This window comes from Limnobacter sp. CACIAM 66H1 (genome assembly GCF_001601825.1).
Taxonomy (GTDB): domain Bacteria; phylum Pseudomonadota; class Gammaproteobacteria; order Burkholderiales; family Burkholderiaceae_B; genus Limnobacter.
This window is the reverse complement of record NZ_LUJK01000005.1, coordinates 1-98,074: the sequence shown is the minus strand read 5'-3', so window position 1 is coordinate 98,074 and position 98,074 is coordinate 1. Positions and strand designations below refer to the sequence as shown.

96 protein-coding genes, 1 other RNA gene and 2 pseudogenes are annotated in these 98,074 nt (G+C 52.0%); 53 read left to right on the top strand and 46 right to left on the bottom strand.

Annotation, left to right across the window (positions count from 1 at the left end):
* The 5 genes from A0129_RS02815 to A0129_RS02795 form a co-directional block, all read left to right on the top strand.
* On the top strand, nt 1-468 hold a 468-nt coding region (locus A0129_RS02815), incomplete at its 5' end, for an MMPL family transporter (RefSeq protein ID WP_291712225.1).
* Between the two features lie 103 nt (nt 469-571).
* Nucleotides 572-1,558, top strand: a complete 987-nt coding sequence (locus A0129_RS02810; protein ID WP_291712223.1) for a succinylglutamate desuccinylase/aspartoacylase family protein — start codon at nt 572-574, stop codon at nt 1,556-1,558.
* A gap of 146 nt (nt 1,559-1,704) precedes the next feature.
* Nucleotides 1,705-2,559 carry a hypothetical protein gene (locus A0129_RS02805; RefSeq protein WP_291712222.1) on the top strand — a complete coding sequence of 285 codons (855 nt, stop codon included), beginning with the start codon at nt 1,705-1,707 and terminating at the stop codon, nt 2,557-2,559.
* A gap of 115 nt (nt 2,560-2,674) precedes the next feature.
* Nucleotides 2,675-3,586, top strand: a complete 912-nt coding sequence (locus A0129_RS02800; RefSeq protein WP_291712219.1) for a chemotaxis protein — start codon at nt 2,675-2,677, stop codon at nt 3,584-3,586.
* A 66-nt stretch (nt 3,587-3,652) separates the two neighbouring features.
* Nucleotides 3,653-4,276, top strand: a complete 624-nt coding sequence (locus A0129_RS02795) for a 2OG-Fe(II) oxygenase (RefSeq protein WP_291712217.1) — start codon at nt 3,653-3,655, stop codon at nt 4,274-4,276.
* Nucleotides 4,277-4,295: 19 nt separating this feature from the next.
* Here A0129_RS02795 and A0129_RS02790 read toward each other — a convergent pair whose 3' ends face one another.
* Both A0129_RS02790 and A0129_RS02785 read right to left on the bottom strand, forming a co-directional pair.
* The gene (locus tag A0129_RS02790; RefSeq protein ID WP_291712215.1) at nt 4,296-4,931 is read right to left on the bottom strand and encodes a DUF1109 domain-containing protein; all 636 of its coding nucleotides are present in this window, start codon (nt 4,929-4,931) and stop codon (nt 4,296-4,298) included.
* Nucleotides 4,928-5,509 carry a sigma-70 family RNA polymerase sigma factor gene (locus tag A0129_RS02785; RefSeq protein ID WP_291712213.1) on the bottom strand — a complete coding sequence of 194 codons (582 nt, stop codon included), beginning with the start codon at nt 5,507-5,509 and terminating at the stop codon, nt 4,928-4,930. Before A0129_RS02785 ends, A0129_RS02790 begins: the two co-directional genes overlap by 4 nt.
* Nucleotides 5,510-5,657: 148 nt before the next feature.
* Between A0129_RS02785 and A0129_RS02780 the strand changes: the two genes are divergently transcribed.
* The 3 genes from A0129_RS02780 to A0129_RS02770 are packed head-to-tail and all read left to right on the top strand — an operon-like array spanning nt 5,658 to nt 8,720.
* Nucleotides 5,658-6,767, top strand: a complete 1,110-nt coding sequence (locus A0129_RS02780) for an S-(hydroxymethyl)glutathione dehydrogenase/class III alcohol dehydrogenase (RefSeq protein ID WP_291712234.1) — start codon at nt 5,658-5,660, stop codon at nt 6,765-6,767.
* Between the two features lies 1 nt (nt 6,768).
* Entirely contained in the window at nt 6,769-7,605 is an 837-nt protein-coding gene (gene fghA / locus A0129_RS02775) for an S-formylglutathione hydrolase (protein ID WP_291712212.1), read from the top strand.
* 47 nt (nt 7,606-7,652) lie between these two features.
* Entirely contained in the window at nt 7,653-8,720 is a 1,068-nt protein-coding gene (locus A0129_RS02770; RefSeq protein WP_291712210.1) for a zinc ribbon domain-containing protein, read from the top strand.
* On the opposite strand, the gene A0129_RS02765 is transcribed toward A0129_RS02770, so the two are convergent.
* A complete protein-coding gene (locus tag A0129_RS02765; protein WP_291712208.1) occupies nt 8,717-9,037 on the bottom strand; it encodes a nucleotide pyrophosphohydrolase in 321 nt (106 codons plus the stop codon). The two genes, A0129_RS02770 and A0129_RS02765, sit on opposite strands and share 4 nt — an antisense overlap.
* Nucleotides 9,038-9,086: 49 nt before the next feature.
* Nucleotides 9,087-10,217, bottom strand: a complete 1,131-nt coding sequence (locus tag A0129_RS02760) for an alkene reductase (protein WP_291712206.1) — start codon at nt 10,215-10,217, stop codon at nt 9,087-9,089.
* Nucleotides 10,218-10,340: 123 nt separating this feature from the next.
* Between A0129_RS02760 and A0129_RS02755 the strand changes: the two genes are divergently transcribed.
* Nucleotides 10,341-11,267, top strand: a complete 927-nt coding sequence (locus A0129_RS02755) for a LysR family transcriptional regulator (RefSeq protein ID WP_291712204.1) — start codon at nt 10,341-10,343, stop codon at nt 11,265-11,267.
* Here the strand turns inward: A0129_RS02755 and rarD are convergent.
* Entirely contained in the window at nt 11,218-12,120 is a 903-nt protein-coding gene (rarD, locus tag A0129_RS02750) for an EamA family transporter RarD (protein ID WP_291712202.1), read from the bottom strand. The two genes, A0129_RS02755 and rarD, sit on opposite strands and share 50 nt — an antisense overlap.
* A gap of 423 nt (nt 12,121-12,543) precedes the next feature.
* Here rarD and A0129_RS02745 point away from each other — a divergent pair, with 423 nt between their 5' ends.
* From A0129_RS02745 to A0129_RS02735, 3 genes are all read left to right on the top strand, one after another.
* Complete coding sequence (locus A0129_RS02745) at nt 12,544-12,780, top strand: hypothetical protein (RefSeq protein ID WP_291712200.1); 237 nt, start codon at nt 12,544-12,546, stop codon at nt 12,778-12,780.
* Nucleotides 12,781-12,918: 138 nt separating this feature from the next.
* Nucleotides 12,919-14,187 (top strand): PQQ-dependent sugar dehydrogenase, encoded by a 1,269-nt coding sequence (locus tag A0129_RS02740; protein WP_291712198.1) that lies wholly within the window; start codon nt 12,919-12,921, stop codon nt 14,185-14,187.
* Nucleotides 14,188-14,257: 70 nt separating this feature from the next.
* Nucleotides 14,258-14,569 (top strand): c-type cytochrome, encoded by a 312-nt coding sequence (locus A0129_RS02735; protein WP_291712197.1) that lies wholly within the window; start codon nt 14,258-14,260, stop codon nt 14,567-14,569.
* 52 nt (nt 14,570-14,621) lie between these two features.
* Here A0129_RS02735 and ssrA read toward each other — a convergent pair.
* From ssrA to A0129_RS02710, 5 genes are all read right to left on the bottom strand, one after another.
* Nucleotides 14,622-15,005: a transfer-messenger RNA gene (gene ssrA / locus A0129_RS02730) on the bottom strand.
* A 37-nt stretch (nt 15,006-15,042) separates the two neighbouring features.
* Complete coding sequence (locus A0129_RS02725; protein WP_291712195.1) at nt 15,043-15,699, bottom strand: HAD family hydrolase; 657 nt, start codon at nt 15,697-15,699, stop codon at nt 15,043-15,045.
* Between the two features lie 11 nt (nt 15,700-15,710).
* A complete protein-coding gene (gene ubiG / locus A0129_RS02720) occupies nt 15,711-16,430 on the bottom strand; it encodes a bifunctional 2-polyprenyl-6-hydroxyphenol methylase/3-demethylubiquinol 3-O-methyltransferase UbiG (RefSeq protein WP_291712193.1) in 720 nt (239 codons plus the stop codon).
* Nucleotides 16,431-16,537: 107 nt separating this feature from the next.
* Complete coding sequence (gene ompA, locus A0129_RS02715; RefSeq protein ID WP_105029654.1) at nt 16,538-17,194, bottom strand: outer membrane protein OmpA; 657 nt, start codon at nt 17,192-17,194, stop codon at nt 16,538-16,540.
* A gap of 75 nt (nt 17,195-17,269) precedes the next feature.
* The gene (locus A0129_RS02710; RefSeq protein ID WP_291712191.1) at nt 17,270-18,592 is read right to left on the bottom strand and encodes a TRZ/ATZ family hydrolase; all 1,323 of its coding nucleotides are present in this window, start codon (nt 18,590-18,592) and stop codon (nt 17,270-17,272) included.
* A gap of 169 nt (nt 18,593-18,761) precedes the next feature.
* Here A0129_RS02710 and gyrA point away from each other — a divergent pair, with 169 nt between their 5' ends.
* The 13 genes from gyrA to rfaD all read left to right on the top strand — a co-directional run bounded on the left by gyrA (nt 18,762) and on the right by rfaD (nt 33,530).
* Entirely contained in the window at nt 18,762-21,374 is a 2,613-nt protein-coding gene (gyrA, locus tag A0129_RS02705) for a DNA gyrase subunit A (RefSeq protein WP_291712190.1), read from the top strand.
* Nucleotides 21,375-21,413: 39 nt separating this feature from the next.
* Entirely contained in the window at nt 21,414-22,532 is a 1,119-nt protein-coding gene (gene serC, locus A0129_RS02700) for a 3-phosphoserine/phosphohydroxythreonine transaminase (RefSeq protein ID WP_291712188.1), read from the top strand.
* Nucleotides 22,532-23,623, top strand: coding sequence for a prephenate dehydratase (gene pheA / locus A0129_RS02695; RefSeq protein ID WP_291712186.1), 1,092 nt, complete (start codon nt 22,532-22,534; stop codon nt 23,621-23,623). The genes serC and pheA overlap by 1 nt, the downstream gene beginning before the upstream one ends.
* Nucleotides 23,624-23,633: 10 nt before the next feature.
* Nucleotides 23,634-24,761: a histidinol-phosphate transaminase gene (gene hisC, locus A0129_RS02690; protein WP_291712184.1), complete on the top strand. Its 1,128-nt coding sequence runs from the start codon at nt 23,634-23,636 to the stop codon at nt 24,759-24,761.
* Entirely contained in the window at nt 24,761-25,648 is an 888-nt protein-coding gene (locus tag A0129_RS02685) for a prephenate dehydrogenase (protein ID WP_291712182.1), read from the top strand. The genes hisC and A0129_RS02685 overlap by 1 nt, the downstream gene beginning before the upstream one ends.
* A 31-nt stretch (nt 25,649-25,679) precedes the next feature.
* Complete coding sequence (gene aroA, locus A0129_RS02680; RefSeq protein WP_291712180.1) at nt 25,680-27,023, top strand: 3-phosphoshikimate 1-carboxyvinyltransferase; 1,344 nt, start codon at nt 25,680-25,682, stop codon at nt 27,021-27,023.
* 10 nt (nt 27,024-27,033) lie between these two features.
* Nucleotides 27,034-27,708 (top strand): (d)CMP kinase, encoded by a 675-nt coding sequence (cmk, locus tag A0129_RS02675; RefSeq protein ID WP_291712177.1) that lies wholly within the window; start codon nt 27,034-27,036, stop codon nt 27,706-27,708.
* Nucleotides 27,709-27,882: 174 nt separating this feature from the next.
* A complete protein-coding gene (rpsA, locus tag A0129_RS02670; RefSeq protein ID WP_291712175.1) occupies nt 27,883-29,586 on the top strand; it encodes a 30S ribosomal protein S1 in 1,704 nt (567 codons plus the stop codon).
* 44 nt (nt 29,587-29,630) lie between these two features.
* Complete coding sequence (locus tag A0129_RS02665) at nt 29,631-29,939, top strand: integration host factor subunit beta (protein WP_255411449.1); 309 nt, start codon at nt 29,631-29,633, stop codon at nt 29,937-29,939.
* A gap of 81 nt (nt 29,940-30,020) precedes the next feature.
* Nucleotides 30,021-30,362 carry a lipopolysaccharide assembly protein LapA domain-containing protein gene (locus tag A0129_RS02660; RefSeq protein ID WP_291712174.1) on the top strand — a complete coding sequence of 114 codons (342 nt, stop codon included), beginning with the start codon at nt 30,021-30,023 and terminating at the stop codon, nt 30,360-30,362.
* Nucleotides 30,352-31,572: a lipopolysaccharide assembly protein LapB gene (gene lapB / locus A0129_RS02655; protein WP_291712171.1), complete on the top strand. Its 1,221-nt coding sequence runs from the start codon at nt 30,352-30,354 to the stop codon at nt 31,570-31,572. Before A0129_RS02660 ends, lapB begins: the two co-directional genes overlap by 11 nt.
* A 12-nt stretch (nt 31,573-31,584) precedes the next feature.
* Nucleotides 31,585-32,508, top strand: coding sequence for a D-glycero-beta-D-manno-heptose-7-phosphate kinase (gene rfaE1, locus A0129_RS02650; protein ID WP_291712169.1), 924 nt, complete (start codon nt 31,585-31,587; stop codon nt 32,506-32,508).
* An 11-nt stretch (nt 32,509-32,519) separates the two neighbouring features.
* Entirely contained in the window at nt 32,520-33,530 is a 1,011-nt protein-coding gene (gene rfaD / locus A0129_RS02645; protein ID WP_291712167.1) for an ADP-glyceromanno-heptose 6-epimerase, read from the top strand.
* Nucleotides 33,531-33,783: 253 nt separating this feature from the next.
* Here the strand turns inward: rfaD and A0129_RS02640 are convergent, their stop codons facing one another.
* On the bottom strand, nt 33,784-34,137 hold the full coding sequence (locus A0129_RS02640) for a hypothetical protein (RefSeq protein ID WP_291712164.1): 354 nt from the start codon (nt 34,135-34,137) through the stop codon (nt 33,784-33,786).
* A 141-nt stretch (nt 34,138-34,278) separates the two neighbouring features.
* On the opposite strand from A0129_RS02640, the gene rpsP reads away from it, so the two are divergent.
* The 4 genes from rpsP (at nt 34,279) to rplS (ending at nt 36,476) form a co-directional block, all read left to right on the top strand.
* Nucleotides 34,279-34,533 carry a 30S ribosomal protein S16 gene (rpsP, locus tag A0129_RS02635; protein ID WP_008252743.1) on the top strand — a complete coding sequence of 85 codons (255 nt, stop codon included), beginning with the start codon at nt 34,279-34,281 and terminating at the stop codon, nt 34,531-34,533.
* Between the two features lie 136 nt (nt 34,534-34,669).
* The gene (gene rimM, locus A0129_RS02630) at nt 34,670-35,236 is read left to right on the top strand and encodes a ribosome maturation factor RimM (RefSeq protein WP_291712162.1); all 567 of its coding nucleotides are present in this window, start codon (nt 34,670-34,672) and stop codon (nt 35,234-35,236) included.
* Complete coding sequence (gene trmD, locus A0129_RS02625) at nt 35,236-35,976, top strand: tRNA (guanosine(37)-N1)-methyltransferase TrmD (protein WP_291712160.1); 741 nt, start codon at nt 35,236-35,238, stop codon at nt 35,974-35,976. The genes rimM and trmD overlap by 1 nt, the downstream gene beginning before the upstream one ends.
* Before the next feature lie 119 nt (nt 35,977-36,095).
* The gene (gene rplS / locus A0129_RS02620) at nt 36,096-36,476 is read left to right on the top strand and encodes a 50S ribosomal protein L19 (RefSeq protein WP_291712158.1); all 381 of its coding nucleotides are present in this window, start codon (nt 36,096-36,098) and stop codon (nt 36,474-36,476) included.
* Nucleotides 36,477-36,642: 166 nt separating this feature from the next.
* On the opposite strand, the gene recG is transcribed toward rplS, so the two are convergent.
* Entirely contained in the window at nt 36,643-38,754 is a 2,112-nt protein-coding gene (gene recG / locus A0129_RS02615) for an ATP-dependent DNA helicase RecG (protein ID WP_291712156.1), read from the bottom strand.
* A gap of 21 nt (nt 38,755-38,775) precedes the next feature.
* Nucleotides 38,776-39,159, bottom strand: coding sequence for a RidA family protein (locus A0129_RS02610; protein WP_291712154.1), 384 nt, complete (start codon nt 39,157-39,159; stop codon nt 38,776-38,778).
* Between the two features lie 133 nt (nt 39,160-39,292).
* On the opposite strand from A0129_RS02610, the gene A0129_RS02605 reads away from it, so the two are divergent.
* The 3 genes from A0129_RS02605 to ubiA all read left to right on the top strand — a co-directional run bounded on the left by A0129_RS02605 (nt 39,293) and on the right by ubiA (nt 43,171).
* Entirely contained in the window at nt 39,293-41,278 is a 1,986-nt protein-coding gene (locus A0129_RS02605; RefSeq protein ID WP_291712152.1) for an APC family permease, read from the top strand.
* 81 nt (nt 41,279-41,359) lie between these two features.
* Nucleotides 41,360-42,304: a LysR substrate-binding domain-containing protein gene (locus tag A0129_RS02600; RefSeq protein WP_291712150.1), complete on the top strand. Its 945-nt coding sequence runs from the start codon at nt 41,360-41,362 to the stop codon at nt 42,302-42,304.
* A 3-nt stretch (nt 42,305-42,307) separates the two neighbouring features.
* Nucleotides 42,308-43,171, top strand: coding sequence for a 4-hydroxybenzoate octaprenyltransferase (gene ubiA, locus A0129_RS02595; RefSeq protein ID WP_291712148.1), 864 nt, complete (start codon nt 42,308-42,310; stop codon nt 43,169-43,171).
* A 29-nt stretch (nt 43,172-43,200) separates the two neighbouring features.
* Here ubiA and proC read toward each other — a convergent pair whose 3' ends face one another.
* Nucleotides 43,201-44,007: a pyrroline-5-carboxylate reductase gene (gene proC / locus A0129_RS02590; RefSeq protein WP_291712146.1), complete on the bottom strand. Its 807-nt coding sequence runs from the start codon at nt 44,005-44,007 to the stop codon at nt 43,201-43,203.
* Nucleotides 44,008-44,022: 15 nt separating this feature from the next.
* A complete protein-coding gene (locus tag A0129_RS02585; RefSeq protein ID WP_291712144.1) occupies nt 44,023-44,736 on the bottom strand; it encodes a YggS family pyridoxal phosphate-dependent enzyme in 714 nt (237 codons plus the stop codon).
* A gap of 39 nt (nt 44,737-44,775) precedes the next feature.
* Here A0129_RS02585 and A0129_RS02580 point away from each other — a divergent pair, with 39 nt between their 5' ends.
* Together A0129_RS02580 and A0129_RS02575 are read left to right on the top strand one after the other, a co-directional pair.
* Nucleotides 44,776-45,810: a type IV pilus twitching motility protein PilT gene (locus A0129_RS02580; RefSeq protein ID WP_105029633.1), complete on the top strand. Its 1,035-nt coding sequence runs from the start codon at nt 44,776-44,778 to the stop codon at nt 45,808-45,810.
* A gap of 57 nt (nt 45,811-45,867) precedes the next feature.
* Complete coding sequence (locus tag A0129_RS02575) at nt 45,868-46,356, top strand: glutathione peroxidase (protein WP_105029632.1); 489 nt, start codon at nt 45,868-45,870, stop codon at nt 46,354-46,356.
* Nucleotide 46,357: 1 nt separating this feature from the next.
* Here A0129_RS02575 and A0129_RS02570 read toward each other — a convergent pair whose 3' ends face one another.
* The 6 genes from A0129_RS02570 to leuS are packed head-to-tail and all read right to left on the bottom strand — an operon-like array spanning nt 46,358 to nt 53,636.
* The gene (locus tag A0129_RS02570; RefSeq protein WP_291712143.1) at nt 46,358-47,671 is read right to left on the bottom strand and encodes a THUMP domain-containing protein; all 1,314 of its coding nucleotides are present in this window, start codon (nt 47,669-47,671) and stop codon (nt 46,358-46,360) included.
* A 16-nt stretch (nt 47,672-47,687) separates the two neighbouring features.
* Nucleotides 47,688-48,119, bottom strand: a complete 432-nt coding sequence (locus tag A0129_RS02565) for a CopD family protein (RefSeq protein ID WP_291712141.1) — start codon at nt 48,117-48,119, stop codon at nt 47,688-47,690.
* 26 nt (nt 48,120-48,145) lie between these two features.
* On the bottom strand, nt 48,146-49,402 hold the full coding sequence (locus A0129_RS02560; protein WP_291712139.1) for a glutamate-5-semialdehyde dehydrogenase: 1,257 nt from the start codon (nt 49,400-49,402) through the stop codon (nt 48,146-48,148).
* A 13-nt stretch (nt 49,403-49,415) separates the two neighbouring features.
* Nucleotides 49,416-50,456, bottom strand: coding sequence for a DNA polymerase III subunit delta (gene holA, locus A0129_RS02555; protein WP_291712137.1), 1,041 nt, complete (start codon nt 50,454-50,456; stop codon nt 49,416-49,418).
* Nucleotides 50,453-50,962 carry an LPS assembly lipoprotein LptE gene (lptE, locus tag A0129_RS02550; protein ID WP_105029627.1) on the bottom strand — a complete coding sequence of 170 codons (510 nt, stop codon included), beginning with the start codon at nt 50,960-50,962 and terminating at the stop codon, nt 50,453-50,455. The genes holA and lptE overlap by 4 nt, the downstream gene beginning before the upstream one ends.
* Before the next feature lie 28 nt (nt 50,963-50,990).
* Nucleotides 50,991-53,636: a leucine--tRNA ligase gene (leuS, locus tag A0129_RS02545; RefSeq protein ID WP_291712136.1), complete on the bottom strand. Its 2,646-nt coding sequence runs from the start codon at nt 53,634-53,636 to the stop codon at nt 50,991-50,993.
* A 164-nt stretch (nt 53,637-53,800) separates the two neighbouring features.
* On the opposite strand from leuS, the gene A0129_RS02540 reads away from it, so the two are divergent.
* Entirely contained in the window at nt 53,801-56,032 is a 2,232-nt protein-coding gene (locus A0129_RS02540) for a UvrD-helicase domain-containing protein (protein ID WP_291712134.1), read from the top strand.
* Between the two features lie 316 nt (nt 56,033-56,348).
* Here A0129_RS02540 and A0129_RS02535 read toward each other — a convergent pair whose 3' ends face one another.
* The 3 genes from A0129_RS02535 to A0129_RS02525 are packed head-to-tail and all read right to left on the bottom strand — an operon-like array spanning nt 56,349 to nt 58,914.
* Nucleotides 56,349-57,176, bottom strand: a complete 828-nt coding sequence (locus A0129_RS02535; protein ID WP_291712132.1) for a BPSS1780 family membrane protein — start codon at nt 57,174-57,176, stop codon at nt 56,349-56,351.
* Nucleotides 57,157-58,119 carry a homoserine kinase gene (locus A0129_RS02530; protein ID WP_291712130.1) on the bottom strand — a complete coding sequence of 321 codons (963 nt, stop codon included), beginning with the start codon at nt 58,117-58,119 and terminating at the stop codon, nt 57,157-57,159. The genes A0129_RS02535 and A0129_RS02530 overlap by 20 nt, the downstream gene beginning before the upstream one ends.
* Nucleotides 58,120-58,176: 57 nt before the next feature.
* A complete protein-coding gene (locus A0129_RS02525; RefSeq protein WP_291712128.1) occupies nt 58,177-58,914 on the bottom strand; it encodes a TIGR00730 family Rossman fold protein in 738 nt (245 codons plus the stop codon).
* On the opposite strand from A0129_RS02525, the gene polA reads away from it, so the two are divergent.
* Genes polA through A0129_RS02510 form a run of 3 tightly spaced genes read left to right on the top strand, consistent with a single transcriptional unit; the run spans nt 58,915 to nt 63,436 of the window.
* Nucleotides 58,915-61,698, top strand: a complete 2,784-nt coding sequence (gene polA / locus A0129_RS02520) for a DNA polymerase I (protein WP_291712126.1) — start codon at nt 58,915-58,917, stop codon at nt 61,696-61,698.
* A 16-nt stretch (nt 61,699-61,714) separates the two neighbouring features.
* On the top strand, nt 61,715-62,632 hold the full coding sequence (locus A0129_RS02515; RefSeq protein WP_291712124.1) for a dienelactone hydrolase family protein: 918 nt from the start codon (nt 61,715-61,717) through the stop codon (nt 62,630-62,632).
* Between the two features lie 18 nt (nt 62,633-62,650).
* Nucleotides 62,651-63,436 carry a ZIP family metal transporter gene (locus tag A0129_RS02510; RefSeq protein ID WP_105029619.1) on the top strand — a complete coding sequence of 262 codons (786 nt, stop codon included), beginning with the start codon at nt 62,651-62,653 and terminating at the stop codon, nt 63,434-63,436.
* Between the two features lies 1 nt (nt 63,437).
* Here the strand turns inward: A0129_RS02510 and A0129_RS02505 are convergent, their stop codons facing one another.
* The 3 genes from A0129_RS02505 to A0129_RS02495 all read right to left on the bottom strand — a co-directional run bounded on the left by A0129_RS02505 (nt 63,438) and on the right by A0129_RS02495 (nt 66,379).
* Nucleotides 63,438-64,310, bottom strand: coding sequence for a DMT family transporter (locus A0129_RS02505; RefSeq protein WP_291712122.1), 873 nt, complete (start codon nt 64,308-64,310; stop codon nt 63,438-63,440).
* A 41-nt stretch (nt 64,311-64,351) separates the two neighbouring features.
* Entirely contained in the window at nt 64,352-65,128 is a 777-nt protein-coding gene (locus A0129_RS02500) for a GntR family transcriptional regulator (protein WP_291712121.1), read from the bottom strand.
* A gap of 105 nt (nt 65,129-65,233) precedes the next feature.
* A complete protein-coding gene (locus A0129_RS02495; protein WP_291712119.1) occupies nt 65,234-66,379 on the bottom strand; it encodes an aromatic ring-hydroxylating dioxygenase subunit alpha in 1,146 nt (381 codons plus the stop codon).
* Nucleotides 66,380-66,553: 174 nt separating this feature from the next.
* On the opposite strand from A0129_RS02495, the gene xseB reads away from it, so the two are divergent.
* From xseB to A0129_RS02470, 5 genes are all read left to right on the top strand, one after another.
* Nucleotides 66,554-66,814 (top strand): exodeoxyribonuclease VII small subunit, encoded by a 261-nt coding sequence (xseB, locus tag A0129_RS02490; RefSeq protein WP_291712117.1) that lies wholly within the window; start codon nt 66,554-66,556, stop codon nt 66,812-66,814.
* Complete coding sequence (locus A0129_RS02485) at nt 66,811-67,713, top strand: polyprenyl synthetase family protein (RefSeq protein ID WP_291712115.1); 903 nt, start codon at nt 66,811-66,813, stop codon at nt 67,711-67,713. The genes xseB and A0129_RS02485 overlap by 4 nt, the downstream gene beginning before the upstream one ends.
* Nucleotides 67,707-69,629: a 1-deoxy-D-xylulose-5-phosphate synthase gene (gene dxs / locus A0129_RS02480; RefSeq protein WP_291712232.1), complete on the top strand. Its 1,923-nt coding sequence runs from the start codon at nt 67,707-67,709 to the stop codon at nt 69,627-69,629. Before A0129_RS02485 ends, dxs begins: the two co-directional genes overlap by 7 nt.
* Nucleotides 69,630-69,636: 7 nt before the next feature.
* Nucleotides 69,637-70,467: a GTP cyclohydrolase FolE2 gene (folE2, locus tag A0129_RS02475; protein ID WP_291712113.1), complete on the top strand. Its 831-nt coding sequence runs from the start codon at nt 69,637-69,639 to the stop codon at nt 70,465-70,467.
* A 102-nt stretch (nt 70,468-70,569) separates the two neighbouring features.
* Nucleotides 70,570-70,893, top strand: coding sequence for a DUF3579 domain-containing protein (locus A0129_RS02470; RefSeq protein ID WP_291712111.1), 324 nt, complete (start codon nt 70,570-70,572; stop codon nt 70,891-70,893).
* 245 nt (nt 70,894-71,138) lie between these two features.
* Here the strand turns inward: A0129_RS02470 and rpsT are convergent, their stop codons facing one another.
* On the bottom strand, nt 71,139-71,405 hold the full coding sequence (gene rpsT / locus A0129_RS02465; protein ID WP_105029612.1) for a 30S ribosomal protein S20: 267 nt from the start codon (nt 71,403-71,405) through the stop codon (nt 71,139-71,141).
* A 77-nt stretch (nt 71,406-71,482) separates the two neighbouring features.
* Here rpsT and murJ point away from each other — a divergent pair, with 77 nt between their 5' ends.
* Entirely contained in the window at nt 71,483-73,042 is a 1,560-nt protein-coding gene (gene murJ / locus A0129_RS02460) for a murein biosynthesis integral membrane protein MurJ (RefSeq protein WP_291712109.1), read from the top strand.
* A gap of 69 nt (nt 73,043-73,111) precedes the next feature.
* Here murJ and adk read toward each other — a convergent pair.
* The 6 genes and pseudogenes from adk to A0129_RS02430 all read right to left on the bottom strand — a co-directional run bounded on the left by adk (nt 73,112) and on the right by A0129_RS02430 (nt 76,989).
* A pseudogene (gene adk, locus A0129_RS02455) lies at nt 73,112-73,766 on the bottom strand (adenylate kinase).
* A 173-nt stretch (nt 73,767-73,939) separates the two neighbouring features.
* Nucleotides 73,940-74,701: a 3-deoxy-manno-octulosonate cytidylyltransferase gene (gene kdsB, locus A0129_RS02450; protein WP_291712107.1), complete on the bottom strand. Its 762-nt coding sequence runs from the start codon at nt 74,699-74,701 to the stop codon at nt 73,940-73,942.
* Nucleotides 74,702-74,710: 9 nt separating this feature from the next.
* Nucleotides 74,711-74,887: a Trm112 family protein gene (locus A0129_RS02445; protein WP_291712105.1), complete on the bottom strand. Its 177-nt coding sequence runs from the start codon at nt 74,885-74,887 to the stop codon at nt 74,711-74,713.
* On the bottom strand, nt 74,868-75,938 hold the full coding sequence (lpxK, locus tag A0129_RS02440) for a tetraacyldisaccharide 4'-kinase (RefSeq protein ID WP_291712103.1): 1,071 nt from the start codon (nt 75,936-75,938) through the stop codon (nt 74,868-74,870). Before lpxK ends, A0129_RS02445 begins: the two co-directional genes overlap by 20 nt.
* Nucleotides 75,935-76,363, bottom strand: a complete 429-nt coding sequence (locus A0129_RS02435) for a biopolymer transporter ExbD (RefSeq protein WP_291712101.1) — start codon at nt 76,361-76,363, stop codon at nt 75,935-75,937. The genes lpxK and A0129_RS02435 overlap by 4 nt, the downstream gene beginning before the upstream one ends.
* A gap of 11 nt (nt 76,364-76,374) precedes the next feature.
* The gene (locus tag A0129_RS02430; protein WP_291712099.1) at nt 76,375-76,989 is read right to left on the bottom strand and encodes a MotA/TolQ/ExbB proton channel family protein; all 615 of its coding nucleotides are present in this window, start codon (nt 76,987-76,989) and stop codon (nt 76,375-76,377) included.
* 300 nt (nt 76,990-77,289) lie between these two features.
* On the opposite strand from A0129_RS02430, the gene xseA reads away from it, so the two are divergent.
* Together xseA and sodB are read left to right on the top strand one after the other, a co-directional pair.
* Nucleotides 77,290-78,657 carry an exodeoxyribonuclease VII large subunit gene (gene xseA / locus A0129_RS02425; RefSeq protein WP_291712097.1) on the top strand — a complete coding sequence of 456 codons (1,368 nt, stop codon included), beginning with the start codon at nt 77,290-77,292 and terminating at the stop codon, nt 78,655-78,657.
* Nucleotides 78,658-78,733: 76 nt separating this feature from the next.
* Nucleotides 78,734-79,315, top strand: a complete 582-nt coding sequence (sodB, locus tag A0129_RS02420) for a superoxide dismutase [Fe] (RefSeq protein WP_291712095.1) — start codon at nt 78,734-78,736, stop codon at nt 79,313-79,315.
* A gap of 73 nt (nt 79,316-79,388) precedes the next feature.
* Here sodB and A0129_RS02415 read toward each other — a convergent pair whose 3' ends face one another.
* Nucleotides 79,389-79,880 carry a DUF192 domain-containing protein gene (locus A0129_RS02415; protein ID WP_291712093.1) on the bottom strand — a complete coding sequence of 164 codons (492 nt, stop codon included), beginning with the start codon at nt 79,878-79,880 and terminating at the stop codon, nt 79,389-79,391.
* Nucleotides 79,881-80,041: 161 nt separating this feature from the next.
* On the opposite strand from A0129_RS02415, the gene icd reads away from it, so the two are divergent.
* Complete coding sequence (icd, locus tag A0129_RS02410; RefSeq protein ID WP_291712091.1) at nt 80,042-81,289, top strand: NADP-dependent isocitrate dehydrogenase; 1,248 nt, start codon at nt 80,042-80,044, stop codon at nt 81,287-81,289.
* Between the two features lie 119 nt (nt 81,290-81,408).
* Here the strand turns inward: icd and A0129_RS02405 are convergent, their stop codons facing one another.
* Nucleotides 81,409-81,630, bottom strand: coding sequence for a cold-shock protein (locus A0129_RS02405; RefSeq protein WP_008252332.1), 222 nt, complete (start codon nt 81,628-81,630; stop codon nt 81,409-81,411).
* 363 nt (nt 81,631-81,993) lie between these two features.
* On the opposite strand from A0129_RS02405, the gene clpS reads away from it, so the two are divergent.
* Both clpS and clpA read left to right on the top strand, forming a co-directional pair.
* Nucleotides 81,994-82,302 carry an ATP-dependent Clp protease adapter ClpS gene (gene clpS, locus A0129_RS02400; RefSeq protein ID WP_040513552.1) on the top strand — a complete coding sequence of 103 codons (309 nt, stop codon included), beginning with the start codon at nt 81,994-81,996 and terminating at the stop codon, nt 82,300-82,302.
* Entirely contained in the window at nt 82,299-84,623 is a 2,325-nt protein-coding gene (gene clpA, locus A0129_RS02395; protein WP_291712230.1) for an ATP-dependent Clp protease ATP-binding subunit ClpA, read from the top strand. Before clpS ends, clpA begins: the two co-directional genes overlap by 4 nt.
* A gap of 133 nt (nt 84,624-84,756) precedes the next feature.
* Here the strand turns inward: clpA and A0129_RS02390 are convergent, their stop codons facing one another.
* The 6 genes from A0129_RS02390 to A0129_RS02365 all read right to left on the bottom strand — a co-directional run bounded on the left by A0129_RS02390 (nt 84,757) and on the right by A0129_RS02365 (nt 92,018).
* Nucleotides 84,757-85,905, bottom strand: coding sequence for a diguanylate cyclase (locus tag A0129_RS02390; RefSeq protein ID WP_291712089.1), 1,149 nt, complete (start codon nt 85,903-85,905; stop codon nt 84,757-84,759).
* Nucleotides 85,906-85,971: 66 nt separating this feature from the next.
* Nucleotides 85,972-86,418, bottom strand: coding sequence for a dUTP diphosphatase (gene dut / locus A0129_RS02385; protein WP_291712227.1), 447 nt, complete (start codon nt 86,416-86,418; stop codon nt 85,972-85,974).
* A 20-nt stretch (nt 86,419-86,438) separates the two neighbouring features.
* On the bottom strand, nt 86,439-87,683 hold the full coding sequence (gene coaBC, locus A0129_RS02380; RefSeq protein WP_291712088.1) for a bifunctional phosphopantothenoylcysteine decarboxylase/phosphopantothenate--cysteine ligase CoaBC: 1,245 nt from the start codon (nt 87,681-87,683) through the stop codon (nt 86,439-86,441).
* A gap of 11 nt (nt 87,684-87,694) precedes the next feature.
* Complete coding sequence (gene lspA, locus A0129_RS02375; RefSeq protein ID WP_291712086.1) at nt 87,695-88,267, bottom strand: signal peptidase II; 573 nt, start codon at nt 88,265-88,267, stop codon at nt 87,695-87,697.
* Complete coding sequence (ileS, locus tag A0129_RS02370) at nt 88,260-91,055, bottom strand: isoleucine--tRNA ligase (RefSeq protein WP_291712084.1); 2,796 nt, start codon at nt 91,053-91,055, stop codon at nt 88,260-88,262. The genes lspA and ileS overlap by 8 nt, the downstream gene beginning before the upstream one ends.
* Nucleotides 91,056-91,061: 6 nt before the next feature.
* Nucleotides 91,062-92,018 (bottom strand): bifunctional riboflavin kinase/FAD synthetase, encoded by a 957-nt coding sequence (locus tag A0129_RS02365; RefSeq protein WP_291712081.1) that lies wholly within the window; start codon nt 92,016-92,018, stop codon nt 91,062-91,064.
* 104 nt (nt 92,019-92,122) lie between these two features.
* Here A0129_RS02365 and purN point away from each other — a divergent pair, with 104 nt between their 5' ends.
* From purN to A0129_RS02350, 3 genes are all read left to right on the top strand, one after another.
* Nucleotides 92,123-92,764, top strand: coding sequence for a phosphoribosylglycinamide formyltransferase (gene purN, locus A0129_RS02360; RefSeq protein ID WP_291712079.1), 642 nt, complete (start codon nt 92,123-92,125; stop codon nt 92,762-92,764).
* Between the two features lie 16 nt (nt 92,765-92,780).
* Entirely contained in the window at nt 92,781-94,127 is a 1,347-nt protein-coding gene (locus tag A0129_RS02355) for an RsmB/NOP family class I SAM-dependent RNA methyltransferase (protein ID WP_291712077.1), read from the top strand.
* Between the two features lie 132 nt (nt 94,128-94,259).
* The gene (locus tag A0129_RS02350; protein WP_291712075.1) at nt 94,260-95,453 is read left to right on the top strand and encodes a fatty acid desaturase; all 1,194 of its coding nucleotides are present in this window, start codon (nt 94,260-94,262) and stop codon (nt 95,451-95,453) included.
* 380 nt (nt 95,454-95,833) lie between these two features.
* On the opposite strand, the gene rpmG is transcribed toward A0129_RS02350, so the two are convergent.
* The 4 genes from rpmG to gloA form a co-directional block, all read right to left on the bottom strand.
* Nucleotides 95,834-96,001: a 50S ribosomal protein L33 gene (gene rpmG, locus A0129_RS02345; RefSeq protein WP_008253405.1), complete on the bottom strand. Its 168-nt coding sequence runs from the start codon at nt 95,999-96,001 to the stop codon at nt 95,834-95,836.
* 13 nt (nt 96,002-96,014) lie between these two features.
* Nucleotides 96,015-96,248, bottom strand: coding sequence for a 50S ribosomal protein L28 (gene rpmB / locus A0129_RS02340; protein WP_008253404.1), 234 nt, complete (start codon nt 96,246-96,248; stop codon nt 96,015-96,017).
* Nucleotides 96,249-96,384: 136 nt separating this feature from the next.
* Complete coding sequence (radC, locus tag A0129_RS02335; protein WP_291712073.1) at nt 96,385-97,071, bottom strand: DNA repair protein RadC; 687 nt, start codon at nt 97,069-97,071, stop codon at nt 96,385-96,387.
* A gap of 76 nt (nt 97,072-97,147) precedes the next feature.
* Nucleotides 97,148-97,693, bottom strand: coding sequence for a lactoylglutathione lyase (gene gloA / locus A0129_RS02330; protein WP_291712071.1), 546 nt, complete (start codon nt 97,691-97,693; stop codon nt 97,148-97,150).
* A gap of 135 nt (nt 97,694-97,828) precedes the next feature.
* Here gloA and A0129_RS02325 point away from each other — a divergent pair.
* Nucleotides 97,829-98,074: pseudogene (locus tag A0129_RS02325) on the top strand (transposase); the annotation flags it as partial.

Here is a 98,074-nt window from a genome sequence, read left to right as displayed (position 1 = left end):
TGGTGGGAGTTCAAGAGCTTCCGGGTCATGCTGGCAATCATGATTCCGCTCTTTATTACAGAGGTACTGTGCAAGGTAATTATGGTGCAGTTGAACCTTGGTATCAAAGTAGCCACTTTGCCGGTAATTGCGCTGGGCGTTGGAATTGGGGTGGATTACGGTATTTATATCTACAACCGCCTCGAAAGTTTCCTGGCCAAAGGCCTGAACTTCAAGGATGCCTATTTTGAAACCTTGCGTTCCACGGGTGTTGCAGTTGCCTTAACCGCCGTTACGCTGGCCTTGGGTGTGTTTACGTGGGCCTTCTCTGCCATCAAGTTCCAGGCAGACATGGGCTTATTGCTCGCATTCATGTTCTTGTGGAACATGGTGGGTGCAGTGATTCTGATCCCCGCGCTGGTTCGACTGTTCGCGTTTGGTGCGGTGAAGAAAAGGTTTGGTCCTTCCGTGGAAGCACCCGGCCAATAATCAGTGTTGTCACGAACTCTGGGGCGGCCAAGGCCGCCCTTTTTTTATGCCTTTCGGTTTGTGGTAATCTCCTCGCATCACTGATTACTTTCACTGTTCAACCATGCAGTTTCCAGCGCTTCCTGCCATTCCCCATCCATTGCAGTTCAAGTCAGTCACGTTTACTGCGCTCAAGCCCGGACCAAAATTGATTGTGTTGGGGGCTGTGCACGGTAACGAGGTGTCGGGCAGCAAGGCCATTCTCAAAATGATTCAAGAATTTGAGGCAGGTGAACGTGTTTTGGTGAAAGGGCAGGTCACTTTTGTGCCGATTACCAACCCACTCGCATATAACCGCAAGCAGCGTAATGGTGACCGCAATCTCAACAGAAACCTGACTCCCACTGACAGCCCAGTTGATTTCGAAGACCATGTAGCAAATTGGTTGTGCCCCCTTTTGGCTTCGCACGATGTGCTCTTGGATATCCACAGTTTCCAAAAAGGCGATGTACCTTTTGCTCTGTTCGGTCCTAAAAACAACAACAGTGTTCTGGAGTCTTTTGAACACGAGAATGCTGAACGTGGCCTGGCATTGCGCTTGGGTGTTTCCAGGTTCGTAGATGGTTGGCTGGATACCTATGCCAAAGGCGTTGCGAACCGTGTGGCCTATCTGAAGGCGACTGGCCAGTCAGGCGAAGGCTTAAATACCGACCCGCGTTATGGTATGGGCACCACAGAATGTATGCGCTCAAGTGGTGGATATGCCGTGACCTTGGAGTGTGGGCAGCATGATGATCCCTCAGGACCTGATGTGGCCTACGTCGCCATTTCGAACACTCTGTGCCATCTGGAGTTGATTGACGGGCCGTCAGTGCTTCCAGTAACCGAGTATCAACACCTGAGTTTGGTCGAAGTCAACGACAAGCAACATTTTGACGACCAGTTTGTTCGTGCCTGGTCAAGCTTTGATCCAATACGCAAAGGAGAGTTGATTGGCATTCGCCAGAGCGGGGAGGAAGTGAGGGCAAGCAGGGATGGTTTTATTGTTTTTCCAAATACATTGTCACAAGCTGGTCAGGAATGGTTTTATGTGGCTGTGGCCAATGCGTAACCCCTAAGAGGGGGAAAGTAAGTAATTTTTCCTAATAAAACGCATCAAATGCCTACAAACAAGTGATTGAAATATATCACTTTCCGGATTGAGTCTTTGGTTCACTTTTGTTTCAATGAAAGCTCGTGTCAGGGCGTGAAAAAACAATGAGTGGTATTCAAAGTCAAGTTTCAGATCAAACCAACCAATCGATTGCTATTCTGGGCGGTGTGACTGCGCAGTCCTATGGCGCGGTGAGTTTGAACGCCTTGCCGATTGTCCCTGATTCCCAGAATGCTGATGTTGGCTCGCCTTTTGCCAATGTGACTGATACAAGTATCCGAAGTGACAGTGCGACGATTTCGCAGACCCCGGAAAAGTTTTTCGTAGACACCTCCGCTTCTTTTGCAAATGTGCGAACTGCTGCCTCCAATCTTCCAGAGGATTTGAGCGAGTCGCCCGATGGTTTTATTGAATCCAACATCGAGAATCCGGATTTGATGTCACGTTTCGAAAGCTCGGCGCTGGAGGATGAGGTTCTGCCCAATGTTCAACAAACTGTGGTTCCGGGTTCGACTTTGAATGCAGAGGACCCACTTGATGTGATTGAGCCTGGTGGTTCGGTGTTTTCCCTGCTCGATTTTATTGAGCAGGCGATTGCGCAGGCTGAAGCGTCCCAGCAGGAGTTCGGCGACACATTTGACGGTAGTCGTCAGGGTGAGTTTCGCGAGTTGCTGGTAGACACTGGCATGGCTCTCGGGTCTGAGATTCGAGATTTTTTACAAGAGAACGTTGCAGGCGTGGGTCGTGAGCTGTTGTCAGACTCGATTGATGCAACGGGTGTTGAATTACTCGGTTCAACCGCCGAACCTTTGTTGGCCATTGATTACTATGCCAAGTCGGCGGAAGTGTTGAACGGTTTGATGGAAGCCGTGGGGCAGCCGATTGGTTCAATTTCTTTGCCTCAATTGGGCCCCTTGCTCGCAGATCCCAGAGAGGAATTGTCAGCTTATCTCGGCTAGGCAGGCAGTATCTTTAAAGGCCTAAAAGACTGCTTTTATCCCCCTTCCTAAGGATTTGACTCGTGATGACTTGGTTCAGAATAAAGACTGAACCACGTCAACGGCTAATCCAGTCATGAACTACAATCACGAACAGTCCCCAGGCGAATCATCCACCGAGATGATCGAGATTTTGCTTTTCTCTCTGGGTGGACCGGAAACTTTCGGTCTGAATGTATTCAAGATTCGGGAAGTCACTGAGCTGTCGCTAGTCACCCAGATTCCCGGCCAGCAAGGCGCCATGAATGGCGTGATTTCACTGAGGGGGCAGGTACTACCTGTTGTCTCGCTTGGAGATGCCATTGGCATGTCCAATGGCGAGCCTAACTCCAAAATGATTATTTCTGAATTTGCTTCTCGCTCTGTGGCTTTTGCCGTAACCGATGTTGACAAAATTATTCGAGTGCCCTGGTCAGATGTGAAACCTCCGCAAAAGTATGATTCAGAGGAGGGATCTGTGTTCGGCGTAGTGATGCTCGAGGATGGCAGCCTTGTTTCTCTGGTGGATATTGAGAGCGTATGCCACCGCGTGTTGCCCGAAAAGGATGCGACACCTGTCAGTACGGGCTTTGAATTGAATAAGGCTGGACCGGTGTTCTTTGTAGATGACTCGATTGTGGCACGCCGAAAAATCAGTGAAGTGTTAGACACCATGGGTTTGAAACACAGCCATGCGGTCAATGGTGTTGAGGCCGAACAGAAGTTGTTGGCGATTGCTTCCAGTGCGAATCAGAATGCAGAAGATTTGGAAGAGCGGGTTTCTTTGGTGTTGGTAGATGAAGAAATGCCAATCATGGATGGGTGCACATTGACCAGAAAACTGAAAAGCGATCCAAGATTCAAGAATATTCCAATCATCATGTACTCATCATTGACCTCTGAAGAGAACGCTCGACGAGGCATTGAAGCCGGGGTAAACATTTACGTTAAAAAGTTTGATTCGACCTCACTTTCCAACGCCATCGGTCAGCTTTTGGCGCACGCCTGATCCAAGCTATTTTTAAAGCGTTACACTTCGCTCATTCGATGTGAGTGTTTTTTGGGTGCAAGTGTCATGTTTGAATTAATCGCCAATGACCTTCGGTCGAAAGGTTACAGCATTCAGAAAGATGCACTGCCGCCTCGTTTGATTTCGGAACTTTTGAACGTATTTGCTTCGATACCTTCTGAGGCGTTGAAACAGGCCGGGATTGGACGGGCCAATGACCTACAAGCCAACCACGAAATTCGGCGCGATGAAATTGCGTGGATTGAAAGCACGCAAGGGGGTGCTGCGGCGCAGTGGCTTGAATTCAGTGCGCAGTTGCAGCAACACCTGAATCGCAGCTTGATGCTGGGCTTGTTTTCTTTTGAGTCACATTTTGCGCATTACGCCCCAGGAGCTTTCTACAAAACTCATCTAGACGCGTTTAAGGGACAGGCAAACCGGATATTGTCGGTCGTGCTGTATTTGAACCCTGAATGGGGTCCAGAAGATGGTGGTGAGATGATTCTGTATTGCGACCGTGGGACAGGTACCATTCTGGAAACTGTGAAGCCGCAGGGGGGCACCCTGGCTGTTTTCCTCAGTGAGGATTTTCCGCATGAAGTGCGTCCAGCCAAGCGCCATCGCTACAGTATCGCAGGTTGGTATCGAGTCAATATGTCGAACACACTGCGTGTTGACCCTCCTGCTTGAAGCGCCCGACACCGAGGGGTCACCAGCGTAATAGTTTGGGCCCCAGAACGGCACCTAACACACCGCACAACGCTATCCCCAAGGTGTACCAGACTGCGATAAAGGGTGCAGCGGGTTCCGTACACGCCAATGCATAAACCAAAGCGGCCACAGCACCAGAGAACAGCCCACAAGCTGCGCCAGAGTAAACCAGCTTGGTAGGCGCGAATCCTCGCATGGCCCAAAAGGAGCCTGCCATCACTGGAAGTGACAGTGCCAGTATGGCCCAAGGGCAGACCAGCCAGGAATGCCCCAAGAGAGCCGATGCCCTTTCAGAAACAGGCGTGCCCAAGTACGACAGTATCCCTGCCATTAGCATGATCGACACTACACCAACCACTGCAGAAGTCGCTTGTTTGCCAGATGCACCTGGTCTACCCAGACGAGCAAACAGCCAACCAGCCGAGATTGCCAAGGCGCTGGCATAGCCAATTTTTATCCAAGGGCCTGACTCAGAAAACATCTCACTCGGTATCAGCCCAAGAATGCCCAACACGATAGCCGCGGCAATAAGGCCTCCGGCCACAGCTGCAGGCACCAAGCGACTCATTACAGATACTTTAGGAGCTGGACCAGCCTGGTTGGCAATCATGGTAATCAGATCGTCTGTCTTCATATTTCACTCCTGACCAAAGCTGTCAGTTGTTTCAATCCCCGATGCACTTGCACCTTCAAAGCCGCCACTGATATACCACTGCGCTCAGAGGCCTCAATCATCGACAGACCTTCAATTTTGGTCAGTAGGATGGCCTGTCTTTGCAATGCCGGCAGTTGTTCAAGCAGTACTGCCAAATCGCGTTTCGAAGGCAGTTCCTCTTGCGTGAACGGATGTTGATCCTCGGTCAACTCATCAAGAGAATCATTAAAATTGTCTCGTCGACCGCGTCTACGCCACAAATCCACCAACTTGTGCCTTGCAATCGCAAACACCCAACTACTCACGGTCAATGTCTCGTCATAAGTGCCTCGTTGAATGTGTAAAGCCAACAAGGTCTCTTGTACCAAATCTTCCACCTCGTCAGGCAAGGCCTGAAGCCTGCGCCCGTAAAAACGTCGCAGGCGCTGGGCAATCTTGGACAGCGCTTCCCGGTAAGCAGCGTTATCCCCACTTTGCGCGCGTATCCACAGGGGTTTGAGCGACAGCTCAAAGTCATCCTGAGGGGGTGCAGAATTGGATTCGCTGGGAGAAGTCATTCGGTTACAAAGACATGCTTTTAATTGTTTCCAGACACTACCACACTTCAATTGCGGCTTGCAGGCTGCGGGGTGACCAAGAACGCCTACTATAATGGGGTTCGTATCACACACTCGCCAGCATTGGGGGAACAACATGTTGCAATCGATTAAAACCCGCGCCGCGGTAGCCTGGGGACCAGGCCAGCCACTATCAGTCGAGGAGGTAGATTTGATGCCTCCTCAAAAGGGCGAAGTTCTTGTTCGCATAGTTGCCACAGGGGTCTGCCATACAGATGCATACACCTTGTCAGGGGATGATCCTGAAGGAATTTTCCCGGCAATTCTTGGTCATGAAGGGGCCGGAATCGTTGAAGCTGTTGGAGAAGGCGTGACAAGTCTTCAGGTGGGTGATCACGTGATCCCGCTGTATACCGCAGAATGCAGGGTTTGCAAATTTTGCACCTCTGGTAAAACCAATCTGTGTCAAGCCATTCGAGCCACGCAAGGCAAAGGTTTGATGCCCGATGGCACCACTCGTTTTTCCAAGGACGGCAAACCGATCTATCACTACATGGGTACTTCGACTTTTGCGGAGCACACTGTCGTCCCGGAAATTTCACTTGCAAAAATTGATCCAAAGGCGCCACTTGAAAAGGTGTGCTTGCTGGGTTGCGGGGTCACCACGGGTATCGGGGCTGTGCACAACACTGCCAAGGTCAAGGCTGGCGACACTGTAGCGATTTTTGGATTGGGTGGAATTGGTTTGGCAGCGATTATCGGTGCTGTGCAGGCCAAAGCCAGCCGAATCATTGCAATTGACATCAATTCGGACAAGTTCGAAATTGCCAAGAAATTGGGTGCGACTGATTTTGTGAATCCCAAGGACTACAGTAAACCGATACAGGAAGTGATTGTAGAAATGACCGATGGTGGTGTCGACTTCTCATTCGAGTGCATCGGCAATGTCAATGTGATGCGATCTGCCCTGGAGTGCTGTCACAAGGGGTGGGGTGAATCCGTCATTATCGGCGTCGCGGGCGCTGGGCAGGAAATTTCCACCCGTCCTTTCCAACTGGTTACGGGCCGGGTTTGGCGTGGTAGCGCTTTTGGTGGCGTGAAAGGCCGCACCGAACTTCCAGGTTACGTGAACCGTTTTATGAATGATGAAATTGATCTGGATACTTTTATCACTCATACCATGCCTTTGGAACGCATCAATGAGGCCTTCGATTTGATGCACGAGGGCAAATCCATTCGCACGGTGATCCATTTCTGATATGAAACTACTCAGTAGTATTCAATGTTTCGGTGGTCTGCAAAACCAGTATGAACACCAGTCCCACACACTGAACTGCACCATGCAGTTCAGTGTATATTTGCCGCCTCAAGCCCAGGCGGGGCAAAGGGTACCTGTGGTCTATTGGTTATCTGGATTGACCTGTACTGATCAAAACTTTGCTACCAAGGCAGGTGCCCAGCGAGTTGCGGCTGAGTTGGGCATTGCTGTGGTCATGCCTGACACCAGCCCCCGTGGCGAAGATGTACCGGATGATGCCGACAAGGCCTACGATTTTGGATTGGGTGCCGGCTTCTATGTCGATGCGACCGAGGTACCTTGGCACGCACACTACAAAATGTACAGCTATGTTGTTGATGAGTTACCGACCCTGATTGAAGAACACTTACCCGTCAGTCGGCTGAAGTCAGTGTTCGGCCATTCGATGGGCGGGCATGGCGCGCTCACGATTGCATTGAATAATCCGGATCGCTATGAGTCTGTTAGTGCTTTCTCCCCCATCGTGAGTCCAATGCAGTGCCCGTGGGGGCAAAAAGCGTTGACGCTCTATCTTGGCGAAAACCCGGTTGCGTGGCAACGCCATGATACTGTGGCCTTGATTCGCGCAGGCGCCGAACAACTGCCTATGCTGATTGATCAGGGATTGGCAGACAACTTTCTGGCTTCTCAATTGAAAACTGAATTGTTGGAGGCTGCATTAAAGGAAACAGGCTATCAAGCCGAAGTTCGTTATCAGGCGGGGTACGACCACAGCTATTACTTTATTGCGACCTTCATTGAAGATCACCTGCGTTTTCATGCGCGGTATCTGAAATAAGCCCGTCGCGCGTTGTTGAAACCATATAAAAACAGGATGAGATTCAGATGAGCAAATCACTGAGGTTGTCGGAAAAATGGTTTCGTCGCGGTCTGTGGCTTGTTGCAGTGGTTTTTGCATGGTTCTTGATCGGTTTGGGCGGCACGCTCGTGGGCGATCTACCCCAAATTGAGCAAACTCAAACGCTCGAAGATTTCATGGATCCTATCGAACTGAAGGCAGTTCGCGAGCAGATCCGAAAGACGGAACTGAATGAGCGTGAGGTCAGTGATGCTCTGGAGCAGTCGAGGCTGAAACACAGTGCTGCCGAAGCGGACACCGATTCCGAACGCGAGAAGTTTATGGCATGGGTGGCAACCCGTAAAGCCACCGCGCTGCCTGAACAGGACAAAGAACTGATTGCAAGAACCGAGCGCGTTGACAATTTACAGGCCCTGGAACGAGTGGCCTTGGCTCAGTTGGAAATGCAGCAGAAGCTGCTGCTGGATGCACAGCAGGCAAACCGGAAGGCTCAATCACGTTTGAACGAACTGGAGCGTGCCGCGCAGGGTGAATTTACTCAGGCTATTCAAAGCCAGGAACTGCGCGTTTTCGCTTATCGCCTCGCGTTGACCTTACCCCTCCTGTTGGTGGCAGGCTGGCTGTATAAAACCAAACGTCAAAGTACGTATTGGCCGTTTGTGTGGGGTTTTATTTATTTTGCCTTGTTTGTATTTTTTGTAGAACTGGTACCTTATTTACCCAGCTACGGCGGTTACATTCGTTACCTTGTTGGCATCCTGATCACGGTGCTGGTAGGGCGTCAGGCCATTCTCGCCTTGAACCGCTATCTGGAGCAGCAGCGATTGGCCGAAGCTCAGCCGGAAACAAAGCGACGTGAGGTTCTGGATTACGACACCGCGCTGTCGCGTTTGCTCAAAGGGATTTGCCCTGGCTGTGAACGAGCAGTCGATCTCAAAGATCCAAGTATTGATTTTTGCCCACATTGTGGAATCGGTCTTCATGACAAGTGCACCGCCTGTCATTCTCGCAAAAGCACCTTTTCGAAGTACTGTCATACCTGTGGAACTTGCGCGCGTTTGCCAGAGCTCCCCGAGCAGTCGGCACAGTCTTAGTCTGGGGCAGGGTATTTCAGCGCGTTTTTGATCAGTTTCTTTTGGGCTGCGTCAATGGGGTCAATGTGTAGCTGGTTACAAATTTGTAGCAAATAAAGTAGCACGTCTGCAACCTCGTCTTTGATTTCGTCGAGCTTGTGAGTCTCGACGTTTCGAGATTCTTCTTCGGTTAGCCATTGAAAGTGTTCAAGCAATTCGGCCACTTCGACCGACAATGCCATGCTGAGATTCTTTGGAGAATGGAATTTTTCCCAATGTCGCGCATTGGAAAATTCGATCAATTGTTGTTGAAGTTTTTTGAGGCTGTCTGTGCTCATGCCCTGAGAGTATCAAAAAAAACGCCAGCTTTTGGCTGGCGTTTTTCATTTATGCGGCAAGTGATGGGTAATCAATGTAGCCCTCTGGTCCTGGCGCGTAATAAGTTTGCGGATTGCCCTGTGCCAAGGGGGCGTTCAGTTTCAGGCGTTGCACCAGATCTGGGTTGGCAATATATGCCCGGCCAAAAGAAACCGCGTCGGCCCAGCCCGTTTCCAAAGCGTTGATCGCCATTTCACGGGTGTAACCGTTGTTCACGATGTAAGTGCCTTTGAATGTTTTACGGGCCCATGCATAATCGAAACCCGGCACGTTGCGGTCACCGCCAGTCGAGCCTTCAATCATGTGAATGAAACCGATTCCTCGATGGTTCAGTTGTTCAATCAGGTAGCCAAATACCGCTTGAGGGTTGCTGTCGCTCAAATCGTTGAATGGCGTTACTGGTGAAAGCCGAATGCCAACTTTGTCTGCACCAATTTCAGCAATCACTGCATCGACCACTTCGAGGGCAAATCGAGCACGGTTTTCAAAAGAGCCACCGTATTGATCGGTACGTTTGTTGGCGCCGTCACGCAAAAACTGGTCAATCAAATAACCATTTGCGCCGTGAATTTCCACGCCATCAAAGCCAGCCTTGATAGCGTTGGCCGCACCTTGGCGATACTCGTTCACGACCACTTTGATTTCCTCTGCGGTCAGTTCATGAGGCACCGGCACGTCCACTTTTCCATTGTGGGTGTAGGCAACCACATTGGGTTTGATGGCAGACGGGGCAATTGGATCCAATCCACCAGTCAGGTCAGGGTGTGTGATACGGCCAACATGCCAAATCTGGGCAATAATCTTGCTGCCTGCCGCGTGCACGGCCTCGGTAATCGCCTTCCAGCCCTGTACTTGTGCTTCAGAATATATTCCGGGAGTCGCCATATAGCCTTTCCCGGCGGGCGAAACCTGTGTTCCTTCGCTGATGATCAAGCCTGCATTGGCTCGTTGCCGGTAGTATTCAATGTTCATGTCGCTGCCGGGAATGTCGCCGGATGCTTCGTCTGATCGACAACGGGTTAATGGGGCCATGACCACCCGGTTCTTCACCTCGATACCGCCGATTTTTCCAGGCTGAAACAGTGTCAAATCATCCACGTTGGCAATCTGTTCATTCACATGTGGTGTGGGTGCATTCATTCGCTGGTACTCCTCTTGTGTTGCAGTGCAATGTCGCCCATTATGCGCATTCAAAGTTCACAGATCTACGGAACAGTTGTTATAGTATTTATTCCTCAGGGGAATATACAAAGGAATCAAACCTTGGACCGCTTAAAGTTGATGGAAACATTCGTCCGGGTGGTGGAAACAGGCAACTTCTCGGCGGTGGCCCGGCAGGCCCACACAACTCAGTCAGCGATTAGCAAACAGGTACAGGCTTTGGAGGCTGATGTTGGTGCCTTGTTACTGGTTCGATCCACTCGAAGCCATTCATTGACAGAGGCGGGACGTCTCTACTATCAACGATGCCGGCAGGTGCTTGATACTCTGGAAGAGGCTCGCAGTGAAGTGCATCGCGCTGAACACGAGGTCAGCGGCCTGCTGAGAGTGGCTGCACCTGTTGCTTTTGGGCGAATTCATATCGTGCCCCGACTCGCCGCATTCTATGAGAGATATCCAAGAATGCGTATTGATCTGCAACTGGACGATAGTTTTGTTGATTTGGTTGCAGCAGGCATTGACGTGGCCTTTCGTGTGGGAGAACTAAAGGACAGTCGCCTGATTGCAAGACGTATCGGTTCTGTGGCCAGAGCGGTCATCGTATCGGCTGACTACCTGACGCGGCATGGCACTCCACAAAAACCTGATGATTTAAGTGAGCACAATTGCCTGCTTTACACCGGTATTGACAATTTCAATGAATGGACTTTTTACGGCAGCAAAGACAACGCTATTAACGTGCGCGTGGGCAGTAACTTTCAATCAAATAGTTCCGAGGCGATTCGCCAGGGGGTTCTCGAGGGCTTGGGTATCTGTTACTCGCCCACCTGGATTTATGGTCGCGACATTCGTGAGGGCAGTGTCAAAACTATATTGAACGAGTTCAAGCCCAGTACCTTGCCACTGAATGTCGTGTATCAACCTGAGCGTCGCCCGTCTATCAAGATCAGTAGTTTTGTGAATTTTTTTACAGAGGCGTTTAACCAAGATCCTGATTTGTCTGCAGTGATTCGTTCCTATAAAGCTTGAGTAGACCTTCCAAGGCCAGTAAACCGAGCGCAAGCCAAATGGCAATGTAAGTAGGCCATTCTTGCTTGGCGATTGACTCGCCGATCAAGAATGCAACAATCACCAAAAGCACCGGCTCGACGTAGCCCAGCAAGCCAAACAGACTGAATGGCAACATTCGACTCGACAGAATGTAAGCAATCAAGGCAGAGGCGCTTAACACGCCCAACAAGACAATCAGTAAAGGTAGCTGAAGTTGTAAGCCCGTCATTTGATCCAGGCCATCGCCGCTCAGAGCGAAATAAATGGCAAGCGGTGACATCAGTAGCATGTCAAACCATAAGCCGCCCAAGTGATCTATTTTGAATTTGGATCGCAGCACGAAATAATAGGGATAACCCAAGCACACCAAAAGAGAAGTCCAAGCGAATCCCCCCGCTTGAATCACTGCGTTTGTGACGCCAAGTAGTGCTAACAGGACTGCCAGTTTTTGCAGTTGACTCAGTTTGTCTTTGTAATACAGACGACCAATCAATACCATCACCAAGGGCATCATGAAGTAGCCAAGCGAAACATTCATGGCATGCCCGTGCAAAGGCGCCCAAAGGAACAACCACAGCTGTATACCCAAAAGCAGGGACGATGCCGGCAAGGCCAGATAAAGCTTCCACTCGGTTTTAAGGCGCAGCACAATTGATTTGATCAAACCCCAGTCATTGGTAAAGATCAAGAACAGCGTCATCACAGGCAGGGTCAGCAACATTCTCCAGCCGTAAATTTCCTCTCCATTCAATGGTTCAAGCAGGGTGGTGTAGTAGTACATGGTGCCGAACAGCACCGAAGCCAAAATGGAGAGAAAAATGCCTTTTTGCATGATTTCTTGGGCTGATACCCATCAGGTGTGGCGAAAAGTAAACAATTGTGAAACCAAACGATAACCAGAATTCTTGTTTTGTCTAGTTCGCAAAATAGACATTTGAGTGGCTTTTTGCGCTGCAGCAATTGTATGCCGAAATTGTTAAAAAAAGGAATTTGTACAAATTAGCATTGTCGGAATAATCGATTGTTCAAAGTCAAGAAATTGGCCGCAAATCGACATTACATTTTCTGGATCTAAATTGCCATATTCATTAATATTCGCTGGTCCAAAAACACAGACAATCACAGCAATAGTTTTTGGCGATCAACCAGGTACGCTCGGGTGAGCGTTGTTTGTTGGCAAGGAAACCTTGCATTGCAGTGCGCATTCATTGGTCCGGAGACCAGTGTCTGACAAGCTGAACAGGTGTGTTGGATCATGAAAATCTATGTGTGTTTGTTGGTGTTACTCAGTGTAGTTGTTGCATTGTTGCTTCGACTTCTGGATCTCAGTTGGCCATTGTCCCTCATCGGAGGCTTGTTGGCCTTCAGCGGGTCCACAATTTTGCTCTTGGGATGCAGTGTTCAGCGTTTGCTCTCCGATCAAGGTGAAAACGCCGCGGGCAAAAACTTCTTTAGCCTGATTCTGAAAGGCAAGTCTTCAAAATCTGAATGATTTTTTGCGGGTAAGGCCATATTGACCGAGTGTTAAATATGTGCAATTTTCTCGAGGTGTACTTTGATGGTGCTGCATTTTCTCAATTGCAGTTACGTCGAGTGCTCGCTTGCTTTATCCATAGAATCAGGAGACAAAATGAAGAAGCTTAATCAATTTTTGTCCTGCGCAGTCTTTGCCTCAGCCAGTTTGGCGGTGGGTGGAGTCGCAATCGCAGCAGCGCCCAATCTTACAGCCACAACAGTTTTGACCAAATTGGAAAACCCTTGGGACATGGCATTTTTGCCCGATGGTGCAATGTTCTTTACCGAGAAATGTCACGGACTTTCAGTTCGCTTGCCCTCCGGGACCGTGAATAAATTGGTGGGAATGAAAGATGCCCAAGGATACGCAGACTCGATGCCCGACTTGTTTTGTGATGGTCAGGCTGGCATGAATGGTGTAGCAGTGGACCCTGATTTTTCGAACAACCGATACGTCTATGTGTATTCCACGTCCAGCAAATCCAGTCCCCAAACCAATCGGGTTATTCGGTTGAAGGTGAATGCTGATTTGAGCAAAACCTCGGATCGAACCGATATCGTGGATGATATTCCCTACAAAACAGCTGCGAGCGATCATCCCTTCGGTTCATCTGGTGCACACAACGGTGGAAGAATCCGTTTCAATTCAGGTGACGGTTTTCTGTATGTGACCACTGGAGATACACACAATGGCGCCGTACCGCAAAGCCCCACGAAGCTGGGCGGCAAAGTGTTACGAATTGATCGTGACGGCAAGGCGGCTGCCGGCAACAAGCCGCCCAAGGGTTTTGATGCCCGAGTGTTTACCTATGGCCACCGCAATCCCCAAGGTATTGCATTTCGTCCCGGTACGAACCAGCCTGTGACTGCGGAGAATGGACCTTGGCATTCAGATGAAGTGACTGTGCTCACCAATGGTGGCAATGCTGGCTGGGATCCCCGGCCGAATGTAGGTGGGCGCGGTGATTGCCCCGACGCCTACTGCGGTTACAGCCCCAACCAAATGGGTGCCATGGAGCCAATCAAGCGTGCTGCATTCATGCCAATGACAGACACCAAAACCTACCCCAAGGCGATGAAACCGGCCTGGAACAATGAAAATCTGTCCCAAGGCATGTCCTCGGGTGTTTTCCTGAACGGTAAACAGTGGAAAGACTGGGATGGAAAAATGGCAGTGGGCTACATGGGAATTGGTATTCACGGCACTCCAGTTGGTAACCGCATTGATTTACTCGACATCAGCAAAGACGGCTTGACAGCCAAGCGCACCATCATGCCTTTGCCGATGCCTGCGGGTCGATTCCGTTCGGTAGTACAGGGTCACGATGGAAATTTGTATGTAGCCACTGACGAGGGTGAAATCTATCAGATCAAACCCAACTGAGTTTTTCGAATTGAGAAGTGAAAGCCGTTCCACCCCGCTGGGGTGGTGCGGCCCAATGGAGGAAGTATTCATGACGAAGTATGCAGCATGGGCGCTCGCAGGTTTAATGTTGACAACGTTTGGCAATGCGATGGCAAGCCCTGAAATGGTTAGAAAGTACAACTGCACGGCCTGTCATGCTGAGAACAAAAAAAAGTATGGACCCACTTATCAACAAGTGGCTTTGAAATATGCAAATGAGGAAGGGGTTGCTGAAAAGTTAGCCAAAAAAATTCAAACAGGCGGTGTTGGCGTGTGGGGAAATACCCCGATGCCAGCACAACCACGTGTGACGGATGAGGATGCGCTTGAAATTGCCCGGTATATTTTGTCGGTGAAGTAAGTTGAAGTAAATGCAAAAAAGGCTACCTTTCCGGGTAGCCTTTTTCTCTATTTGGTGGAGCCGGCGGGAATTGAACCCGCGTCCGCAAATCCTCCACTACCAGTTCTACGTGTGTAGTCGTCTTCTTTGAATTTAACGGCTACTGACGAAAAGCGACATTCTTCAGCATCCGCGATCCACCTAATTTAACTTACCGGCCGGCAGCATTCCGGTAAGCGGTCCGATGTAGATGATCCCACTGCGGGTTTGACCCCGCCCAGTCCATCGGCGAACTGGTGTAGGAAGTCCAAACTAAACTGGCTTAAGCGGCCAGTTTGAGTTCGGGGCTAAACGAAGAGTCGTTTGCGTTTAAAGTTTTTCAGATGGATTTACGAGGTAACTGATCCTCGACACGCCCCAATAGCTTTGCAACCCACGTCGAAACCAGATCGACCCCATTGGAAACTCCATTGTAACACTCTTGAGGTGGGGGCTCACATTCTAATTTCAAGCCACTTGGCCAAATCGTGGGCCGTTTTTACGATGGCATCAGCGCCCCATTGCTCAATCGGACTGGCGATGTAGCCGTATTCAACCGCCACAGTAGCCATACCGGCCTCCCGGCCCGCGATGACATCCCGTTCATCATCGCCAATCATCACACATTGCTCCGTGGGTAAACGCATTTGACCGGCTGCCATGTAGCAGGGCAGGGGAGAGGGTTTGGGTTTTTCTGCGGTGTCTCCCCCAATTAACACACTACATCCCTGGGTCAAGCCGAGTTCTTGCACCAATTTCTCTGCCAAATAATACGGCTTGTTGGTGACGATGCCCCATTGCGCCCCGCGGGCCCTAATTTCATTCAACAGGGGAATAATTCCGCTGTAAACGGCGCTCTCGCGGGCGATTCGGACCTCATAACGTTCAAGAAATTCCGCACGCATGGCAGGGAATTCCGGATAGTGCATTTCAAGTCCGAAACCGATTTTCAGTAAAGCCCGTGCGCCCCCAGAGGCCAGGTGCTCCATTGCAAGATAGGGCGTGATATCAACGCCTCGATCGCTTTGCATGTCTTGAATGGTTCCGCACAGGTCTGGAGCCGTGTCTACGAGGGTGCCATCCAGATCGAAGAGAATTCCTCGCAAGGGCATGCCGTCACTCCTCAGGCGGATTTGCGGCAGGCCACCATGTAGTTTACGTCGGTGTCGCGAGCCAGTCTGTAAACTTTGGTGAGCGGGTTATAAACCAAGCCAATGATCTCGGCAAATTCCAGTTTGGATTGGCGTGCATATTGAGCCAATTCAGAGGGTTTGATGAATTTCTTGTATTCGTGAGTGCCCTTGGGAAGAAGGTTTAGCACGTACTCTGCACCAACAATCGCGAAGACGAAACTTTTGGGATTGCGATTGATGGTTGAGAAAAACAGCCATCCGCCCGGTTTACACAAGTCAGCACAGGCCTGAATGGTTTGAGCCGGATCAGGCACGTGTTCCAGCATTTCAAGGCAAGTCACAACATCGAAGGTATCTTGCTCTTCAGCGGCCAATTGCTCAGCCGAAACAAATCGATAATTGACATTGTTCACACCGGTTTCAAGCTTGTGCAGTTCAGCCACCTTCAGCGACTTGTCTGCCAGGTCAATGCCCAAAACATCTGCGCCACGGCGTGCCATACTTTCCGCCAGAATACCTCCACCGCAGCCCACGTCCAGCACGCGTTTGCCTTTCAGGCCTGCGCGTTCATCGATCCAGTTCAACCGAAGGGGGTTGATTTCATGTAAAGGGCGGAATTCACTGTTTGGGTCCCACCATTTGCTGGCAAGGGCCGAAAATTTAGCCAGTTCTGCATGGTCTACGTTGTTGTTGGATTCGATACTGCTCATTGTCAAAGGCTCGTGGAATGTGTTCAACAGGCTTTAGTTTAACTGAAGGAAGAAACAAAAAAGCCCGGCAAGGCCGGGCTTTTTTGATCAGAACGGAAGGTTGCTAATTACTTAACAACTTTCTGTGTTGCGTTGAATTCGATTTCAACGCGACGGTTCTTGGCGCGACCTTCTTTGGTCTTGTTGTCAGCCACTGGCTGGCTTTCGCCCATGCCCTTGATCTGGATACGATCAGCAGCTACGCCTTTGCTGACCATGTAGTCCTTCACGGCCTGAGCGCGACGCTCGGACAGTTTCTGGTTGTAGGCATCGGAACCGATAGAGTCGGTGTGGCCGATTGCGATTACGCTGTTCAGGTCAACCTGACCCAACTTGGCGATTTCGGAATCAATGCGGTCCTTGCCGCCTTGCTTCAATGTGGCCTTGTCGAAGTCAAAGTAGGCATCAGCTTCCAGGCTTACTTTTGTAATCACTGGAGTTGGTGCGGGTGCTGGCTCAGGAGCAGGTGCTGGTGCAGCAACTGGTGCTGGTGCTGGCTTCTTGGGGATCAAGTCAGGATCACATTCCTGAATTGCCAAAGCGGCTGTGAAGTAGCTGGTGCGGATGCACTCGCCGGAGCCGTCTTTAACAACCTTGCCGCTGCCATCCACTACATAGCCTGACAGGCCTTCACCTTTGTCTGTTGTGTGGGCCATAGCGGCTGTAGACGCTGTACCAATGGCCATTGCCATCAGAACTTGCGTGAGAGTCGACATTTTTTTCATTGTTGCTCCTTGGGTTAAATAGGGGTTCAAGCTGGTTGATAGTTTACAGTAGAGGCTGTCATAGTTATCACCCTCTCAACCAACTTTCTCGACACGAGTCTGCCACACTCGTTGGGTTTTTCGCATGATTTCACCGACTAATTGTGCCCTTTTGCCCACAAGTTGTTGCGATTGCACAACTTGAACGCCCGCTACCCAAACATGCTTCACATCCCTGGAAGCCCCGCTGTAAGCCAGTTTCGAGACCAGATTGTGGTTGGGTAACTGGTGAGCAGCCTCTCCAATTGCGATTGTGATCAGGTCCGCCTGCAGGCCGGGGGCGATGCGGCCGATCAGGTGGTCTGCGCCCAGGGCCTTGGCCGCGTTGCAGGTCATGCTTTTGAGTAATTCACCCGCACTGAAGGCGGTGGCATCGCCACTCGCGCCCTTGCAAAGAAGGGAGGCCAAGCGACCTTCTTCCCACATGTCCAGCTTGTTGTTGCTGGCCGCACCATCAGTACCGATCACTACATTGACACCGGCTTTTAGTGCCTTGGCCACGGGGGCAATGCCGCTGGCGAGTTTCAGGTTTGATGCGGGGCAATGAACCAAAGTCGCACCTTTTTCCGCCATCGTTAGCAATTCATGCTCGTTCAAGTGCACTCCGTGCACTGCCATCAGGCGTTCGTTAATCAGGCCGAGTTGTTCAAACCTGGCAAACGGCCGTGTCCCGTCCCGGCTTTCCGCATCACTGACTTCACTCGCGGTCTCATGCAGATGGCAGTGAACGGGCAAGTCAAGCTCCTCGGCCAGCATCGCCATATGCCGGAAGGTGTCATCACTCACCGTGTAAGGTGCATGCGGAGCGATTGTCCAATGCACGGTGTTTTCATGTTTGAATTTGTCGCGTGCCGCTATCCCCAGTTCGATGTATTGCTTGGCCTCCGCGGCGTAGCGGGTCGGGAATTCAATCACGGTGATGCCTGCAAATACGCGTGAACCCACATCTAGAGCTGCTTGAACAACCTGGTCGGGGTAAAAATACATGTCGTTGAAAGTGGTGATTCCGCCCTGAAGCATTTCGGCGGCGGCCAATACTGTGCCGTCATACACAAACTCAGCATCGGCCAATTCACCCTCAAGGGGCCAAATCCGGGTTTGTAACCAGTCATGCAGGGCCAGGTCGTCGGCAGCACCTCGCAGGATATTCATGGCCGCGTGCGTGTGGCAGTTAATGAGGCCAGGCATCAGCACCTGTCCCGGCAGATCAATCCTTTCTGCGTTTGGGTGTGACTGCAACAATTCATCGCGTGGGCCAATGGCAAGGATCCGGTCTTGCTGAATCAAAACCGCATGGTTTTCAAGCACTTCAGTGGTGTGGTTCAGGCACAAGAGCCATTGGGGGATAAGCAGTTGCATGGGCAGGGTCACTAGATGATTTGGAACGCACCATTGCGCCCAGTTTCAGCGATTTTGGCTGATACAATCGAAAGCTTGCAAGTGTAGCGCCAGAGATGTGACGCCGCCATGAATGGCAGCGCTCAGGATTGTTATTCCTTCAGTCAAATAATTCAACACAAGAAGAAACATGGATTCATTCGCAAAAGAAACGCTCCCTATCAGTCTTGAAGAGGAGATGCGCAGGTCGTACCTTGACTACGCCATGAGCGTAATCGTGGGGCGTGCGCTGCCCGATGTGCGTGACGGCCTGAAGCCGGTACACCGCCGTGTTCTGTTTGCGATGCACGAGTTGAACAATGACTGGAACCGCGCATACAAAAAATCAGCCCGTATTGTGGGTGATGTGATCGGTAAATACCACCCACACGGTGATTCTGCGGTTTACGACACCATTGTGCGTATGGCACAAGATTTTTCGTTGCGCTACATGCTGGTCGATGGTCAGGGCAACTTCGGTTCAATCGACGGTGATAACGCAGCGGCCATGCGTTATACCGAAATTCGCCTCGCCAAGATCGCCCAGGAAATGCTGCTGGACATCGACAAGGAGACTGTCGATTTCGGGCCGAACTACGATGGCAGCGAGCGCGAGCCCAAGGTGTTGCCTGCGCGCTTGCCGAATTTGCTGGTCAATGGTTCGTCAGGCATCGCTGTGGGCATGGCCACCAACATGCCCCCCCATAACCTGAAAGAAGTGGTTGCGGCCTGCCTTTATGCGATTGACGCACCGGAGTGCACGGTCGATGACTTGATTGAGTTGATTCCTGCGCCAGATTTCCCCACCGCGGGCATTATTTATGGCATTCAGGGCGTGCGAGAGGGCTACCGAACCGGCCGCGGCCGCGTGGTCATGCGTGCGAAAACGCATTTTGAAGATCTGGACAAAGGCAACCGCCAGGCCATTATTGTGGACGAGCTGCCTTATCAGGTGAATAAGAAATCACTGCTTGAGCGAATCGCCGAGTTGGTGTCTGAAAAGAAGATTGAAGGTATTTCCGACATCCGTGATGAGTCCGATAAAGACGGTATCCGGGTGGTGATCGAACTGAAGCGTGGCGAGGTGCCTGAGGTTATCTTGAATAACCTTTACAAGAACACCCAGCTTCAGGACACCTTCGGTATCAACATGGTCGCGCTGGTCGATGGACAGCCCCGTTTGTTGAACTTGCGGGACCTGATTTTCTATTTCCTCCGTCATCGGCGTGAGGTCATCACCCGCCGCACTGTATTTGAGCTGCGAAAGGCCCGTGACCGTGGTCATGTTTTGGAAGGTTTGGCAGTGGCGCTTGCCAACATTGATGAATTCATTGCAATCATCAAGGCCGCACCCACGCCACCCGTGGCGAAAGCAGATCTGGTTGCCAAAAGCTGGGACTCCTCGATTGTTCGGGAAATGTTGTCGCGTACGGAACTGGGCGATTCGGGTGGTGCAAAAGCCTTCCGCCCCGAAGGTTTGCCAGCCCGCCTGGGATTGCAGGACGATGGTATGTACCGCTTGAGCGAAGTGCAGGCGCAGGAAATTCTGAACATGCGTTTGCAGCGCTTGACGGGCCTTGAGCAAGACAAAATTTTGAATGAGTACAAAGAAGTGATCGATCAGATTGCTGACCTGCTCGACATTTTGTCCAAGCCAGAGCGCATCAACCAGATCATCAAAGATGAACTGACGTCGATTGGCAACGAGTTTGCTGACGAACGTCGCTCAATGATCGAATTCAACGCCACCGAACTGGGCACCGAAGATCTGATCACCCCGCAAGACATGGTGGTTACCTTGTCCCATTCCGGCTACATCAAGAGTCAGCCACTGACCGAATACCGGGCTCAAAAACGCGGTGGACGCGGGAAACAGGCGGCCACCACCAAAGACGACGACTGGATTGATTACCTGTTTGTGGCCAACACCCATGACACGATTTTGTACTTCAGTAACGCAGGTCGCGTGTATTGGCTCAAGGTGTATGAAGTGCCTCAAGGTTCGCGCACCTCACGTGGTCGCCCAATCATCAATATGTTCCCCTTGGCTGAGGGTGAAAAAATCACTGCGGTGTTGCCGGTAAAAAGTTTTGAAGATGACGACAAGTATGTGTTCATGGCCACCAGCCTGGGTACAGTTAAAAAGTCAAAGCTGAGCGATTTTTCAAGGCCCATGAAGCGCGGCATTATTGCCGTGAATTTGGATGAAGGTGACTTCTTGATTGGTGCAGCGATGACCAACGGCACCAACGATGTCATGTTGTTCAGCGATTCCGGCAAGGCAGTCCGTTTCGATGAAAATGATGTGCGCGCCATGGGTCGCAATGCACGTGGTGTTCGCGGCATGAATCTTGAAGAAGGGCAGCGAGTCATTGCCATGCTGGTGGCAGAAAGTGAACAGCAGTCCGTGCTCACCGCCACCGAGAACGGTTTTGGAAAGCGCACGCCAGTTTCCGAGTACACCCGACATGGTCGCGGTACCAAAGGCATGATCGCGATTCAAACTTCGGAGCGCAATGGCAAAGTCGTTTCTGCGGTGCTCGTCAACCCAACGGATGAAATCATGTTGATCACCACCGGTGGTGTGCTGGTTCGAACTCGGGTATCAGAAATTCGTGAAATGGGTCGTGCAACACAGGGCGTCACTTTGATCAGCGTGGACGAGGGTACATGGCTTTCAGGATTGCAGCGCATTGTTGAGTCAGACGCTGAGGATCTTGGTGAGTCCGAAGAGAATGGTGATTCAGCACCTGCTGATGAATGAATTGAAAATGGTTTGAACGGTTGATTGCACAGGGCGAGCATGTCTAGAGTTTGGAATTTTTCAGCTGGTCCGGCAGCCTTGCCTGAGTCGGTCTTGCGTCGGGCTGCCGAGGAAATGCTGGATTGGCAGGGCAAGGGTTTGTCTGTGATGGAAATGAGTCATCGCAGCCCTGAATACACCCGGATTTTTGAAAAAACCCGTGATGACTTTCGCAAGCTGTTGAATGTGCCTGACTCGCACGACGTATTGTTCATGCAGGGTGGTGCTGTTGGCATGAATGCAATTGTGCCCATGAATTTGCTTCAAGGGTTTGAGCAAGCCGCATTCGTCAATACAGGTGCTTGGTCGAAAAAGACCACCAAGGAATTTTCGAAGTACGGACTGGCCCGTGTGGTGCTCGACAACGCGAACGCCCTGGCCAACACCGCAGCGGCGTGTTACGTACCTGAGTGCGCGTCCTTACTCGACCGAGTGAATGGTCAACAAATGGCCTATCTGCACTATTGCGACAATGAAACCATCAGTGGTGTTGAATTCAACGGACAAATTGAAACCCTCGCCAGTCAGTTGGATTGCCCGGTGGTGGCGGACATGTCCTCAAACATTCTGTCCAAACCAATTGAAGTGAGTAAATACGGGTTGATTTATGGTGGCGCGCAAAAAAATGTGGGCCCGGCTGGTGTCACCATCGTTGTCGTAGATCAAGAATTGCTCAATCGAGCCTTGCCCATTTGTCCTTCTGCATTTGCCTTTGGGACCGTGGCTGAAAACGGTTCCATGTACAACACCCCGCCCACCTATTCGATTTACATTGCCGGTTTGGTGTTTGAATGGTTAATTGAGCAGGGCGGTGTTTCATGGGCGCAAGCACAAGCTCAGGAAAAAGCTGCCTTGTTGTACAACACTATCGATGACAGCGATTTGTACAATTGCCCAGTTCGCCGGCAAGACCGTTCCCGCATGAATGTGCCATTCACACTGGCTGATGAATCGCTGAATGCCAGCTTTCTGAGCAAGGCTGCCGAGCATGGTTTGGTGCAGCTGAAAGGGCACAAATCGGTGGGTGGCATGCGGGCCTCGATCTACAACGCGATGCCCTTTGAGGGTGTGAAAGCTTTGGTGGATTTCATGCGCGATTTCGAGAAAACGGAGGCTTGATGGATACCCCGGATATCAATGCCGAGTTGTTGAAGTTTCGTGATCAGATCGACGAAATCGATCAGCAAATGCTGGTATTGCTGAACAAGCGAGCGAGTCTGGCCCAGTCCATCGGCCATGTGAAAGCAAAAACCGATGCCCCAGTCATGCGCCCCGAACGAGAGGCGCAGGTGCTCGACAAACTGAATGCGGCCAACAGCGGGCCTTTGAATACCCAACACGTCAACACTTTGTTCAAGGAGATCATGTCGGCTTGCCGCTCCCTGGAGCGCGAGGTACATGTGGCGTTCCTTGGACCCTTGGGCACGTACAGCGAACAGGCGGTGTGGTCATTCTTTGGGCATTGTGTTCAGGCTGAGCCTGTCGACACGATTGAAGAAGCATTTCGCCAGTTGCAAGCCCAGCAGGTGGATTTTGCAGTGGTGCCTGTTGAAAACTCGACAGAAGGGTCGATTGCTCGCACGCTGGACGCGCTGGTGGATTCAAGCGCGTTGGTGTGTGGTGAAGTGCAATTGGCTATTCACCATCAGTTGTTGTGTCAAACCGGCTCACTGGACGGTATTGAGAAAATTTGTGCGCACCCGCAGGCGTTGGCCCAGTGCCGTGGTTGGCTTTCGCAGTACGCACCGCATATTCAACAAGAAACCGTGGCCAGCAACGGTGTCGCTGCGCAAATGGCCAGCGAAAATGCAAAAGTGGCAGCCATTGCAGGCCAAGCGGCGCGCGAGCGTTATGGCTTGAAGGCATTTCAAGAGCATATCCAGGACGATGCGCACAACACCACTCGTTTCCTGGTTTTGGGCAATCAAATTACAGGGCCTTCCGGGCAGGACAAAACAAGTTTGGTTGCCTCAGTGCCCAATCAACCCGGGGCTGTTTACAAAATGCTGGAACCGTTTAATGCCGAGAATGTTTCCATGACCCGACTGGAGTCTCGACCTGCACGCAACGGACGCTGGGAATACTATTTCTTTATTGATCTGCAAGGTCATCAAACTGAGCCTGCCGTGGCCAAGGCCCTGGATCAATTGAGAAAAAATGCATCCTTTTTGAAAGTGCTGGGTTCATACCCGGCAGCACAACGCAACTGAAAGCAGCACCATGCAAAAACTGACCGAGCAATCTCCTGAATTTATTCGTGCCATTGCCCCTTACAAGGCTGGCAAGCCAGTGTCCGATGTGGTCCGTGAATTGGGCCTCGATCCGAATACGGTGGTCAAACTTGCTTCCAATGAAAATCCACTGGGGCTGGGTGAAAAAGCCAAGGCAGCTATTGCACAGGCTGCGATGGATCTGGGCCGTTATCCCGATGCAAATGGTTTTGCCTTGAAAGCCAAATTGGCCACTCGTCATGGCGTGAAATCCGAACAAATCACCTTGGGCAACGGGTCGAACGATGTGTTGGAGTTGGCAGCGAAAGCCTTTCTAACGCAGGGCACCAATGCCGTGTTTTCGCAGTATGCTTTCGCGGTTTATCCTCTGGCTACTCAGGGTTGTGGTGCCGAGTCGAAGGTGGTTCCTGCGGTGTGTTTTACCCACGATCTCGACGGGTTTTTGAATGCAATCGATTCACAAACCCGTGTGGTTTTCATCGCTAACCCCAACAACCCGACAGGTACCTTTCTGCCGCAGGAAAAGTTGCTTGCCTTTTTGAAGCAGGTGCCATCGAATGTGCTGGTTGTGCTTGATGAGGCCTACAACGAATTTCTGAAACCCGAGGATCAGTATGATTCCACCCAGTGGGTTGCACAATTCCCCAATCTGCTGGTGTCACGTAGCTTCTCCAAGGCCTATGGCCTGGCAGGTTTGCGAGTGGGATATGCAGTGTCCAGCGCTGAGGTGGCCGATTTGATGAACCGCGTTCGCCAGCCCTTCAATGTCAATTCATTGGCACTTGCTGCGGCAGAGGCCGCAATTGATGATGTCGAATTCCTGCAACAAACCTATGAGGTGAATCTCAAGGGGCTTGAGCAGATCGAAAGTGGGTTGAAGTTCCTCGGTTTAGAGTACGTGCCTTCCTATGGCAATTTTGTATTGTTCAAGGCTGGCAATACTGATGACGCCGGTATAAAGGTGTTTGATGCCCTTCAGCGTTTGGGCGTGATCGTTCGTCCTGTCAATGGCTATGGTTTGCCGCAATGGTTGCGCGTGTCCGTTGGCCTTCCTCATGAAAATGAAGCCTTTTTGGTGGCCTTGCCCAAAGCACTGGCCAGCGCGCAGGCGTCGTGATGGCCAAGGGCGCTATCTTCAGCCGAATGCTTGCCATTGGTGTTGGCTTGATTGGTGGGTCAATTTGTTTGGCTGCCAAGAAAAAAGGATTGGCTGGGCATGTACTGGGCTACTCTCGCAAACTTGAAACAGCCCATGAGGCCCTGAAGTTGGGCATCGTGGACGAGTGTATTGCGGGGCCGGGCGATTCGAATGTGCGCAATGTGGATGTCGTTGTGTTATCAATCCCCGTTCGCCAGTACAAGCAGGTACTTACCCAGTTTTTGCCCTCTCTGCCGCCAAATTGCCTGATTTTTGATGCCGGCAGTACCAAGTCGGATGTGGCCCTGATGCTGGAAGAACTTGAGCCACAGTTTCCCGGCTTGAAGTCCAGGTTTGTGTTGTCCCATCCAATCGCAGGCGGTGAATCGCACGGACCGGCTGCGGCGGTGGCGAATTTGTTCGAGGGGCGCAACTGTGTGTTGTGTCCTCTTCCTCAAACCAACCCCGTCGGTTTGAAAAAAGTCGAAAGTTTCTGGTCCTCCATCGGTGCCAAATTGAGCACGATGAATGCCATGGACCATGACGAAATGTTTGGTGCTGTCAGTCACCTCCCTCATTTGCTTGCGTTCAGTTATGTAGCCAGCGTACTCGGGCACCCCAAAGGCGCTGATTTCATGAAAGAGGGTGGGGCGGGTTATCGGGATTTCACCCGGATCGCGGCCAGTTCACCCGAGATGTGGGCAGACATATTTCAAAACAACAGCGCCGCTTTGTTAAAGATGCTGAGCGGATTTGAAGCGAATATTGCCAGTTTGCGCGCTGCAATAGAGAGCGGCGATCGAAGCACTCTGGAGCGCATTCTGGGTCAGGCGTCTGAATACCGCAGTCGCTGGAAGCAGAATTAATTCAGTCCAATTTTTCACCGGATACCCTGTTATGTCAGATCTGAATTTGATCGAATTTCACGCCAGCAGCACCGAAAGCATGTCTGGATCCGCCCGTGTGCCCGGCGACAAATCTATTTCCCATCGTTCAATCATGATGGGTTCGATTGCTGAAGGCACCACAGAAGTTGAAGGATTTCTGGAGGGCGAGGATGCACTCGCGACCATGAATGCATTTCGTGCTCTGGGGGTCAGTATCGAAGGTCCCGACCAGGGCAAGGTGAAGGTACATGGTGTGGGCATGCATGGCTTGAAAGCACCGCGCCAAGTGCTCGACTGTGGCAACTCAGGTACCTCTATGCGCTTGATGTCTGGACTGTTGGCTGGCCAGGATTTTGATTGCATGCTCACCGGTGATTCAAGCTTGGGGAAGCGCCCTATGAAGCGGGTCATTGATCCTTTGGTGTTGATGGGTGCGCGAATTGAAGCACAGGAAGGTGGCCGCCCTCCGCTGCATATTCATGGCCGTACCACCTTGAAAGCCATTGATTATGTGTTGCCCATGGCCTCGGCACAGGTGAAGTCTTGCGTTCTTCTGGCAGGTTTGTATGCGGAAGGTACCACCACAGTAACCGAGCCTGCTGTAACGCGAGACCATACCGAGCGGATGTTGCGTGGATTTGGCGTTGACGTGATCACCGAAGGCTCCCGGGCCAGTGTGAAGGGCGGACAAACGCTGAAAGCCACCAAAATCGATGTACCATCCGACATTTCTTCGGCAGCCTTTTTCATGGTAGCCGCCTCGATTGCACCAAAAGCGGACATTACATTGAAGCACGTGGGTTTGAATCCGACCCGCACGGGAGTCATCGACATTTTGAAGCTGATGGGTGCCGACATTGAGTTGAGCAATCATGCCGAAGTGGGTGGGGAGCCTGTGGCCGATGTGCGCATCCGCAGCGCATCTTTGAAAGGAATTGAAATCCCGGAGCATCTGGTGCCATTGGCGATTGATGAATTTCCGGTGTTGTTTGTTGCTGCAGCCAATGCGATTGGCCAAACGGTATTGACCGGCGCTGAAGAGTTGCGCGTGAAGGAATCGGATCGCATCGCGGTGATGGCGCACGGCCTTCAGAAATGCGGGATTGATGCTGAGCCGACTGAGGACGGCATGATTATTCAGGGCTTGGGTCATGTCGACGGTTTGCGCTACAAGGCCACCAACATTGAGTCACAGGGTGATCATCGAATTGCAATGTCGTTTAGCGTGGCCGCCATCCGTGCACAGGGCACCATGGTCATTCATGGAGCGCAGACGGTAGACACCTCGTTCCCTGGATTCGTGGCTTTGGCCAATTCCCTGGGAATGCAGGTTCAATCGGTTCGCAAGGGTTAAGGCTTAAACCATGAATGTTCCCCGTTTCCCAGTCATCGCAATCGATGGTCCTACCGCTTCAGGAAAGGGAACTGTAGCCGCATTGGTGGCTGCCAAGCTTGCCTACCACTACCTGGACAGCGGTGCAATTTACAGGGTGTTGGCGGTGGCTGCGGCACAGGCTGATCTGGATCCAGATTCGCCAGACGATCTGCAACACATCATTTCAATGGCGGCCAATTTGCCGGTGCAATTTCACGGCGACCGTGTATTGCTCCAAGATATCGATGTTTCCGAGGCGATTCGCACCGAAGAAGCCGGGGTGATGGCCTCTCGCCTTGCAGTGGTGCCCGAAGTCCGTGCTGGTTTGTTGCAGCGACAACGTGATTTTCGCCAGGCTCCCGGCCTTGTAGCCGATGGTCGTGATATGGGCTCGGTTGTTTTTCCGGATTCCGTGTTGAAAGTGTTCCTCACGGCAAGTGCCCAGGTTCGAGCAGAGCGTCGAGTCAAACAGATTGAGGGTCGGGGTCAACAAGCGGATTTTCAGGCGATATTCAATGACCTGATGGCCCGCGACAAAAGGGATTCCGAGAGGGCTGTCGCACCGCTCAAGCCTTGTGATGACGCACTGGTGCTCGATTGTTCCAATATGCCGATTGATCAGGTGGTTGCCACGATCCATGGATGGGCAGTTGATCGCATTTAAACGCTTGATCAACAAAGGCTTTCTTGTTACACTCTCTACCCTTGTTTGGCCAGCTGCGCCTGTTTTTTAGGCAGGCAATGTCCGACTAAACAAAACGCCGTGTGTTTCAATCCCGAAATACACGTTTTTGAACTCCGCCTTGCTTCCCGCAGTGGCGTGTTAAATCTCAAATTTATGACCACAACTGAAATTACCCAAGCCCCAGATAGCTTCGCAGCTATGTTTGAAGAAAGCCTGAATCGCAAGGAAATGCGCGCAGGTGAAGTGATCACAGCCGAAGTTGTTCGTGTTGATTACAACTACGTTGTTGTGAACGCCGGGCTGAAATCCGAAAGCTATATCCCCCTTGAAGAATTCAAAGACGACCACGGCAACGTGGAAGTGAACGATGGTGACTTTATTTCCGTGGCCATTGAAGCCCTGGAAAACGGTTACGGCGAAACATTGCTGTCTCGTGACAAAGCCAAGCGCTTGTCCGCATGGCTGAGCCTGGAACAAGCTCTGGAATCAGGCGAACTGGTGACAGGTACCATCACCGGCAAGGTGAAGGGCGGCTTGACAGTCATGGTCAACAGCATTCGTGCTTTCCTGCCAGGTTCACTGGTAGATGTGCGCCCCGTGAAAGACACCACACCATTCGAAGGCAAAACCCTCGAATTCAAGGTGATCAAGCTGGATCGTAAGCGCAACAACGTGGTGTTGTCACGCCGTGCAGTGGTTGAGGCCACCATGGGTGAAGAGCGTGAAAAGCTTCTGTCCAACCTGCAGGAAGGTTCTGTGGTCAAGGGCATCGTCAAGAACATCACCGACTACGGCGCGTTCGTGGACCTCGGCGGTATCGATGGCTTGTTGCACATCACCGACCTGGCATGGCGCCGTGTACGTCACCCGTCAGAAGTGCTGACAGTTGGCGAAGAAATCGAAGCAAAAGTATTGAAGTTCGACCAGGAAAAGAACCGCGTGTCCTTGGGCGTGAAGCAACTTGGCGAAGACCCATGGGTCGGTTTGTCACGTCGCTATCCGGCTGACACACGTCTGTTCGGAAAAGTTACCAACATTACTGACTACGGCGCATTTGTTGAAGTTGAGCAAGGCATCGAAGGCTTGGTACACGTCTCCGAAATGGACTGGACCAACAAGAACGTAGACCCCAAGAAAGTGGTTACTCTGGGTGACGAAGTAGAAGTCATGGTTCTGGAAATCGATGAAGAGCGTCGTCGTATCAGCCTTGGCATGAAGCAATGTGCAGCCAACCCTTGGGAAGAGTTCTCTACCAGCTTCAAGAAAGGCGACAAAGTATCCGGCGCAATCAAGTCAATTACTGATTTCGGTGTGTTCATCGGCTTGCCTGGTGGCATCGACGGCTTGGTACATCTGTCAGACCTGTCCTGGAACGAAACCGGTGAAGAAGCCGTGCGTCGTTTCAAGAAGGGTGATGAAGTGGAAGCCTTGGTACTGGCGATCGACACAGAACGCGAGCGCATCAGCTTGGGTATCAAGCAGTTGTCTGGCGATCCCTTCACCGTATTTGCATCGTCGAATGACCGTGGCAGCATGGTAAACGGCACAGTCAAGTCTGTGGATGCAAAGGGTGTGGTTGTTGATCTGGGCGACGATATCGAGGGTTACCTGCGTGCATCCGAGATTTCCAACGACCGCGTTGAAGATGCTCGCAATGCATACAAGGAAGGCGACGCTGTAACCGCCATGGTAATCAATGTGGACCGCAAGGCCCGTTCGATCGCTTTGTCCATCAAGGCCAAAGACCAGGTTGACACTGATGAAGCCATGAAGAAAATTGCTGAAGAAAGCGCAGGCTCTGCTGGTACCACCAGTTTGGGCGCTTTGTTGAAAGCAAAACTGGGTAACAACCAGTAATCAGTCTGTAGAAGTGGCGCTTCCCATGCGGGAAGCGCCTTTTTATTTCAAGAACAATGACAAAATCAGAACTCATCAATCAGCTGGTCAAGCGTTTCCCCAAGTTGCCTGTGCGGGATACGGATTTCGCTGTCAAAAGCATACTTGACTCCATGACTCAAGCCTTGGCCGAAGGTCAGCGCATTGAGATCCGTGGGTTCGGCAGTTTCTCACTGACCCGTCGCCCTCAACGCGTGGGTCGCAATCCCAAATCGGGCGAACAAGTGGTTGTTCCCGAAAAGCGCGTGCCTCACTTTAAGCCCGGCAAAGAGCTACGCGAGAGAGTTGATTTATACTCCAAGAAAGAGAGTTAATTCGATCATTCTTCGGTGAAGCCTGAGTCATCACGCCGATGAATGAATCGGCGTTGATCCAACTACAAACAGGGGACCACCTTGAAAATACTTGCCTGGGTAGTGCGACTTGCACTCTTCCTTGTTGTTCTCACGTTTTCAATTCGAAATACCGATCTAGTCACTGTGAAGTGGTTGCCTGGACTGGAAATTCAGGTTCAGCTGGTAGTTGCGTTGTTGCTTGCCTTATTGCTGGGTGCGGTATTCGCCTGGATTTCCTTGTTGCCTTCTTGGTTGAAGGCCAAGCGTGCAGCCTCTGTGGCCACGAAAAATGCGGAACGTCTTGAGCGTGAGTTGAATCAACTTAAAGCACAAGGCAATACGCCGGTGATTGTCGAAGAACCCATGCCAGCATTGCCAATAGGCCCTAGCCATGGAATTTGAAACCTGGTGGTTGGTGCTCATCCCGCTGATATTCAGCTTGGGATGGATGGCTGCCCGTCTTGAAAAACGTTCTGACGCATCCATGCGCGGTCAATTGCCAGCATCTTATTTCAAAGGTGTTAATTTTCTGCTCAGCGAGCAGCCAGACAAGGCGATTGATGCCTTTCTGGAGGTGGCAGCAATCGACACACACACCGTTGAATTGCATTTTGCCCTGGCCAATTTATTCCGCAAAAAAGGCGAAATAGATCGAGCAATTCGGGTGCATCAATTCTTGACAACTCGTGAACAAATTACATCGGCCGATCGTGAAAAAGCCACCTATGAGCTTGGTGTTGATTTCTTGCGAGCGGGTATTCTGGACCGCGCTGAGCAGGCTTTCCACAGTTTGTCGGGCTCAGACATGAAAGCCGAGGCCTCGCGTCAATTGCTGGAATTGTACGAGCTCGAAAAAGCCTGGGACAAAGCCATCGCGCAAGCCCACAAGCTTCGTGAATATGGTGCGGACGTGCCTGCTGGCGATATTGCGCATTTTTACTGCGAGCTTGCAGCACAATTGATCGACAAGGCGGATTTGGCAAAGGCCAAAGCTGAACTGCAAAACGCTTTGCTGACTGACCCTCAAAACGTACGCGCTTCCCTGTTGTTGGGTGACATTTATTTCACCCAAAACCAGTTTGAGGAAGCCATAGGCCAGTGGCGCGCTGCCGAGCGCCAGAACCCCTGGTATTTGCCCTTGGTTGGGCCAAACATGTGGGCTGCATTCAAGAAGCTTGAGCGTGAAGAAGAGGGCATTGCAGCACTGCTGGAATATTGCACCATGTACCCGTCAATTGATTTGTTGCTGGTATTGGCGCAGGCTGTTGAGGAGACCAAAGGGCCGTTTGCGGCATTCGAACTGTTGCGTGAACAGGTCCGCGCCCGCCCCAGCTTGCTGGGCCTCGACAAGTTGCTGGAGCACCAGTTGCGCGGCAAACTGGACGATGATCGCATGCAAGACCTTCGTCTGACACGTGAGTTGATTTCCAAACACACCCAGCGCCTTGAACGCTATCGCTGCCAGTCTTGCGGCTTTCAGGCCAAAAAATTTTACTGGCAATGCCCAGGTTGTGCCAATTGGGATTCAATTGTGCCGCGCCGTGCAGAAGAACTTGATTTCTACCCCGTGTCTGCCAAAAAGGCAGCACATACACAGCCACATACCCATTAAAGCAGGCGAACAATGGTTGACAGGTCTCAATTCAAAGACGCAAAAATACTCGTGGTCGGCGATGTCATGCTGGACCGCTATTGGTTTGGGGATGTAGAGCGTATCTCCCCTGAGGCTCCCGTACCTGTGGTGCTGGTGGGTACCAAAGATGAACGCTTGGGTGGCGCAGCCAATGTGGCAATCAATGCCAGTTCTCTGGGCGCACAGCTTTGCCTGATGGGTGTTGTGGGCAATGACGAGCCTGGCCACACGGTCGAGTCCTTGCTCCAGAAAAGTGGCGTACGTTCACGCCTGCTGAAAGACCCAAATTTCCCCACCACGGTGAAGTTGCGCGTCATTGCGCGGCAGCAACAGCTGGTGCGAATTGATTTTGAAGAGCGCCCATCGCCTGAGCAATTGACCACCAAAATGGAGTTGTTTGAGCAGGAATACGCCAATCACGATGTGGTGCTGTTTTCTGACTACGGCAAGGGCAGCCTGGAACATGTGGCTGAAATGATTGCTTTGTGCAAGAAAGCTGGCAAAACTACCTTGGTCGATCCCAAAGGGGATGATTATGCGAAGTACGCCGGTGCAACAGTGTTGACACCGAATCGATCTGAATTCAAACAAGTCATGGGTAGCTGGAAAACCGAAGCGCAGTTGATTGAAAAAGCGCAAATCCTGCGTGAGCGCCTGAGTTTGGGTGCCTTGTTGCTGACACGCTCTGAAGAGGGCATGACGCTGTTTACGGCAGACGGAAGTTTTCATGTGGCGGCGCAGGCCCGAGAAGTGTTTGATGTATCGGGCGCTGGCGACACGGTAATCGCCACCCTGGCATGTGCTGTGGGTTCTGGAATGAGTTTGCCTGACAGCGTGGCGCTGGCTAACAAGGCAGGCGGTGTGGTGGTCGGCAAACTAGGTACTGCGGTGATTTTGCCGGAAGAGCTAAATTAAAGGACTAAACGATGAAAGTGATTGTGACCGGTGCCGCCGGTTTAATCGGCAGTAATTTGGTGAAGGCGCTGAATGAGCGGGGTATTTTTGATGTGCTCGCGGTAGACAACCTGACCAAAGGTGACAAATTTTTGAACCTTGTAGATTGTGAAATTTCCGATTACCTGGACAAAGCCGATTTTCTGTCGCGCATCGAGCGTGGCGAGTTTGGCAAGTTTGATGCTATTTTTCATGAAGGTGCCTGCTCAGACACCATGGAGCACAATGGCAACTACATGATGGCCAACAACTTTCGCTACACCCAAACCTTGTTCGAGTGGGCGCAGCGCACGGGTACGCCATTCCTGTATGCGTCATCGGCCGCAGTTTATGGTGGCAGCACGGAGTTCGTCGAGAACCGTGAGGTCGAAAAACCGCTGAACGTGTATGGCTATTCCAAGTTCCTGTTCGATCAGGTGTTGCGTCGGCAAATGAAAACTGGATTAAAGGCACCCGTATTCGGCTTTCGATACTTCAACGTGTATGGCGATCGCGAGCAACACAAGGGGCGCATGGCTTCCGTGGCGTTTCACAACTTTAACCAGTTTCGCGAGGGCGGGTCGGTGAAGTTATTTGGTCCATACGGTGGCTACGAGGCCGGTTGTCAACAACGGGATTTTGTGTCGATTGAAGATGTGGTGAAGGTGAACATGTTCTTCTTCGATCAAGCCGGTACAGCGCCCTCGGGCGTGTACAACTTGGGGACAGGGCGCGCCCAAACATTCAATGATGTGGCTTTGACGACCTTGAATACCCTGCGCGAAAGCCAAGGCAGTGCAGCTCTGAGTTTGAAAGAGGCGGTGCAAGGTGGTTTTATCGAATATATTGAGTTTCCCGATGCGCTAAAAGGCAAGTACCAAAGCTACACCCAGGCTGATTTGAGCAACCTGCGCGCAGCTGGCTACAGTGGCAGTTTTTACAGTGTGGAAGAAGGTGTGGCGCGTTATGTGGGACGTTTGATTAAAAAATACCTGAAACAATGAAACTTAAGCGAAGGCTTTGACACTCATTAATGTTGGTTGATTCGGCCTCTTGAACCGAATCGCCTTGTAAACCGTTGGGGTTCCCCCACGTTTTAAGGGTAGGCCAACTGCTTGTGGAATCGCATACTCCCCTCAGGGGCGAGCATTGTGCGACCAAGCAAGTGTCTCTGTCTCCTCAAGCCCTGTTAAGCCCGCTTTATAGCGGGCTTTTTTTTGCTTGAACAGCGCAGGTGGCAACAGCCAGGCTTATTGTTCAGCTTACTATGCCGCTGAAGTACCATTGAAACACCATGGCCAGGGTGGCCATTAATGCGGTCATGCCAAAAGCCAGCGACAAGGCGATGGAGACCACCACCGCACCTGTGGTTTGTCGGATGTCAGCGGGGTATTCGGGGTTCAGCAATGCATTGAACTGTTCGTCTTTCATCAAGCCGTAGCGCATGGTATCTATCCAGCCGGCAAATGCGGACAACGGGAATGTCAGCATGTAAAACCAGAAACGTTTTTTGCCAGCGTAAATCCAGTGGCCACCAATGGCGCCAGTGAGCAGGGCTAACCAGCAAAACAAAAGCTTTGATTTGAACGGTTCTTGGGGTGATGCATTCATTTTTTAAAACACTGCTTGTTAGATTGAATTACGCTAGCTATAATAGCGGGTTATCGGATTTCGTGTGTCGAAATCCCAATGATTCATTCGTTTGCAGTGGCCAAGGTTTGTGCTGCAGGCATCAATTTAATAGAGGAAATTATGGTCGTCATTCGACTCGCACGTGGTGGTTCTAAAAAGCGCCCATTTTATAGCCTGGTGGCTGCTGATTCACGCAACCGTCGCGATGGCCGTTTCATCGAGCGCATCGGCTTCTACAATCCTGTAGCACCAGAAGGTTCTGAAGGCCTGCGTATCGCCATGGATCGCCTGACATACTGGAAAAGCGTTGGCGCGCAATGCTCGTCTACAGTAGAGCGCCTGGTTGGTGAGTACAACGCCAAGCAAGCTGCCTGATACCCCTCTCTCTGTACAGGGACCGGTTAGCTCCGGCTAATACAAGCTAGAGGCAGGTTGTTTTACGAAGTCCGTGGATATAACGTTCGCGGACTTTTGTTTTTGGATGTATGGTTTCGCATTGTGGACGCTGCGCATGAATGTACCCGACGATTTGGTTGAACTGGGGCGAATTGGTGAACCCTATGGCCTGAGGGGCTGGGTCAATGTATTGCCTTCATCTGAAGAGCCCGATGTTTTGCTGAAAAGCAAACAATGGTGGGTCTCACGCTTGCCCGTCTCTGAAGGGGGGGCTGCCCGCCGCGCAGTGCAGCCGAAACTTGAAGATCTCATCTTTGAGCCATTTCGGGTGTTGCAAAGTAAGTCGCATTCCAGTCGGATTGTTGCGCACCTGGAGGGCATAGAGCAGCCCGAACTGGCTGCCCAGTTCAAGGGGCGTCGGGTTTATGTATCTCGAGCACGTTTTCCCGCACCCGCTGAAGGTGAATATTACTGGGTCGATTTGGTTGGATGCCAGGTAAGTAACCTCGAAGGTAGGGTGTTGGGTACAGTCAATCAGGTTGTGGACCACGGGGCTCATCCTATTCTGTCAGTCAAGGGCGATGCCGAGCTGGAGATGTTGATTCCATTCGTAGCGGCTTACGTGATCAACGTAAACACGCAGACCAAACAAATTCAAGTGGATTGGCAGGAAGATTACTAATGCCATCCCCTCGCTTCGATGTGATCACGCTTTTCCCGGACCAATTCCCAAATTTGGTTGAGTTGGGTGTGGTCGGTAGGGCCTTGAAAAAGCAGTTGTTTGAACTGAATTGCTGGAATCCCCGCGATTTTACGGATGATCCCCATCGTACAGTAGACGACAGGCCTTACGGCGGTGGTCCGGGCATGGTCATGCTGGCGGAGCCTTTGGTGCGATGTGTCAATGCGATTCGAGCTGTGCGTGGTGACCATGCGCCTTTGGTCTTTTTGACGCCACATGGTCCTTTGCTCAAACAGGAGAACATCCGCGCGTTGAGCGGTCAAGGCGTTGGCGCAATTCTGCTTTGTGGTCGTTATGAAGGGGTTGATCAGCGTTTTATCGATGAGTACGTCGATCAAACCTACTGTCTCGGAGATTTTGTGCTTTCAGGTGGCGAGCTTGCTGTAGCCTGTTTTGTTGATGCGTGGGTGCGTTTGCTGCCAGAGGTGCTGAATCATGCCCAGTCAGCGACTCAGGATTCATTTGAAGCAGGCCTGCTGGATTGCCCGCACTACACCCGTCCGGAAGTTTTTGAAAATAAAGTAGTTCCGGACGTGCTTTTGTCAGGAAATCATGCCAAAATAGAGAGTTGGCGTTTTGAGCAAGCAAAAGCTTATACAAAACGCTTTCGACCGGAGTTGCTGGAGAACCTTGTTCAGGATTCGAGTGATCGGGCCGGCAAGGCTGGCAAGAAGGTCTAGGTTGGTGGTTGCTTGTATTCAGTCGGCAGGCGAGCACTTTTTAATTTTCTCATCCTCTGGCGGTGCAAACTCAATTAGTTGAGCTAAAAAAGCCCGTGAATGATGACTTGGAGCTATCAATGAATTTGATTCAACAACTTGAGCAAGAAGAAATTGCTCGCTTGGGCAAAGAAATTCCCGAGTTCGCCCCTGGCGATACAGTGATCGTGAGTGTTCGCGTTATCGAAGGTACCCGTTCACGTCTGCAAGCTTACGAAGGCGTAGTGATCGCCCGTCGTAACCGTGGTCTGAATTCATCTTTTATCGTTCGCAAGATTTCCTCTGGCGAAGGCGTAGAGCGTACATTCCAGCTCTATTCACCCTCGATTGAAAAGATCGAAGTGAAGCGTCGTGGTGATGTTCGTCGTGCCAAGCTGTACTACCTGCGCGATCGTTCAGGCAAGTCTGCACGTATTAAGGAAAAGTTGCCCAACCGTGCGAACAAACAATCTGCTGAATAAGCGTTTGTAACTGTTCAAAGTCGCTTACTTGGGTTTACTTCAACCAGCAGGCGACCACATCGGGTCAATCAGAAAGCCAGTTCACTGCGAACTGGCTTTTTGTTTGTGGGCCCACACCATGGGCACACTGTCCCATTCGGACACAAGGCCTTTGTTGGATTCTTGTCTAACTTAACCACCAAGGCGTCTCTTCAATCCATCGTTGAATATGTCGGCGCGTATTGTCGGCGTTTGGCGGCATTTGTTGGGCCAGGGTTCTGGCCAACTCCAGCAAGTCTTTGTCGGTCAATGGGTCGGCATAACGCATCATGGGCAAACCCGATTGCCGTTTGCCCAGTAACTCGCCTGGGCCTCGAATCTCAAGGTCTTTTTCCGCCAGAAAAAATCCATCGTCGCTTTCATGCATGGCTTTCAGGCGCAATTTGGATGTATTTGACAATGGACCGCCGTACAGCAGTACGCAAACACTTTGCACACTGCCGCGTCCCACTCGGCCACGCAGCTGGTGAAGTTGGGCCAGGCCAAAACGTTCAGCCTGATCAATGACCATCAAACTGGCATTGCCAACATCTACCCCGACTTCAATCACTGTAGTGGATACGAGTAAGTCGAGTTCACCTGCCGCAAATGCAGCCATGGTGGTTTGCTTCAATTTGTTGTCCTGTTTGCCATGAAGCAGACCAATACGTCTTGTGGGCAGTTGTTCGCACAGGTCGGTGTAGGTGGCCTGTGCCGCTTGGAGATCGAGTGTCTCGCTTTCTTCAATGAGCGGGCATACCCAGTACACCTGCTGTCCTTTGTTAATTTCACCTTCAATCGCAGAAACAAGCTGACTTCGTTTTTTCTGGGAAAGCAGTTTGGTCACGATGGGTTTTCTACCAGGTGGTTTTTCATCCAGGTTGGATACAGCAAGGTCTGATAAATAGGTTTGGGCCAAAGTGCGTGGGATGGGCGTTGCGCTCATCATGAGCTGATGAGCCAGGTGTCCATCGTTTGCCTTGGCAATGAGCGACAGACGTTGAGCCACGCCAAAGCGGTGCTGTTCATCGACTACAACCAGTGCCAGCGCATGGAACTCGACATGTTCTTGAACCAGGGCATGTGTACCAATGATGACATCAATTTCGCCAGCGGCCAGCAATTTCAGCGTGCGCTCTTTTTCGCTCTTCTTCATGGCCCCCTGGAGTTTCGCGCAACGCACGCCCACAGCTTCGAACAATGGAGTTAGCTTGTGGTGATGCTGTGCTGCCAACACTTCGGTAGGGGCCAGAATCGCAGCCTGTTTTCCGTTCTCGATGGCTCTCAGGCAGGACAAGGCTGCCACCAGTGTTTTGCCGCTTCCGACGTCCCCTTGAAGCAATCGTTGCATGGGATAGGGGCGTGCGAGGTCTTCGAAAATTTCCTGGCAGGCTCGTTCCTGAGCCCCTGTCAGCTTGAAGGGCAGTTGGGCCAAGAACTGCCGGACCAAGCTGGTTTTTGAGGTTTTCAAGGCTTTTAGCGGACTTGCCTTTTCCTGGGTGCGCTGTTGTCGGTATTCACGAAGTAACAGTTGTTGAGCCAGTAGTTCATCTACTTTCACACGAGTCCATGCAGGATGCGTACGCAAATTCAAATCATAGAGTTCTCGAGGATTTGCCTGGCCATGAAGAGTTTGCAAGGTTGTAGACCAGGGTAGAAGCTTGTATTTTTTACATAGATTGGCAGGCAGGGTGTCAATGAAGCATTCTGGTGGCAGTTTTTTCATCCAGCGGTGCCAGTCGCTTTGTTTCAATTGCCCGGTGCTGGGATAAACAGGCTCAAGTACGGCATTCGAGTTTGTCGCTGGCGCTGTTTGGTTGGCGGTTTCATCCAGGGTGCCAGGCGGGGCAATTTTGACAGTGGGGTGAACCATCTCGAAAGTACCATAACCTTGCCGGATTTGACCGCTAATCTGGATTCGGGTGCCCTCACTGAGTTTTTGCTGTAGTCCGGGGTAAAAATGAAGCCAGCGCAATAGCAAAGTGGTGTCGCCATCTTCGACCCAAACACGCAGTTGCTTGCGGGGGTGATATTGCACTTCACTACCAACCACGGTGGCCAGCAAGTTCACTTTTTTGCCCACCTCAAGCGAGTCCATTGCTGTGATCGAGGCCCTGTCTTCAAAGCGCAGTGGCAGGTGAAGGGCCAATCCCATCCAGTGAGGTGCGGTGAGCAAGCCACCTACTGCGTCTGCAATAGACAGGGGCAGCGGCAGCAGCTCTTTAAAGCCTTGTCTGTGATTGGGGTCTGCTGCGGTCAAGTGTTTGGCAGTAGCGCGCTGTTACAGGGCCAAAATGGCTTCAACTTCGAAGCGTGCGCCCTTGGGCAAACTGGCGACACCCACCGTCGACCGGGCCGGGTAAGGGGCAGACACATATTCCTGCATGATCGCGTTGACTTGGGCGAATTCACTCAGATCCGTCAAAAACAAAGTGAATTTCACGACATTGGCCAGACTGCCGCCGGCCTCTTCGGCAACTGCTTTCAAATTGCTAAAGGCCTGGCGTGCCTGCTCTTCGGTGCTGTGCCCTATGAGGTCGCCTGTTGCGGGATTCAGCCCAATTTGTCCCGATGTGAATACCAGGTTGCCGAGTTTAATGGCTTGGCTGTACGGGCCGATTGCGGCGGGGGCTTTGGATGTGGAAACGACGGTGGCTTGGGTCATTTTGAGTGCAGTTAATGTTTGGGTAAATGGATCTAAATTGGTTCAGTTGCAATGATAACGCCGAGAGGTGCATTGTGTTGCCTATGGGGACGGTATACCATACTCGACTTGTTTGTTGCGCTGCAATGTACGCATGAGTCAAACCCAAAAGTCAGGCAAGCCCAACACTTCGCCTGGCCAACAATCTGCCTTGCCCCGGTCGACATCAACTGCCCTTGAGGCCGATGAGCGTGACGATATCTTCTCGGAGAAATACGCCTGGGTTGCTGTAGGGGCGTGTGGTTTGGCGTCAGTGGCTTTCGGTCCTGAAGAATCATTCAAGGCACTGGGCGAATCGCGCCATTTGCTCTTGTTTTTGGGCTTGTTGACAGCCCTGTCCATTCTCCTGGTTTCTCTCACCTATTTCCGTGTCACCGAGCTTTTCCCGAAAGGTGGTGGTGGCTACGCCATGGCCACGAATTTGCTGGGCCCCAAGGTTGGTCTAATCGCGGGTGCCGCCTTGTTGGTTGACTATGTGCTGATGGTAGCTTTGGGCATTAGTGCGTCCACCCACTTGATGTTCAGTTTCTTGCCACCGTACTTTTATGAATACCGGGTGTGGGTCTCCATGGCTTTGATGCTTGGTTTGATGAATTTCCACATTCAGGGTCGACACCTGAACTTAAAGCCTTTTAAGTACTTGTTTGTGGCGTTTCTGTTAACCCATCTGGTTTTTATTCTCGTGGGTTTCTCTGATCACTTTCAGGACATTGGCGGGGTAGTCAAGCGCAGCATTGAAACCACCGAGTCCGATTTAAGTACCTTGGGTTGGTTGCCGGTTTTGGCAATTTTTGCGCGGGGGTTTTTTCTGGGTGGAGGCACATACACTGGTATTGAAGCCGCATCCGATACGGTGCAATTAAGCCGCTACCGGCAGAGTAGTGAAAACCGTCGGAAGATGTTGGCCTATGTTGCCTGTGCGCTGGCCTTCGCCGCTGCCAGTTTGGCCGCCTTGTATTTGCTCTGGGACGTGAACCTTGAACCTACCATGGCCTTGAATGGTGTGTTGTTTGAAAGGGTGTTCACTGATCTTGGCTGGGACTGGCCCTACGTTATTCTGGGTTTGCTGGTGATGCTGGGACTGGAGACGGCAGTGCTGTTGCTGGCCGCCCATGTGGCATTTGCGGTGGGGCCGCGGGTGTTGTCGACCATGGCAATTGATTCATGGTTGCCTCACCAGTTTCGTTATTTGTCCAATCGCTTTGTGACCAAAAACGGCATCATGCTGATGGGTGGCTTGGCTTTGTTGGCCATTTACCTGAGCGATGCGAATGTCGATTTGTTGGTGGTTCTGTTCTCCATCAATGTGTTCATTGTATTTAGCCTGTCCATGTTGGGACTTTGTGTTTACTGGCTAAAGAACCGACACGAAAAACGCTTCGTCAAAGGGTTTCTGTCCGCGTCACTTGGTTTTGCTGTCTCAGCATCCATTTTGTTGGGCACCATCATTACGCAGTTTTTTCAAGGTGGCTGGATCACCATGCTGATTACCACGGTGGTGGTGTTGGTGTGTTTGGGGGTACGCAACCATTACAGGGAAACCAAGGAAAAAATTGCGAAGATTGATGAGGTGTTCGCCATGGCGCAATATGGCTCTGCGCACTCGCCACCTGAGTTGATTCCCGAGGGCAACACGGCGGTATTCATTGTGGGCAACAGTCGCGGTGGAGGTTTACATGCCTTGCTATGGGTGCAGCGCATGTTTCCCAATCACTTTCAAAATTTTGTGTTCATGAACGCTCGCACAGTGGATTCCAAGGCTTACGGCGGAAGAGAGGCACTGGAAGCCATGCGGGTGGACGCTTCTGTTTCTTTGAATTACTTTGTCAATTTTTGCCGCAGTCACGGCTTGCGTGCAAAAAGCTATCTGTCTTTCGGAACGGACGCAGTTGAAGAGTTGACCAACCTGGCAAAAGTGGTCGCTGAAAATCACCCCAATGCAATTTTCTTCACCAGCAAATTAGTCTTTGAAAATGAAAATATTCTGACCCGCTTGTTGCACAATCAGGCCGCGCTGGAACTTCAACGCCGTTTGCACAACGCTGGTCAGCAAATGGTGATTTTGCCAATGCGGCTATAGGGTTTGTAACAAAAGATCTGTTGCTTGATAGGGCCGTGTTTGCAATAATAATTACATTCGCAGTTTTGATAGCAAAATTAAATGACCCTTACTGAACTCAAGTACATAGTTGCTCTGGCTCGTGAAAAGCATTTTGGCCGCGCCGCTGACGCCTGTTTTGTTAGTCAGCCAACCTTGTCCGTAGCCATCAAGAAGCTTGAAGAAGAACTAAGCGTGTCTCTGTTTGAAAGAGGTTCCAACGAGGTGTCGTTGACACCAGTGGGTGAGCGCATTGTGGTCCAGGCGCAGCGGGTGCTTGAGGAAGCATCTGCCATCAAAAGTATTGCCCAGCAAGGTATGGATCCGTTGGCAGGTCCGCTGCGTGTTGGTGTGATTTATACCATTGGCCCTTATTTATTGCCAGGCCTGGTCTCCAGCATGATCGAGCGTGTTCCATCCATGCCACTTGTGTTGCAGGAAAATTTCACAGTGCGCCTGCTCGAATTATTGAAACAGGGTGAGATTGATGTGGCGGTTTTGGCGCTGCCGATTAATGAATCGGGTTTTGTGATTCAGCCTTTGTACGATGAGCCCTTCATGGTGGCTTTGCCAAAGTCTCACCGTTGGGCCAATGAAAAAGCAATCAAGTCCGATGACCTTCGCAGCGAGAATATGCTTCTGCTTGGCACTGGCCACTGTTTCAGGGACCAGGTCTTGGGTGTGTGTCCGGAATTGTCCCGATTCTCTCAATCCTCGGAAGGTATTCAACGTACCTTCGAGGGTAGTTCGCTGGAAACGATTCGCCACATGGTTGCTTCAGGTGTCGGGATCACTGTATTGCCTTCAAGTTCAGTGCCAAATCCGGTTCCAAAGGAAAGTTTATTGACTTACATTCCGCTGGCCGACGACGACACACGACGCACGGTTGCACTGGTGTGGCGCAAGAGCTTTGGGCGACGTGAGGCCTTGGATGCTTTGCGCGATGCAATCATGGAATGCGACCTAAACGGTGTGGAGTTTCTGGATGCCCCCCAAATGGTGCGTTAATCGATGGAAGTTCTGAGTAAGGCGCGCCTGCGAGACTATTACCTGCTTCTGCGTTTGGATAAGCCCATCGGGATTTTGCTGTTGATGTGGCCTACGTTGTGGGGCTTGTGGATGGCGGCCGAAGGTATGCCACCTTGGCATGTGATGCTGATATTTATCGCTGGCGTGGTGTTAATGCGGTCGGCGGGTTGCGCCATTAACGATTATGCCGATCGTGACATTGATTTGCATGTGGAGCGAACCCGCAACAGGCCTTTGACCAGTGGCCGGATTGGTGAAAAAGAGGCCCTGTTGCTGGCCGCTGGCTTGGCTGTTTTGGCTTTGCTGATCACTTTACCTCTCGGTTGGTCTGTCATTTTGATGAGTATTCCTGCTGCCTTTCTGGCGGGCAGCTACCCGTTTACCAAACGCTTTTTTCCCATGCCACAGGCCTACCTTGGCATTGCTTTTGGTTTTTCGATTCCAATGGCTTTTGTGGCGGTGCAGGGCAGTGTGCCCCTGCACGCCTGGCTTGTGTTTGTAGCCAATGTATTTTGGACGGTGGCTTACGACACGGAATACGCCTTGGTCGACAAGCCCGATGATTTGAAACTCAATATTAAAACCGCAGCAATTACCTTGGGCCGGTATGATGTACTGGGCATTGTGTTGTGCTACGCAGCCAGCCTTTTAATGTGGGCCTGGGTGGCCAGTTCACTGGCCTTTGGCCCAGCTTTTTGGCTGGGCTGGGTATGTGCCGTGGGTATTGCGGCCTATCACTTCATGCTGATCCGTAATCGCGACCGTGCGCTGTGCTTCAAAGCTTTTCTTCACAACAACTGGTTGGGCGCCGCGCTGTTTGCGGGTTTGGTACTGCAGTATCTTTAAGTGCGGCTGGCGCATGGTTTGGTGTTGTCTTAGCTAACACCCTTTTGCAGTTCAACTGCGCGTTCACATGCGGCCTTGGCTGCGCCCACTATGGCCTCCTGCACGCCGCGCGCGCGCAACTGCTCCAGACCGGCAAAGGTGGTTCCTCCTTTGCTCGTGACTTTCTCCCGCAGGGTGGCAAAAGAATCATCGGACTGCCTGGCCAGTGTGGCGGCGCCTAAAAAAGTTTGGCTCACCAACAAGTTGGCCTGCGTTTCATTGAATCCCAGGTTTTTCGCGGCCATGGCCAAGGCCTCCATCATGAAAAAAACATAGCCAGGACCACTGCCTGAAATGGCGGTTACAGCATTGATTTCATCTTCTTGGTTCAGCACCAGCACTTCGCCACAACTACTGAAAATTTGCTGGGCAATACTGCGATCTTCTGCAGAACAATTCGCGGTGAAAAACAGGCCTGAGATACCCTGCGAGACCAAGGCCGGGGTGTTGGGCATGCAGCGCACCACGCGTGCATTGTTCTGCTGGCTCCAGTCCTGTATTTGAGCCACGCTGACCCCGGCGGCAATGCTGATAATCAGCTTGTTGCTCAACTGTGAGGCTTGGCTTTTGAGCACGGTTTGCATCAGTTGGGGTTTTACGGCGAGCACCACGATTTCCGGGGTGAAGTTGCTTGGCCAATCGGTGGTGCACTGAATATTCAAAGTGGACATTTTTGCAGCTGCGTCCGAGCTGGGATCAATCACATGAAATGTGCTGGCAGGTATGCCACTGCCAATCAATCCGCCAAGAATGGCAAATGCCATGTTGCCGCCGCCAATGAATAGAGTGTTCTGCATAGTGATTCCGTGTGTTTATTTTGAATAGTCGCGTGCACCAAACAGGGCTGATCCCACCCGCACGCAGCTTGAGCCGCATTCAATCGCCAACTCCAGGTCTGCGGACATGCCCATAGAAAGTGTGTCCATACTCAGGCCGTTTGAATTCAGCGAATCGAAGACAGATTTGCATTTTAAAAACTCAGCTTTCAATTGGTCCGCATTGTCGGTGTTGCTGGGAATGGTCATGAGGCCACGCAGCACCATGTTTTTCATGCCATGAATTTGATGGCACAAGTCAATGGCCTGCTCAGGACTGACGCCGGATTTGCTGTCTTCACCTGAGGTGTTGATTTGTACCAGCACGTTCAAGGGTGGGAGGTTTTCTGGGCGTTGATCTGACAAGCGTTGCGCAATTTTCAAGCGGTCAACGCTGTGCACCCAAGAGAAGTTTTCTGCAATTGGTTTGGTTTTATTGCTTTGTATGGGCCCGATGAAATGCCATTCAAGATTGGCATTCATTGTTTGCGCATTGGGGTGATCAGCCAGCTGGGTGATTTTGTCCAGCGCTTCCTGCAGGTAATTTTCACCAAAGGCTGTTTGCCCGCAGCTGTAAAACTCAAGAATGTCGCTCAAGGGAAAAGTTTTACTGACCGCTAGCAGCTTGACCGCGGAACCCGGTCGACCCGCTTTGTGGCATGCGGCTGTGATTCGATTTTGAATTTCAGCCAATTGTGTGGCTCGGCTCATGGGGCATCAATTCAATGCTTAAAGGGAGATTATAGCCACATGACACTGACCGAATTGTTAACCTGGGCTGTTGAAGAGCATGCATCGGACCTGCATTTGTCGGCAGACATGCCGCCGATGATCCGCGTGAACGGTGAAATGCGCAAACTGAGTGAATCTGTGTTGGGACACCGTGAGATTTATCGACTGATTCAGGGGTCGATGACAGAAGCGCAATGGCAAGGCTGGGAACAGTCGCATGAATGTGATTACAGTTTTTCAGTGGATGGTTTGTCGCGTTTTCGTGTGAATGCATTCATGCAGAGCAGGGGTGCATCGGCGGCATTTCGGGTGGTGCCCAGCCGAGTAAAAACACTGGAGGAACTGGAGGCACCCGCCGTGTTTCGTCAAATAGCGCGTGAACCCAATGGACTGGTGTTGGTTACCGGTCCCACCGGCTCGGGCAAAAGCACAACCTTGGCCGCGATGGTGGATGATGTGAACCGCAACCAGAAGGCGCATATTTTGACCATTGAGGACCCGATTGAATTTACGCACACACCGATGAACTGTGTGATTAACCAACGCGAATTGGGCGAGCATACCCATTCATTTGGTGCAGCTTTGCGTTCTGCCTTGCGAGAGGATCCCGATGTGATTTTGGTGGGGGAAATGCGTGATCTTGAAACCATTCAACTGGCCTTGACCGCAGCTGAAACCGGGCACCTGGTTTTTGCCACCTTGCACACTTCCTCTGCACCCAAAACCATCGACCGTATTATTGATGCATTCCCATCGGCTGACAAAAGCATGGTGCGCGCCATGTTGTCGGAATCTCTGCGTGCCGTAATTTGTCAAACCCTGCTAAAAAAGCAGGGGGGCGGGCGTGTTGCTGCGCATGAAATCATGATGGCCACGCCGCCGATTCGAAATTTGATTCGTGAAGGCAAGGTTGCGCAAATGCTGTCGTCGATTCAAACGGGTTCGCAGCATGGCATGCAGACCATGGAGCAGGCGGTGCAACGGCTTTTGATGACTGGAAGGATTACTCGAGAAGTGGCGATGAGTGTGATTTCGGGCTCGAACCAGCCTTGAGCAATTTGGGTTTGCAGGTAAACTTGCTTTTCAACAAACCCTTGAGAGGCAATTCCCATGGCAAGCAATGTGTACGAGTTTTCAAGCAAAACCCTCGACGGTAAGCCGCTGAGCTTGGCTGATTTTCAAGGCAAGGTTCTGTTGATTGTGAACACGGCCAGCAAGTGTGGTTTCACGCCGCAGTACGAAGGTTTGCAGGAACTGCACAAAGAATTGGGCCAGAAGGGCTTGGTGATTATCGGTTTTCCCTGCAATCAGTTCGGAGGCCAGGAACCGGGTACTGAAGAGGTAATTGCCAGCTTTTGCCAGAAGAATTACGGCGTTGATTTTTTGATGGCAGAGAAGGTGGATGTAAAAGGCAGCGATGCCCATCCATTGTTCAAATACCTGACTTCGCAAGCCAAGGGCATCTTGGGCACCGAGGCTATCAAGTGGAATTTCACCAAGTTTTTGGTGCGTAAAAATGGTGAGGTATACGACCGTTACGCCCCCACTACCAAGCCTGCAGATCTCAAAGCGGACATTGCCAAGTTGTTGGCCGAGTAATTCAGCCTTCCTCTGGTGTCTGTTCAGAATTGGCCCGTGGTCGGTATACGCCACGGGTCAACGGAATCTCAAACAGTCTGCATTCGATCGGTCCGTTGAACAATGGGCGCTTGCGCTTGGGGCTCAGGCCCAGCGTTTTCTTGATTTCCAGATCGCCCGAAAACAAAAATGCGGTCCATCCGGAAAAATTCATTTTCAGATGATCGCCGTATGCCTTGAAGAGTCGTTCATACGCCTCATCCTCAGGCACGTCGGCACCTTTGGCCCGCACACGCTCGCCGTAGGGTGGGTTACTAAGCACGATGCCATGGGGTGAGGGTGGTTCAACAGTGAGCGCATCGCGCTGTGCAAATTGCACGATACCGGCATCAAGAAGTTCTTCGAAACCGGCACGCACCAAATTTTCTTGAGCAATGTCGATCAGCAGTTCAGTGATGTCGCTGGCATACCAGTGGAAGTAGGGCGTGGTCAGCGCTTTGTCCAGGCCTGCATTGAAGCGCCGGTTGGCATCTTCTTGAAGTTCTTTGCCCCACTCTGGCGTAAAGGGCTTCAGGTTTTCAAAAGCAAAAGGGCGCTCCAGGCCTGGTGCGCGATCGCACAGCTGGGAAAGTGATTCGATGACCAGCGTACCACTGCCGCAAAACGGGTCTAGAAACACATCGGCATTTTTACCGGCTTCGCTTTGGCGTGTAATGTGCCACAGGCCAGCGGCCAGGTTTTCTTTCAGTGGTGCCACACCTGCTTCTTCGCGCCAGCCCCGCTTGAACAGGTTTTCACCAGCCAGGTCGATGTACACCATGGCCTCGGTTGGATTGATGGCTGCAAAAATACGCACGTCGGGTGCTTCAACGCTGACATTCGGACGCTCGTCGAAACGCTCAAGGAACGCATCGCACACTGCGTCTTTCAAACGAAGCTGTGTGAAACGAACGCTTTGAATGTCGGCTCCCAGATTATTCAGGTCAACACGGAAAGTGTTGGACAGCTTGAACCAGTTGTACCAGTCAACCGACTTGGCAATATTGTAGAACTGCTCTTCATTGCTGCATTCGCCTCGCGCCAATTCAAGCCCAATGCGGCCCGCAAACCGGGTCCAATAGGTCATGCGGGTGGCCTGGCGCCAACTGGCTTCGAATGTACAGCCGCCGGTTACTGCACGGGTTTTTTGAGCGCCCATGGTTTCGAGTTCAGCCACAAGGATCTCTTCCAGGCCACGCGGGCAACTGGCAAAGCACTTGAACACACTCTGCTTGGTGGAGTTGTGCTCCTGACCGGCTTTGCCAGGCTTGGAAGGGCGGTGACTTGAATTGGGCATGAATCGCTTTTAGAAATTAGAAAGGTTTAACGACCACCAGAATGATGGCAATGGTCATGAGTACCACAGGCACCTCATTGAACCAACGGTAATATTTGTGGCTGCGTGTGTTTTGGCCCGCTTCAAACTTGCGCAAAATGCGGCCACAGCTGTAGTGGTAACCCGCAATCACAAACACAATCAAAATCTTGGCGTGCAGCCAGCCACTCTGACCGCCCACCCCAATTTGATAAACGCCCACCAGTGCAAACCCCAGCAGTAAGGCCGGAATGGCCAAAAGGGTCATGAACTTGTAAAGCTTTTTTGCCATTTCCAGCAAACGCGCCGTGGCGGCGGCTTCGGTTTCCATGGCCAAATTCACGAAAATTCGGGGCAGGTAAAACAAGCCTGCAAACCACGATGCGACGAACAAAATGTGAAAGGCTTTAACCCAAAGATAACCGTCCATGTGCTGCTCCAGTTGGTTTTCATCAATCAGTTTCTAGTCTCGCCGTGGCCAAACACCACATACTTTTGGCTGGTCAGGCCCTCAAGGCCGACCGGGCCACGCGCATGAATTTTATCGGTTGAAATGCCGATTTCAGCCCCCAGCCCATATTCGAATCCGTCAGCAAAACGGGTTGATGCATTGACCATCACGGAGGCAGAATCCACTTCCCGGATAAAGCGCATGGCGTTGCTGTGATTTTCAGTCACGATGCAGTCGGTGTGGTGTGACCCGTATTGGTTGATGTGGGCGATGGCCTCATCAAGACTGTCGACCACTTTGATTGACAAAATGGGTGCGAGGTATTCAGTGCTCCAGTCTTCCTCGGTGGCCGCTTTTACACTGGGTAACAGCGCCATGGTTCGTTTGCAGCCGCGAAGTTCTACGCCTTTGGCTGCGTAACGCTGCGCAAGTTCCGCCAGGGCGGGCTTGGCCACATGGGTATGAACCAGCAAAGTTTCCATGGTGTTGCAGGTGCCATACCGGTGGGTTTTCGCATTCTCTGCAATGTTGGCTGCATGGGTAAGGTTTGCAGACTCATCAATGAAAACATGGCAAATGCCATCCAGGTGCTTGATTACTGGCACCTTCGCATCGCGGGAAATTCGTTCGATCAGGCCCTTGCCACCACGAGGAACGATGACATCCACAAATTCGGTCATGGTGATCAATGTACCCACGGCAGCGCGGTCCGTGGTGTCGATCACCTGCACGGCATCAGCAGGTAAGCCTGCCGCTTCCAAACCCTGTGCCACGATGGCAGCCAAGGCCTGGTTGCACCGGAATGCTTCGGAGCCACCGCGCAGAATGGTGGCATTGCCAGATTTGATGCAAAGGCCAGCAGCGTCTACCGTAACATTCGGGCGACTTTCATAAATAATGCCGATGACGCCCAAGGGCACACGCATTTTGCCCACTTGAATGCCAGTCGGGCGGTTTTTGAAATCGGTCATTTCGCCAATTGGGTCGGGCAGTTGGGCAATTTGCTCCAGGCCCTCAGCCATGGTTTCAATGGCCTTGTCGTTTAATGCAAGGCGATCAAGCAATGCAGCATCCAAGCCATTTGCTTTGGCTTGTGCCATGTCGGCTTGATTGGCCTGGGTTAGCGCAGCCTTGTTGGCGCGAATCAACCTGGCTGTCTCGAGCAAAGCCTTGTTTTTTGCATGCGTGTTGGCTTTGGCCATGTAAACGGCAGCGGCACGGGCCTTTTTTCCAATGGCCAGAATTTGTTGTTCGATACTCATGTTACTTGCTCTTTCAGGTGTTCCAAAGTTCGGGCGGCTCGATTCCTGCTACGCCCAAGCCGATTATCTCAAACAGGGTCCAGGGGTTGCCCTGTCTCATTCCCTTGATGGTTTTTTCAGCCGAATAACACCAAGCGGTCAGTTTTTGAAGGCTGCCCGGAGTGTGGCGTTTCAGGGCCGCCGCAATGTGGTTTTGCCTTTGTCCCCAGATTCTATTTTGTCGGCAGGCATCCGACAAAGACATTCCGCGCCGCATGGCTTGCTGTGTGTCGCGAATGGCACGAATTTCTTCCTGTAAGGCCCAAAGTACCAAGGTAGGGGCCTCACCTTCGGCTTCCAAGCCTTCCATCATTCGGGTAATTCGTTTGGCGTCCCCGGCCAGCAGACTGCCGCCCAAATCGAAGACATTGAAACGTGCAGAATTGGCAACCATGCCTTGAACCTGCTCAATGTCCACGGCCCCTTGGTGTTCAAGTGCCAGCTTTTCGATCGTTTGATGCGCCACCAACAGATTGCCTTCGGTTTTCTCGGCCAGCCAACTGCAGGTCTCGCGGCTTAATTGTACGCCTTTGCGTTTGGCGGCTTGTGCTATCCAGCCGGGTAGGGTGTCGGCGCCCACTGGGCGGCACGCAATCTCGGTGCCTTTGGCCAGCAATTCTGCAAAACCAGCACTTTTTTCCTGGGTTTTGTTTAGCTTCGGGGCATTGACCAGCAGGTAATGCCCGGTATCACCAGCAGCGATCCACTGGGCTGCTTTGGCCAAGGCCTCCGCGGCTTCCTTGCCGAGTTTGGGTTGATTAATTCGCAAATCAACCAGTGACACGTCGCCAAACAATGATGCTTCAGCAAACAGCGACAAAAATTCTTGCGGGTCAAATTGCCGGTCTACTTCCACAATTTGGCGCTGGTAATCGGTTTGTTTTTTCAGTCGCTGGCGGTACAGGTCGGCGGCTTGCGTTGCAAAAAGCGGTTCATCGGTGAATACGCACAGCAGTTGTGGCAAAGCGGTGTTTGCGCCATCGTTTAACCAAGTGTCAAGCGCAATCTGTTTCACTTTGCGGCTTGCCCTTTTGATCCCAATTGCAAGGCGCTTAGCCGCCCGGTAATTTGGCGCGCGATGTCGCGCTGCATTTCGGTGTAAAGCTGGTTTTCCTCTGCTTCCTTGCCCAAAATTTGATCATCGGTGTAGGTGAGTTCCCGGCGTTGGCTCAGTTGGCTGGTGGCGATCAGGAAGTCGCCGTTTTTGTCCACCACGCTATAGAGCAGTTCATAGGTAATTCGAACCTCGCGCGCACGGCCTGTGGCACTGAACGTGACAATGCTGCGGTCGCGCGTTTCGCTGATCAAATTTAACTTCAAGGGCGCACCTTCAGGCGGGTTTACCTTCAGGTTCAGAATTTGAAGTTGCAAGTCCATGTTGCGGTTCATTTCGGAATTTTCCATGCCGCGCAACTCGATTTTTTCAAAGTCGAAGTTGTACTGGCCACGCAACTGAAAGCCGCAGGCTGTCAGTGCCAACGTTGTTGCCAGCAGGGCAATGGTTTGAAAGAAACGTTTCATAAAGACTCGCTTGTTGTTGAGGTCGATCTTAAACAACGATGTTGACCAGTTTGCCAGGTACCACAATCACTTTCTTAGCCGGTTTTCCTTCCATGAATTTTTGCGCAGCTTCACTGGCCAATGCAGTACTCTCGATGCTGGCTTTGTCAGCGTCGGCGGCTACTTCAATGCTGCCTCGCAGTTTGCCGTTCACTTGCACCATCAAGGTCAGTTCGGAGCGTACCAAGGCTTTCTCATCGACTTCGGGCCATGGTGCATCAAGCAATTCACCGTGTGCGGCACTGTAGTTCAGGCTGCTCCACAGGTGGAAGGTGATGTGCGGCACGATTGGGTACAACACGCGCAACAGAATGCTCAAACCTTCAGCCAGCACAGCCTGGTCTGATGGTGTGTTTGCTTCGCCAGCAAATGCATCCAGCGTGTTCAGCATTTTCATGCCCGCGGACACCACGGTGTTGTATTGGTGTCGGTCGTAGTCAAAGTTGGCCTGTTTCAAAATTTCATGTACATCGCGGCGAGTGTTCTGAGCCGCTTTGCTCAATTCTGCGGTGTTTAAAACGGGTTGGGCTTTAATGGCCACTTGCTGATTTAGTGCCAGTTGATACAGCCGTTTCAGGAAGCGGTGCGCGCCTTCTACACCAGAATCGCTCCACTCAAGGCTTTGCTCGGGCGGTGCTGCAAACATGGTGAACAAGCGTGCCGTGTCGGCGCCATATTGGTCGATCAACGCTTGTGGGTCGATGCCATTGTTTTTGGACTTCGACATTTTTTCCACGCCACCAATGTGTACCGGTGCGCCACTATTGCTGAGTTTGGCCGACACAGGGCGACCCTTGTCGTCAAACTCAACCGATACATCGGCCGGGTTGATCCAGGTTTTCTTGCCATTGGCCTCTTCGGTGTAATAGGTGTCGTTCAGCACCATGCCTTGGGTCAGCAGGGCGGTGGCGGGCTCACGGAATTTCACCAGGCCCAGGTCATTCATGACCTTGGTCCAGAAGCGACTGTACAGCAGGTGCAAAATTGCGTGTTCAATTCCACCGATGTACTGGTCCATGGGCATCCAGTAATCGCTGCGCTCATCGGTCATGGTGTTCGCATCGTTACACACGTAGCGGGTGAAGTACCAGCTCGAATCGACGAAAGTGTCCATGGTGTCGGTTTCACGGCGCGCGGGTTTACCGCACTTGGGGCATTTGCATTCATAGAATGCAGCGCTTTTGGCCAGAGGGTTTCCGCTGCCATCGGGCACCAGGTCTTCGGGCAGCACCACAGGCAGGTCTGCTTCAGGTACGGGAACATCGCCACAGGTGTCGCAGTAAATCATGGGAATGGGGGTGCCCCAGTAGCGCTGGCGTGAAATGCCCCAGTCGCGCAGGCGGAACTGGATACGTTTTTCGCCCAAGCCTTTGGCGGCTAAAAGCTCGGCAACTTTGTCGACAGCTGCGGTGTAATTCAAACCATCCAGCGGGCCACTGGCCACGCAAACACCACGTTCTTTGTCGCCGTACCATTCAGCCCATTCGGCGTTGTTGAATACTTCGCCTTTCACGTCGATGACTTGCTTGATCGCTATGCCGTATTTCAAGGCAAACGCAAAGTCGCGCTCATCGTGCGCAGGCACGCCCATTACAGCGCCGTCGCCGTAGCTCATCAGCACATAGTTGCCCACCCAAACTGGCACGCTTTCGCCGGTCAGTGGGTGCGTTACGCTCAGGCCAGTGGGCATGCCCTTCTTTTCCATGGTGGCCATGTCGGCCTCGGCCACGCCGCCAGCCTTGCATTCAGCGATGAAGGCTTGCAGTTCAGGGTTGCTTTCAGCCGCCAGTGTAGCCAAGGGGTGCTCGGCGGCGACGGCGCAGAAGGTGACGCCCATGACGGTGTCGGCACGTGTGGTGAACACATACAGTTTGCCGTCTTGAACCAATTCACCCGCAGCGTTTTTGATTTCATGCGGGAAAGCAAAACGCACGCCGGTGGATTTGCCAATCCAGTTTTCTTGCATCACTTTGACGCGCTCTGGCCACTGCAGGCCATTCAAATCCTCGAGCAACACATCGGCGTAATCGGTAATCGCCATGTAATACATGGGGATATCTCGCTTTTCAACCACAGCGCCCGAGCGCCAGCCTTTGCCGTCAATGACCTGTTCATTGGCCAGCACGGTTTGGTCAATCGGGTCCCAGTTCACGGTACCTGTTTTCTTGTACACAATGCCTTTCTCAAGCATCTTCAAAAACAACCACTGGTTCCACTTGTAGTAATCGGGTTTGCAGGTGGCTACTTCCTTGGACCAGTCAATCGCCAAACCCATCGATTCCATCTGTTTTTTCATGTAATCAATGTTGCTGTACGTCCAGGCTGCGGGCGGCTTGCCGTTGGCCATCGCTGCGTTTTCAGCCGGCATGCCAAACGCATCCCAACCCATGGGCATCAAGGTGTTGTAGCCCTTCATGCGTTTTTGGCGAATCATCACATCGTTGATGGTGTAGTTGCGTACATGGCCCATGTGCAGCTTGCCGCTTGGGTATGGCAGCATGGAAACGCAGTAGTACTTGGGCTTTAGTTTGCCGCTTGCATCTTTTGCGAAAGCCTCGGCCCTGTAGGCGTCCGATTCTTTCCATTGGCCTTGAACGGCGTTCTCAATGTCTTGGGCGGCGTATTTGTCGAACATGGTGCGTTGAAACTTGGGTGTGAGTTTTGAATGCGGGCGGGGCCTTGCCGGGTGGGGCAGGCCAATCGGTCATTATATCGGGCTTTTTCGTTTTTTACGGGCAGGGCGGGTGGGGCAATCACTGTTAAAATCAACAGCAAAACCCATTTTTGATGTGAGAAGCCGTGTCTTTACTTGATAGCCTGAACCCTGAACAACTGGCCGCCGTCACCTTGCCCCGTGAATCGGCATTGATTCTGGCGGGGGCAGGCAGTGGCAAAACCAAGGTGCTGACAGCGCGCATTGCCTGGTTGATTCAAACCGGGCAAGTGGGCCCCAACGGTGTGTTGGCAGTTACCTTCACCAACAAGGCGGCCAAGGAAATGCTTCACCGCATTTCAAGCATGCTGCCCATTAATACCCGCAGCATGTGGGTGGGTACTTTTCACGGCTTATGCAACCGAATGTTGCGAGCACACTGGAAGGAAGCTGGTTTGCCCCAGGCTTTTCAAATTCTGGACATGCAAGACCAATTGTCGGCAATCAAGCGCATGTACAAAGTGCTGGGCATAGATGCTGAAAAATTTCCCCCCAAGCAACTGAGCTATTTCATTGGTTCAGCCAAAGACCAAGGCCTGCGCCCCAAGGATGTGGAAGCGCACGACGAATACCACCGCATGATGGTTCGGCTGTATGAGGCCTATGAGGCCCAGTGCCAGCGCGAGGGTGTAGTTGATTTTGCTGAGCTGCTGCTGCGTTCGTTCGAATTGTTGGGTGCCAACCCTGCGCTGCGGGAACATTACCAGGCTCGCTTTAAATACATTTTGGTGGATGAGTTTCAAGACACCAACAGTTTGCAATATAACTGGTTGAAACGCTTGGCCGGCCCCCAGGGCTGCATCTTTGCAGTGGGCGACGATGATCAGTCCATTTACGCTTTTCGCGGTGCGCGCGTGGCCAATATGGTGCAGTTTGAAAATGATTTCAATGTACAAAATCGCATCAAACTGGAGCAAAACTACCGTTCGGTGGGCAATGTGCTCAAAGCAGCCAACGTGCTGATTGCACACAACAAGGCTCGTCTGGGCAAAGAGTTGTGGACCGAAGCTGGTGAAGGTGAGGCGATTCGGGTGTATGAGGCCACCAGCGACCAGGATGAGGCAGCTTTCATCATTGACCGAATTAAGAAGCTGGTGCTTGAAGAAGGCTACGGTCGGTCGGACATTGCAATTCTGTACCGCTCCAATGCGCAATCCCGGGTTGTTGAACAAGCCTTGTTCAATGCGGGCATGCCTTACCGTGTGTATGGTGGTTTGCGGTTTTTTGAACGTGCAGAAATCAAGCATGCACTGGCCTATCTGCGATTGATGGACAATGCGGACGATGACAATTCTTTTTCACGTGTGGTGAACTTTCCTGCCCGTGGAATTGGTGCGCGCAGCGTCGAGCAACTTCAGGATATTTCCACAGCACAGGGTACTTCGCTGTACCGTGCCATTCATCGCATGGAAGGCAGGGCGCAAGCCGGTTTGAAAAAATTTGCAGATTTGATCGAACGCATGCGGTTTGAGACCCGAGGTTTGAGCCTTGCCGATTTGGTCGACAAGGTGATCAATGAATCAGGTTTGGTGGCACATTTTCAAGCGGACAAAGATGGGGAAGACCGCGTAGAAAACTTGAAAGAATTGGTGAATGCCGCTGCCTCGTTTGCGATTGCTGAAGGGTATTACCAAGATGCTGCAGCCACCATGGTGGATGAAGAAAAGTTGATCACGCCGCTGGCTGATTTTCTTTCCCATGCTTCGCTCGAGGCCGGTGACAACGCCGCGGCAGCGGGTCAAGAGGCCATTCAATTGATGACAGCGCATTCGGCCAAAGGGCTTGAATTCAAGTGCGTCTTCGTCACCGGGCTTGAAGAAGGGTTATTTCCGCACGAAAACAGCATTGGCAATTCAGTGGAGGGTGGTGATGGCACCAGCGTAGAGGCTGTGGAAGAGGAGCGCCGCTTGATGTATGTGGCCATTACCCGCGCACGAGAACAGCTGTTTTTAAGCCACGCGCAGCAGCGCATGTTGCACGGGCAAATTCGATATCACCTGCGCTCACGTTTTCTGGACGAATTGCCAGAGGAGGTGTTGAAATGGTTAACGCCGAAACGCGCGCACATTGCCAGCCAAGGTTGGGATGCACTCGATTCCAAAGTGTGGGGACAGAATAAAACGCTTAACGTGGGTTACAGCAACAAAGCCGCCAAGCGGCCCTATGATATCGGCACAGGTGTGAATCATGCCAAGTTTGGTAGCGGTGTAGTGGTGGCTTATGAAGGCGAGGGTGATGACCAAAGAATTCAAATCAACTTTGGCCGCCAAGGCATGAAGTGGTTGATGCTGAGTTTGGCGAAGCTTGAGCGGGGTTGATGTCCTGAACCTGAAGGGGCACTGCTGCTATGTGTTGCCCAATCGGCGGCGGTGTTTCGATCGCCTCGCCTTCAAGAAAACCTGCCCTTGCGTGCCGAGCAGGGCCGGTGTTGCCTAGCATGGGCGACAGAGAACGGACCCGACCCGCAGTTTAGGAGGGTCGTTCTCAGGCATCGCGAGGCTCAGCAAGGGGAGTACAGGTTTTCTGGCGGAGATCGGAACCCAAGCCGATTGAGCTACCAACACAGTGGCGAGAGATCGGAGCCTAAGCCGATAGGGCAGTTAACAGGCGCCGAGAGGCTGCAGTCCAGGCCAGTTACTCGGTTGGATCGTGCTCAAACACTGCTTTGTAGGTTGGGTAAAAAGTACATAGCGACACTGCCATGACCAGCGCCACGCACATCATGTTCAGCGCGCTCACAAATGCGGCGGGCAAGCCCAGCAATGTAAGCAACACCACAAACACTGACGAAAAACCCAAGCCCAGAACAAGCCAGCCCATGCCATAAATCAGAAAGCTGCCCTTGTTTCGCCACACAGCAACCCAACTTGAAAACAGAGCCTGCATGGGTTTCATATTGTGCCAAACCACCAACACCGGCGCGAACCAGAAAGCCAACAGTACCGGAATGCTGGTGATGCCAATGAAAATCATGTAAAGCACCATGTATTCCATAAATGCGGCACTGGTGGCTGCATCGGCCTTCTGCAGGTCATCAATCGACACTGCAGGTTGTGCGCCTAAAACGAGGTGCGCAAGTAACCGGATCAGCGCAAAACAAGCGGTGTAAATGGCTCCTAAAATCAACAAGGATTGCAGGTGTTTCCTGTTGTCTTGATTGAAGGCATTGAACAAAACGCTGGGACTGACCCGTAAACCTTTTTGCCCCATTTTGCCAGCCAGCATGATGCCAAAGCCCAGGGCTGGCGATGCAACAGCCACTGCGGCAGCGCCGATAAAAGGGATCAGGATTCCGATGAAAAGAATGATGAACAGATAAGTGTTGCCAAACAGGAACATTTCACCTGGTTTGCTGCGGAAAAGCTGCACGCCCTGCATCAGCCAATCCCATCCCGCACTGGGCGGGCAAGTATGTACGTAGTTGGCCAATTTGTTGACTTCCTTAATTCGGTTGAGGGGCAAGCGGTATTCCCTGCCTGCGGGCAAGCAATACACGTTCAAAATGTTTAGGGTCTTTCACGTTCAGCACTTCTGCTTCGCGTGGCATGTAAAAATCGTAGAGCCTTGATGTCCAGAAGCGAAGCCCCGCCGCACGCAGCATGTCTTGCCAAAGTTCGCACTCATGCGCACTCAGTGGGCGTTCAGATTGATAACCGTCAAGCAGGGCACCAAGCAATTCAGGATTCAATTCTCCAGTAGATAGCTGGATACACCAGTCATTTGCGGTCACTGCGAGGTCGAACAAAAAAGTATCTACCCCAGCGAAGTAAAAATCGATGACCCCACCCAATGTGTCGCCTAGCATGAGCGCGTTGTCGCGAAACAAATCGGCGTGCACTGCACCTTTCGGCAGCATTTTGTAGGCATGCCGTTCAGCCACGGCTTTTTGGTGATTCACTTCATCGTGTAGCAGTTTTCTGACCGCGACGGGGAGATGCGAATCGAGAGAATTCATGGCACTTTCAATCCACGCCAAACCTCTAGGGTTGGGTGTCATGCCGGAAAAATCTGCAACCGCAAGGTGGGCTTGCGCGCAAAACCGACCGATCTGTCGGCATTGGGCGGCATTCGGATATTCAACTGATTTTCCTTCGAGACAATTGACCAACGTCGCGGGTTTTCCGTTCAGCTCACTGAACAATTCACCGCGTGTGTTGGGTATCGGTCCAGGTACAGCCAAGCCTTTTGTAGCAAGGTGCTGCATCAAGCCCAGGTAAAATGGCAAGTCTTGGGCGGTGAGCTTTTCAAACAAGGTAAGTACAAACCTCCCCTTGCTTGTGTTGACGAAATAATTGGTGTTTTCAATGCCCGACTCGATGCCTTGAAATGAAAGCAGCTCGCCGCAATCCCGGCCTTGCAGCCATTGTTGCAGTTCTGTTTGGGTAATGCGCGTAAAAACAGCCATTCAAAGTCCTGAGTAGGGTCATGAGCACCCCGGATTTTACCTGTGTTTGACCCTGCTTTATAAGTCCAACAGCTTCTCTGTTTCACTGTCTGATGGATTGAAGGTGCGTTTCTCGTAGAAGTGGAATATGCATTTCAGCACCTCCTCAGGTGTTTCCACCACTTCAAACAGGTCCATGTCGCTTGGGCTGATCATTCCCTCGCCCAGCAAATGGCTTTTCACCCAGTCAATCAGGCCAGCCCAGAACTTGGAGCCCACCAAAATAATGGGGATGCGCCTGCCTTTGTTGGTTTGTATTAGCGTGAGGGCCTCAAACATTTCATCAAGCGTACCGAATCCGCCCGGCATCACGACATAGGCACTTGCGTACTTCGCAAAGGCCACTTTGCGGGCAAAAAAGTGGCGAAAAGTCAGGGAAATATTCTGGTAGGCGTTTCCGCTTTGCTCGAACGGCAGTTCAATATTCAGACCCACGCTGGGCGATTCGCCCGCATAGGCCCCTTTGTTGGCGGCTTCCATGATGCCGGGCCCACCGCCACTGATTACCGCAAAACCTGAGTCAGACAGTGCTCGCGCGATATTCTCAGTCAGCGCGTAATAGGGGTGATCCACGGGGGTCCGGGCGCTGCCGAATATGGACACCGAAGGGCGAATTGCTGACAGCTTCTCAGTCGCCTCAATGAACTCTGCCATAATTCCCAACACATGCCACGATTCTCGGGCCTTCACTGTGGTCGATTGTTCTTTGGAGGGAAGGTGGCGCAATGTCGGAATATTCTTATTTTTGGTTGTCATATGAAGCGATTACTCCTGGTTGATGGGTCGAGCTACCTGTACCGTGCCTTTCATGCCATGCCCGATTTGCGAAACCGCGCTGGTGAGCCCACTGGTGCCATTTATGGCATGGTTAACATGCTTCGACGCCTGCGTGCAGATTACAACACTGACGATATCACCTCCAATTGTATCGCCTGTGTGTTCGATGCGCCGGGTAAAACCTTTCGCGACGACATTTACCCCGAATACAAGGCGAACAGGGCCAGCATGCCTGAGGACCTCGCGGCTCAAATCCCTCACATTCATGAAGTAACCCGTGCCATGGGCTGGCCCATCGTGATGGAGCCCGGCATTGAGGCTGATGATGTAATTGGCACCTTGGCACAGGTGGCCCTGGAGCAGGGCTTCGATGAGGTGATTGTGTCCACGGGTGATAAAGACATGGCTCAATTGGTCAATGACAAAGTTCGATTGGTGGACACCATGAAAAACGCGGTCATGACCCGGGATGCGGTGTTTGAAAAGTTCGGTGTCTATCCTGAGCAAATTATTGATTACCTGACGCTGGTGGGCGACACGGTGGACAACGTACCCGGCGTGGAAAAGGTGGGCCCCAAAACCGCGGCCAAGTGGCTGGCGGAGTACAAAACACTGGATGGCGTAGTGGCCAATGCCGACAAAATTGGCGGCAAAGTGGGCGAGAACCTTCAAAAAGCACTGGACTGGTTGCCCACAGGCAAAACCCTGGTCACCATCAAAACAGATTGCGAGTTCGAGCTTCGTCGTCACATTGAGGAGCAATTGAAGGCGAATCCGGAAAACACAGATGAGCTCAAAAAACTGTTTCAGCGTTTTGAGTTTAAAACTTGGTTTCGAGCCTTGGGTGGTGTCGCTGAAGAGGAAGTTGCCGCGAAACCGAAAGTCGAAGGATCTCCCGATGGCAGTTCCATGAGCCTGTTTGATGCACCTACACAAGCAGTGGATTCAATCCAAACCATTTGTGTGCAAACACAGGCGCAACTGAATGAACTACTCGCGGCTCTGAAAGCGGCAGCCGCCAGCAAGACGCCGGTGGCCTTTGACACTGAAACCGATTCGCTGGAACCCATGAATGCGCGCATTGTGGGCCTTTCATTTTCAGTGAAACCAGGGGTGGGCTATTACATTCCACTGACGCATCAAGATTTGACCGCCGAGCCACAATTGCCATTGGCCGAAGTGCTGGCATTCCTGAAGCCCTGGTTTGAGGACTCTGATTCGCCCAAGATTGCCCAGAACGCCAAATATGACTTGCATGTGATGGCCAATCATGATGTGTGGGTGAAGGGTCTGTTTGAGGACACCATGCTGGCCAGCTACATTCTTGAGGCCCACAAGCCCCACGGCATGGATGCGTTGGCCCTGCGCTGGTTGAACTACAACACCATCAAGTATGAAGAAGTGGCAGGCAAGGGTGCCAGTCAAATTACCTTTGACCAGGTGCCTATCGACACTGCCACCAAGTACGCTGCGGAAGATGCTGAAGTCACTTTGCGCCTCGCCCACACCTTGAAAGCCGAGCTGGACAAGGTCCCTGATCTTGCCAAGTTGTACCGCGATGTGGAGTTGCCTTTTGGGCAGGTGTTGTTTGAGGTAGAACGCAACGGTGTATTAATTGACTCTGACAAGCTTGAGGCACAAAGCGCCGAAATTGCCGACAAGCTGAAAATGATTGAAGAGCAGGCTTTTGAATTGGCGGGGGGAAGTTTTAACCTGAATTCGCCCAAACAAATTGGCGAGTTGCTGTTCGACAAACTGGGTTTGCCCGTGGTGAAAAAAACAGCCAGTGGCGCGCCGTCCACTGATGAAGAAGTCCTCAGCAAATTGGCGGAAGACTACCCTCTGCCCGCGAAGTTGCTTGAACACCGGTCGCTGGCCAAACTGAAAAGTACCTACACCGACAAATTGCCCCGCATGGTCAATGCGCGCACAGGGCGTGTGCACACCAACTATGCGCAAGCCGTGGCAGTGACCGGCCGCCTGGCCAGCAATGATCCCAACTTGCAAAACATTCCTGTACGTACCGCAGAGGGTCGCAGGGTGCGCGAGGCATTCATTGCCGCACCAGGTTGCGTGTTGGTGTCTGCTGATTATTCGCAAATTGAGTTGCGCATCATGGCGCATATCTCAGGCGATGAGGCGCTGATTCATGCCTTCAATGAAGGCTTGGATATTCACAGTGCCACTGCATCGGAAATTTTCGGAGTGGGTTTGAACGAAGTCACGTCCGACCATCGCCGCACCGCAAAGGTGATTAACTTCGGGCTTATCTATGGCATGAGTGCCTTTGGATTGGCTGGCAATCTGGGTATCACCCGAGAAGCTGCGAAACTCTATATTGACCGTTACTTTGCCCGCTATCCAGGTGTGGCGAAATTTATGGACAATGTGCGCGCACAGGCCAAAGAAGACGGCTTTGTTCAGACCGTGTTCGGGCGCCGGCTGTGGCTGCCTGAAATCAAGAGCCCGAACGGCCCGCGCAGGGCCGGTGCTGAACGGGCTGCGATCAACGCGCCCATGCAGGGTACATCGGCAGACCTGATCAAAATGGCCATGGTTGAATTGTCGGCTTGGTTGAAGGCGGAGAATCTCAATACAAAGATGATCATGCAGGTTCATGACGAGGTTATTTTTGAAGTACCCAAGGGTGAACTCGAATTGATTCAGAAACGCGTACCTGAAATCATGACGCAGGTGGCCAAGCTGCGAGTTCCGCTAGAGGTGGGTTGTGGCGTCGGCAATAATTGGGAAGAGGCGCATTGAATATCAGGAGCATGGGATGAGCGATATCGAAAATCACATCACAAACCACGAACATCAGGAACATCTAAAAGCACTGACGGGTGGCGGCAAGATGCCCATGAGCCGTCGCACTTTGCTGAAAGGTTTTACGGCCGGGGGGTTTGCGGCAGCTGCATCGCCTGTGTTGGCCCAAGCCATTACCACACCTAGCGATGGTCTTGAAGAAGGTCGCGTGTTTGTGGATGTGGGCGACGATGACATGTTTGCTTACCGCGCTTACCCCAAGGGTAAAAAGAACGCACCGGTAATTTTGGTGGTGCCAGAGATTTTTGGTGTACACGCCTATCTGGAAGACGTGTGCCGACGTTTTGCCCAAGCGGGTTTCTATGCCCTGGCCCCTGAAATTTTCTTTCGTCATTCCGAGCCGGGGCAATATGCCACCGTGGCTGCAATTCTGGAAAATGTCATTGCAAAAATGGACGACAAACAGGTGATGGCCGACCTGGACAAGTGCGTGGAATTCGCAGGCACCGAGGGTGCGGATGTAAAAAAACTGGCGGTAACCGGCTTTTGTTGGGGTGGGCGAATTACCTGGCTGTACGCGGCCCATCAGCCAGCCGTTAAAGCCGGGGTGGCTTGGTATGGTCGTCTCGTAGGGGCGAAAACCGAACTGACGCCTCGGCATCCAGTGGATGTGGCCGCGCAGTTGAAAGCCCCGGTGTTGGGTTTGTATGGTTCAGAAGACAGTTCGATCCCGCTTGACACTGTAGAGCAAATGAGAAAAGCCTTGGCCGCAGCTGACAATAATCCGTTTGCCAAAGCCAGCAGCATCACCGTATTTGACAAGGCTCAGCATGGTTTCCATGCCGATTATCGCCCGACTTACAATTCCACTGCCGCCAAACAGGCGTACAATCAGGCGCTTGAGTTCTTGCGGGGCAAGAACCTGATCTAATCTCGGACCCAATCAATCGTGCAATCCAGTTTACCGCTTGTTCTCCTGGCCGCTGCCCTGGGCACGGCCTTGGCCATTTTTGCATCTGCATTGTTGACGGCACGACACATTGCCCGCTCGCTTGAGCCCATGGTGAGTGTGTCTGCCGGTGTGCTTCTGGGTGCTTCGCTTTTGCACTTGTTGCCCGAAGCGCTGGACAAGGGCATGGATCATCACAACTTGTTTGCTTTGCTGCTGGCGGGTTTGTTGTTTTTCTTTGTGCTCGAGAAGTTTTCAATTTTTCGCCACAGCCATCACCACGAGCACGATGGACACGATCATCACCACGGCTTCGACAAACGCGAGGCGCGCCGTGGTGGTTTGCTGATTGTGGTGGGCGATTCCATTCACAACTTTGCCGATGGTTTACTGGTGGCCAGTGCATTTTTGGTCGACTTCGAGTTGGGTCTGGTGACCACGCTGAGTGTGGTGCTGCATGAAATTCCGCAACAAACCGGGGATTATCTGGTGCTGGTGAATGCAGGTATTGCACGCAAAAAAGCCTTGCAGCTGATGTCGGTTGCTGGTCTGGCTGCTGTGTTGGGTGCAGGTTTGGGTTACACCTTGTTCACGGAATTGCAAGCCTTGCTTCCTTACGCCTTGGTGTTTGCGGCGGCCAGCTTTATTTACGTGGCGGTGGCTGACCTGATTCCGCAAATGCAGCAGCGTGTCAAAATCAAGGAAAGTGTTGTGCAGTTGCTGTGTATCGGGTCTGGCGTGGCTTTAATCGCGATTTTGGCCGAGATACTTCATCACCACCATTGAACTACTGATCGCCGGTCAGTTTTCTCAAGTGAGTTGCATAAGAAGACATCGCACCGCAGGTGATGATGAGTAAAACACCCCACCAGGTTGTGCTGGTTGGGATGTCCCCCAGCACCACAATTCCAAAGAAGGTCGACACCAGAATTGTGCAGTATTGCAACGCGGCAGAAAGCCAGGTCGACCCACTCCCGAATGAGCGGGTCAGCGCCAGGTTGCCTGCACCACCAAAAAACCCCAGTGCGACGAGCCACAACAAGGTCCAATCGGTATGGGGTGCCTTGAACACTTCAAATTCCCCGAAGCCAAGGATGTACACCAGTGATGTCACAGTGGCTGTGCCAGCGAAGTAAAGCACGGTTCGCCACTCGGGTTCGCGAGCCTGCCCAAGACTCTTTAACTGCATGTAAGCCACGGCAGACACTGCGCCTGCGCCCAAACCTATCAAAGCGGTGGGCATTTGATCGCCGTAAAATACGGGTTGAAGTACCGCAATGACACCAGAAAAGCCGATTGCAATTGCGAACTGCTCCAGGCGATTTCTAGATTGCCCATACCAAAGCCACAAGATCAGCGCAATGAACAGGGGGGAGGTGTACATCAGTGTGGTCGCCGTGGCCAGGGGCAGTTGCGTGGTCGCATAAAAGCCGCACCACATGGCAATAATTCCTGCAACATTTCGTTTCAAATGCAGGCAGGCAACCGGGCTTTTCAGGCTAAGGCCCTGAAGCAGAGCCCAACCGGTGATTGCAATGGCTGGCACTGCACCGCGAAAAAGAACAATTTCACCCAAGCTGGCGTGGGTGCCCGCGAGTTTGACCATCAGACCCATGGTGCCGAAACACAGGCAGGCCATTAACATCCAGAGTGCTTGCATGGGGACAGATTGTAGCCCGGCTTTATGTCCTGGATTGATGTTCAGGACAATTCGGGCGTGGCCTTGTAATGAGCGAAGCTCGGGTCAAGCCACACTTCCCGTTTCTCGAGGGGTGTGTTGTCCATCGAATGGGTAATCCGAAATACCCGCAGGCTTGGCGCATCCGGAATTTTATTGAACAGGCTCGCAATACGTGGTTCCATGGACTTCACTGACACCTCATCGGTCATCTGTCCAATTCGCATTTGAAAAACTTCGGAGGCCAATCGGTACAGGTTGCCTGCCGACTTTTGCAGCATTTCAATGCTCAACTTCGGAAAAACCTTCTTGGAGAGACAAAGCTGTTCGTAGGCAATGAGCTGGGTGTGCAGCATATGCCGCACTTCAATTAACCAAATCGGATCGCCCAAAGCCACCCCGAGGGCACGCGATTCCTCCGCGTCGGCTTCAATACTTTCGAGGCTGATCAACTCGGTTTTGACCTCGGTGCCCGAATACTCGGTGGCCCAGTGGTCATTGAGTTTGAACGGATCGGCTCGATCGTAGACTGGCGACGGTAAGGCCTTCTCGGTCACGAATGTGCCGATACCTTGCAGTTTTGTGACCAACCCGGACTTTTCGAGTGCTTCAATTGCGCGGCGAATGGTGCCGATTGACACCTGAAATCGGTCGGAGAGCTTTTTTTCATTGGGCAAGGGTTCACCCACTTTCCAGGTTTGCCTGAAAATCTCATTGCTCAGAACTTCACTAATTTGCAGGTAGGCGGGGCCGCCACTACGCACAACGGGCCCGTCCAAAGAATTGGAGCCACGCATCATTTAAATATATCCAGAGTTTTATTTTTGTCCAATCAATGTACCAGAAAAAGATTAAACAAAAATACAAATCGCGATATTGATTTTAACGATGCGTGGTTTTACAGGTCAGAAGGTTTTTTTCAGTTTCCCGGACTGTTGGTGAGTGGGGTTCATTTGAGCCCCGTACCAGGCGTGAAAGTGCGCCATTCCGTCTTCCATCGGGCTTTGGTAGGGGCCCGCGTCATGTTCCCCGCGCTCCATCAACACTCTGCGCCCTTCGTCCATCCGTTCGGCGATCTCGTCGTCTTCGACGGCTGTTTCCATGTAGGCGGCCTGTTCTGCCTCCACAAACTCCCGTTCAAACAGACGAATTTCCTCAGGGTAATAAAATTCGACGACGTTTAGGGTTTCTTGCGGGCCTTTGGGGTGCAGCGTGGAGACCACCAGCACATGCGGGTACCATTCCACCATGATGTTGGGGTACATACAGAACCAGATTGCGCCATACTTGGGTTCTACACCATTGCTGAATTTCTTCACGGCTTCATGCCATTGTCGGTACACCGGCGTGCCTGGGCGACGCAGGCCTGCCTTCACGCCCACTGATTGCACGCTCCAGTTTTCCCCGTAATACCACTGTAAATCCGAGCAGCTTACAAACTGACCCAGGCCGGGGTGGAAGGGCTCAACGTGATAATCCTCCAGATAGACCTCGATGAAGGTTTTCCAGTTGTAGGGCAGCACATTGGTTTTTACCGAATCGAGTTGGAATTCGGAAAAATTAATTTCTTGCAGGAATGGAACGTTTTTCAACTCTTCAAGCACATTGCGTCCGGAACTAAACAGCAGGCCTCGCCAGTTCTGCAACGGATAGGACTGCAGCTTGGTGCAGGGCTGCTGGGCAAAGTGGGGTGCGCCCAGCAATTCGCCTTTCAAATCGTAGGTCCAGCGGTGAAGAGGGCAGACAATGTTGCTGGAATTGCCGTGGCCTTTAAGCATAATGGCTTGACGATGGCGACATACGTTGGACAAAAGCTCGATTTCCGAGCCATTGTTGACCAAAATACGACCATCGCCTTCCCAGGGAAGTGATCTCCAGTCGCCGCGCTCGGGCACCCAATGGGTGTGGCCGACGTAGCCCGGTCCGTCTCGATAGAGTAGTTGGATTTCATCCTTCAAAACATGTTCATCGAAATACGATGAAACATGAGGCTGCAAACTTGATTGCGTCACGGCATGTGACACCTTGGACAAATCACTCAAATCGGACATGATCCCGGGGACCTCCTCCAACAGTGTCCCTGATCGACACTGATGCAAATTAACCTGTTGAACAAAAAGAGAAAGTGGGATTGTACCCTTTAGTCTGCATTCCGGCCAAAGACTTTTCGCCTTTGGGCAAACTCGCAGTAAAATGGAGGACTTTGCACCACGCACTGCAGCACCATGAGCCCCAGCAAACCAAAAACAGTACCTGTTGACAATGCCCAGGCCGTACCAGCGTCTTTCGAAGAGGCGGTGGCCGAGCTTGAGGCTTTGGTGAACACCATGGACTCACAGAATCTCGGCCTTGATCAACTGCTGACGGATTACAAACGTGGAGCCTACCTGGTGAAATACTGCAGGGATCGTTTAACCCAGGTTCGCAAAGAAGTCACCGAGATTGAACAAACATTGAACAAACCCGCTGATGAAGGTGCACAGTGAGTCTAGCCCAGCCTATTCAATTGAACTGGTTTGATGAGACCCGTGCTGGTTTTGAGGCGGCATTGGCTGAAAAGTTAAAACAGTTCAAAGGTCCCTCCAGCGAGCTGAATGCGGCCATTGAATATGCGCTTCTGGATGGTGGCAAGCGCCTGCGCGCGATGCTGGTGTTTGCGGCAGGCCATGCAGTGGAGACACCCGCTATCGAGTTAAGCGATGCGGCCTGTGCTATCGAGGCGATGCACGCTTACTCCTTGGTTCACGATGATTTGCCCTGTATGGACAACGATGTGCTGCGCCGTGGCAAACCAACCTGTCATGTGAAGTTTGGTGAAGCTTTCGCTTTGTTGGCGGGCGATGCCTTGCAAACTGCAGCTTTCCAATGGCTTGCGCAATCGAAACAAGGCAGTGAGAAGGTACGCATGCATCAAATCACCGCTTTGGCGAGTGCTGCTGGTTTGCAGGGCATGGCCGCCGGGCAGGCGATTGATCTTGCGCATGTCGGCAAACCGATGGATCTACAGTCATTGAAGCTGATGCATGCCCGCAAGACCGGCGATTTGATCACTGCCTCTGTGCGAATGGGATATGTCAGCAATCCAGCACTTTCTGCCGTTGAGAAGAGTGGATTAGAGGCCTATGCCCATTGTTTGGGCTTGGCATATCAGGTAATTGACGACATATTAGATGTGGAATCCACCAGTGAGGTGCTGGGCAAAACATCTGGCAAGGACGCGCTGAACAACAAACCTACCATGGTAAGTTTGATGGGCTTGGGTGAAGCCAAAGCGCTGTTGGCCAAGCTACGGGAGGAGGCTTTTTCAGCTTGTGAAGTTATTTCCGTCCCTCGCCGTGCCCCGCTGGAAATCCTTGTAGAACTCATTACAAACCGGAAATCATGACCGATCTGCTGAAAAAAATTGATTGCCCCGCAGACTTGCGGCGACTGTCTGAAAACCAGCTACCCAAGCTGGCGGACGAGTTGCGCAATTACATCGTGGAGCAAGTGGCCAAAACAGGCGGGCATTTGTCATCCAACCTCGGGACGGTCGAGTTAACTGTTGCGTTGCACTATGTATTCAATACACCGAATGATCGTGTGGTGTGGGATGTAGGCCATCAAACTTATCCACACAAAATTTTAACTGGCCGGCGAGATGCGATGCCAGGCTTGCGCCAATACGGCGGAATTTCAGGTTTTCCCAAGCGTTCAGAGTCTGAATATGACGCCTTTGGTACCGCGCATTCCAGTACCTCTATCTCTGCTGCCTTGGGCATGGCGGTTGCATCACGCAATTTGGGTGTGAACCGCAAGCATATTGCCGTAATCGGAGATGGCTCGATGACCGCAGGCATGGCATTTGAGGCCCTGAATAATGCTGGCGTGACTCCAGACATAGACTTACTGGTGATTTTGAATGACAACGACATGTCAATTTCACCCCCTGTGGGCGCGCTGAACAAGTATTTGGCCAAGTTGTTGTCCGGTCGCATGTTGAACAATGTAAAGGAAGTGGGCAAGGGCATTCTGGGTGTGGCGCCACCCTTGTACGAGCTGGCACACCGGCTTGAGGAGCATGTCAAGGGCATGATGAGCCCGGCAACTCTGTTTGAGGAGTTTGGCTTCAATTACTACGGTCCCATTGATGGCCACGATCTGGACGCGCTTGTGCCCACCCTGCAAAACCTGCGTGCCATGAAAGGTCCGATCTTCCTGCATGTCATCACCAAAAAGGGAGCAGGCTACAAGCTGGCCGAGCAAGACCCCGTGCTGTACCACGGCCCGGGCAAGTTCGATCCCAGTGTTGGTATTCAAAAATCGAACTCACCCAAGCCACCCACTTACACCCAGATTTTTGGAAAATGGTTGTGCGACATGGCGCAATCCGACCGCAAACTGGTGGGCATTACCCCAGCCATGCGCGAGGGTTCCGGCATGGTTGAATTCGAGCGTCGTTTTCCGTCACGCTATTTTGATGTCGGTATTGCGGAGCAACACGCCGTCACTTTTGCTGCTGGTCTGGCTTGCGAGGGCATGAAACCCGTCGTGGCCATTTACTCCACATTCCTGCAGCGCGCATACGACCAACTGATTCACGACGTGGCCTTGCAGAATCTGGATGTGACTTTTGCGTTGGATCGAGCCGGTTTGGTGGGCGCGGACGGTGCCACCCACGCAGGCAATTACGACATCGCTTACCTGCGTTGCATTCCCAATATGGTGATTGCGGCACCCTCCAACGAGGATGAGTGCCGCAAATTATTGACCACGGCCTACCACTACCCTGGTTGCGCTTCGGTGCGTTATCCACGCGGTGTTGGTCCGGGTGTGGTGGCCGATGAATCGTTGGATACAGTTGAAATTGGCAAGGCAATTGTGCGGTATTCGCCCGATGAATCTGAGCACAAACTTGTAATTTTGGCATTTGGCTCCATGTGTGAACCAAGTCTTGAGGCTGGCCGGGCGCTCGGCGCCACTGTGGTGGACATGCGCTGGGTCAAGCCAATTGATGCAGAATTGTTACAACGGTTTGCCGAGCAGCGCTACAGCTTTGTGACTGTTGAAGAGGGCTGTATCATGGGTGGCGCAGGTTCGGCGGTGACTGAACACCTGCATGCCCAAGGATTTAATAACGCAGTGTTGCAACTCGGCTTGCCCGATGAATTCATCGACCACGGAGATCCCGCTCTCCTGCTCAAGAATCTTGGACTGGACGCCCAAGGCATAGAAACGTCCATCAAGCAGCACTATGGCGAGCTCTTTGATCGCCACACCAATGTGGTACGCCATGTAGCAGGGCGTGCCGCGAACACATGAGGAAGTTATGAATACACGTGACAAAGGCTTGGAGAATGCCGTGGCCACTAACCCAATCGACCAGGCCATTCCCGATGTCCAAAGCACCATCGACACCCGCCACATTGCAATCCAATCGGTGGGCATTCGTTCTGTCAAATACCCAGTTCTGATTGAGCTTCAAGGCCAAAAGCCCATGCCCTCCGTGGCCGAGTTCGAAATGACCGTGTTTCTGCCTGCTGATCAGAAAGGCACGCACATGTCTCGTTTCATCGCTTTGCTGGAGGAAGCACAGGGTACTGTGCTGACAGTCAGCGGTTTCCGCGCCATGCTGGTTGAAATGCTGCAGCGTCTGGATGCGCCCTCAGGTCGCATCAAGATGGAACTGCCTTATTTCCTCTCCAAAGTTGCCCCCATCAGCGGGGTTTCAAGCCTGATGGACTATCAGTTGACGCTCGAAGGTTCGGCCACTGCGACAGGCCAAGACATCTACCTTACGGTGGTTGTTCCAGTGACCAGCTTGTGTCCCTGTTCCAAGAAGATTTCTGAGTATGGTGCACATAATCAGCGTTCGCACGTCACCGCGCGCGTGCAGTTGAAAGACGATGTGGACATTGCCCAGTTTATTTCTGCGATCGAGCAGCAGGCATCCTGCGAGTTGTATGGTCTGCTCAAACGCCCTGATGAAAAGTATGTGACTGAGCGTGCCTACGACAATCCCAAATTTGTGGAAGATTTGGTTCGGGATGTGGCCATTGCCATGAACAAGTTCTCGCAGGTGGGTCAGTACACCGTAGAAGCCGAGAACTTCGAGTCCATTCACAACCACTCAGCTTACGCTCGCATCGATCGAGCCTAAGTCACTACCCGCGGATTCTTCAGCACGCTGTAAGGATCACCCCCGACAATACACACAAAATTACATGTCGGGGTGCGAGTACACCTCAGGAGCTATTCGGTTATGGCTGAACCACCCAAGGTCAAGCCCAAGGAATTTTTCATTCTCGGACTCACATCAGGAGGACGGCCTTTTCGTCCTTCAGACTGGGCCGAGCGTCTTTGTGGCGTGTTGTCTTGTTACCGCCCGCCTGGGCGCCAGCAGAGCCAACAACACCTGGCTTACAGTCCCTATGCCAAGCCAATCTTGATGAACAATGTGAAGTGCGTCGTGGTTGATGAGCGCTTGCGCGATATTGAGCCCATGGCCATGACTTTTGTATTGAACTTTGCACGTGACAACGATTTGCAGGTTCTGGATGCGTGCTTGTTACCCGATCCAGAATAGTAAACCGGTCCGGGATCGTCATTCAAAGACGTCTGGAGTCACAATTCGTCAACACAAAAAGCCCCTTTCGATCAAGGGGCTTTTTTATGTGGAGCGAACAAAGAACCTTAAGGTTTAAGCCTTTGGGTTGGGTCCCAAATTGAGGCTTGATTCAAGGCCTGTAATTCAAGGTCTATAAGTCAAGGCTTATTAGTTAAGGCTTATTAGTTAAGGCTTATTAGTTAAGGCTTATTAGTTTAGGCCTATTAGGCGGCCATGCCTTTTACGAGCGCAGACAAGCGAGACTTGTTGCGTGAGGCTTTGTTTTTGTGGATCAGGTCTTTGTCTGCAACGCGATCCAGAATGCTGGTTGTTTCGCGATAAACTGCTTGTGCAGCGGCTTTGTCGCCCGCTTCAACAGCAGCGCGTACTTTTTTCACTGCGGTTCTCATCGCTGAGCGAATGGCTGAATTGTGCGCATTTGCTTTGGCGGCTTGTTTTGCGCGCTTGCGCGCCTGTGCTGAGTTGGCCATATTGCTGAGGCTCCAAGGGGTGTAGAATTCGAAAACCCGCAATTTTAACAAAATACTAGCCCTTTCACAATCACTATATGAATTTATTGAAATCGGCCGCAGCGGTGAGCGCCATGACCATGCTCTCCCGGATCACTGGCCTGATCCGAGAGACAATCACCGCGCGCCTGTTGGGGGCGGGTGCTGAATCCGACGCATTCTTTATCGCTTTTCGAATTCCCAATCTTTTGCGCAGATTATTTGCTGAAGGTGCCTTTTCGCAGGCCTTTATTCCGATTTTGTCCCAGACCAACGCTACAGATGGCAAATCAGCTGCAGTGGATTTGGCCCGGCGCGTCAGTTCTCTCCTGTTTCTCGTCTTGCTGCTAATTGTCGTGGCCGGTGTAGTAGGCGGCAGTTGGGTGGTGATGGCTATGGCCAGTGGGCTTGATCGGGGTAGTGAGCAGTTTGAGCTGACAGTGTTGCTCACGCAGTGGATGTTTCCATACATTCTCCTGATCTCCATGGTTGCACTGGCCTCTGGCTTGCTGAACACTTTTCGCTCATTCGCATTGCCGGCCTTTGCGCCGGTGCTGTTGAACATCAGTTTTATTGCTGGCGCTTTGCTGCTTGCACCTTACTTTGACCAAGCGGTGAAAGCGTTTGCAATTGCCGTGATGGTTGGAGGTGTTTTGCAGGTGGCGGTGCTTTGGTATGGGCTGGCGCGCACAGATTGTCTGATCAATCCTTTTGCAGGTCTTGGGGACATTAAGGCAGCTTGGGGCGATGAGCGTGTTCGTCGGGTTCTGAAGAATATGGTGCCAGCCACGTTGGCTGTGTCGGTGGCGCAGATCAGTCTGATCATCAATACCAACATTGCATCGCATCTTGAGCAGGGCAGTGTCTCCTGGATTTCTTATGGCGATCGCTTGATGGAATTTCCCACTGCCCTCTTGGGTGTCGCTTTGGGCACTGTATTGCTGCCATCCCTTTCTGCCGCCGCAACACGAAGCCACGAGGAATATTCACGCTTGATGGATTGGGGTTTGCGCTTGACGGTGGTGCTTGTTTTGCCGGCCGCTGTGGGCATGGGCTTGTTTTCGGATGCCTTGGTGGCTCTGCTGTTTCACTACGGACGCTTTGATGCCAACGACGTGGCCATGACCAGTCAAGCCGTGGTTGCTTACAGCTTGGGTTTGGCTGGCTTGGTCTTGGTCAAAATTCTGGCCCCTGGCTTTTATGCCAAACAAGACATCCGGACGCCCGTGAAGATAGGGATTGTGGTGGTGTTGGCCACCCAAGTGATGAATTTGATCACCGTACCATGGCTGGGCCATGCAGGGTTGCCATTGAGCATCAGTGTTGGTGCTGTTCTCAATGCCTCAGTGTTGTATTGGGGGCTTCGCAGGCGCGGTTTGTACACGCCCTCCAGTGGCTGGGGGCTCTATTTCATCAAGGTGTTGGCTGCGGCAGTTGCCATGGGTTTTGCCCTGTGGTTTATGAACCAGCAATTTGACTGGCTGGGGATGGCTTCGGCTCCGCTTGCGCGCGTGGGTGCGGTGCTTGGGGTAATCGGAGTGTGTGGCGTGATCTACTTTGCAGTGCTGGCCGCCCTGGGGCTGAACCCGAGGCGTCTGATTCGCAAGCCTGTTGTTTGAGTGAGGTTTTTACGGAAGGAGCAGCACCCGGGCAGGTGCTGCAACTGGTTATTACATTTGGCTTTGGTATTACTTTAACGCGTCAAAGGCACGGGCCTTGATTTCATCGACGCTGCCTACACCGGCAATTTTTCGATACTGTGGCGCGTTGGCATCGCCGGTTGCGGCCCATTGGCCATAATAATCAACCAGGGGGCGCGTTTGCTTTTCGTACACGTCCAAGCGTTTCTTGACTGTTTCTTCTTTGTCGTCGTCGCGCTGAACCAAAGGCTCGCCCGTCACATCATCAATACCTTCCTGTTTCGGCGGGTTGAATTTAACGTGATAGGTACGCCCCGAAGCAGGGTGGGTGCGGCGGCCGCTCATGCGGTCAATGATCGCTTCGTGAGGCACGTCGATTTCAAGCACGAAATCAATCTTCACGCCGGCTTCCTTCATGGCTTCGGCCTGTGGAATTGTGCGCGGAAAGCCGTCGAACAAATAGCCATTGGCGCAATCCGATTCTTTCAAACGCTCTTTCACCAGATTGATGATGATCTCGTCGGACACCAGGCCGCCACTGTCCATGACTTTTTTTGCCTCGACACCCAGGGGGGTGCCGGCTTTAACCGCTGCGCGCAGCATGTCGCCGGTAGAAATTTGGGGAATGCCAAATTTTTCCTTGATGAATGTCGCCTGTGTGCCTTTTGCCAGCACCGGGCGCTCCCAATAGAATTAAACGCATAGTCGCCTCAAGAGTTTTAAATCTGCTGGCCTGTTGTACAAGATGCGTCGTTTACAACAGGCGATATTTTTGGCCGTTTTTTCTTATCCGAGGCCTTGGCGATTATGGGTTCTCCAACTTGCAGAAAACTTACCCACAGTCCGGCTCGAATATTTTTTCATGGTCGTTCAGCCTTAACGAGACCCGAACAATGCCCTCACTTTTTCAAGGTCTTGTGCGGTGTCTACCCCGGGAAGCGGGGCATCCTGAATCATACACACTTTTATACGAAAGCCATTGGCCAGCGCCCTGAGTTGTTCAAGTGATTCAAGTACTTCGATTCCGGCGGGTGGCAACGTCTGGTATATCTTGAGAAAACGGGCTCGGTAGGCGTACAGGCCAATGTGTCGAATGCCCAGTGGTCCTGCTTCCGAACCTTCAGGTCTGGATTCCGTGGCAAAAGTGTCCCGAGGATACGGAATAGGCGCGCGTGAAAAGTAAAGTGCTTCGCCGTCTTCCCGCATGGCGATTTTCACCACATTTGGATTCTTGAATTCCTCCCAGTGGTCAATCGCATGCCCGCAAGTGGCAATATCTTGAGCATCCTCCAGCAAGGCGTTGGCGACTAAATCAATCAGGGCCGGGTCAATCAAGGGTTCGTCGCCCTGTACATTCACCACAACCGTATCGTCTGACCAGCCTTTGCTTTGAACAACTTCGGCAATCCGATCGGTGCCCGTGGGCCAGTCGCCACGGGTCATGACAACCTGCAGGTTGTGGGCTTTGCAGACCCACTCAATTTCAGGGTGATCGGTGGCCACCAACACTTCGTCAGCACCTGACTTCAGGGCCTGTTCGGCCACACGTACGACCATGGGCTTGCCTGCAATGTCGAGAAGCGGTTTGCCAGGCAGGCGGGTTGACGCGTGGCGGGCCGGAATAACGGCTTTGAACATGGCGAGAGCTTAGTTGTTGGGAATTGAAACAGGTTCGGCCTGATCTACAAGCATGATGGGGATTCCGTCCCGTACAGGAAAAGCAAGTTTGTCTGCCTTGCACACCAAGAAGCCATCACTAGGGCGTTTTTCAAGTGGCCCTTTGCAAATGGGGCAAACCAAGATGTCAATCAATTGTGGGTCCAATGCAATCCTCTAGGGCTTGTGTCAGGGCAGGGGGTAGTTTCACACTAATTTCAGCTACCCACACTTTTGGGTTTGAATGGTTCAATTTTACGGCATCTTTGCCGCTTGTTATTAGTACCTGTTGATCGAACTGTGTGCAAAAGTCTTCGGGGTAGTTGAAATGGTCTGGAAGGCCACGGCTTGCGTCCAGGCGAAGACCCGCTAATCGAATTGCGCGGAACAGTTTGTCCGGATCGCCGATTCCGGTAAAAGCCAGTAATTTCAGGGGTTTCCACTGTTCTGCGGCCTGCTCAACAGTCAGAAAATGACCCGAGCTCAGTTGCCGAAAGCCCTTGAGTTCAACCTGAATCGCATGCCAGTTGTCTTGATACGGCCAATTCAATGTTTCGCTCAGAGCTTGAGGAGTGATGTTGGAACACAGTACTGCATCCACTGTGCCAAGCCGGGAAAGTGGTTCGCGCAATGGACCTGCAGGAAGCAAGCGGCCATTGCCGTGGGCTCTCTGGTCAAATACAACCCACTCGATTTGCCGGGCAAGTTTGTGATGTTGCAGGCCATCGTCCGACACAATCAGCTTCAAATCCGGAAAGTGGGTCAAAAGAAGTTTGACTGCTTGATTTCGATCCGCGCACACAGCAACCGGGCAACCGGTTTCACGGCTCAGAAAAAGCGGCTCGTCTCCCGCTTCAATCGCAGCAGGTGTGTTTTTCGTTGGATCAATCAATATTGGCGCGGTTGTGGATCGCCCATAGCCCCGGCTTACAATACCCACCTTGTCACCGCGGGCGACCATGTATTGGCAAATTGCCATCACGATGGGTGTTTTTCCAGCACCTCCGGCAATCAGGTTGCCGACGACCAAGACTGGCGGATGGCTTGCTTTCCTTGCGGCAATCGATCTGTAATTTTGCCGGGTGGCCCAGCGCAAAGCTTTGTACGTGTATTCCAGCCAACTCAGGATCAAACCAACGAAAAGCCCTGGTTGATGCCCGGCGTACCAAATGTTGAGCAAGGCAGACTCAACTCTGGCCTTGCGTTCATTTGCGCTCATGGGGATTTGCCACCTGCCGTTGCAATTGATACCTTGGCCACACCCAGTGAGGCCAACATGTCCATTACCGTAACCACCGATTGATGGGTAGCAGCCGCATCTGCTTCAACAATGGCTCGGCGTTCCTCGTCCGCAGGTTTGGCGGACAAAACCTTGCTCAGCTCGGTGCGCAATTGGGCATCGGTCAACACACTTTGTGCACCGAGCGCATAGTTTCCATCTCGACCCACGCGGATTCGAAGCGCTTCGGGTGGCGCGCTGTCTTCCTTGGTGCTCTGGGTGCCTGGCAAATCAACTTCGAGTTGGCTGGGCTGCATGAATGTGGTCGAGACGACCAGGAAAATCACAATGACCAGCAACACATCGATCAGCGGGATGAGGTTGATGTCCGGTGCTTCTGTGCCAGTTGTTCGCTTGATTCTCAAAGATCCGCTCCTTAGCCAGCCTTGCGTGAATTGGCGTGCTGCTTCAGCAGGTCTTCAAAAGGTTTTACCGAGTCTCCCATGTCTTCGAGCAGGCTATTGATCCGGATGCGGAACAGTCGATAGGCGACCAAGGCCGGTATTGCAACGATCAATCCAAAAGCGGTGTTGTACAGGGCTACTGCGATACCGGCGGCAATCGCTTCGGGAGTTTGAGCGCCAGATCCTTGAACTGCAAAAATCTCGATCATGCCGATGACGGTTCCCAATAGCCCCATTAAGGGTGCGGCGCTGGCGATCATGGACAACACGTCAAGGTGTTTCTCAAGCGTGTTTTGAATGCCGACGGATTTGTCCTGCATGGCGCTTTCGACATCTTCGTTTCTGTAGAAGGCTGATAAACCGGCCGCCATCAAGCTTCCAAGTGCGCTATGGGATTCCAGGCGGGCAATGTTTTGCCGGTCTTTGAACTGGGGTAGGGTTTTGCACACATCGCTTACCAGGTTTTCCGGGATCAAATCCTTTTTACGCAAAGCCCAAACGCGCTCAAACACGATTGCCAATGCGACCACCGAGCCAAAAATCAAAGGCCAAATTGGCCAGCCCGCCGCAGAAATGATTGACCACACAAGTAGACTCCTATTCAGTAAGACAGGGACTCTAGCGAAAAAACCAACATTACACAAATTACGCAAAAGTCGACATATTTGTTCATTGTGGATAACTTTGGGGAAAAGCCCTCCAAATTTTCGAATAATCAGTCTCTTGTGAGAAAAATGAACTTTTTGTGTATCGTATTTTGTTGTGTTTTTCTTTTTTAATCAGTTACTTGCATTTATTTTCTTGTATTTCAGCCATGTTGCACAGAAAGTAGCTTTTTGTTAGCGCATGTGGAAATGTTCTGGTTTTTTAGCCAATTTGGTCTATAAATGATTGACTTAAAAACGGTTTTCTCGATCAGCCAGCTCGCCAGGCACTTAAATGATCATCTCCGTCATGAATTTGGATCTATCCGGATTCATGGTGAAGTCGCCTCTTTTACTCGGGCTTCGTCCGGGCATTGGTATTTGGCCCTGAAGGATGAGTCTGCGCAGATGAAAGCGGTCATGTTCCGGCAACGCAATGTTCTTGCAGGTTTTTTCCCGGCAGTGGGTGACAAACTTGAAGTGCTTGCTCAATTGGCCATGTATGAGCAGCGCGGCGAGTTGCAATTGATTATTGATGTCATGAAGAAGGCCGGGCAAGGCAATCTGCATGAACAGTACCTGCAACTGAAAACCAAATTGACTCAAGAGGGTTTATTCGAGTCTGCACGCAAGCGCCCACTGCCTTCGGTGGTTTTTAATCTCGGGGTGATCACTTCACTGCAGGCCGCAGCACTTGCTGATGTAAAACAGGCCTTGGCAAGGCGAGCGCCCCATGTTGAGTACTCGGTTTACCACACCGCGGTGCAGGGCGAACAGGCCGCAGCACAAATTATTGAGGCCCTTCGCAAGGCCGATTCAGCAGGCCACGAGGCCCTCATCCTTTGCCGTGGCGGAGGAAGCCTCGAGGACTTGTGGAGTTTCAACATGGAAGCCGTGGTAAGGGCAGTGGCAGCCTGCAAAACACCGATCGTGGTGGGTGTTGGGCACGAAACTGATGTGACCTTGGCCGAGTTTGCTGCGGACCTTCGCGCCGCCACGCCCACTGCCGCAGCTGAATTGATTAGCCGGCCGACTCGTGAATTGCTGACTGAAATCCAGGGATTGCATGTGGGTTTACGCAAGGCTTTGCGCCATCGCGCGCAAACCTTGGTGCAGCGGGTGGACAGGGCTGAGCTCGGGTTACTGACGCCCACGGCTTATCTGCATGCGCTTGAGTCACGTTTGAATAACGCAAGTAGTCGCCTGCCGCGCCTTGTTGAGCACAGTTTTCGGAGGGAAGCCAATTCAGTTCAGTCCTTGTGGGAATCCATTTCGCTTGAGATGAATGCGGTACAGGTTTCAGCCAATCGAGGTGCTCAATCGCTTGAAAGTAGGCTGATGGGTGCGCAGCGGCGAGGAATCGCGGTATTGGATTCACGCCTGGATCGTCTTGACTCGGTGGTGGAGGCCGTTTCCCCTCAACGGACCCTTGAACGTGGGTATGCGTTCCTGCAACCACAGCACGGTGATGCGGTGATTCGCTCTGTGATGGATGTAGAACCTGGCGCTGCGTTGCGCGCCACACTGTCGGACGGTGAAATTTTGGTGAATGTGCGCGAGAAAACTGAGCTGCGCGGACCGTTGACCGAGGACGTCAAAAATTCAAGATAGAATCAAAGGGTTGAAATGCGGGGTTTTGCCCTTAGCTGAAGTTTTCGTATTGATTGAAGTGAGAGAGGATGCTGATATGCAACACACACTGCCCGAATTGCCCTACGCGATGGACGCGCTGGCTCCCCATATTTCCAAAGAAACACTGGAGTACCACTACGGCAAACACCACGCTGCTTATGTGACCAACCTGAACAATCTGGTAAAGGGCACCGAGTTTGAAAACTCCAGCCTGGAAGACATCGTCAAGAAGTCAACCGGTGGCGTGTTCAACAACGCAGCACAGATCTGGAACCACACCTTCTACTGGCACTGCCTGTCCCCTAACGGTGGTGGTGCGCCCACAGGCAAGTTGGCCGACGCCATCAATGCCAAATTTGGCAGCTTTGATGCGTTCAAGGAAGCCTTTACCAAAAGCGCAATTGGTAACTTTGGTTCCAGCTGGACATGGCTGGTAAAAAGAGCCGACGGTTCAGTGGACATTGTGAACACCAGCAACGCCGCCACACCTTTGACCACGCAAGACAAACCTCTGCTGACCTGCGATTTGTGGGAACACGCGTACTACATCGACTACCGCAATGCCCGCCCCAAGTACATTGAAACTTTCTGGAACTTGGTGAACTGGGAGTTTGCGTCGAAGAACTTCGAAGGCTAATCCCCCGAAATCCAGTTCAATATGCCAACCCCTCCTTGTGCCTACAGTGCGAGGAGGGGTTTGTTTTTGAGGCCTATTCCCTGGTTTCCAGGACCCGCTCTGGCACGTGTAGTTTTTCGCCTGCTTCAATCCCGCGAGTTGAAAACCAACCCCGGTTCATTTCCAGCGCAATTTTGGCGTTGCCGCTGGAGCAGTGAATATTAGACGTACCCGCTTTCATTTGCTCAATGTTCAGGATGGTGCCGTTGGGATCTGCAAAGGCGACATCAAGATCAATCAGGGTGTTTTTCATCCACATACATTGTGTTTCACTGCGTTTGAACACAAATAGCATTCCCGAATTCTTGCCCAGCTCCTTTCTGTTCATCAGCCCGATTTGACGGCTTAGATCGGTGTTGGCCAACTCTGCTTTCACATCATGTTGGCCCACGCGCATTTGCAGGGTTGGCAGTTGTGACTGGACTGGTCCTGCGGCGTTGCTTGCGCAGGAGGCCAGGCCCAGTGCTGTCATCGCCAGGGCAAACCTGAAAGTGGAGTGATATTGGTTGATGAGATCAAAGTGCATGAAATCTGGTTCCTGTCAGAGATCTGAAAGAAGATGGCGTTATTATACGGCTTGGCGCAATAAGGAATGCAATTTCATATTGCGAAATAATTGTGATTTTCGTAGTGAAGGGATACACTAGAGTGTTCCCTCTAACACACCAGAGAAGCAGCGGAGAGACCATGTACCAACACATTAAAGTCCCATCAGTCGGCGAAAAAATCACGGTCAATAGTGATTACTCGTTGAACGTACCCGATCAACCCATCATTCCATACATCGAAGGCGATGGTACTGGTTTTGACATTACCCCCGTGATGATCGACGTGGTCGACGCTGCTGTGGCCAAGGCTTACGGTGGCAAGCGCAAAATCAGCTGGATGGAAATTTATGCGGGTGAAAAATCGACCAAGGTGTATGGCCCCGATGTTTGGCTGCCCGAAGAAACCCTGGAAGTGCTGAAGGAATACGTGGTGTCTGTCAAAGGTCCCTTGACCACGCCCGTGGGTGGCGGTATTCGCTCCATCAACGTTGCACTGCGCCAGCAGCTTGACCTGTATGTGTGTTTGCGCCCGGTGCGCTACTTTGCTGGTGTGCCCAGTCCCGTGAAAGAGCCTCATAAAACCGACATGGTGATTTTCCGCGAAAACTCGGAAGACATTTATGCGGGTATTGAATACGAAGCTGAAACTGACAAAGCCAAGAAACTGATCAAATTCTTGCGTGAAGAAATGGGTGTGAGCAAAATTCGTTTCCCCGAAACTTCAGGCATCGGCATCAAGCCAATTTCCAAAGAGGGCACTGAGCGCCTCTTCCGCAAGGCCGTTCAGTACGCCATCGACAACAAAAAGCCCTCAGTAACAATCGTGCACAAGGGCAACATCATGAAGTACACCGAAGGCGCTTTTGCGGCCTGGTCGTACGCTTTGGCCAAGAACGAATTCGGCGCCGAACTGCTGGACGGCGGCCCTTGGATGAAAATCAAGGCTGCGCATGGTGACATCGTGATCAAAGACGTGATTGCCGATGCTTTCTTGCAGCAAATTTTGCTGCGCCCTGCTGAGTACAGCGTGATTGCGACCATGAACTTGAATGGCGACTACATTTCCGATGCATTGGCCGCTCAGGTCGGTGGTATTGGTATTGCCCCCGGTGCGAATCTGTCCGACTCCATCGCGATGTTCGAGGCTACCCACGGTACCGCACCGAAGTACGCCGGCAAAGACTACGTGAATCCAGGTTCACAAATTTTGTCTGCCGAAATGATGCTGCGTCACATGGGTTGGGTTGAGGCTGCTGATCTGATTATCACTTCCATGGAGAAATCCATTTCGTCCAAGAAGGTGACCTACGACTTCGCACGCTTGATGGATGGCGCTACACAGGTGAGCTGTTCCGGGTTCGGTCAGGTGATGATCGACCACATGTAACAGCCAGCTTTTGTGGCAAGTAAAAAAGCCCCTGTTACACGGGGCTTTTTTTATGGGCAAGAAAAAAGCCGGCTTGGGGCCGGCTTTCTTCTTAATCGGTGGTTTGATTATTTTACTTATCAGGCGGCGCTGGTTGCGTCCATCACAGAGATGTTCTGAGCCTGCTTACCTTTTGGTCCATCCACCACTTCAAAAGTCACTTTCTGACCTTCTTTGAGTGTGCGGAATCCAGATGCCTGGATTGCTGAAAAGTGGGCGAAAAGTTCATCGCTCCCTTGATCTGGAGTAATAAAACCAAAACCCTTTGCATCATTGAACCATTTTACGGTGCCGGTCGCCATCGCGAAACCTCCTTCAAAAAACAATACTTCGATCGGAACGCACGAACTTTCCGACAACTCGCCAGTCTGAACCAGCTTGCCTTCTATTCTTTGACCTGTTTGAGCTGGGGTCAACCATACAATAGATACATTTTTTAAGGGTTTACCCCTTGTAATAGACAGGTGTTGTCTACATCTTATGGGTTCAGGCTTTTCGGGTGATTGACCTGGTGGGTGACAGATTGCAAATTTGAGAGCGGGTTTGCATAATTTTTGAAGTGTTCCTGATTGAATTTTCAGGAAAAATTTCTAGCCTTCAATAAAGGCAGTGTATTGCTCTCTAATCCTTGTTGCGTGCCCCTTAGAAGTGATTACAATGAAGTTATGAGTTCGCAAAACAATCCATCAACAGTACTGGAATCGCAGACGCAAAAAGCGAAGCTGCCGCCGATGTATCAGGTCGTGCTCTTGAACGATGACTACACCCCCATGGAGTTCGTCGTGATTGTTTTGCAGAAGTTTTTTGGAAAGGGAAGGGAACAGGCCACCCAGATCATGCTGAAAGTGCATCGAGAGGGAAAAGGGGTCTGTGGGGTTTATCCCAAAGACATCGCCTCGACGAAAGTCGAAATGGTATGCGGATTCGCAAAGCAGCATCAACACCCGCTGCAGTGCGTGATGGAGGAAACATGATTGCGCAAGAGTTGGAAGTTAGTTTGCACATGGCATTTGTTGACGCACGTCAGCAAAAGCATGAATTCATCACGGTAGAGCACCTTCTATTGGCCTTGCTGGACAATCCTTCAGCGGCTGAGGTGTTACGTTCATGCTCATGCGATGTCGAAGAAATTCGAAAGAACCTGCAAAATTTCATCAAGGACAACACCCCTGTGGTGTCAGGTCAGGATGAGGTGGACACTCAGCCCACACTTGGATTTCAGCGCGTTATTCAGCGTGCCATCATGCACGTTCAGAGCACCTCCAACGGCAAGAAAGAAGTGACTGGTGCAAATGTGTTGGTGGCGATCTTCGGTGAGAAAGATTCACATGCAGTGTATTACCTGCACCAGCAGGGTATTACCCGTCTGGACGTGGTGAACTACATTTCACACGGCATTACAAAAACTCCCCAGGCGCCTGCGCCGAAGCCTGAGAATTCCCAGAACGAGAATCAGGAGCAGGAGGCCGAGGCCACCCAAAACGTGGGTGACAAGCAATCGCCTCTGGACCAGTACACCCAGAATTTGAATGCATTGGCCAAGGAAGGGAAAATTGATCCGCTGATTGGCCGTGAGCAGGAAGTGGAGCGGGTTATTCAGGTGCTGTGCCGCCGCCGCAAAAACAACCCGCTCTTGGTGGGTGAGGCTGGTGTGGGTAAAACCGCGATTGCCGAGGGCTTGGCATGGAGAATTGTGCAGGGTGACGTGCCGGAAATTTTGGCAACAGCGCAGGTGCATTCACTGGACATGGGCGCGCTGCTGGCGGGCACCAAATACCGTGGCGATTTCGAACAGCGTTTGAAAGCGGTATTGAAACAGTTGAAAGCAAACCCGGATTCCGTGTTGTTCATTGATGAAATCCATACCCTGATTGGCGCAGGCTCCGCTTCTGGCGGCACGCTGGATGCGTCCAACTTGCTCAAGCCAGCCTTGTCCTCCGGGCAGCTGAAGTGCATCGGCGCAACCACCTTTACTGAATATCGTGGCATTTTCGAGAAAGACCATGCACTGTCACGTCGATTCCAGAAAATTGATGTGTCTGAGCCCACTGTGGAACAAACCATTGAAATTTTGCGAGGCCTCAAGAGCCGGTTCGAAGACCACCATGGCGTGAAGTACTCCAGCGCGGCCATTTCGGCAGCCGCTGAGTTGTCGGCCAAGTTTATCAACGATCGTCATTTGCCCGACAAGGCCATTGACGTGATTGATGAAGCCGGTGCGGCGCAGCGTATTTTGCCAAAGAGCAAGCAGCGAAAAACAATTACCAAGGGCGACATCGAAGAAATCGTGTCGAAAATCGCCCGCATTCCGCCACAGTCAGTCAATACCGACGACCGCAACAAGCTGGCCACGCTCGATCGCGATTTGAAAGCCACCGTGTTTGGGCAGGACCCGGCCATTGAGGCGCTGGCCAATGCCATCAAAATGTCGCGTGCCGGTTTGGGCAAGGCTGACAAGCCGATTGGCTCGTTCCTGTTCAGCGGCCCCACGGGTGTCGGTAAAACAGAGGTGGCCAAACAGTTGGCGTTCATTCTCGGTATTGAAATGCTGCGGTTTGACATGTCGGAGTACATGGAGCGCCATGCTGTTTCCCGGCTGATTGGTGCCCCCCCCGGCTACGTTGGTTTTGACCAGGGCGGTTTGCTGACCGAAGCCATTACCAAGAAACCGCATTGCGTGTTGTTGCTGGATGAAATTGAAAAAGCGCACCCTGATGTGTTCAACATTCTGTTGCAGGTCATGGACAATGGCACTTTGACCGACAACAACGGTCGTAAGGCGGACTTCCGCAACGTGATCATTATCATGACCACCAATGCAGGTGCAGAGGCTTTGACCAAGCGCGGTATTGGCTTTATGGAGTCGAAGGTTCAGGGCGACGAGATGGAAGACATCAAACGCATGTTCAGCCCCGAGTTCCGCAACCGCCTTGATTCTGTCATTTCCTTCCGCGCGCTGGATGAAGAAATCATTCTTCGCGTGGTCGACAAGTTCCTGATGGAACTTGAAGAGCAGTTACACCAGAAGAAAGTCGATGCAGTATTCACAGACGATCTGCGTAAACATCTGGCGAAAAAAGGTTTTGATCCACTCATGGGTGCCCGACCCATGCAACGTTTGATCCAGGACACCATTCGCAAAGCTTTGGCTGATGAATTGCTGTTTGGCAAGCTGGTCAGTGGCGGCAAGGTGACCGTGGATCACGACGTAGAAAACGACCAGGTGTCGCTGACTTTTGATGAAGGTTCATCAGGTCAGGAGTCGGAGAGCGGTACTGAGGTGGCGGTTGATTAAAGGCACTTTTTTAAGCCGGCCCGTCGGGATCAAGACTGTTTTTGTTGAAGTTTGAATAGCCTGGGTGTTCCTCTTGCGGACACCCAGGCTTTTTGTTTTCTGCAGCGGCTCACCGGTTCAGTTTTAAGATTGACTATTGGTGTACCTTGCCAAGGCAGCTCCGATTTCTACCTTTGTTTTTGGCTTGATAGAGTGCATGGTCGGCCAGTGCCATGGTGCGATCAATGTTGTCGCTGTGCGTGATGTCACAGATCCCCGCTGAGAATCCCACCTTGCCTTGTCCATTCAATCGGATTCTATCGACAATTCTTTGAGCGTCCTGGGCAGTGCAATTGGCCAGAAGCACCGCAAATTCCTCCCCTCCAATACGCGCGATCAGATCACCCGGCCTGAAATTCATTCGAAGTGTTTCGGCAAATTCGCGAAGCCGAATATCTCCGGCTTCGTGGCCGAAGGTGTCGTTGTATTGCTTGAAGTAGTCGATGTCAATAATCGCAACACTGCCTTGAAGCTGATTCTGCGCTTGCATTTTTCGGAGGTAGGCACTGGTCATGTCTTGCCATCCCCGGCGATTGAGCAAACCGGTGAGTGGGTCGCTGCGAGCCTGATTGCTCAGGTGAAGCAGTTCGAGTGCAAAGCGTTGGCGCAAATTTGATTGTCGCCACAATGTCAGGCTGACAAAACTCACGGAGTAAATCAACACCACCAGAGTGAGAATCAAGTTATTGCGCTGTAATTCATTGACCTTGTCATCGGCCATCGGTACGTCTTTCTTCAGAATCCTATTGAACACCCCAAGCTCGATCAGCCAGAACTCGATACTTTGGGTGTCGGGCTTGCCCATTGTTGCAAGTTGCTGGTCCATCGCGATCAAGTGTTCTCGAAGGCTTGCAACCGATTCAGTCAGCGCGCTGTGGGTGTTGATCGTTTCGATGACAGCCAGTCTCGCAGCCAGTTGATTGAGTAATTCTTGGGGTGAGCCATAACCTCGCGTTTCCAGACCAAGTTTGGTTTCATAGGCGTGCTCATTGCCGAGGTGATGCAGGGCCGTGCTTTGTACGACCAGGTCTTGCAGGGATACTTCAAGTAGTCGTCTCTTGGTCAGATCACCTTGAATGTGATGTGCTTCGCTGTAGTTAAATACAGCCACTGCGGCCAGAATGATGCAGAGAGCCAACCAAAAATAACGGATGGCTTTTTCAGAACAGGGACGCAAATACCGTATTGCGTGAACCCACCATGTGTGGCCTGTAGATGTGGCTGGCCCGCCGCCTGAGTTCATTGTTGTCCTGATGATTCACAATGACACTCAGTGGCAAATCCTCTTGGAGTGGTTCCTTCTGATTTTTTAACGGGTACCCGTGCTGCCGAAGCCGCCTTCGCCACGCTCACTGGGCGTGAAATCGCTGACCACTTTGAAGTCGGCATGTGCCACGGGCAAGATGACCAGTTGAGCAATCCGCTCCATCGGTTCAATGGTCACTGGCGCCTGGCTGCGGTTCCACGCTGAAACCATTAGTGGGCCCTGGTAGTCGGAATCGATCAACCCCACCAGGTTGCCAAGTACCAAGCCTTTTTTGTGACCCAGGCCTGAACGCGGCAGAATGGTTGCACAGTAATTCGGGTTGCCGATGTACATGGAAAGACCGGTTGGCACCAGTTCAGCCTGGCCAGGTTGCAAAGTGAGTGGCTCATTCAGGCAGGCGCGCAGGTCGATGCCTGCACTGCCGGGTGTGCCATAGGCAGGCAATTGCTCTTGCATGCGCGGGTCGAGTACTTTCAGTTCAACTTGAATTTTCATGAGGGTACTTGTGTTCAGGAGTGTTTGGAAATGAAAGACAAAACTGCCTGTGCAGCTTGCAGTTTGTCCAGAGAGGCCAGGTATTCAGGGGGCAGTTTTTTACTGTAAATGGTTAACTCGGTTTGGTCGGCACCCAAGGCGTGTTGGGCCAAATTGCCAATGATGAATTGCGCTTTTTTGCTGTCCAGTTTGCGATTTGCATATTCATCCAGATTTTCTGTTTCGGCAGCAAAACCGACTACAGTCAGTGATTTTTTCTGACCACTGGCGAATTCGCCGACATCTGCAAGAATGTCCGGGTTCAGTTCGAATTCCATGTGCAGGCCTGGCGGCTGTCCATTCTGTTTTTTTTGTTTTTGAGCGCTCGGGTTCTTGATCCCGTAGTCGGCCACAGCGGCGACACCAATGAACAGGTCTTGTTGATCGATTTGACCGAATACTGCAGCATGCATTTGCCTGGCAGATTGAACATTCATCATGCGCACACCGTACGGTGTTGGCAAAGCGGTAGGGCCACTCACCAAACTCACTTCGGCACCCATTAACCATGCAGCTTGGGCCAAGGCATAACCCATTTTGCCACTGGATCGATTCGTAATCCCGCGCACTGGGTCAATGGCTTCAAAGGTCGGCCCCGCAGTCAGCAATACCTTTTTTCCACGCAGGGGTTTTTGGTTCACTGCCCGCGCCAGTTCCAATACGATCTCAAAGGGTTCCAGCATGCGGCCACTGCCCACTTCACCGCAAGCCTGTTCGCCAGCAGCTGGGCCAAACACATGCACACCATCGTTTTTGAGTTGATTGATATTGCGCTGGGTGGCCGGGTTATTCCACATTTCCACATTCATGGCCGGGGCAATCGCCATGGGGCAATTGCGGGCCAATACAAGGTTATCCAGCAAATTGTCAGCGAACCCATGTGCGTACTTCGCCAAGGAATTGGCCGTGCAAGGGGCAATCAACAAAAAATCGGCATTGCGGCTGATGTCGATGTGAGGCATGCCGCGGTCAATATTTTTGTCACTGTGCCCAGCTGGCCATTGCGACACATGCACAGCCTTGCCCGAAAGGGCTTGGAAGGTTAGCGGTGCAATGAATTGTGTGGCCGATTCAGTCATGACCACTTGCACCGAGCAGCCCTGTTTCATTAACAGGCGCACCAGCTCGGCCGATTTGTACGCGGCAATGCCGCCGCACACGCCCAGCACTACACGCAGTTGGTTCAAACCAGGAAGCGGTGGCAATTCGACAGGGCGCATGGGCATCAACCTTATTCGCTTTTTGCGGGTTTGGCGGCTTTATGTTCTTTGTTGAAGAACAGTTCGTCGATGATTAGACCGACTGCTCCCATGGTAATTGCAATGTCGGCCACATTGAATGCGGGCCAGTGATAATTTCCCACATAAAAATCGAGGAAATCGATCACTGCGCCGTGAGCGACACGGTCAATCAGATTGCCGATTGCACCGCCCAAAATACAGGCCAGGCAGAACATCGCGAATTTGCGGTGGCTGGAGGAGCGCATCATGAACAGAATGACAATCGACGCAATGACCGCCACAGCAGAAAGGAAATGTTTTTGCCAACCAGCCTGATCAGCGAGGAAGCTGAATGCAGCGCCTGGGTTGAGCACGTACACCAGGTTGAAGAAACCGGTGATTTCAACCACCGCACCCAAATCAAGGCGTGATTGAACCCACAGTTTGCTGACTTGATCAACCAGAATAAGCAGCAGGGAAAAACCGATCCAGGGAAGGATGGATTTTTTGGGTGCCCTCAAGGCGCCGGTTGCATTGGCCGGTTTGGCGGTTGGGGCTGGTTTTCTCGGCATGGGTTTAGACATGATCACGCACCTCGCCTTGGTCAAACAGATTGCTGACACAGCGGCCACAAATACCTGGGTGTTCTGGGTTTGCGCCCGTGTCGGGGCGCACATGCCAGCAACGCTCGCACTTTTCACCTTCTGCAATACCCACTTCGATTTTCTCCTCGGCCGCGGGGGCTATCTCAATGTTGGAAACAATGAACAGAAATTTCAGATCATCGCCCAAGCTTGCTGCGGCCTTGTACAAGTCGCCTGGCAAATGCAGTGTGGCTGTGCCTTGCAGGGATGAACCAATTTTGCCGTCCGTTCTCAGGTTTTCCAGTTCCTTCACCACGCGCGCGCGCAGCGCGAGCAGGTCGGCCCACTTTCTGCCCAGCGTATCTGCGTCAGCTACCTGTGGCACCTTGTAGAATTCATTGCAGAAAATGGACGGCTCAACGTTGCCCATCACCTCACGGGCTTCCTCAGCGGTGAAGCTGAGGATTGGTGCCATGAGGCGTAACAGGCTGTGTGTAATGTGGTAAAGCGTTGTTTGCGCGCTGCGGCGGGCCTTGGAGTTTACGCCAGTGGTATACAAGCGGTCTTTTAGTACATCCAGATAGAATGCACCCAAGTCTTCGGAACAGAAAATTTGCAGCTTGCTGACAATTGGGTGGAACTCGTATTTGATGTAGTGCGCTTCGCACTCACTTTGCAGGTTTGCAAGTAGCGTGAGCGCATAACGGTCAACCTCGGCCAATTCTTCTGTAGGAACAGCCTCGGTGGCAAAGTCGAAATCAGAAATATTGGCCAGCAAAAAGCGCAGGGTGTTGCGAATGCGTCGATAGCTTTCGACCACGCGCTTCAGGATTTCATCGGAAATGGTGAGCTCGCCAGAATAGTCGGTGCTGGCCACCCAAAGACGCAAAATTTCTGCGCCCATTTTGTCGGACACCTGTTGAGGCGCAATCACGTTGCCCACTGATTTGCTCATTTTGCGGCCTTGACCATCCACCACAAAACCATGGGTGAGAAGGGCTTTGTAGGGCGGCACGCCGTTGATCATACAGCTGGTGAGCAATGAAGAATGGAACCATCCCCGATGCTGGTCAGAACCCTCCAGATACAAGTCGGCCGGGAAATGGCTTTCATCGGTATGGCTGCCGCGCAGCACTGTTTCGTGCGTGGTACCAGAGTCGAACCAAACATCCAGCGTGTCAGGGTTTTTTACGTAGTCTTTGGCTTCGTCACCAATTAATTCTTCAACCGATACGTGCTGCCAGGCTTCGATGCCTTTCTTTTCGATCAACTGCGCGATGGTTTCAATCAGTTCAGGCGTGCGTGGGTGCAGTTCGCCGGTCTCGCGGTGAACCAAAAATGCCATGGGCACGCCCCACTGGCGCTGGCGCGAGAGGGTCCAGTCTGGCCGGTTGGCGATCATGGCGTGCAGGCGCGCCTTGCCCCAGGCCGGGAAAAACTCGGTGGCTTCCACTCCCGCCAGCGCTTTCTCGCGCAGACTGCCGCTGCCATCGTTGGGTTTCACATCCATGCCTGCAAACCACTGCGACGTGGCGCGGTAAATGATTGGGGTTTTGTGGCGCCAGCAGTGCATGTAGCTGTGACCAAATTTCACTTGTTTGACAAGCGTGCCTACTTCGATCATTTTTTCAACAATGAGCGGGTTGGCTTTCCAGATGTGCAGGCCACCAAAAAATGGAAGGGAGTCGGCATATACACCATTGCCCATCACTGGGTTGATGATGTCAGCGTCTTTCATTCCGTAGGCTTTGCTGGTTAAAAAGTCATCGACACCGTAGGCTGGTGAGCAGTGAACAATGCCTGTACCCGCGTCCGTGCTGACATATTCGGCCAGGTAGACAGGGCTTAAGCGGTCATAGAAAGGGTGCCTGAATGAAATGCCTTCCAGCGCAGCGCCTTTGGCTGTGGCGATTTCAGTGCCCTGTAGCTCATAGCTTTCCAGGCAGGGCTTCACTCGTTCCTGAGCCAACAGCAGAAATTTACTGCCCACATCAATCAGGCTGTACACCAGCTCTGGGTGCATGTTCAAGGCCTGGTTCGCAGGCAAGGTCCATGGGGTGGTGGTCCAGATGACCAGCTGACCTGGCTTGGCTTGCAGTGTGGACAAGGGCACATTGAAGGCGGTGGCCAGTTTGTCCAATTGGGTGTTGTCAAATGCAAACCCAACATCCACAGCAATGTCTTGTTTGTCCTTGTACTCCACCTCGGCCTCGGCCAAGGCTGATCCGCAATCGAAGCACCAGTTCACGGGTTTCAAGCCGCGGAATACATAACCCTTTTCCATGATTTTACCCAAGGCGCGAAGCTCGTCTGCTTCGTTGCCAAAGTTCATGGTTTTGTAGGGGTTGTCCCAGTCGGCCAGCACACCCAGTCGAATGAAGTCTTTTTTCTGGCGTTCAATTTGCTCGGCGGCGTACGCGCGGCTTTTTTCCTGAACTTCCAGAGTTGGCTTTCCCTTGCCGATGGTTTTTTCAATCTGGATTTCAATGGGCATGCCATGGCAATCCCAGCCGGGTACGTAACGGGCATCATAGCCGGCCAGGCAACGGCATTTCACGATGATGTCTTTCAGGATTTTGTTGACCGCGTGGCCAATGTGAATGTCGCCATTGGCATAAGGTGGGCCGTCGTGCAGCACAAATTTTGGCTTTCCTGCCTTGGACTGGCGAATCGCCTTGTACAAGTCTTCCTTGCACCATTGTTCAACCCAGTTCGGTTCTCGCGCTGGCAAATTGCCACGCATAGGAAAGGGTGTATCGGGCAGGTTCAGTGTGTTCTTGTAATCCATGTTGGGTCAACAGCCTGTATTTGAAATCTTGGGTTGGTTGGCAGCCAGCAGGGTCATGGCCTTTGCCGTGTCCTTGTGCATCTGCTCAACCATAGTATCGAGCGAATCAAAGTGTTGCTCCGGGCGAATGTGTGCCAGCACCTCGATGCGCAGCAGTTTGCCGTAAGCATTGCCTTGCCAGTCTGGAATGAATGTTTCCAGCAAAATTTGATCGGATTGTTCAACGGTGGGGCGCACGCCCATGCTGGCGACTGCAGGAAATGGCTGGGGCTCAAGCCCATGCACCCACACCGCCAAAATACCGGTGAGTGCGCTGGCCCGCCCGGCTATGCGCAGGTTCATGGTGGGAAAGCCCAGGGTACGTCCCAGTTTTTTACCATGCACAATGTGCCCGGAATACACCAGCGGATGCCCCAGCATGTAAGTGGCTTTGGCCACATCGCCGGCTTTCAGGGCTTCCCGAATGTTGGAACTTGAAACCCGACTGCCGTCGCTTTGAACTTCAGCGAGATCATTCACGGTGAAACCGTGCTCTTCGCCCAGTTTTTTGAGCAAGGCGAAGTCACCGGCACGTTTGGCACCGAAGCGAAAATCGTCACCTACCCAGATTTGCCTGGCATTGAGTTGTTGCATCAATACCTCAAGCACGAAAGCCTCAGGGTTCAGGGTTGCCATTTGTTTGTTGAAGGGCAAAATACACACCTGCTCGATCCCGCAGCGCTTCATTTCAATCATCCGGTCGCGCAATGTTGAAATTCTGTCGAGCTTGAATGCCGGGTTGAAAAATTCTTTCGGGTGCGGATGCAGTGTCACCACGGTGGGCACCAAATCCTGTGCGCGTGCCGCGGACACGACACGGCGGAACAACTCGGCATGGCCGGAGTGAACGCCGTCGAAGTTTCCAATGGTGAGCGCAGTGCCCTTGGCAAATGAGTGTGGCCGGGGGCGGCGAATGATTTTCATACCGAGTGTGTCGGCTCTTTAGTGGTTGCAAAACAACCGGTCATTATAAGGCCTGAATGGTGAAAAATAGGGCTTTTTCGCCCGCACAGTGATAAACTCGCGCCATGCAAAATTCCACACCTTCCGTCGTCATTTTGATCTCGGGGCGGGGTTCAAATCTGAATGCCCTGATCGATCATGCCAAACAGACCGGGGCCTACCAAATTCGTGCAGTCATTTCCAACCGTCCCGCCGCGGCTGGCTTGGCTTTGGCGACGTCGGTGGGGCTCGATACAGCTATTGTTGACCACACTGAATATGAAAGTCGGGAAGCCTTTGATGCTGCGCTGGCTGGATTGATCGACCAGTATCAGCCCGACTGGGTGGTGTTGGCAGGTTTTATGCGTGTGCTCACTGAGAGCTTTGTCAACAGGTACTTGGGCCGTTTGGTGAATATTCATCCTTCGCTGTTGCCGGCTTTTCCTGGTTTGAAAACCCATCAGCAGGCGCTGGATGCCGGGGTTCGTGTGCACGGCGTCACTGTACATCTGGTGACGCCCGAACTGGACCATGGACCAATTGTGGATCAAGCCTTGTTGCAAGTGCTACCCAATGACACGGCGGAAACCCTCGCTGCACGGGTTTTAGGGCTTGAGCATCAAATCTACCCCCGTGCGCTGGCTGCATTGGCCAGCGGGAAAATAAAAATGGTGAACGGAAAGCTGGAAGGCACATTGGCCAACGCGCTGGTTCACGCAATTCAATAAAACAGGATATTCAATTATGGCCGGGTCTACTAAAAAAACCCCATTTCGCAAACCCAGCACACGGCGCGATAGCAAGGAAGTGCGTCAAGGTGCCCAGTCGCGTTACGGCCTTGTGAGCACAGTTGCACAGTTGATTGATCTATTGGCCCAGTTTGAAGGCCCAGCAGATGCGGCGATTTCCCGGTTTTTTAAAGACCATCCCGAGTTGGGCGGCCGAGACCGCCCCATGGTGGCCGAGGCTGTGTATTGCTGGTTGCGTTATCGTTACCGAATCAATCATTTGGCACAGTCGGGCGAGGGCCCATCTGTGGTTCGACAGGCGAAGCTGGCTTTGTTGTGGTCTGGCGCGCCAGAGCAAATTTGGTCTGCAGGCAAGCAGGCTGATAATGAGTGGTTGAGCCGTGTGATCAATATTTCAGCCGATGATCTGGGTGTCGAGGCGCGCACTTGTTTGCCAGAATGGTTTTACAACAAACTGGTTGAGCAATTCGGAGTTGATCGAGCCGAGTCATTCTCGCAAGCGGTGCTCAAGGCCGCGCCACTGGATTTGCGTGTAAATACGGTGAAAGCCAGCACCACCGACCTCTTGGCTGCTTTGACCAATATGGGCATTCAAGTGAACCCGATTGAAGGCTTGCCCGAGGGGTTGCGCGCCGTGGGCAAGCCCATCGTGGGTAAAACTGAGGTGTTTCAGGAAGGTTATTTCGAGGTGCAAGACGCCGGTAGCCAGTGGGTTAGTCGCCTTGTGGCCCCGCGCCGGGGTGATCTGGTCATCGATTTTTGTGCAGGTGCGGGCGGCAAAACACTGGCCATCGGCGCTCAAATGAAGAATACAGGCCGCATTGTGGCACTGGACACTTCGGAAAAACGCCTGGTGAAGTTCAAGCCACGTGCGGCTCGTTCAGGCTTGAGTAACTTCTACACCATGGTGATCAATGACGAAGCTGATCCTCGCTTGAACAAATATTTTGGCAAGGCCGACCGGGTCGTCACCGATGTGCCTTGTAGCGGCATGGGAACCTTACGGCGTAACCCGGATCTTAAATTTAGACAGAATGTGCAGAGTCTGTCAGAATTGACCGCGAAGCAAAAATCCATCATCGAGCATGCAGCCAAATTGGTGAAGCCCGATGGTCGGCTTGTTTACATCACATGCAGTGTTCTTCGCGACGAGAACGAAGACATTGTCAATGCGTTCCTGGAAAGTCATCCGGAATTCCGGCTTCGCCGCTGGACTGAGGTGTTGAACCCCGGAGAACGGCCTGTCAAGGCGAACACGACTGACGACATGCTTCGATTGTGGCCAGAGGATGGTGAATCTGATGGCTTCTTTGCAGCAGTGTTACAACGTTCCAAAGCCTGAACTGAATATAAATTCCAAATGTGTTCCGGCTTTAAAAGTACACTTGTACACTGAAAATATGATACGGCTCCTTCAGAAGCAAATTGAGATGGCCGTAACCTTTGAAATACGACCTGTTGAGAGTTAGTGAATATGATTGAATTTTTGACCTCGGGTATAACCGGCGCAAGCATCGGCCAGATGGTGATTTACACCCTGATCGTGACCCACATCACCATTGTGGCGGTGACTGTTTACCTGCACCGTTGCCAGGCTCACCGTGCTCTGGAAGTGCACCCAGCGCTGGCGCATTTTTTCCGCGCCTGGTTATGGTTGACCACCGGCATGAGTACTCGTGCATGGGCAGCCATTCACCGCAAACACCATGCCAAGTGCGAAACCCCGGACGATCCCCACAGCCCACAAACCCGTGGGTTGAAAACAGTATTCTGGCGCGGTGCAGAGTTGTACCGGGCGGAGTCAAAAAACAAGGAAACACTGGCCAAATACAGCCATGGCACACCGAGCGATTGGCTGGAGTTCAATGTGTATGAGCGTTTTCCATGGCAGGGCGTAGGCTTTACCCTTGTGCTCAGCTTCATCCTGTTTGGTTTTCCAGGCGTAAGTATTTGGGCCATTCAAATGTTGTGGATTCCTGTATTAGCCGCAGGTGTGATCAACGGCATTGGTCACTACTGGGGTTATCGCAATTTTGATTGCCCCGACGCAAGCCGCAATATTTCGCCGATCGGTATTCTGATTGGTGGTGAAGAGCTGCACAACAACCACCACACCCATGCCACGTCTGCCAAGTTGAGCAACAAGTGGTATGAGTTTGACATTGGCTGGATGTACATCAAGATTTTCAGCTTCCTGGGTTTGGCTAAAGTGAAGAAGGTGGCCGAGTCACCGAAATTTTCATCTGAAAGCAAGCCCGTATTGAGTTTGATGACTGTGCAGGCGGTTGTGAATCACCGTTACGATGTCATGGCCCGTTACGCCAGTTCCATGCGCAAGGCATTCCGGTCCGAAGTGGCGGCTTTGAAGCAAAAAGCTGCAAATGCCCAGGAGCGCAAGGTGTTGTCCAAAGGCACCAAGTTGTTGTCGATCGACGAGAGCAAGCTGTGCGATGTGCAGCGCGCCGAGTTGGCCCAATTGTGTGCCCAGTCCAAGATGATCAACACTTTGGTTGAAATGCGGACTGAGCTTCGCCAAATTTGGGAGAAAACCAATTTGAGCCGAGAGCAAATGCTGGTGCAGTTGCAAGCCTGGTGCGAGCGTGCTGAGCAAAGCGGTATTCGCTGGCTGGAAGACATGTCGATTCGGATTCGCCGCTACGCAGCCTGATTTGAAAGGTGTTTGATGGATGAAAGCCGCTGGTGAGAATCAGCGGCTTTTTTCTTTTCCTGTAGCGGCGTGCTGGTTGGGTTCTGGTGATTTGCATCGCGCAACATTATCCCGCCAAGATCCAAGTCGAATTCCCCGCTTTTGATTCTGGCTCGGTGTATGCGAAACGCCAAAGCGTCTTCGCATCGACCTGCGGTCGCCCCTCGCTGCGAATCAAGCCGGGCGACTTGATCTTGAATCGGCGGAATGATGCAACGCTGCTGCAAATCACTCAAGCCACTTCTACATCAACTATTATGCCTCGCCGAAGCGGTGGCCAACAAAAAACCCGCTCTGAATTTCAGTAGCGGGTTTCTGTGGAAACGGCGAAAGTAAGTGAATTACTTCAGCTTGGTTTCTTTGTATGACACATGCTTACGAACCACTGGATCGTATTTCATGATTTCAATTTTCTCGGGCTTCGTGCGCTTGTTCTTGGTCGTGGTGTAGAAATGACCAGTTCCAGCTGAAGATTCGAGTTTGATTTTTTCGCGACCACCTTTAGCCATGATTTACTCCTGCTTAGATTTCGCCGCGTGCACGGAGATCGGCCAAAACAGCATCGATGCCGTTTTTGTCGATAGTGCGCAGGGCGTTATTAGTTAGACGCAGGCGAACCCAGCGGTTTTCGCTTTCAACCCAGAACTTGCGTGACTGCAAGTTAGGCAGAAAACGACGTTTTGTTTTGTTGTTGGCGTGGGAAACTTTGTTTCCTACCATCGGGCGCTTACCCGTTACTTGACATACGCGAGCCATGATGACCCCAAAAAATTCAGCAAATTAGTGTATCTGCAAAACCACACGGCACGAATTGCCAAGCCATGGATTTGCGGCGAAGTCCAAGATTGTAACCAATTACTAATCTTTTGCCCAGCCTTTTTTGCGGAAAAACTCAAAAAGGTGGGCGATTGTGCAGTCTGTAGGAGTAACGACAGTTCGGTCCAACGACCAAATGATCCACCAACTCAATATCAACCAGTGCCAAAGCTGATGAAAGCTCGCGGGTTAGGCGGTCATCTGCATTACTTGGGGTGCAGCAGTCGCTGGGGTGATTATGCGCCACCATGATGCGGGGCGCATTGGTTTGTATGGCAAATTTAAGTACCTCACGGGGAAAAACCACTGTTTTGTTCACGGTGCCGCAGGAGAGTATTTTGTGGTCCAGTACTTTCAATTGGCTGTCCAGGGCGATCACCAGAAAATTTTCGATTTCGCTGAAGCCGATTTGTACGCGCACAAACTGTTCGAAAAGATCGGGAGAGCCAAGCAGGCTGTTGGACGCCTCTTGCAATTCATGACTTAAACAACGCTTGGCCATTTCCAGGCAGGCACGCAGTTGGGCGTATTTGGCTTCGCCAAGGCCCCGAACCTGAACCCATTCAGTCAGGGAGACTCGATTCAGGTTTTGCAGGCCTCCAAATTGCGTGATCATTTCACGGGCCAGGTCGACCGCACTTTTTCCAGGCAAACCAGTGCGCAGGAAAATGGCAAGCAATTCAGCATCTGAAAGCGCTTGCGCGCCCTGTTTGATCAACCGCTCGCGGGGGCGATCGTGTTTGGGCCAGCTTTGAATACTCATGAAGAATTGAACCTGAAAGCCACTTGGTGGCCTTCAGTTCAGTCAAGTTCCCGGACAACCGACCGTCATACGAATTTCATGACAGGGTATTGCCCAGTTGATGGAGTAGAGACGCTTGCACGATTTCGATCCAGTATCCGTCGGGGTCTTTGATGAAGGCGACGTTTTTCATCTTGCCTTGTTCCGGGCGTTTCACATAGGTAACCTGATTTTCGTCAAACCAGTGAACAGCGGTCGCCAGATCGGGCACGGAGAAGCAAATGTGTCCGAATCCCTGTGGCTGCTGATTGCCATCGTGATATTTGAAATCCGGGTCGTTTTCAGTGCCCCAGTTGTGGGTTAACTCAAGAATGCCAGTCTGGCTGAATGTCCATGCTGTCCGGGTGCCTTCATCTTCGGGTATTTCGTCGGCCTCGGAGACTCGAGCGAGGAAGTACAGCGAAAACTTCATTTCGGCAAAGTCCAGCTTCCGAAGCACCCGCATACCCAACACCCGGGTGTAAAAATCGAGTGAGACGGCAGGGTCTTTCACCCGCAACATGCTGTGATTCAGCACGAAACCTTGCGTGGCCTTCGGCACTGTTGGGCTGACTCCGGGGTGATTCTCTGTGTTAAATGCCATGGCTTTCAAACTCCTTAATACGTTTTTTAATGCAAATGTCGCATGTTCACCTATATGTTACTACCACAATGTGAGGCCGGACCTGTAATGACCCAGTGAAATTCTGCTCAGGTGATAATGAAGGAGAAATCACCGATGAGCATAGAAATGAACGACGAGATCAAGCGCTGGACAGCCAAGCGCAAAGCAGCCCTGGTCATGGATATTATTCAGGGCAAGACCACAGTCTCAGAGGCCAGCCGAACATTTGATTGATCGCCCTCTGACATTGAGAACTGGGTCGATGAAGCCAAACGGGGCATGGAGAATGCTCTGAAGGCCAAGCCTTTTGAAGTCAAAGAACTCTATGAGAAGCAAATCAAGGACCTTCAGGAAGCGTAC

Excerpts from the sequence above, each read along its gene's own strand:
- A0129_RS02810 (WP_291712223.1), top strand. The coding sequence starts at position 572 with ATGCAGTTTCCAGCGCTTCCTGCCATTCCCCATCCATTGCAGTTCAAG.
- A0129_RS02805 (WP_291712222.1), top strand. The coding sequence starts at position 1,705 with ATGAGTGGTATTCAAAGTCAAGTTTCAGATCAAACCAACCAATCGATT.
- A0129_RS02800 (WP_291712219.1), top strand. The coding sequence starts at position 2,675 with ATGAACTACAATCACGAACAGTCCCCAGGCGAATCATCCACCGAGATG.
- A0129_RS02795 (WP_291712217.1), top strand. The coding sequence starts at position 3,653 with ATGTTTGAATTAATCGCCAATGACCTTCGGTCGAAAGGTTACAGCATT.
- A0129_RS02790 (WP_291712215.1), bottom strand. The coding sequence starts at position 4,931 with ATGAAGACAGACGATCTGATTACCATGATTGCCAACCAGGCTGGTCCA.
- A0129_RS02785 (WP_291712213.1), bottom strand. The coding sequence starts at position 5,509 with ATGACTTCTCCCAGCGAATCCAATTCTGCACCCCCTCAGGATGACTTT.
- fghA (WP_291712212.1), top strand. The coding sequence starts at position 6,769 with ATGAAACTACTCAGTAGTATTCAATGTTTCGGTGGTCTGCAAAACCAG.
- A0129_RS02770 (WP_291712210.1), top strand. The coding sequence starts at position 7,653 with ATGAGCAAATCACTGAGGTTGTCGGAAAAATGGTTTCGTCGCGGTCTG.
- A0129_RS02765 (WP_291712208.1), bottom strand. The coding sequence starts at position 9,037 with ATGAGCACAGACAGCCTCAAAAAACTTCAACAACAATTGATCGAATTT.
- A0129_RS02760 (WP_291712206.1), bottom strand. The coding sequence starts at position 10,217 with ATGAATGCACCCACACCACATGTGAATGAACAGATTGCCAACGTGGAT.
- rarD (WP_291712202.1), bottom strand. The coding sequence starts at position 12,120 with ATGCAAAAAGGCATTTTTCTCTCCATTTTGGCTTCGGTGCTGTTCGGC.
- A0129_RS02745 (WP_291712200.1), top strand. The coding sequence starts at position 12,544 with ATGAAAATCTATGTGTGTTTGTTGGTGTTACTCAGTGTAGTTGTTGCA.
- A0129_RS02740 (WP_291712198.1), top strand. The coding sequence starts at position 12,919 with ATGAAGAAGCTTAATCAATTTTTGTCCTGCGCAGTCTTTGCCTCAGCC.
- A0129_RS02735 (WP_291712197.1), top strand. The coding sequence starts at position 14,258 with ATGACGAAGTATGCAGCATGGGCGCTCGCAGGTTTAATGTTGACAACG.
- A0129_RS02725 (WP_291712195.1), bottom strand. The coding sequence starts at position 15,699 with ATGCCCTTGCGAGGAATTCTCTTCGATCTGGATGGCACCCTCGTAGAC.
- ubiG (WP_291712193.1), bottom strand. The coding sequence starts at position 16,430 with ATGAGCAGTATCGAATCCAACAACAACGTAGACCATGCAGAACTGGCT.
- ompA (WP_105029654.1), bottom strand. The coding sequence starts at position 17,194 with ATGAAAAAAATGTCGACTCTCACGCAAGTTCTGATGGCAATGGCCATT.
- A0129_RS02710 (WP_291712191.1), bottom strand. The coding sequence starts at position 18,592 with ATGCAACTGCTTATCCCCCAATGGCTCTTGTGCCTGAACCACACCACT.
- gyrA (WP_291712190.1), top strand. The coding sequence starts at position 18,762 with ATGGATTCATTCGCAAAAGAAACGCTCCCTATCAGTCTTGAAGAGGAG.
- serC (WP_291712188.1), top strand. The coding sequence starts at position 21,414 with ATGTCTAGAGTTTGGAATTTTTCAGCTGGTCCGGCAGCCTTGCCTGAG.
- pheA (WP_291712186.1), top strand. The coding sequence starts at position 22,532 with ATGGATACCCCGGATATCAATGCCGAGTTGTTGAAGTTTCGTGATCAG.
- hisC (WP_291712184.1), top strand. The coding sequence starts at position 23,634 with ATGCAAAAACTGACCGAGCAATCTCCTGAATTTATTCGTGCCATTGCC.
- A0129_RS02685 (WP_291712182.1), top strand. The coding sequence starts at position 24,761 with ATGGCCAAGGGCGCTATCTTCAGCCGAATGCTTGCCATTGGTGTTGGC.
- aroA (WP_291712180.1), top strand. The coding sequence starts at position 25,680 with ATGTCAGATCTGAATTTGATCGAATTTCACGCCAGCAGCACCGAAAGC.
- cmk (WP_291712177.1), top strand. The coding sequence starts at position 27,034 with ATGAATGTTCCCCGTTTCCCAGTCATCGCAATCGATGGTCCTACCGCT.
- rpsA (WP_291712175.1), top strand. The coding sequence starts at position 27,883 with ATGACCACAACTGAAATTACCCAAGCCCCAGATAGCTTCGCAGCTATG.
- lapB (WP_291712171.1), top strand. The coding sequence starts at position 30,352 with ATGGAATTTGAAACCTGGTGGTTGGTGCTCATCCCGCTGATATTCAGC.
- rfaE1 (WP_291712169.1), top strand. The coding sequence starts at position 31,585 with ATGGTTGACAGGTCTCAATTCAAAGACGCAAAAATACTCGTGGTCGGC.
- rfaD (WP_291712167.1), top strand. The coding sequence starts at position 32,520 with ATGAAAGTGATTGTGACCGGTGCCGCCGGTTTAATCGGCAGTAATTTG.
- A0129_RS02640 (WP_291712164.1), bottom strand. The coding sequence starts at position 34,137 with ATGAATGCATCACCCCAAGAACCGTTCAAATCAAAGCTTTTGTTTTGC.
- rpsP (WP_008252743.1), top strand. The coding sequence starts at position 34,279 with ATGGTCGTCATTCGACTCGCACGTGGTGGTTCTAAAAAGCGCCCATTT.
- rimM (WP_291712162.1), top strand. The coding sequence starts at position 34,670 with ATGAATGTACCCGACGATTTGGTTGAACTGGGGCGAATTGGTGAACCC.
- trmD (WP_291712160.1), top strand. The coding sequence starts at position 35,236 with ATGCCATCCCCTCGCTTCGATGTGATCACGCTTTTCCCGGACCAATTC.
- rplS (WP_291712158.1), top strand. The coding sequence starts at position 36,096 with ATGAATTTGATTCAACAACTTGAGCAAGAAGAAATTGCTCGCTTGGGC.
- A0129_RS02610 (WP_291712154.1), bottom strand. The coding sequence starts at position 39,159 with ATGACCCAAGCCACCGTCGTTTCCACATCCAAAGCCCCCGCCGCAATC.
- A0129_RS02605 (WP_291712152.1), top strand. The coding sequence starts at position 39,293 with ATGAGTCAAACCCAAAAGTCAGGCAAGCCCAACACTTCGCCTGGCCAA.
- A0129_RS02600 (WP_291712150.1), top strand. The coding sequence starts at position 41,360 with ATGACCCTTACTGAACTCAAGTACATAGTTGCTCTGGCTCGTGAAAAG.
- ubiA (WP_291712148.1), top strand. The coding sequence starts at position 42,308 with ATGGAAGTTCTGAGTAAGGCGCGCCTGCGAGACTATTACCTGCTTCTG.
- proC (WP_291712146.1), bottom strand. The coding sequence starts at position 44,007 with ATGCAGAACACTCTATTCATTGGCGGCGGCAACATGGCATTTGCCATT.
- A0129_RS02585 (WP_291712144.1), bottom strand. The coding sequence starts at position 44,736 with ATGAGCCGAGCCACACAATTGGCTGAAATTCAAAATCGAATCACAGCC.
- A0129_RS02580 (WP_105029633.1), top strand. The coding sequence starts at position 44,776 with ATGACACTGACCGAATTGTTAACCTGGGCTGTTGAAGAGCATGCATCG.
- A0129_RS02575 (WP_105029632.1), top strand. The coding sequence starts at position 45,868 with ATGGCAAGCAATGTGTACGAGTTTTCAAGCAAAACCCTCGACGGTAAG.
- A0129_RS02570 (WP_291712143.1), bottom strand. The coding sequence starts at position 47,671 with ATGCCCAATTCAAGTCACCGCCCTTCCAAGCCTGGCAAAGCCGGTCAG.
- A0129_RS02565 (WP_291712141.1), bottom strand. The coding sequence starts at position 48,119 with ATGGACGGTTATCTTTGGGTTAAAGCCTTTCACATTTTGTTCGTCGCA.
- A0129_RS02560 (WP_291712139.1), bottom strand. The coding sequence starts at position 49,402 with ATGAGTATCGAACAACAAATTCTGGCCATTGGAAAAAAGGCCCGTGCC.
- lptE (WP_105029627.1), bottom strand. The coding sequence starts at position 50,962 with ATGAAACGTTTCTTTCAAACCATTGCCCTGCTGGCAACAACGTTGGCA.
- leuS (WP_291712136.1), bottom strand. The coding sequence starts at position 53,636 with ATGTTCGACAAATACGCCGCCCAAGACATTGAGAACGCCGTTCAAGGC.
- A0129_RS02530 (WP_291712130.1), bottom strand. The coding sequence starts at position 58,119 with ATGGCTGTTTTTACGCGCATTACCCAAACAGAACTGCAACAATGGCTG.
- A0129_RS02525 (WP_291712128.1), bottom strand. The coding sequence starts at position 58,914 with ATGACAACCAAAAATAAGAATATTCCGACATTGCGCCACCTTCCCTCC.
- polA (WP_291712126.1), top strand. The coding sequence starts at position 58,915 with ATGAAGCGATTACTCCTGGTTGATGGGTCGAGCTACCTGTACCGTGCC.
- A0129_RS02515 (WP_291712124.1), top strand. The coding sequence starts at position 61,715 with ATGAGCGATATCGAAAATCACATCACAAACCACGAACATCAGGAACAT.
- A0129_RS02505 (WP_291712122.1), bottom strand. The coding sequence starts at position 64,310 with ATGCAAGCACTCTGGATGTTAATGGCCTGCCTGTGTTTCGGCACCATG.
- A0129_RS02500 (WP_291712121.1), bottom strand. The coding sequence starts at position 65,128 with ATGATGCGTGGCTCCAATTCTTTGGACGGGCCCGTTGTGCGTAGTGGC.
- A0129_RS02495 (WP_291712119.1), bottom strand. The coding sequence starts at position 66,379 with ATGTCCGATTTGAGTGATTTGTCCAAGGTGTCACATGCCGTGACGCAA.
- xseB (WP_291712117.1), top strand. The coding sequence starts at position 66,554 with ATGAGCCCCAGCAAACCAAAAACAGTACCTGTTGACAATGCCCAGGCC.
- folE2 (WP_291712113.1), top strand. The coding sequence starts at position 69,637 with ATGAATACACGTGACAAAGGCTTGGAGAATGCCGTGGCCACTAACCCA.
- A0129_RS02470 (WP_291712111.1), top strand. The coding sequence starts at position 70,570 with ATGGCTGAACCACCCAAGGTCAAGCCCAAGGAATTTTTCATTCTCGGA.
- rpsT (WP_105029612.1), bottom strand. The coding sequence starts at position 71,405 with ATGGCCAACTCAGCACAGGCGCGCAAGCGCGCAAAACAAGCCGCCAAA.
- murJ (WP_291712109.1), top strand. The coding sequence starts at position 71,483 with ATGAATTTATTGAAATCGGCCGCAGCGGTGAGCGCCATGACCATGCTC.
- kdsB (WP_291712107.1), bottom strand. The coding sequence starts at position 74,701 with ATGTTCAAAGCCGTTATTCCGGCCCGCCACGCGTCAACCCGCCTGCCT.
- lpxK (WP_291712103.1), bottom strand. The coding sequence starts at position 75,938 with ATGAGCGCAAATGAACGCAAGGCCAGAGTTGAGTCTGCCTTGCTCAAC.
- xseA (WP_291712097.1), top strand. The coding sequence starts at position 77,290 with ATGATTGACTTAAAAACGGTTTTCTCGATCAGCCAGCTCGCCAGGCAC.
- sodB (WP_291712095.1), top strand. The coding sequence starts at position 78,734 with ATGCAACACACACTGCCCGAATTGCCCTACGCGATGGACGCGCTGGCT.
- A0129_RS02415 (WP_291712093.1), bottom strand. The coding sequence starts at position 79,880 with ATGCACTTTGATCTCATCAACCAATATCACTCCACTTTCAGGTTTGCC.
- icd (WP_291712091.1), top strand. The coding sequence starts at position 80,042 with ATGTACCAACACATTAAAGTCCCATCAGTCGGCGAAAAAATCACGGTC.
- A0129_RS02405 (WP_008252332.1), bottom strand. The coding sequence starts at position 81,630 with ATGGCGACCGGCACCGTAAAATGGTTCAATGATGCAAAGGGTTTTGGT.
- clpS (WP_040513552.1), top strand. The coding sequence starts at position 81,994 with ATGAGTTCGCAAAACAATCCATCAACAGTACTGGAATCGCAGACGCAA.
- clpA (WP_291712230.1), top strand. The coding sequence starts at position 82,299 with ATGATTGCGCAAGAGTTGGAAGTTAGTTTGCACATGGCATTTGTTGAC.
- A0129_RS02390 (WP_291712089.1), bottom strand. The coding sequence starts at position 85,905 with ATGAACTCAGGCGGCGGGCCAGCCACATCTACAGGCCACACATGGTGG.
- coaBC (WP_291712088.1), bottom strand. The coding sequence starts at position 87,683 with ATGCGCCCTGTCGAATTGCCACCGCTTCCTGGTTTGAACCAACTGCGT.
- lspA (WP_291712086.1), bottom strand. The coding sequence starts at position 88,267 with ATGTCTAAACCCATGCCGAGAAAACCAGCCCCAACCGCCAAACCGGCC.
- ileS (WP_291712084.1), bottom strand. The coding sequence starts at position 91,055 with ATGGATTACAAGAACACACTGAACCTGCCCGATACACCCTTTCCTATG.
- A0129_RS02365 (WP_291712081.1), bottom strand. The coding sequence starts at position 92,018 with ATGAAAATCATTCGCCGCCCCCGGCCACACTCATTTGCCAAGGGCACT.
- purN (WP_291712079.1), top strand. The coding sequence starts at position 92,123 with ATGCAAAATTCCACACCTTCCGTCGTCATTTTGATCTCGGGGCGGGGT.
- A0129_RS02355 (WP_291712077.1), top strand. The coding sequence starts at position 92,781 with ATGGCCGGGTCTACTAAAAAAACCCCATTTCGCAAACCCAGCACACGG.
- A0129_RS02350 (WP_291712075.1), top strand. The coding sequence starts at position 94,260 with ATGATTGAATTTTTGACCTCGGGTATAACCGGCGCAAGCATCGGCCAG.
- rpmG (WP_008253405.1), bottom strand. The coding sequence starts at position 96,001 with ATGGCTAAAGGTGGTCGCGAAAAAATCAAACTCGAATCTTCAGCTGGA.
- rpmB (WP_008253404.1), bottom strand. The coding sequence starts at position 96,248 with ATGGCTCGCGTATGTCAAGTAACGGGTAAGCGCCCGATGGTAGGAAAC.
- radC (WP_291712073.1), bottom strand. The coding sequence starts at position 97,071 with ATGAGTATTCAAAGCTGGCCCAAACACGATCGCCCCCGCGAGCGGTTG.
- gloA (WP_291712071.1), bottom strand. The coding sequence starts at position 97,693 with ATGGCATTTAACACAGAGAATCACCCCGGAGTCAGCCCAACAGTGCCG.